Raw genomic sequence first — 111,131 nt, 5'->3', positions numbered from 1 at the left:
GCGGGATCGCCGCCTTCAACGTCATCACCCTGGAGCACGCGGAGGCCATCGCCACCGGCGCCGAACGCGCCGGCGCGCCCGCCATCCTCCAGATCTCCGAGAACGCCGTGAAGTTCCACGGCGGCCGGCTCACCGCCATAGCCGCGGCCGCCGCCGCCGTCGCCCGGACCTCCTCCGCGCCGCTCGCCCTGCACCTCGACCACGTCGAGTCCGTGGACCTGCTCCACCAGGCCCACGACGAGGGCTTCGGCTCCGTGATGTTCGACGCGTCCAAGCTCACCTACGAGGACAACGTCCGGGCCACCGCCGAGGCCGTCGCCTGGGGCCACGCGCGCGGCATCTGGATCGAGGCCGAGCTCGGCAAGGTCGGCGGCAAGGAGGGCGAGGCCCCGCTCGACGCCCACGCCCCCGGCGTCCGCACCGACCCGGACGAGGCCGCCGCTTACGTCGCCGCGACCGGCGTGGACGCCCTCGCCGTCGCCGTCGGCTCCTCGCACGCCATGACCGAGCGCACCGCGGCCCTGGACCACGAGCTGATCGGCCGGCTCCGCGCCGCCGTCCCCGTCCCGCTCGTCCTGCACGGCTCCAGCGGCGTCCCGGACGACGAGATCCGCCAGGCCGTCGCCGCCTCCGGCATGGTCAAGATCAACGTCGGCACCGCCCTGAACACCGCGTTCACCGGCGCCGTCCGCGCCCACCTGGCCGAGAACACCACGGGCGTCGACCCCCGCAAGTACATCGCCCCCGGCCGCGAGGCCATGGCCGCCACGGTCGCCGGCTTCCTCGCCCTGATGGGCTGAGCGGACCCCGGAAACGCACCGGCCCCCTCGCCCGGAGGCGAGGGGGCCGGATTGGCTGGGGCGCCGGTCAGCGGGTCTGGTGACCGGCCTTCAGCGACAGCTGGTCCAGATTGGCGTCGCACTGATCGCCCTCGTTGCACGAGATCATCAGCGTGTTCGAGCCCTTGACGAGGTTGACGTAGGCGTACGTCGTCGTCCAGCCCTTCTCCAGGTCACCCTCGGGGGCGTTGGCGAAGTTCTTCATGTTGATGGAGCGCGGGTCCTCGGAATTGACCGTCAGCGAGGTCTTGGCGTCCTTGCCCGGCACGCCGTACGTCACGAACAGCGTGTACTCACCGGCCTCCGGCACCTCGACGGACCAGGTCGCCGAGCGGCCCACCTCGTTGAGGTTGATGTACTGCCCGTTCGCGCTCTTGGCGCCCTTCACGGAGTTGTCGAGCTGCGCCGTGCCGCCCAGCTGGAGCGCGGCCGCGTCCTGCTTCGGGAGCTCCGCAGGGGCCGACGAGGTCGGGGAGGGATCCGGCTTCGGGGACTCCTCGACATTCGAGCCGGGCTCCTGCGAGGAGTTCGCCTCGGCCTTCTTGTCCTTGTCGCCGTCGCTCGTCATCAGCGCCGCGCCGATGCCGATGAGCACCACCGCGACGACCGCGACCGCCGCGATCAGCAGACCCTTGGTGTTCGGGCCGCCCTTGCCGGAACCGCCGCCGCGACCGCCCTGCTGCGGCACCTGCGTGGTGGCCGCGCCGCCGGGATACGTCTCCGGGGCGGCGTACTGCGGGCTGGGCTGGCCGTACTGGCCCTGGGGCGCCTGGGGCGGGTAGCCGTACGCCTGCTGCTGCGGCACCTGCTGCCCGTACTGGCGCTCACCGACGGTCCGCACCTGGTTGTACGAGGTCCGGGGCACACCCGGCTGGGCGGCGGGACCCGGGTAGCCGTAGCCGCCCTGTCCCGGCGGCTGCGCACCGGCCGCCTGCCCGTCCGCGTAGAGGTAGCCGAACGGATCGTCGTCCTCGGGTGTGCTCGCGCCGTTGTTCCCGGCCATCCCTGGGTCACTCCTCACCATGTCGTCAGCCGTCGCCGAATAGCGCCGGCCGTCGCCGACCGGCCGAGCCTACCTCGAATGGACGATGTCAAGAATTGACAAGGACCTCGGCGGGAACCCGGGCGGGGACGCGCGGAAGAACGTCAGCCGGCTCTGCGGTGAACCTTCGACCGCGACCGCTTCTCCACGTACATCCGCTGGTCGGCGGAGCGCAGCACCTCTTCCGCGGTCATCCCGCAGGCCGCCCAGCCGATGCCGAAACTGGCCCCCACGCGCACCGCGCGCCCATCGACCCGAATAGGCGGAATGATCGCATTTCGCAGGCGAACGGCCAGGTCAGCCGCGTCCGCCGCACCCAGGCCGTCCGCGAGAACGACGAATTCGTCACCCCCGAGCCGGGCGACGGTGTCCCCGTCCCGGACACAGGTGGTCAGCCGCCGGGCCACCTCGATGAGCACCGCGTCACCCGTGTGGTGCCCGAAGCGGTCGTTGATCGACTTGAAGCCGTCCAGGTCGCAGAAGAGGACCGCGAGCCCCTTCGCCCCATCGTCCCGCGATGTGTCTGGCGCCACTGCGTGCACATGGTGGTCGAAGGGGTGCGCACCCGGACCGCCGACCGGGTAGTGCCCCCGCGTCTCGTCCACGTCCCCGTACGCCGCGTCCACCGCCTCGACGTCCGTCGTCGCCGCCGCGTCCGGCCGGGCGCACAGCCGGGCGCCGAGCCGGGTCCGCAGCTCCGCGCTGTTGGGCAGCCCGGTGAGCGCGTCGTGCGAGGCGCGGTGCGCGAGGTTCAGCTCATGGCGCTTGCGCTCCTCGATGTCCTCGACGTGCGTCAGCAGGAAGCGCGGCCCGTCCGCCGTGTCCGCGACCACGGAGTTGCGCAGCGACACCCACAGGTACGAGCCGTCCCGCCGGCCCAGGCGCAGCTCGGCCCGGCCGCCCTCGGCGGAGGTACGGAGCAGGGTGCCGATGTCCTCGGGGTGGACCAGGTCAGCGAAGGAGTAGCGGCGCAGCACCGACGCGGGGCGGCCCAGCAGCCGGCACAGCGCGTCGTTCGTCCGCAGCAGCCGCCCCTGCTGGTCGCCGCCCAGCTCGGCGATGGCCATGCCGCTGGGGGCGTACTCGAATGCCTGGCGGAAGGATTCCTCGCTGGCCCGGAGCGCCTGCTGCTCGCGCTCCAGCCGGACCAGGGCCCGTTGCATGTTGGCCCGGAGCCTGGCGTTGCTGATCGCGATGGCGGACTGCGAGGCGTACATATGGAGCGCCTCGCGGCCCCAGGCGCCCGGGCGGCGTCCGTTGCGCGGCCGGTCGACGGATATGACGCCCAGCAGGTCCGAGCCGCCGCCGGACGCGTACATCGGGGCGTACAGCCGGTCCTGCGGGTGCCACTCGTCCTCGAAGCGCGGCTCGGGGCCCTCCGTGTGCCACTGCGGCACGTCGTCGTCCAGGAGGACCCAGCCCTCGGTGTGCGGTATGAACCGCAGCCCGTCCCACGCCTCGCCCATGAGCAGCCGGCGTTCCCAGGAGGTGCGGGAGCCGACCCGGCCGGTGATCAGGGCCTCGGCGGCGTGGTTCCCGGCGAGGGCGGCGACGACGAGGTCGCCGTCGGGGCGGACGAGGTTGACGCAGGCAAGCTCGTAGCCGAGGTTGGCGACGATCCCGTCGGCCACCGTCTGCAGGGTGTCGGCCAGGCTCCGCGCCGTGTTGAGATCGGCGACGGCCTGGTGCAGCTGCCGCATCGTCGCGAGACGGACGTAGGGCTCCGACTCGGCGTCCATCGCTCGCACTCCCCGAGACCTCGACAGCACTCCAGAATTCATATCGACGTACGTGACGTACTTACTGCAGTGTCACGGCCACTGAATCACAGCGAGCTGTGCACCCGGTACACAGGGTCAGCAAATATTGCACTCTGTGACTCAAGTCACAAACGAGCGGGAAGAGGTCACAGCAGGTCAGAGAGGTGACGAAAACCGGCGGTCCTAGGACCCGGCTGGTCCCCTGGCCCGATGCGGGGGCGCGGAACGCGCGGCTAGCGTTCCCGGTGTGTTGCAGACGAAACCCCCCACCCCGCGTACCGAGGCCGTCCCCCATGCTGAGGGGGTGAGCAACGAAGAGTTCCGTGCCGCCCTGTCCCGGCTGGCGGCCGGCGTGGTGCTGGTCACCGCCCAGGAGCCGCCGCTCGACGCGGACGGGCGCGGTGAGGACGTCGGCATGACCGCGACCGCCTTCATGTCCGTGTCCCTGGACCCGCCGCTGGTGATGGTGAGCCTGCGCAACGACTCGCGGATGGACGACCTGCTCGCGGAGCAGCCGCTGTGGGCGGTGTCCGTGCTGGCGGAGAGCCAGCGGCACATCGCGGGCCGGTTCGCGATGAAGGGCCGGATCAGCGACCGGCTGCTCTTCGAGGACATCCCGTACGTACGCGGCGAGGTCACCGGCGCCCCACTGGCGGGCGGCGCGCTCGCGACCCTGGAGTGCCGCACGGAGCAGCGGGTGGTCGCGGGTGACCACACCCTGGTGATCGGCCGCGTGCTGAGTGCGCACGTCCCGAGCGGGGACGGCGGACCGCTGACGTACTTCCGGGGGAAGTACCGGCAGCTGGGCTGAGGGGGGCGGACGCCGGGCGCGGGGGCCGCGTTACCAGTCGCGCCCCGAGCGACCCCGCTTCGTGTCGCTGCGCTGCTTCTTCTCGCGCAGCCGGCGTTCGTTGATCCCGCGGGGGATCTTCTTCTTCACGCGCGGCCTGGGCGGCGGGGCGGACGCCTCCGCCAGGAGGGCCGCGAGGCGCACGGCGGCCGTCTCGCGGTTGCGCCACTGCGAGCGGTGCTCCGACGCGCGTACGGCGATCACACCGCCGGTCAGCCGGCCCGCCAGCCTCTCCAGCGCGCGTTCCTTCCACACCTGGGGCAGCGCCTCGGTGGCGGCGAGGTCGAAGCGCAGCTCGACCTGCGAGTCGCTGGTGTTGACGTGCTGGCCGCCGGGCCCGGAGGACCGCGAAAAACGCCACATGAGCTCGGCCTCCGGCAGGGAGACCGAACCGCGGATGACATAGGGCCCGGACATGACACCCATGTTCCCCGCCCCACCAGCTGTTCGTCACCTCTTTTTGCGGCGCCCCGGCCGCCCTTCGGCAAAGAAAGTAAAGGCGGGCGGAACCTCGCGGTCCCCTGTCGGCGTTATGACCTGTGACGGTAGCTTCGTGACCGCGAAGCCCGCACCCGACAGATGAAAGGGACTTCCCATGGCAGTAAGCCTGTCCAAGGGCGGCAACGTCTCCCTCACCAAGGAGGCCCCCGGCCTCACCGCCGTCACGGTCGGCCTCGGCTGGGACGTCCGTACCACCACCGGCACCGACTTCGACCTCGACGCCTCGGCGATCGCGGTCAACGCGGGCGGCAAGGTCTACTCCGACGGTCACTTCGTCTTCTTCAACAACAAGGCGACCCCGGACCAGACCATCGTGCACACCGGTGACAACCTCACGGGTGCGGGCGAGGGCGACGACGAGCAGATCAACGTCAACCTGGCGGGCCTGCCGGCCGACGTCGACAAGATCGTCTTCCCGGTCTCGATCTACGACGCCGAGACCCGCAGCCAGAACTTCGGCCAGGTGCGCAACGCGTACATCCGCATCCTCAACCAGGCCGGCGGCGCCGAGATCGCCCGCTACGACCTGAGCGAGGACGCCGCCACCGAGACCGCCATGGTCTTCGGCGAGCTGTACCGCAACGGCGCCGACTGGAAGTTCCGCGCCGTGGGCCAGGGCTACGCCTCCGGCCTGCGCGGCATCGCCCAGGACTTCGGCGTCACCCTCTGACGCAGGCAAGCCCTTCGAGGAGCCCCCGGCCGAACGTCCTGCGGCCGGGGGCTCCCGCATGTCCGGACACCTGATCCCGACACACCCGGTCCCGACCGGTCAAAGGCCGCCGGATAACGGACATGACAGTCCCTCAGTCGGACAAGAACTGGTCAAAGAAATGTGAGGCATTTGTTGGTACACCGTCAATAGCGCCGATTCGGTGGCAGGCTCCCGGCTCGTAACCCCCCACGGAACGAGCAACGGAGTTTGCATGACCCCCCACATGAACACCCGTCGCACCGCTGCCCTGGCCGCCGTGGCCGCGATGGTCCTCGTCGGCATCCAGTCCGGTGCGGCGAACGCCCACCCGAACACGCCCGGCGACTCCGCCGCCACCTCCACCCCGGCCTTCAGCAGCGCCTCGGCGCGCACCGCCGCCATCAAGACCGCCCAGTCCGACGCCTCCTCCACCGCCTCCGCACTGAAGCTGGGCGCCAAGGAGAAGCTGATCGCGCGTGACGTGATCAAGGACGCCAACGGCACCGTCCACACCCGCTACGAGCGCACCTACGCCGGACTGCCCGTCCTCGGCGGCGACCTCGTCACCCACACCGCCGCGAACGGCAAGCTCAAGAGCGTCACCAAGGCGACCACGGCCCGCATATCCGTGCCGTCCACCACGCCGAAGATCAAGACCGCGGCGAGCGCCCGCAAGGTGATCTGGGCCGGTGACGGCACCCCCGTCCTCGCCCTGGAATCCGTGAAGACCGGCGTCCAGAAGGACGGCACCCCCAGCCGCAAGCGCGTCATCACCGACGCCACCACCGGCAAGGTCCTCCAGAGCTACGAGGAGATCGAGACCGCCGGCGTCGGCAACAGCCAGTACAGCGGCAAGGTCGACCTCTCCACCACCGCGTCCGGCTCCGGCTTCGAGCTGACCGACGGCGACCGCGGCGGCCACAAGACGTACGACCTCAACCAGGGCGAGAGCGGCACCGGCGACCTCGTCACGGACGACGACGACACCTGGGGCGACGGCACCGGCAACGACCGCCAGACCGCCGCCGTCGACGCCCACTACGGCGCCGCGCAGACCTGGGACTTCTACAAGTCCGCCTTCGGCCGCGACGGCATCGCGGGCGACGGCAAGGCCGCGTACTCCCGGGTCCACTACGGCGACGCGTACGTCAACGCCTTCTGGGACGACAGCTGCTTCTGCATGACGTACGGCGACGGCGCCGACAACAAGAGCGCCCTCACCGCCCTCGACGTCGCCGGCCACGAGATGAGCCACGGCCTCACCTCGTCCACCGCCAACCTGAACTACTCCGGCGAGTCCGGCGGGCTCAACGAGGCCACCAGCGACATCCTCGGCACCTCCGTCGAGTTCTTCGCCGACAACGCGACCGACGTCGGCGACTACCTCATCGGCGAGAAGATCGACATCAACGGCGACGGCAGCCCGCTGCGCTACATGGACGAGCCCAGCAAGGACGGCGGCTCGGCCGACTACTGGGACAGCAGCGTCGGCGACCTCGACGTCCACTACTCCTCGGGCGTCGCCAACCACTTCTTCTACCTGCTGTCCGAGGGCAGCGGCGCGAAGACCATCAACGGCGTCGACTACGACTCCCCGACCTCCGACGGCTCCACCGTCACCGGCATCGGCCGGGACAAGGCCGTCCAGATCTGGTACAAGGCCCTGTCCGAGTACATGACCTCCACCACCGACTACGCGGACGCCCGCACCGCCACCGAGAAGGCGGCGACCGACCTCTACGGCGCCGACAGCGCCGAGCTCAAGGCCGTCGACGCGGCCTGGAGCGGCGTCAACGTGAAGTAACCCGTACGCGGGAGCATGAGGAAGCGGGAGCCGGTCAGCCGTCCGCGGCGGGCCGGCTCCTGCCGTACAGCCACGCCTTCCACAGGTCCGACAGGTCCTGGCCGGTCTCCTCCTCCACGTACGCCGTGAAGTCGGCCGTCGACGCGTTGCGGTGCCGGTACTTCTTCGTCCAGCCCTTCAGCAGCGCGAAGAACTCCTCGTCGTCGTCCACGGCCTCGCGGATCTTGTGGATGACCATCGCCCCGCGCCCGTACACCGGATCGTCCGAGATCCGGGCGGCGGACGGCGGATCGGCGGGCGGAAAGGCCCAGTTGGCCTTGTCCTCGTAGGCGTCCTCGAACGACTCCTCGGCCGGGGTGTCGTTCTTCTCCTCCTCCCACAGCCACTCCGCGTACGTCGCCAGCCCCTCGTTCAGCCACATGTCGCGCCAGCTCTCCGGCGTGACCGAATCGCCGAACCACTGGTGCGCCATCTCGTGGACGAGCAGCCCCACGCTCGGCGGGCCGGGGAAGAACGGCCGGTTCTGCGTCTCCAGCGCGTACCCGGCGTCGTCCTCGCGGTCCACGATCGCGCCCGTCGCGGAGAACGGATACGGACCGAAGTGCGACGCCTCCCACGCCACGACCTCGGGGACCCGGGCGACCGTCCGCGCACTCTCCTTCGCCACCTCCGGGTCCACGGCCGTGAACACCGTGATGCCACCGGCCATCGTGGACGTCTTCGTCTCGAACTCCCCGACGGCCAGGGTCGCGAGATAGCTCGCCATCGGCTCGGCGGTGTGCCAGCGGAAGGTCGTGCGGCCCTTCTCGGTGACCGGCGGACCCGCCATCACCCCGTTGGAGACCGCCGTGAGCCCCTTCGGAACGGTGACCGTCAGGTCGTAGGAAGCCTTGTCGCTCGGGTGGTGATTGCCGGGGAACCAGGCCATCGAACCGGTCGGCTCACCGAGGGCCAGCGCCCCGTCGTCGGTCGGCAGCCAGCCCTCCTCGGAGTCGTCCGGGTCGGTGATCGTCTTCGGGGAGCCCGAGTAGCGCACGACGACGCGGAACGTCTCGCCCTTCCGCAGCCGGTCCTCGACCTTCGCGTCCGTACGGAGCGTCAGCTCGTTGCCCGCCCGGTTCACGGCGGCCGGACGCCCTTCCACGGTCGCCGACTTCACGGTCAGCCCGGCCAGGTCCAGATTGAACGAGCTGAGATCCTGCGTGGCCCGCGCGGTGATCTCGGCCGTCCCGCGCAGGGTCTGCTCGTCCGGGTCCACGTCGAGCGTGAGGGCGTAGTGCGTGACGTCGTAGCCCCCGTTGCCCAGCTTCGGGAAGTACGGATCGCGCACCCCGGACGCACCCGGCTTGCCCTCCACCCCGCCCGTGCAGGCGGGCGCGAGGAGGGCGAGGGCGAGCAGGGGGAGGGCGGCGCGGGCCGCTCCGCGGCGTGCCGGGGTTCGATGATCCACACCGATGATCCTATGTGCGGAATGTCGTAATCCGGGGGTGGTACGCCGGGCTCACAGCACCGCGATCCCCAGCGGCCGTTCGCCCGCCGCCAGACGGACCGGAGGGGTCTTCCCGTCGAGGGCGACGACCGTGATGCCGTTCCAGTAGCCGTCCCGGGTGAAGCCTCCTGTGACGTACGCCGTACGGCCGTCCCGCGACACGGCGACGTCCTCGTGCGGGCCGTCCAGCTTCACGACGCGCTCGGAGCCGTCCGGCTCACGGATCGTCAGCGACGCCTCCTTGTCGTCGGAGGCGATCGGGCCGGTGCCGACGACCAGCAGCGTGCCGTCGGGGGCGAGCGCCGCGCCGTGCTGGTGCGTGTTGGCCGTCATCCGCTCGACGGCGACCTTCCCGGTGCGCGGGTCGAGGACCGCGAGCCGCTCGCCCTCGAACGGCAGCAGCAGCTTCCCGTCGGACGGCCGGACCACCGCGTAGTGCGGCTTCAGCCAGGACCCGAGCCCGCCCTCGGTGCCGTACGGGGCGACCTCCATACGGCGCGCGCGGAGCGTGTCCGTACGGACGGACGTCACGTCGAACGAGTCGTGCCCGGTGGCGTACGCCTCCGAGCCGTCGCGCGACACGTCCACGTCGAAGGGCCGGCGCCCCACGGGGACCGTGCCGGTCACCTTCCGGGTCGTGGTGTCGATGACCTCCAGGACCCCGTTGCCATCAGGCACGTTGACACCGACGTACGCGTGCCGGCCGTCGGGGGCCAGCGCGATGCCCATCCCGCCGCCCCGGTATTCACCGGTGGTCGCGGGGCCGGTCCGCGTCCTGTACGGGATCAGGTCCAGCCGCGACCGCTTCCCGGTGTCCACGACCGCGACGCCCTCGGCGGTGGTGACCCAGGCCCGCCCGTCCGCGCCGACGACGACGCCGTAGGGGGCGGTGCCGACCTTCACCCGGTCGAAGGCACCCCGTACCGGGTCCACGAAGGACACGGTGTCGGCCCCGAAGTCGGCGACGAGCAACGTCCCTTCGGGAGTCGCCCCGGGCTCGGGCGTGGCGGTGGGCGCGGGGATGCGCGCGGCGGGCGAGGTGGCGGGCGACGCGGGCGCGTCGGTGGCGGCGCACCCGGCGAGCACGGCTGCGGCGGCGACGGCGGCCAGGAGGGCCGCCGGGCGCTTCCGACCGGCAGGGCGGGCTTTCACGACGCGTCCCGCAGCAGCGCCGCGATCCCCGCGAACCCGCGCCGCTCCGCGTGCTCCAGGGCGGTCACCCCGTCGCCGTCCGGCAGCCCCGGCGTCGCGCCCGCCGCGAGCAGCAGCTCCACGATCTCCTGGTGCGCCCGGCCGCCGTCGCCGAGGATCACGGCCTCCAGCAGGGCGGTCCAGCCCAGCCGGTTGACGTGGTCGACGTCGATGTCGGTGACCTTCAGCAGCTCCCGTACGTACGCGACATGACCGCGCTCGCTCGCCGGGATCAGCGCGATCCCGCCGAACCGGTTCCGCAGCTTCAGGTCCGGACCGGCGGGCAGCAGGACGCGCAGCATCTCCACGCTGCCCGTGACGCCGGTGGCCAGCCAGGGGCTCTCCTCGCGCCGGTCCTGCGCGTCCGGGTCGGCGCCCGCCGCGACGAGCACCCGGGCGGCCCCGACGTGGTTGCCGTGGACGGCCAGGAGCAGCGGGGTGCGCAGCTCCTCGTCGCGGACGTCGACCCGGGCGCCGCCCTCGATCGCGGTGCGCACTCCGTCGGTGTCGCCGGTGCGCGCGGCGTCGAGCAGCTGGTGATCGAGGGCGTTCATGTCCGTCTCCCGGGAGGTGTGCGCGTGGGTACTACTTGGCGAGGGCGGCGACGCCGGCCTGCGCGAACTTCTCGTCCAGGTCGCCGCTCGGGGCGCCCGCGACGCCGATGCCCGCCACCGGGGCACCCTTGACCTGCACCGGGGCGCCGCCCGCGAGGAACAGCGTGCCAGGGATGTCCTTCAGGTTCGGGGCCTGGGCGAGCCGCTTGGCCAGCTCGGAGGTCGGGGCGTTCCACGACACGGCGGTGTACGCCTTCTTCTCGGCCGACTCGTAGGCCTGCGGGCCCGAGCCGTCGCCGCGCAGGGTCAGGATCGTGTTGCCGTTGCGGTCGACCACCGAGACGGCGACGCGCTGGTTCTCCTTCTTCGCCGCGTCCAGGGCGGCCTTCGCGGCCTTCGTCGCGGCGTCGAGGGTCAGGTGCGTGGTCTGCTGGAGGTTGCGGTTCGCGGTGTCGGCCTTGACGGTGGTGGCGGGCGCGGCGGCCGGGGTGGACGCGTTCGCGGACATCGCGCCGAAGGTGCCGGCCCCGAGGGCGGCGGCGGCGACGGTACCGGTCAGGACACGGGTGCGCAGCGACATCTTCTTCATCAGGGGCTCCTCAGCGGGGGGGCGGAAGCGGGTGGTTCCCGCGTCCTGCATCCATCGTTGGCCCGCAACCGCCCCCGGACGGTCGTCGTACCGGCTCGACCCGGCGCCCGGGACGGCTGACGTCCCCATCGGCCGATCGGTTGATGCGGGGACGGCCGTCCGGGGGGACGATGGAATGTCCACGCAGGTCAGCGGGGGTCCTCCGGGACCGGAGAACAGGGGTACGAGGTGGAGCAGCGGTACGAGGACGGGCTCCGGCCCGCGCCGGAGGAGGGCACCGACGACGGGGACACCCGCTCCCTCGCCCTCCTCATGCACGCCGCGTTCTTCCTGTTGCTCGGCGCCTCGCTCGCCCGGTTCCTGCTCCGGCACCCCGGTGAGGCCCGCACGCCCTGGATCATCGGTCTGTCGATCGCCCTGGCCGTGCTGTACGTCGTCGGGCCCGTGCTCGGCTCGCGCCCCACCGCCCGCAGCCTCGTCTGGCTCGGCGGGCTCGTCGTCGTGTGGATGGTGGTGGTCGTCCTCGCGCCCAGCTTCGCCTGGTGCGCGGTGCCGCTCTTCTACACCGGGCTGCGCATCCTGCCGCCCCGTGCCGCGTACGCGCTCGTCGCGCTGCTCACGCTGTTCGTCGTCGCCGCGCAGCTCCGCCTCGCGCACGGCTTCGACCCCAACCTCGTGCTCGCCCCGCCCGCCGTCGCCGCCGTCGCCACCGCCGTGTTCGTCCACATGCAGCGCCAGGCCGTACGGCAGAGCAGGCTCATCGACGACCTGCTCCGCACCCGCCGCGAACTCGCCGCCACCGAGCGCCGCGAAGGCACCCTCGCCGAACGCCAGCGGCTGTCCATGGAGATCCACGACACCCTCGCCCAGGGCCTGTCCAGCCAGCAGATGCTCCTCCAGGCCGCCGACCGCACCTGGGACACCGATCCGGCCGCCGCCCGACGCCACATCCGTACCGCCGGAGGCATCGCCGAACGCAACCTCGCCGAGGCCCGCCGCTTCGTCCACGACCTGGCCCCCGCCGACCTGGCCGAGGGCGGCGGCCTCGACGCCGCCCTGCACGCACTCGCCGCCCGCGAAACCGCCCAGGCACAGGGCAGGCTCACCGTCCGCTGCCACATCGAGGGCGCCCCGCACACCGTCCTGCCCGACCGCACCCAGTCCGCGCTGCTGCGGATCGCCCAGGGCGCCCTGGCCAACGTCACCGAACACGCGGGCGCCACCGAGGCCGCCCTCACGCTGACGCACCTGGACGACCGCACCGTCCTCGACATCGCCGACAACGGCCACGGCTTCACGCCCACCGCCACCGCCCCCGGCGGGGTGCGCGGCCACGGGCTGCCCGCCATGCGCGCCCGCCTCCAGCAGCTCGGCGGCACCCTCACCATCGAATCGGCCCCCGGCGAGGGCACCGTCGTCACCGCCACCGTCCCCGTCGCCCCCACACCCCAGGACCCCGCATGAGCGCCGACCCGACCGCTGACGTCACCGCGGACCCGACCGCGGACCGCATCCGCATCCTGCTCTGCGACGACCACGCCGTCGTACGCGCCGGGCTCCTCGCCCTCCTCGGCAGCGAGCCCGACATCGAGGTCATCGGCGAGGCGGGCAGCGGCGAGGAGGCCGTCGCCCTCGCCGCCCGGCTCACCCCCGACGTCGTCCTGATGGACCTCCAGCTCGGCAGCGGCATCGACGGCGTCGAAGCGACCCGCCGCATCGCGGCCGGCCCCGGCACCCACGTCCTCGTCCTCACCACGTACGACACCGACGCGGACATCACGCGCGCCATCGAGGCGGGCGCCACCGGCTATCTGCTCAAGGCCGAACGCCCCGAGGAGCTGTTCGCCGCGATCCGCTCCGCCGCCCAGGGCCGCACCACGCTCTCGCCGCCCGTCGCCAGCCGCGTGATGGCCCGCATGCGCGCACCCCGCCCCACCCTCACCGACCGCGAACGCGACATCCTCGGCCAGCTCTCCCGGGGCCTCGGCAACCGCGAGATCGCCCGCGCCCTGTTCATCAGCGAGGCCACGGTCAAGACGCACCTGGGGCGCATCTACGACAAGCTCGGCGTCGACACCCGCGCGGGCGCCGTCGCCGTCGCCAAGGAGCAGCGGCTGCTGCCGTAACGGGCGACACGCCGGGCATGACACCATCGAACCGTGCTCGACATCGGCTACTCCCTCTCCCGCCGCTTCCCGGACCCCCCGCAGACCGACTACCGCCGCGCGGACGTCCGCGCGCTGCGGCACGACCTGTTCTCCGGGGACGTCTACCTCGCGGACACCAAGGCGGACCGCGAAGTGTCCACAGCCTGGGGATGGGTGCCGGTGCTCGACTTCGCCTGGGCGCTGTGCGACATCGTCGAGCAGATCGACCAGGACCCGCGCGGCAGCCGTTCGCACCGCCGCCAGCAGGCCGAACTGGACTTCACCGAGTCCACCGACCGCATGCTCTTCGAGCGCCGCTTCGGCTGGGTCGACATCGAGGCCGACTGGATGGACCCCGAGGAACCGCCGCTGACCTTCAGCCACTCCCTCCTGCGCCGCGAGGCCCGCGACTTCCTGCACGACCTGATCGCCGACCTGGCCGACATGCACGAGGGCCTGGCGGACAACCCGGCCGTCTGGGACCTCCAGGCCCGCTTCCCCCGCCTCTGAGCGGACACGTCTACGCCTCCACCCGCACCCCGATCTGCGCCGCGAACGCCGGTGCCAGCTCCATCAGCTGCACCGGACTGATCACCGCGCCCGCCAGCCGCTCCACGCCCCGCGCGATGTCCAGCTCCGCGGTCCCCCGCAGATCCACGTCCTCCATCCGCACCGCACTGAAGTCCGCCCGCTTCAGCACGCAGTCCCGGAACTCGACCCGCTTCAGCCGCGCGCTCCCGAAGTCCGGCTCCGCCAGCACACAGCCCTCGAAGACGACATCCGTCAGCCGGGCCTCCCGCAGATTCAGGTAGTCGATCTTCCCGCCCCGCACCACCACCCGCTCCAGCACGGCACCGTGCAACTGCACCCCGCCCAGCCGCGCGTCCACCACCTCGACATCCCGCAGCGACGCCTCCGCGAGATCGGTGCCCACCCCCCGTACGCCCGTCAGCACCGAATCGACGAACCGGGCCCGCACCAGCTCCGCCCGGTCCAGGGCGCAGCCCTCCAGCGCGCAGTCCATGAACCGCGCACCCCGCCCCGACGCGTCCGCCAGGTCCACGGACGCGCCGAACCGCACCCCGTCGTAATCCCCGTCCGGTTCGAGGCCGACCTCCTCGAAATCCACCAGCGGCGGCAACCGCACCTCCGGCCGCCGCGCCGCCTTCACACCACCGCTCCGACCACCACTGCGCACCATGCCCCCATCGTGACGCACGCCACTGACAACGCCCCGCCCGCACTTGACCTCGACCGCGCTTGAGGTCAGAGGCTGGGTCCACCAGCACCCACACCAGTCCGGGGGACCCCGCCATGCACGCCGTACGCCTCCACGCCTTCGGCCCCGCCGAGAACCTCCGCCACGAGCGGACCGAGGACCCCGTCCCCGCGCCCGGCCAGGTCCGCATCGCCGTCCGCGCCGCCGGAGTCCACCTCCTCGACACCGCGCTGCGCCAAGGACTCCCCGGCCCCAACCCGGTCCCCACCCCGCTGCCCACCATCCCCGGGCGGGAGGTCGCCGGGATCGTCGACGCCGTCGGCGAGGGCACCGACACCGCCTGGCTCGGCCGCGACGTCGTCGCCCACCTCGGCAACGTCCCCGGCGGCTACGCCGAACTCGCCGTCACCGACGCCGACCGGCTCCACCCCGTGCCGGAAGGGCTCGGGCACGCCGAGGCCGTCGCCATGATCGGCACCGGCCGCACCACCCTCGGCATCCTCGCCGCCACCCCGCTCGGCCCGGACTCCGTCGTCCTCGTCACCGCGGCCGCCGGAGGCATCGGCACGCTGATCGTCCAGTACGCCAAGAACGCCGGGGCCACCGTCATCGGCCTCGCGGGCGGACCCGCCAAGACCGCCCGCGTCCGGGACAACGGCGCCGACCTCGCCGTCGACTACACCCGTCCCGACTGGCCGCGCCACGTCCGCACCCACCTGGACGCCCTCGGCCGGGGCGCCACCGTGCTCTACGACTCCGTCGGCTCCACCACCGCCCGCGCCGCCTTCGGCCTCCTCGGCGAGGGCGGGCAGCACGTCGTCTACGGCTGGTCCGGCAACGACGGCCCGTTCACCCCGTCCGCCGGTGAACTCGCCGCCCGCTCCCTCACCTCCGAGAACGTCCTCGGACCCGGCCTGCTCCGCAGGGGCGGCGGACTGCGCGCCCTGGAGACCCGCGCCCTCGCCGAAGCCGCCGCCGGCCGCCTGCGCCCCGCGGTCCAGAGCTACCCGCTCGCCCGCGCCGCCGACGCCCACCGCGACCTGGAGACCCGGGGCACCATCGGCAAGGTGGTCCTCATCCCCTGAGGGCGGACCCGGTCGCGGACCCCGCCCGGCTCACGCCCCGCCCAGCTCCGCCAGCGCCCCGTCGGTCAGCCGGTACACCGTCCACTCGTCCTGCGGACGCGCGCCCAGCGACTCGTAGAACGCGATCGACGGGGCGTTCCAGTTCAGCACCGACCACTCCAGGCGCTCGTAACCCCGCTCCACACAGATCCGCGCCAGCTCCGTCAACAGCGCCTTGCCGTGCCCGCCGCCGCGCCGCTGCGGACGTACGTACAGGTCCTCCAGGTAGATGCCGTGCACCCCGCGCCAGGTCGAGAAGTTCAGGAACCAGAGTGCGAAGCCGACGACCTCGCCGTTCTCGTCCGACTCCGCGATGTGCGCGTACGCCGCCGGCCGCTCGCCGAACAGCGCCTCCCGCAACTGCTCCTCCGTCGCACGCACCTCGTGCAATGCCTTCTCGTAATCGGCCAGCTCACACACCATGGCGTGGAGGACGGGGACATCGGCGGGGGTAGCGGTACGAATCATGCGTGCAGGGTAAACATCGCCCCGCCGACGCTCACCCCCGGCCCATCGGTGAGGCGGACCCCCGCACCACCCGCGCGATCTCCGCCTGCTCCGGAGCCAGCCGCCGCGCCCTGCCCTCCGCCGACCAGCACGCGTTCTGGAGCACCCGCCCCAGCGTCCACGCCGCCGCCCGCCCCCGGTCGAGCCCCAGCACCCCGGTCATCGCGTCGAACCGCTTCCCCACCGCCCCCGCGTCGAACCGGTTCACCAGCGCGGGCAGCAGTTCGAACCCCGGGTCCCCCACCAAGGGCTTCGGGTCGATGGCCACCCACCCGGCGCCGTCCTCCCGCGCCAGCACGTTCCCGAAGTGCAGGTCCCAGTGGAGCAGCCGGTCCCCCGGCTCCCCCGCCACCTCACGCACCGCCGCCGCACAGTCCCGTACGAGCGCCCGCTCCTCCTCGTCCACCAGCGCCGCCATGACATCCGGCGCGGCGGCCAGCATCCGCGCGGCGGCCTCTCCGAGCCCCCGCAGCCCGGCCCCGGATCCCGTCGCGCCCGCCACCGCCCCCGGCCGCACCGCCGTCAGCTCCGCCAGCAGCCCCGCGATCACCCGGACCGCCCGGTCCGCGTCCGGCTCGCCCGCCAGCGCACGGTGTCCGTCCAGCCGCTCCAGGAGCATCGACCCGGTCTCCGGATCGTGCGCCAGCAGCCGCACCGCCCCGGCCCCCGCCGCACCCCACAACCGCAGCGCGACCGGCTCCCCCGCCGTCTCCGCGTCCACCGGCTGCAACTTCAGCACCGCCCGCCGCCCGTCCGCCTCCCGGACCACCGGCAGGACCAGCGCGCACACCCCGTACATCGCCGCACCGTCCCTGCGCAGCCCCCACCGCTCCAGGAACTCCGCCGCCCGCCCCGGCAGCGCGGCCACGAACGCCCGGCCCGCCTCCCCGTTGTATGCGGACTGAGTAGCGATGAGCGCATCCGGAATGTCGATCACGCCCCCGATCGTAGGAGCGTGCGTCAATCGGGCATGCCCTCCGGCCACCCAGACCCGCCCGCCCGGCCCCGCACCACCCCCGCCGGGCGGCTGCTCCGCGCCCTCGGCTCCTGGATCCGCAGCGCCCCCGGCACGTACCTCTGGCTGACCGCCCTCTTCGTCACCACGGTGATCGTCCACCAGATGTCACCGGCCTTCGAGGACGAGTTCCTCCGCCAGCGCTCCACCAACATCCACGAGCTCTCCCGCAACCCCGTCCGCGTCCTCATCACCAGCGCCTTCTGGATCGACAGCGGACAGTGGCTCCCCTACGCCGTCCTCTACACGGTCTTCCACGCCCCCGCCGAACGCCGCCTCGGCACCCCGCGCTGGCTCACCGTCGCCGCGACCGCGCACGTCCTCGCCACCCTCGTCAGCGAAGGCATCCTCGCCTGGGCCATCCGCCACGGCCACGCCCCGGCCGCCGCCGCCAACACCCTCGACGTCGGCGTCAGCTACGCCCTGGCCGGCGTGGTCGCGGTCCTCACCTACTACGTCCCCCGCCCCTGGCGCCCGGCGTACCTCTTCGCTGTCCTGGTGATCTACACGGTCCCCCTGATCACCGACCCGACCTTCACGGACATCGGCCACCTGACGGCAGCCCTGATCGGCCTGGGGTGCTACCCGCTGACGCGGCGCGGAACCTAGGCATGAAAAAACCAGGCCGGGGAAGACCGGCCTGGCGGTGGAGCCCCCTGTCGGATTCGAACCGACGACCTACGCATTACAAGTGCGTTGCTCTGGCCAGCTGAGCTAAGGAGGCGTGCCGGAGCAGTCTAATCCAACCCGGCCCCCGGCCCCGTGCAGAAATTTCACAGCCAGTGAACTACTGACAGATTCGAAACCTCCAGGTAGCGTCCATGCAGGTTCACTCGGATGGACCAGACCACTCCCTTACAACGGATCGTCCGGCACGTTCCTGCCGGTGGAGGAGAAGAATCAGCATGGCCAGTGTCACGTTCGACAAGGCGTCCCGCGTCTACCCCGGCTCCACGAAGCCCGCGGTCGACCAGCTCGAGATCGACATCGCGGACGGCGAGTTCCTCGTCCTCGTCGGTCCCTCCGGTTGTGGCAAGTCCACCTCGCTCCGCATGCTCGCGGGTCTCGAGGACGTCAACGGCGGTGCGATCCGCATCGGTGACCGCGACGTCACGCACCTGCCCCCGAAGGACCGGGACATCGCCATGGTGTTCCAGAACTACGCGCTGTACCCGCACATGACCGTCGCGGACAACATGGGCTTCGCGCTCAAGATCGCCGGTGTGAACAAGACCGACATCCGGGCGAAGGTCGAAGAGGCCGCCAAGATGCTGGACCTCACCGACTACCTGGACCGCAAGCCGAAGGCGCTCTCCGGTGGTCAGCGCCAGCGTGTCGCGATGGGCCGCGCGATCGTGCGTGAGCCGCAGGTCTTCCTCATGGACGAGCCGCTGTCGAACCTCGACGCCAAGCTCCGTGTCTCCACCCGTACGCAGATCGCCTCGCTCCAGCGCCGCCTGGGCATCACCACCGTGTACGTCACGCACGACCAGGTCGAGGCCCTCACCATGGGCGACCGCGTCGCGGTCCTCAAGGACGGTCTCCTCCAGCAGGTCGACTCGCCGCGCAACATGTACGACCGCCCGGCCAACCTCTTCGTGGCCGGCTTCATCGGCTCCCCCGCGATGAACCTGGTCGAGGTCCCGATCACCGACGGCGGCGTGAAGTTCGGCAACAGCGTCGTCCCGGTCTCCCGCGAGGCGCTGACCGCCGCCGCGAACCGCGGCGACACCACCGTCACGGTCGGCATCCGCCCCGAGCACTTCGACATCGTGGAGCACGGCGGCGCCGCTGCGAAGACCCTCACCAAGGACTCCTCGGACGCCCCGGCCGGCCTGGCCGTCTCGGTCAACGTGGTCGAGGAGCTCGGCGCCGACGGCTTCGTCTACGGTGCCGCCGAGGTCGGTGGCGAGCACAAGGACCTGGTCGTCCGCGTCGGCGGCCGCGCCGTCCCGGAGAAGGGCACCAAGCTGCACGTCGTGCCCCGCCCGGACGAGCTGCACGTCTTCGCCACGTCGACCGGTGAGCGCCTCACCGACTGACGTCGCACACGCTGTACGGTGGCCCCGCACGATCTCCGTGCGGGGCCACCGCGCGTCCCGGGCACCGTCCGAAGCCCCGGACGCGTTTGAAGCGGCGGAGGCGAATTCCCCGCCAGAACGGTCATTTCGCTTCCGTTCGTCAACACGCGATTCGAAAAGCACACTCGAACCATCCCCCGCGAGGGTGACGTAATGTCGCCACGCCATCACCGGCCGCTACGCTCGCTGCGTGACCCACACCGTGCGCCGTATCGGCCGAACTCTCGCTTTCGTACTGCCCGTCGTCATGGTCCTGTCCGGGACCCTCGCGGTCACCGCCGTGCCGTGGGCAGCCAGCAACTCCGACTCGCAGCTTCTCGCCGCGTCGGCCCGTAGCGTCCCCGACGCCAAGGGCGCCGAGGCCGCCGTCAAGCAGCGCGCCCCGCAGGACGTCCTGCGCGACCGGCTCCTCCAGGAGCTCCGCGCCAAGGACCCGGGCGTCGCGCTGACGGACCTCCAGCGCGCCGTCGAGGGACGCCCGTCGCTCGCCAAGCACTGCATGTCCATCGCGAAGACCCTGGGCAAGGCCGCCGTCGACAAGTACGGCCCGACGCGCGCGCACCGCTTCTCGCGCCCCGTCTGCGACACCTCGTTCGCCTCGGGCGTCGCCCAGTTCAGCTGACCGACGCGACACTCCCCGCTGCCGGGCACGGCTTATCGTGCCTGGCATGCATACGTTTCCGACGCAGGCCGTGATCCTGGCGGGTGGCCAGGGGTCACGGCTGCGCCCGTATACCGATGACCGCCCCAAGCCGATGGTCGAGATCCCGGGTACCGGGACGCCGATCATCGGCCATCAGCTTTCCTGGCTGGCCGCCGAGGGCGTGACCGATGCCGTGGTGTCGTGCGGGCATCTGGCCGAGGTGCTCCAGGAGTGGCTGGCCGGCGCGGTGCTGCCGCTGCGCGTCACGACGGTGGTGGAGTCCGAGCCGCTGGGGCGCGGCGGCGGCCTCAAGTACGCGGCGGCGCGGCTGCCCGAGCCGGACGAGCCCTGGTACGCGACCAACGGGGACATCTGGACGCGGTTCTCGCTGCGCGAGATGGCGGCCTTCCACGCGGAGCGCGACGCGACCGCGACACTGGCGCTGGCCCGGCCCCGGATTCCGTGGGGCGCGGTCGAGACGGACGCGTTCGGGCACATCACCGACTTCATCGAGGCGCCGCCGTCGCCGTATCTGATCAATGCCGGGGTGTACGTGTTCTCCCCCGCCTTCACGGGGCTGCTGCCGGACCGCGGCGACCACGAGCGGACCACGTTCCCCCGGCTGGCCCGCGAACGCCGGCTGGCCGGCTATCCGTTGCCGCACGGCGCGTACTGGCGGGCGATCGACACCGCGAAGGACCTGACGGAGGCCGCCAAGGAGCTGGACGGGCGGTAGGGCGTACGACAACGGGGCGGGCCCGGAGGATTTCCCTCCGGGCCCGCCCCGTTCGCGTGGGGCGCCCGTCGTCAGCCGAGGAGGCCGCCGATCGGGTTGCGGCCCCCGCTGCCGCCGTCGCCGCCGCCCGAGGAGGCGCCGGGGTCGGGGTCGGAGCCGCCCGTGCTGGAGCCGCCGCCGGTGCCGGTGGTCCCGGAGGAGCTGGGGCCGGAGCTGGTGGCGGGGGGCTGCTGGGGGGTGGTCTGCTGCGGGGGCTGCTGGCCGGTGCCCTGGGTCTGGCTGGGCTGTCCGGTGCTCGCGCCCGCCGCCTGGCCCGTCTCCCGGACGCTCTCCGAGGACGGGGTCGAGGCGTCGGCGGACGGGGTGTGCGGTGCGGTGCTGTGCGAGGGCGTGGGCTGGTGGCCGGTCGGGCTCTTCGACGCCTTGCCCTTGCGGGACTTGTCGGGGAGGGGCGAGCCGGGCAGCTGGTTCGTCGGGACGCCGTGGGGGCCGGGGACCGTGACGACCTCCGTGGAGCGGACGGCGCCGCCGAGGACGGAGCCGATGAGCAGGGTGAGGCCGACGACGATGCTGGCGACGACGGCGCCCCGGCGCAGCACGCGGCGGCGCAGGTCCCAGATCTCGGAGCGGGGGCCGAGCTTGCGCCAGGCTTCCCCGGCGAGCCGTCCGTCGATGGAGTAGACGGGGGCGCCCGCGATGATCAGGGGGCTCCAGGCGGCGAGGTAGATGATGTCCGGCGCGTCGTAGGCGGCGACGGTGCGCCAGCTGACGGTGACCAGGAGGGCCGCGGACAGCAGCGCGCCGACGGTGGCGGCGACCCGCTGCCAGAGCCCGAGGACGGTGAGGACACCGACGACGACCTGGAGGAAGGCGATCGAGAGCCCGGCACCGACGGGGTGCGACAGGGCGAACTCGCGCAGCGGCTCGGCCAGCGCCCACGGGTGGAGCGAGTTGAGCCACTTGACCATCGAGCCGCGCTCGCCGCCGTCGAAGTAGACGGGGTCGCAGAGCTTGCCCATGCCCGCGTAGATGGAGATGAAGCCGAGGAACACCCGCATCGGCAGCAGGACGACGCCGAGGTTCATGCGGCGGCCCGGGTAGTACGCGTGGCGCACGTCGTCGGTGCCGCCCTGACGCCGGCCGCGGTCCTCCTCGTCCGTGAGGTCGACGGCGGGCTCGTCGTCGTACGGGCCCCGCGCGTCGTAGCCGTCCGGGTCGTACGGGCCGGGGTCGACGGGGTCGTAGGCACCGACCGCCCGGCGCATCGGGGGCAGCAGCGGGCCGCCGGAGCGGGGTGCGCCGATGACCGGGGTGGGCTGGGTCTCTTCGAGCGGGGACTCGTCGAGGCGCGGGATGACCTGGGTGCCGGCGCCGCCGCGTCCCTGGTCGAACTCGTAGGAGGCGTACGGATCGTAGGGGTCGTACGCGGTGTCGGGACGGCCGGCGGTGGAGTTGCGTACGGCCTGGAGGAGTCCGGTGGCGCCGGGGTCGCCGGGGGCGGACTTGCCGCTCCAGACGACGGGGGCGCGTCGGCCGCGTCCCGCTCCGGGGGCGCTCATGGCGGGGATCCTGGGCGCGCCGGCGGAGGTCACACCGCGCAGCCGTGCGCGCTGGCCGGGCGCGAGCTGCACCCGGAAGCTGGCGTGGTTGACGATGACCTGCGCAGGGTCGCAGTCCACCTTGGTCATGCTCAGGGCGGGTAGTTCGTCGAACCGAGGCGTTCTGGTGTCCACACTCATCTAACCGAGTGATGTGTGATTAGGACACTGCCTCCACCGTGTCGAAGGTGTCCGAGACCCGTCAACAGGTGGTGGGGGGTTGCGCGGGGGCGCGTGCACGTGCGCGCGCGCCCCCGGATGGCCCGTTCCGGGCCGGTGGATCAGGCGCGGCGGCGCGCGACCTCGTACATCACGATGCCGGCGGCGACACCGGCGTTGAGCGATTCGGCACCGCCCGGCATGTTGATGCGGACGCGGTAGTCGCAGGTCTCGCCGACGAGGCGGCCGAGGCCCTTGCCCTCGCTGCCGATGACGATGACGACGGGCCCGGCGAGCGCTTCGAGGTCCTCGACGGTGTGCTCGCCGTCGGCGGCGAGGCCGACGACGGCGATGCCCTCCTTCTTGAAGGCTTCGAGGGAGCGGGTCAGGTTGGTGACCTTGGAGACGGGGGTCCGGGCGGCGGTACCGGCCGAGGACTTCCAGGCACCTGCGGTCATCCCGGCCGCGCGGCGCTCGGGGACGACGACGCCGTGGCCGCCGAAGGCGGAGACGGAGCGGACGATCGCGCCGAGGTTGCGCGGGTCGGTGACGCCGTCGAGGGCGACGATGAGCGGGTCCTCGCCGTTGTCGTACGCGGCTTCGAGGAGGTCCTGCGGGTCGGCGTACTCGTACGGCGGGACCTGGAGGACGAGACCCTGGTGGTTGAGCCCGCCCGTCATGCGGTCGAGCTCGGGGCGCGGCGCCTCCATGAGGTTGATGTTGCCGCGCTCACCGGCGAGCTGGAGGGCCTCACGGACGCGCTCGTCGTTGTCGATGTACTGCTGGACGTAGAGCGTGGTGGCGGGCACGCCGTCGCGCAGGGCCTCGAAGACCGGGTTGCGGCCGACGACCATCTCCGAGGTGCCCTTGACGCCGCCGCGCCGGGGGGCGGGGCGGCGGTTGGCGGCCTGCTTGGCCTTGGCGGTCGCGATGCGGTTCTTCTTGTGCTTCTTGCGCTGCTCGGCGGGCGGGGTGGGGCCCTTGCCCTCGAGGCCACGGCGTCGCTGGCCACCGCTGCCGACCGTGGCGCCCTTCTTGTTGGACGTGCGGCGGTTCCTGCGCTGGCTGTTCCCGGCCATGACCTACCTGTTTCGTTGCTTCGTCGTGCGTACGTATAAGTGCAGTGTGCCGCCCGGCGGACCGGGCGGCATGTGGTGGGCTACTGGCGCGGGCCGAGGGTCCACCGGGGGCCGGACGGGCTGTCCTCGATGACGAGTCCGGACTGGTTGAGCTGGTCGCGGATGGCGTCGGCGGCGGCCCAGTCCTTGCGGGCGCGCGCGGACTGCCGCTGGTCGAGGACGAGGCGGACCAGGGTGTCCACCACGCCGTGGAGGTCGTCGCCGCGGTCGCCCTCGCCCGCCCAGTGGTCGTCCAGCGGGTCGAGGCCGAGGACGCCGAGCATGGCGCGGACCTCCGCGAGGCGCGCGACGGCGGCTTCCTTGTCGTCGGCGGCGAGGGCGGAGTTGCCCTGGCGGACCGTGGTGTGGACGATCGCGAGGGCCTGCGGGACGCCGAGGTCGTCGTCCATGGCTTCGGCGAAGGCGGGCGGCACCTCGGCGGCCGGGGCGACGGTCTCGCCGGCCTTCTCGGTGACGCGCTGGACGAAGCCCTCGATGCGGGCGAACGCGGACTCGGCCTCGCGCAGGGCCTCCTCGCTGTACTCGATCATGGACCGGTAGTGCGGGGTGCCCAGGTAGTAGCGCAGGACGATGGGGCGCCAGGCCTTGACCATCTCGCTGACGAGCACGGAGTTGCCCAGCGACTTCGACATCTTCTCGCCGGACATGGTGACCCAGCCGTTGTGCACCCAGTAGCCCGCGAAGTCGTCGCCGAACGCCTTGGCCTGGGCGATCTCGTTCTCGTGGTGCGGGAAGATCAGGTCGATGCCGCCGCCGTGGATGTCGAAGGCGGTGCCGAGGTACTTGTGCGCCATGGCGGAGCACTCCAGGTGCCAGCCGGGGCGGCCACGGCCCCAGGGCGTCTCCCAGCTGGGCTCGCCGGGCTTGGACGCCTTCCACATGGCGAAGTCCCGCTGGTCCCGCTTGCCGGTCTCGCCCTCACCGGAGGGCTGGCGCAGGTCGTCCAGATCCTGGTTGGACAGCTCCAGATAGCCGGGGAACGAGCGCACGTCGAAGTAGACGTTGCCCTCGGCGGCGTACGCGTGGCCGCGCTCGATGAGGCCCCGCATCATCTCGATCATCTCCGGGACGTGCCCGGTCGCGCGCGGTTCGTAGGTGGGCGGCAGGCAGCCGAGCGCGTCGTAGCCCGCGTTGAACGCCCGCTCGTTCTCGTAACCGATGGACCACCAGGGGCGGCCCTGCTCGGCGGACTTGGCGATGATCTTGTCGTCGATGTCCGTGACGTTCCGGACGAACGTCACGTCGTAGCCGCGGTAGGCGAACCAGCGGCGCATGATGTCGAAGTTCAGTCCGGACCTGATGTGCCCGATGTGCGGGGCGGCCTGGACGGTAGCGCCACAGAGGTAGATCGAGACACAGCCCGCTGTGAGCGGGACGAAGTCACGGATCTGCCGGGCGCTGGTGTCGTACAGGCGAATAGTCACCCCTCAAGGGTAGTGGGCCCGCACCAGTGCCCCGCGCCCCTGTGGATATTGCGGGCGCAGTTGTTACGGGGGCGGGCGCGGGCGCGTTACTACAGGGCGGGCGCGGGCGCCCGCGCACGGGGTCAGCCGGTGCGGTAGACGAGGGCGGTCGCGAGGCCGGCGATGCCCTCACCGCGGCCGGTGAAACCCAGTCCGTCGGAGGTCGCGGCGGACAGCGAGACGGGGGCGCCGACCGCGTCGGACAGCACCCGCTGCGCCTCCTCGCGCCGCTTGCCGATCTTCGGGCGTACGCCGACGACCTGCACGGCCACGTTGCCGATCTCGAACCCCGCCGCGCGGACGATGCGGGCGGCCTCGGTGAGCAGGGTGACCCCGGCGGCGCCGGACCACTCGGGGCGCCCCGTGCCGAAGTGCTGCCCCAGGTCGCCGAGACCGGCGGCGGAGAAGAGCGCGTTGCACGCGGCGTGGGCGACGACGTCCGCGTCGGAGTGGCCGGCCAGGCCGGGGCCCTCGCCGTCCCAGCGCAGACCGGCGCACCACAGCTCGCGGCCCTCTTCGAACGCGTGGATGTCGGTGCCGATCCCCACGAGCGGGATGACGGGGGCGGGGGCCTGCGTCGGCCCGGGGGTCTCAGAAGCCATCGTTGGCCCTCCTGCGTGCGAGAACCGCCTCGGCCAGAACCAGGTCCAGGGGGCGGGTGACCTTGAACGCCTCTTCGTGTCCGGGGACGACGACGACGGGCGCGCCGAGCTGTTCGACCATGCCGGCGTCGTCGGTCGCGCCCTCACCGCTGACGGCGACCTGCTCGTGGGCGCGGAGCAGGGTCGCGCGGTCGAAGCCCTGCGGGGTCTGTACGGCCCTGAGCCGGGCGCGGGCCGGGGTGGAGAGCACCGGCTCGGGCGCGCCGGGGGCCCCGGGCTCGACCTCCTTGACGGTGTCGGCGAGCGGCAGGGCGGGAACGACGGCGGGGGCGCCGTCGCGTACGGCCTCGACGACCGCGTCGACGGTGTCCACGGGGACGAGGGGCCGGGCCGCGTCGTGCACCAGGACGGCGGAGACGGTGCCGGGGAGGGCGTCCAGGCCGCGCTTCACGGATTCCTGGCGGGTCTCGGCGCCGGGCACGACGAGGAAGTCGGTGCGTTCCGGCAGGGCGTACTCGTCCAGGAGGGTGCGGACCTCGGCGACGCCCTCGGGCGGTGCGACGACGACGACCAGGGACACGTGCCGGGAGGCCGCCATGGCGCGGACGGCGTGCACGAGCATGGGCGTCCCGCCGAGCGCGCGGAGCGCCTTGGGGGCGCCGGGGCCAAGCCGTACGCCGCGGCCGGCCGCGGGGATCACGGCGGCCGTGCGGTAAGGACGCGGTTCTTCAGACATCGGTTGCACTCCGAGGCTTCGGCATGTTTGTGTCCACGGCCGACGTGGGTATGGCCACAAGCGAGCCGGGCGCTGCGCCATGACTCGACCGGGACCCTTTCCGTGACCCCGGGCGAGCCGGGACACGCCGCGGCCGTTCGGGGTCGGTCTCGCACGCCGGGTTCAGCAAGATCGCGAGCAACGTACCAAGGACGTGTACCGGGGGATCATCGGCAAGTGGCCGGAATTCGCCGTTCGATTGCGGTCCGGACATGCCGCAGCGCCCGACGACACAGCGTGAATACAGCTGGTCAGCGGGCACCGCGGCACATTATCTACGGCCGGTGCGATCCGGTCGTCATGACCGGTGCCATCCGGTTCAGGATGCGAGGACCTCGTCGAGGAGAGCCTCGGCCTTGTCCTCGTTGGTGTTCTCCGCGAGAGCGAGCTCACTCACCAGGATCTGGCGCGCCTTGGCGAGCATGCGCTTCTCACCTGCGGAGAGTCCGCGCTCACGCTCCCGACGCCACAGGTCGCGAACGACTTCGGCGACCTTGATGACATCGCCGGATGCGAGCTTCTCGAGATTTGCCTTGTAGCGCCGGGACCAGTTCGTCGGCTCCTCGGCATACGGTGCGCGCAGCACCTCGAAGACGCGGTCCAGCCCTTCCTGCCCGACTACGTCGCGCACGCCCACGAACTCCGCATTGTCCGCCGGCACACGCACCGTCAAGTCGCCCTGAGCGACCTTGAGCACCAAGTAGGTCTTGTCCACGCCTTTGATCTGGCGAGTTTCGATAGCCTCGATCAGCGCGGCCCCGTGATGGGGATAGACCACGGTGTCGCCAACCTTGAACGTCATGTGACAGGTACCCCTTCCGTGGCTATCAAGCGTAACACGAGAATCGCCACTCCTGAATGGCGTTTTCGCAGGTCAGGGCATATCTCGGGGCTTGACAAGAGAGACAGGGACGTGCTGCGGAGGGCCCCCGGAAGAGGGTATTCGCAGGTCGGAGCGGCTGTCCGGCGACGGAGAAACGCGGACGTTACACACACTCCGGCCCGCTTCGAAGGGGCCGAACGTCCCGTTTTGTCGGGTTCCGCTTGCTGAACTTTCCGTAGTCCGTTCGATGATGGATCACTCGTTCGGACGTAAGTACCGATGGCCAATGAAATTGATCAACGTACGACCCCGGCGGGGATTATGCGCAATGAATGCGCCACCGTCCGTGAACAGCGCAGGAAGCCCGGGGCGAACGCGTGGCCGGAATTTGATCAAGCGCGTTATGTGGAGGGACTGCGAATGTCCGTACGTGTCCGCCCCCGCGATCACGGGCCCGTCAGGGGCGGGTCGGGTGCGGGGCGGTGAGGGGGGCTCGGTAACCTGACGGCTGACAGACCCTTAGGGCGGCTTTACCCCAGGCGCCCGACCCGTCCGAACCGTCCGCACGTTCAAGGAGTTGCCGCCGCCGTGAGCCGCAGCCTTCGACACGGCGCCCTCGCCGCCACTGCCATCGCGTTCTCGATCACCGCGCTCACCGCATGCGGTGCGGGCAACAACGCGCAGACGCTCGAAGTACGCCCGGACAACGCCTCCACCCGGTCCGGCGACATCAAGATCCAGAACGCCAACGTCATCACCCAGCCCGAGCGCGAGGCCAAGGGCCCGGCGGTCGTCACCGCCACGCTGTTCAACAACGGCTCCCAGGCGGAGACCCTGGAGTCCATCACCCTGAAGGGCGGCAGCGGCACCGTGCAGCTGCACCCCGCCGAGGGCTCGGGTCCGGTCGTCGTCCCGGCCGGCGGCCGGGTGATCCTGGGCGGCCAGGGCAACGCCTCCGCCGTCATCGAGAACGGCGACGAGGCCACGGAGAACGGCAACGTGCAGCCGCTGGTCTTCAAGCTCAGCCGCTCCGGCGACATCTCGCTGGCCGCCTCGGTCGTCCCGGCCAAGCACTACTTCAAGGGCTTCGGCCCCAGCGCGCTGCCCGAGCCGTCGAAGACGCCGGACGCCTCGCCGTCCGGCTCCCCCACCGGCTCCGCGTCGCCCGACGCGTCCGGGAGCCCGTCCGGCGAGGCGTCGGCCTCGTCCTCGGCCTCCGAGTCCGGCCAGCCCGGCTGAGCCGCACCCCGCACCGCACATGGCCGAGGCGCCTTCCCCGCCGGGGGGAGGCGCCTCGGCCATGTCATGCGTACGGGCCGGCCTACGGCTCGAACTTGTACCCGAGGCCCCGCACGGTCACCAGGAACCTGGGCGCGCCCGGGTCCGGCTCGATCTTGGCGCGCAGCCGCTTCACGTGGACGTCGAGGGTCTTGGTGTCGCCCACGTAGTCCGCGCCCCAGACCCGGTCGATGAGCTGCATCCGGGTCAGCACCCGGCCCGCGTTGCGCAGCAGCATCTCCAGCAGGTCGAACTCCTTCAGCGGCAGGTCGACCTTGCCGCCGGAGACCGTGACGACGTGCCGGTCGACGTCCATGCGGACCGGTCCGGCCTCCAGGGCGGCGGGGGCGACCTCCTCGGGCTCGCCGCGCCGGCGCAGCACGGCCCGGATGCGGGCGACGAGCTCGCGGGAGGAGAAGGGCTTGGTGACGTAGTCGTCGGCCCCTATCTCCAGGCCGACGACCTTGTCGATCTCGCTGTCCTTGGCGGTCACCATGATCACGGGCACGTTGGAGCGGCTGCGCAGCTGGCGGCAGACCTCGGTGCCGGGGAGTCCGGGCAGCATCAGGTCGAGCAGCACGAGGTCGGCGCCGTTGCGCTCGAACTCGTCAAGGCCGTCGGGTCCGGTGGCCGCGATGGCGACCTCGAAGCCTTCCTTGCGGAGCATGTAGGACAGGACGTCGCTGAAGGATTCCTCATCCTCGACGACAAGCACTCGGGTCACGGAAGGGCCTCCGGGGAAGGGAATGAATCGAAGGAGTCGGGGGCGGCGTCCGGGTGGGACTCCGCGTCGCCGTTGACGATGAGCGGGCCGCCGGACGCACGGTCCCGGCCGCGTGCGGAGCCCGCTTCGGGCAGCCGCAGGGTGAAGGTGGAGCCCTGTCCCTCCGAGCTCCACACGGTGACCTCCCCGCCGTGCGAGGCGGCCACGTGTTTGACGATGGCCAGGCCGAGGCCCGTACCACCGGTGGCGCGTGAGCGGGCCGGGTCGACGCGGTAGAAGCGTTCGAAGACCCGTTCCCGGTCCTTCTCGGAGATGCCGATGCCCTGGTCGGTCACGGCGATCTCGATCTCGTCCCCGCCGGGCACGACCACGCGGCGGGCGGCGATGCCGACGCGGGTGCGGGCGGGGCTGTAGTTGACGGCGTTCTCGACCAGGTTGCCCAGGGCCGCGGCGAGCTGGCCCCGGTTCCCCCATATCCGCAGTTCGGCGGTGCCGCCGGCGGCCATGGTGATCTGCTTGGAACCGGCCTGCTGGCGGCAGCGGTCGATGGCCTCGGCGACCAGCTCGTCCACGCGGACCGGCTCGGCGTCCTCCAGCGGGTCGTCGTTCTGCACCCGGGAGAGGTCGATCAGCTCCTGGACGAGGTTGGTGAGCCGGGTCGCCTCGATCTGCATGCGACGGGCGAAGTGCTCGACGGCCTCCTGGTCGTCGGAGGCGTCGAGCACGGCCTCCGAGAGCAGGGACAGGGCGCCGGTCGGGGTCTTGAGCTCATGGCTGACGTTGGCGACGAAGTCGCGCCGGACCGCCTCGATGCGGCGCGCCTCGGTGAGGTCCTCCACCAGCAGCAGCACCAGCCGGGAGCCGAGCGGAGCGACCCGCGCGGAGACCGCCAGGGCCTCGCCCCGGCCCGTGCCGCGGCGCGGGAGGTCCAGTTCGACCTGGCGTATCTCGCCGTCGCGGCGGGTGTCCCGCGCCATGTTGAGCATCGGCTCGACGGCGAGGCGGCCGCCCCGGACGAGCCCCAGCGCGTACGCGGCGGAGCTGGCCTTGACGACGCTGTCGCTCTCGTCCAGCACCACCGCGGAGGAGCTGAGCACGGACAGCACCGTGTCGACGCCCGGGGGCAGCGGGGCGCCGCTGTCGGACCGCAGGGAGGTGCGCGTCGGCTTCTTCTGGTCGCGCTCGCTCCAGCGGAACGCCAGCATGGCGATCACACCGGTACCGACACCGGCGATCGCGGCAGCTGCGGCGACCGCCGCGTTCACGTCCATGTGTCCAGGTTATGCGGCACGCCGGACACTCTCCCAGCCGTCCGGGGGCCTCCTCGGTCACTCGTCGCCCAGAGTTCACCGAGGGGCAAGGGCCGGTTCACTTGGCCGGTCGGAATCCGACGCGTACGCCCGTCACGGTGGTGTCGTGGGGTTCGGAGCCGGTCATCGGCGGGCCCCGGCCTCGGTCAAGGACTGGAGAGGGACACCCATGCGTGACGCGTACCACGAGGAACTCGACTCGATCGGCGAGGACCTGGTCGAGATGGCCCGGCTCGTCGGCTCGGCGATAGGCCGGGCCACCACGGCGATGCTCGACGCCGATCTGAAGCTGGCGGAGTCGGTGATCGCCGCCGACCAGAAGGTGGACGACCTCCAGCACGAGCTGGAGGCCCGGGCCATCGCGCTCCTGGCCCGCCAGCAGCCGGTGGCGACCGATCTGCGGATCGTGGTGACGTCGCTGCGGATGAGCGCGGACCTGGAGCGCTCGGGCGACCTCGCCCAGCACGTCGCCAAGCTGGCCCGGCTGCGCTTCCCGCAGTCCGCGGTCCCGCACGACCTGCACGCCACCATCCTGGAGATGGGCCAGCTCGCGCAGCGCCTGATGGCGAAGGCGGCCGAGGTGATCGTCACCAAGGACGTCGACCTCGCGCTCCAGCTGGAGCAGGACGACGACGAGATGGACCTGCTGCACCGCGCGCTGTTCCAGCACCTGATGGACGACCGCTGGAAGCACGGCATCGAGACGGCCGTCGACGTGACGCTGCTCGGCCGTTACTACGAGCGGTTCGCGGACCACGCGGTGTCGGTGGCGAAGCGCGTGGTCTACCTGGTGACGGGTGAGCACGCGGACGAGATCCAGCAGCCCACGCCGGTCGACGGGGCTTAGGGCCTGTCCGGGGGGCGACGGGGATTGGGAAGGCTCCGGCGCGGGAAGGGCGGGGCGCTCGTGGCCGGGCGCACGCCCGCGCGCACGGCTCGTACATACGTTCCTGCGCACGTGCGCCGTTGATGCGCCCGTCCGGGTGGGCATGCAATAGGACGGGGCGGCACGACGTGTCCGTACGCCCCGGGTCGCGGGCCCCTCGGTGGGCGTGCGGCCCTGTCGTACGCCTTGAGGAGGAACCATGGCCGACTCCCCCATGACCGAACCGGAGCGGGAGGCCCCCGCCGAGGTGGTGCCGCTGACCGTGCTCGGCGCCTGCGGCTGCGGATCGGGCTGCGGGTGCGGCTGCCAGTCCGGGGCGCCGTGCCAGTGCGGGGGCTGCTCCGGCTGACGCCGCCGGCCGCCGGCCCGTACGGGTTACGAGGGCGACGCCTCCGCCTTCGTGACCCGTGCCCCGGCCGGCCGCGCCGGTGCGGCGGTCTCCGCCACCGCGGTCTCCGCCGTCGGCAGGCCGCGCATGAGCAGCCAGTAGCCGGCGGAGGCCACCGTGCCCAGGAGGGCGGTGGTCGCCCACAGCCAGCCGGCGCCGAAGTGGTCGATGACCACACCGGACATCAGCGGGGCGATGAGCGCGGCGGCCGACCAGGACAGGGTGTACATGCCCTGGTAGCGGCCCCTGCCGTGGGCCGGGGACAGCTGGACGACCAGGCCGTTCTGCACGGGCGCGTTGATGATCTCGGCGACCGTCCACACGCTGATGGTCAGCGCGTACACCCCGACGGAACCGGCGAAGGCCGTCAGCCCGAACCCGTACCCCGCGAGCAGCGAGGAGGCGACGAGCAGCCGGCGCGGGTCGCGGCTCTGGATGAACCGGGTGACGGGGATCTGGAGCACGACGATGAGGACGCCGTTGACGGCGATCGCCGTACCGAAGTCGGAGCTGCTGAGCCCGTCCGCGCCCATGGCCACCGGCAGGCCCACGTAACCCTGCTGGAAGATCAGCGCGATCACGAACGACAGGCCGACGACGCCCATGAACCGTCCGTCGCGCAGCACGGTGGAGAGCCGTACGCCGTCGTCGGCGGGCGCCCCGCCGGCCGTGGGCCCGCCGGACCGCTCCGGGCGGGATTCCGGCACCTTCAGGAAGACGACGACCGCGCAGACCAGGGTCAACGCGGCCTCGCCGACGAAGCCCGCGAGATAGCTGTACTCGGCGACGAACCCGGCACCGGCGGAGGAGACCGCGAAGCCGAGGTTAATGGCCCAGTAGTTGAGGGAGAAGGCCCGCACCCGGTCCTTCGCGGGGACAATGTCCGCGATCATCGCCTGGACCGCCGGGCGGGAGGCGTTGCTCGCCATGCCGACGAGGAAGGCGACCCCGGCGATGGCCGCCGGATGCGTCATGAAGCCGAGCACGGCGACCGCGGCGGCGGTGGAGAGCTGAGCGGCGAGCATGGTGGGCCGCCGCCCGATGCGGTCGGTCAGCACCCCGGCCCCGAGCGAGGAGACGACCCCGCCGAGCCCGTGCAGGGCGGCGACGAGACCGGCGTACGAGGCGGAGTAGCCGCGGTCCAGGGTCAGATACAGGGCCATGAAGGTGGCGACGAACCCGCCCAGGCGGTTGACCAGGGTGCTGGTCCACAGCCACCAGAACTCCCTGGGGAGCCCGGAGACGGTTTCCCGGGTGGCACGGGTGGCCCGTCCGAGACCGGTGGCAGACATACGGGTTCCCCCCAGGGACGTACGACGGATGACGCCGGGGGAAGTAAGAGGCCCACCGACGGTCCGAACATTACGAATCCGTGGGAGGCCGCTGCCACTCAATTGACGCGCCCCGTCAAACGACGGAAGACCCCTCCTCCGGTCCCCTCCGGCCCTGTCCGCTCTGTGACCGGTCGCGCGCGGCTCGGACGGGTTCGATTACGCTCGGACTCATGGCCGACGCACCGTACAAGCTGATCCTCCTCCGCCACGGCGAGAGCGAGTGGAACGCGAAGAACCTGTTCACCGGATGGGTGGACGTCAACCTCACCGAGAAGGGCGAGAAGGAGGCGGTCCGCGGCGGTGAGCTGCTGAAGGACGCCGGCCTGCTCCCCGATGTGCTGCACACCTCCCTCCAGAAGCGCGCCATCCGCACCGCCCAGCTCGCGCTGGAGGCCGCGGACCGCCACTGGATCCCCGTCCACCGCTCCTGGCGTCTGAACGAGCGCCACTACGGTGCGCTCCAGGGCAAGGACAAGGCGCAGACGCTCGCCGAGTTCGGCGAGGAGCAGTTCATGCTCTGGCGCCGCTCGTACGACACCCCGCCGCCCGCCCTCGAGGACGGCACCGAGTTCTCCCAGAGCGACGACGCGCGCTACGCGACGATCCCGCCGGAGATCCGCCCGCGCACGGAGTGCCTGAAGGACGTCGTCACGCGCATGCTGCCGTACTGGTACGACGGCATCGTCCCGGACCTCCTGACCGGCCGCACGGTCCTGGTCGCCGCCCACGGCAACAGCCTCCGCGCCCTCGTCAAGCACCTCGACGGCATCTCCGACGCCGACATCGCGGGCCTGAACATCCCCACGGGCATCCCGCTCACCTACGAACTCGACGCGGAGTTCCGCCCCCTGAACCCGGGCGGCACCTACCTCGACGCGGACGCGGCCAAGGCCGCCATCGAGGCCGTGAAGAACCAGGGCAAGAAGTAACACCTGCCCCGAGAAGCCCCCGCCCCGGATCACCGGGGCGGGGGCTTCTTCGTGCTCCGGAACTCCCGGGCGGAAGTGACGCGCGTCACCCCGCCCCCGTACCCTGTGGCCCATGCGGGGAAGAGCGGGAGGGCGGTCATGGGTGAGCCTTTGAAGACCTTTGTCGGGGGTGCCGAGGTCGAGGTGCCCAACAGCATTCCGGCGATCCGGGACGCGTTGCCGGAGGGGCTGCGGGCGGAGTTCGAGCGGGCCATCAATGAGGCGGGGGTGCATGAGATCCAGGCCGTGATGCGGCACTGGATGCTGGAGGCCGTGCCCGATCCGGAGGCAGAGCGAATTCTGGACCGGCTGGCGCGGGACGAGGCCGAGAGGCGGAGCGTCGCTTGAGCTTCCGGATCTCCTACGCGCCGCCCGCCGACGACACCCTTGCCAAGATGGCGGACGGTGAAACATTCCGGGCCGGGATGGCGGCGACCCTGGGCCATGAGCCCTATGGGCACGGGTCGACCGCCGTCAAAGGGGAGCACGATCGCCGGGAGGCGACGGTCGCCGGGGCGATCGTGCTCTATTACGTCTCCGGTTCGGTCCTCACCGTCACCGTCGTACGGCTCGTTCCGCTTCCTTGACGGAAGGTCAGGCGAGCTTCTTCGCCTGGGCGTCGATCACCGCGGTCGGCAGGTCGAAGTCCTCGCCGGAACCCGCGGCCGCGAGGTTCATCGAGCTGAGCGTGGCGAGCGTCGCGCCCTGACGCAGCGCGGTGAGCTTGAGCGTGTTCTTCTCGCCGTCCGACTCCACCGTCACCGTCCAGGCCGCCGCCTCCTCGCCGCCCTTGACCTGCTCCTCCGCGATCTTGGCGACCTTCTGCTTGTCCCCGCCGACCGTGAGCGTGAAGCCGCCCGCGCAGTCCGTCGCGGCGGTGCGCAGCGCGGCCAGCGTCTCCTCGGCGCCCTTGCCGTCGTACGACGCGAGCGTGGTCATCGTGGTCGTGATGTCGAAGGCGGCCTTGAACGCCTCCTCCGGATCGGCGATGTCCTTGTCCGCGCCCTTCTTCGGCACGCTGGCCACCTTGCGCTGCGTCGAGGCGACGGGCGAACCGGCCTTGGCACCCATCAGCGCGTCGCCGAAGACGTCGCAGGACTCCTTGTCCGCGGTCACGTCCTTGGCGTCGATCAGGTCGGCCGGACCGGCCTTGGTGATCTTGTGGTCCTTGACGTCGCCCTGCGCCAGCGAGACCTGCTCCAGCTCGGCGGCGGACAGCGCCTTCGCGGGGGCCGCCGCGCCCTTGTCGGCGCCCTTCTCCGAAGGCTGGGCCGAGGAGCCCGCCGCCTTGTCGGCGCCCTTGTCGTCGCCGTCCGAACCGCAGGCGGCGGTGAACAGCGCCAGGGACATCACGGTGGCGGCAACGGCGGTACGGCGTATGACAGTGGGTCGCATGGCCCGTCCTTCTGCTCAAAGTGTTTCGCCCGCACGCGAGCAGCCCCGCCGGGTTCGGCGCGGCTGAAATGGGGGTGCGTGGGGGTGATCCAACTCTATGAGCCCGCTGTGGTTTGGCAATCCTTTACCTTGGGCATCGCACGTGATCGTGACGACGTCGTGATCACTTCGCGCACACCGTTCAGGGGGAGCCCGCCGTGCCGATCGATTCCGTTCCCGCCGATGTCCTCGGCGCGTTGGGCACACCGCCCGGCCTGGTCGCCTCCTGCGAACCGCTCACCGGGGGCACATACAACGCCGTCAGCCGCGTCCGGCTGACGGACGGGCGGGACTGGGTGGTGAAAGTGCCGCCGCCGGCCGCCGGGGACTGCCTGTCGTACGAACACGACCTGCTGGTCAACGAGGTGACGTTCTACCGGGCCGCCGCCGACGAGACCTCCGTGCCCCACGTCGTACGCGCCGAACTCGACCCGGCCGCCGCCACCGGCCCGTACGTGGTCATGTCCGCCCGCCCCGGCCGCCCCTGGCACGAGCTGACCGGCGCGATGGCCGACGGCGAGGAGGCGCGGCTGCGCACCGAGCTCGGGCGGATCGTCGGCCGGCTGCACGGCGTGCCCGCGCCGGGCGGCTTCGGCTATCCCTCGCAGGCGCTCGGCCCGCTCGCGCCCAGCTGGCGGCAGGCTTTCACCACGATGACGGACGCGGTCCTGGCCGACGCGCGGACGTACGCGGCCCGGCTGCCCCGTACGGCGGCGGAGACCGGCGCGGTGCTCGGCGCAGCCGCGTACGCACTGGACGACGTGACCCGGCCCGCCCTGGTCCACTTCGACCTGTGGCAGGGGAACATCCTGGTCACCGGTGAGCCGGGCGCCCGGTGGGTGGGCGGGGTCATCGACGGGGAGCGGATGTTCTGGGGCGACCCGGCCGCCGACTTCGTGTCGCTCGCTCTGCTGGGTGACATCGCGGACGACAAGGATTTCCTCGCCGGTTACGGGGAAGAGGCGCCGGGCGGGCCCGTGGAGTTCGACGGCTCGCTGCGGCTGCGGCTCGCGCTCTACCGGGCGTATCTGTACCTGATCATGCTGATCGAGACCGTTCCGCGCGGCACGTCCGGGGACCGGCTGGAGTGGACCTGGAACGAGGTCGCGCCCCGCCTGGAGGCCACACTGAAGGAGATCGAGTCGGCGACGCGCGTACGGGGGTGACGCGAGGTCAGTCCGCGGAGCGCCGGGTGAGGTGCGCGAAGGCGTCGAGATTGCGGGTGGACTCACCGCGCGAGACCCGCCAGGCGTACTCCTTGCGGATCGCGGTCGCGAAGCCGATCTCCAGCAGGGAGTTGAAGGCGCCGTCCGCCGCCTCCAGCACGGAGCCGAGCAGCCGGTCCACCTCCTCGGGCGTCACCACGGACAGCGGCAGCTTGCCGGTGAGGTAGATGTCCCCGAGCGGGTCGATCGCGTAACTCACGCCGAAGAGGCGCAGGTTCCGTTCCAGCAGCCAGCGGTGCACCGCCGCGTCGTTCTCGTCGGGGTGCCGGATGACGAAGGCGTTGAGGGAGAGGCTGTGCGCGCCGACGATCAGTGAGCAGGTGGTCGACAGCTTGCGGGTGCCGGGGAGCTGGACGACGTAGTTGCCCGGTGCGGGGCTCTCCCAGTCGAGCCCGGCGTCGGCGAAGCTCGCTTCGAGGACCTGGGCGGCCCGGGTGGCCTCGTTCTTCGCCGGTACGGGTGCGTCAGCCATGTTTCGAGCGTACGTCAGGTGGCAAAGGCGCGCGGTCGGGACCGGTGGTGAGGAGGGTTACGCGTGAACGGACGCGGGAAGAGGCCGCCGGGCTGTTACGCGTGACGCGTGCGGGCCCGCCTGCGGTGTTCCTGGATCGCGGCCGTGTACACCTCCGCGGTGGCGGCCGCCGCCGTGTCCCAGCCGAACCGCTGGGCGTGCTCCGCCGCCGCCCCGCCCATCCGGGCGACCAGCTCCGGCGCCTGCGCGAACCGCTCCAGCGCCTGGGCGTACGCGGCCGGATCGTGCCCCGGTATCAGGAAGCCGCTGACCCCGTCGCGCACGGCCACCGGGAGGCCGCCCACGGCCGCCGCGACGACCGGCGTCCCGGCCGCCTGGGCCTCGACCGCGACGAGCCCGAAGGACTCGCTGTACGAGGGCATGACGAGCACGGACGCGGCCCGGAACCAGTCGGCGAGCTGGTCCTGCCCGACCGGCGGGTGGAACCGTACGACGTCCGCGATGCCCAGCCGGGCCGCGAGCTTCTGCAGCCCCTCCGGCTTCGCGAGGCCGCTGCCGCTGGGGCCGCCGACGACGGGCACCACGATCCGGGACCGCAGCGAGGGGTCCCGGTCGAGCAGCACGGCGACCGCCCGCAGCAGCACGTCGGGCGCCTTCAGCGGCTGTATGCGGCCGGCGAAGAGGGGGATCAGGGCGTCCTGCGGAAGGCCGAGACGGGCGCGGGCGGCGGCCCGGCCGTCACCGGGGCGGAAGCGGTCGAGGTTGACACCGGGATGGACGACGGCGACGGCCTGCGGGTCGGCGTCGTAGAACCGGACCAGCTCGCCCGCCTCCTCGGCGGTGTTGGCGATCAGCCGGTCGGCGGCGTCCACGATCTGGGTCTCGCCGATGACGCGGGCGGCGGGCTCGGGGCTGTCGCCCTCGGCGAGCGCGGCGTTCTTCACCTTCGCCATGGTGTGCATGGCGTGCACGAGGGGAACGCCCCAGCGCTGCGCTGCCAGCCAGCCGACGTGCCCGGAGAGCCAGTAGTGGGAATGGACGAGGTCGTAATAACCGGGACGCTGACCGGCCCACGCCTGCATCACCCCGTGGGTGAAGGCGCAGAGCTGCGCGGGCAGCTCCTCCTTGGCCAGACCCTCGTACGGCCCCGCGTCGACGTGCCGGACGAGGACACCGGGCGCCAGGTCCACTGCGGAGGGCAGCCCTCCGGTGGTGGAGCGGGTGAAGATCTCGACCTCGATGTTGATCGCGGCGAGCCGCTTGGCCAGCTCCACGATGTACACGTTCATCCCGCCGGCGTCGCCCGTCCCCGGCTGGTGCAGCGGGGAGGTGTGCACGGAGAGCATCGCGATGCGGCGGGGCCTGCGGTGACCGGCGGTGAAGGAGCCGGTGAGACCGGCGGGGAACCTGAGACGCGGTGCGCCACGGCTGGTGCCGAGCCGAGAGACGTACTGGGTCACGTCGTCCGTCCTCCTCGCTGGGCCCCGGTGCCGGCGCGGTTCACGGCATGGCACCGAAGGGGCACACGGTCCCTTCGAAGGTGGGGAACAGCGGAATCCCTCCTTTCATTTCCGCTTTGCCAAATCATTACGGCACAAACGCGGGGGCCGTCCCGATGCTCTCCCGCCCGCCCGGCGCCCGCATCCGCCCGGATCGTTACGCTCTGTGTCATGCGCCCGATCGGCACCGCGACCCGCGGGACCACCAATCCGAACCGGCTGCGCCGCATGGACCGCTGGATCGCCGCCACGCACGGCCCCGCCCTGCGCCGCGCCGACACCCCCGTCGCCGTCGACCTCGGTTACGGGGCCGCGCCCTGGACCGCCGTCGAGCTGCTGGAGCGCCTGCGCACCGCCGAACCGCGTACGGCGGTGGTCGGCATCGAGATCTCCCCGGAGCGGGTCGCCGCCGCGCAGCCGTACGCCCGCGAGGGCCTCACCTTCCGGCACGGGGGCTTCGAGATCCCGTTGCCGGAGCGGCCCTCCCTGATCCGGGCAGCGAATGTGCTGCGCCAGTACGACGAGGGCGAGGTGGCCGGGGTCTGGCGGCGGCTGTGCGAGCGGCTGGCGCCGGGCGGGCTGCTGGTGGAGGGCACCTGCGACGAGATCGGGCGGCGGCACGTGTGGGTGGCGCTGGGTCCTGAGGGGCCGCGCACGGTGACCTTCGCGACCCGGCTCGGCTCGCTGGACCGGCCGTCCGATCTCGCCGAACGGCTGCCGAAGGCGCTGATCCACCGCAATGTCCCGGGTGAGCGGGTGCACGCCTTCCTGCGCGACTTCGACCGGGCGTGGGCGGCCGCGGCGCCCTACGCCTCGCTGGGGGCCCGGCAGCGCTGGATCACCGCGGTGCGGGCGCTCTCGGGCGACTGGCCGCTGACGGACGGGGTGCGGCGGTGGCGCCAGGGCGAGGTCACGGTGGCGTGGGGGGCGCTGGAACCCGGGGGGTGGTGAGGGGGCGCACTCGGGCGGCGCGGGGGCGCGTTCTCGTCGCGCCGGGATTCACCCCTGCGGTGGGAACGGCCGGCGGGCATCGTTCGTCGGAGTGAGTGGGGACGTCGGGGGCGCGGGGGTGGCGGGGAGTGACGGAAGAGCGAAGTGCCGCCCGAAGGCCGGAGTGTGTCTGCCTCTGTTGCTTTTCAGTACGGCATGGCACGATCTGGTCGACGCCACATGTTACTGACGGTTAATCAGTTTTCTGGTACTGCTCGAACAGTTGGGAACTGCTCGGAGGGGGAGCTCGTGTACCGACGCCACTGTGCCGCCGCCGCGATGACTCTGGTCTGCGCGCTGGCGGTCCTCGCCTCGCCGGTCCAGGCATTCGCCGCACCGACACCGCCGGGGTCCGCCGACGGCGGCGGGAAGAGCCTGGAACAGGTGCGCGCGGAGATCGACGAGCTGTACCTGGAGGCGGGCGCCGCCACGGACGCGTACAACCTCGCCGAGGAGAAGGCCAAGAAGCAGTCGGGCGAGCTGGTCGGGCTGGCGCAGTCGATAGTCGAGGGCCGGGCGAAGATCGCCGCGCTCAAGGACCGGGCCGGCGCCCAGGCCCGCGAGGAGTACCGCAACGCCGGGCTCCCGCCGGGCGCGCGACTCATGCTCAGCGGCGACCCGCAGCTCTTCCTCGACGGCATCAGCCGCACCCGCCAGGGCCAGCAGGCCGGCAAGGGGCTCCTGGAGGAACTGACCAGGACGCAGCAGGACCTGGAGACGTACACCAAGGACGCCAGCACCAACTGGACCAAGCTGGAAGCCAGCCGGGTCAAGCAGGCCAAGGCCAAGAAGAAGATCAACTCGCAGATAGCGGCGGCGAAGAAGCTGGAGTCGCGGCTGGAGAAGGAGGAGCGCGCCCGGCTCCTCGAACTGGAGCAGGAGGCGGCGCGGCAGGCGCAGACCGCCTGGCTCGACTCCGGCGCGCTGCAGGAGATCAACCGGGACGCGAGCCCGCTCGGCAAGCAGGCGGTGGCCTTCGCGACCGCGCAGATCGGCAAGCCGTACGTGTGGGGCGCGGAGGGCCCCAAGTCGTACGACTGCTCCGGGCTGACGTCCCAGGCGTGGGCGGCCGCGGGCCGCCCGATCCCGCGCACCTCGCAGGAGCAGTGGCGGCTGCTGCCGCACATCGCGATCAAGGACATGCGCCCCGGCGACCTGATCATCTACCACGCCGACGCCACCCACGTCGGCATGTACGTGGGCAACGGCCAGATCATCCACGCCCCGCGCCCCGGCCGCGACGTCACCCTGGCGGGCGCGGGCTCGATGCAGATACTCGGCGTGGTCCGCCCCGACGCGTAGTCCTTGGGCGGACGGCGGCTCGGGGTGCGGTGCCGCGCCGGACACGGGTGCCCCTGGCGGGGGGGGGGGGGGCGGCTGCGGCTGCCCGTACCGATGCGGGGGCGCGCCGCCGCGCGTCGGACCCGTTGCCCCTGGCGGGGCGACCCGCGCTTGGTCGGGCGAGGCGCGGGAGCCGGGACGCGGCGGCACGCCGGACGCGGGTGCCCCTGGCGGGGCGGCTGCGCCCGGGCGGGCGAGGCACTGACACCTAGCCCAGGGAGGCAGCGGCGCGCCCGGGCGCGCGAGGCGCCGGAGCCGGGACGCGGCGGCACGCCGGACGCAGTTCGCCCCCGGCGGGGCGGTTGCGCCCGGGCGGGGGCGGCACCGCGACCGGGACGCGGCAGCGCGGCCGTCGGGACCGGCAGGCGGGTGCCTCGGAGCTGCGGGGGCTTCCGCTCGGCCTGGCGCCTGCGGGCGCGCGTCCCGGGCCGGGCCCTCGACGCATGCGCGTCGGCGCAGCCGACCCCGCAGGGCCCGGGTGGGGTGACCTTTGTCATGTCGGGATCGGCCGCCTCCGCGCGGCCCACCGTGCCTGATCCGTGGTGGGACGCGGCTTATGGCGGTGCATATGCCAGGCGTGGCGGGCGGGTCGGCATTCCGTTCCCCTGGTCCGGACCGCTATGGTCCCCGTCTGGCGGGACGTCGTTCGTCGCTCCGCCGCGCCCTCGGGGGGAGGGAAGGAAACCCGAACCGATGCCCGTACCCGTACCGCAGCCGTGTTCCGCGCCCGCTGCGGAGAACAGCTCCGGCGCCGGCCTCACCCTCCTCGTGATCGAGGACGACCCGGCGGGCACCTTCACCGCTCCGGAGCTCTCCACCGCGGCCGGTGCCCGGGTCCGTATCCGTGCCGCCCGGAACCTCACCGAGGCGGGCCGGCTCCTCACCGACGACGTGGACTGCATCCTGCTCGACCTGGCCCTGCCGGCCGGCGCCGAGGCGCGGGGCGACGGCGAGGGCGAGCAGGACGGCCTCGCGACGCTCAAGCACGTCCTGCGGATCGCACCCCGGCACGCCGTCCTCGCCCTCACCGCGGAGGACGACGCCGAGCTGGCCGCCGAGGCGGTCCGGGTGGGCGCGCAGGACTATCTCTTCCGGGGCGAGCTGGACAGCAGGCTGCTGAGCCGGGCCATCCGCTACGCCGTCGAACGCAAACGGGCCGACGTCGCACAGCACCAGCTCACCGAGTCCCGACTGCGCGCCCAGGAGAACGCCCGGCTGGAACGCGGGCTGCTCCCGACCCCGCTCCTCGACGGCTCCGACCTGCGCTTCGCGGCGCGCTACCGCCCGGGCCGCAGCCGCGCGCTGCTGGGCGGGGACTTCTACGACACCGTCCGCACCCCGGACGGCACGGTGCACGCGATGATCGGCGACGTCTGCGGCCACGGCCCGGACGAGGCCGCGCTCGGCGTGGAACTGCGCATAGCGTGGCGCGCGTTGACGCTGGCGGGGCTGTGCGGCGACGAGCTGCTGTCCACGCTCCAGGAGGTCCTGGAGCACGAGCGGGAAAGCGAGGAGATCTTCGCGACGCTCTGCACGGTGGACATCGCCCCGGACGGCCGCCGCGCTGGCCTGTGCCTGGCCGGGCACCCCGCGCCGCTGATCGCCCGCCACGGACGGGCGGCGCAGCTGCTCCCGTACGAGGACGGCGGACCGGCCCTGGGCCTGCTGCCGCGTGCGCGGTGGCCGCGTCGGCAGGTGGAGCTGGGCGGCGCCTGGAGCCTGATGATGTACACGGACGGCCTGATCGAGGGCCGCGTCGGCGACGGCACGCAGCGCCTCGGCCAGGACGGCATGGTGGCGATGATCAACCGGCAGCTCGCCGAGGGCCTGACCGGCGAGGAGCTGCTGGAGGCGGCGGTCACCCAGGTGCGGGAGCTGAACGGCGGCGAGCTGACGGACGACGTCGCGGTCCTGCTGCTCGACCGCGACCAGGACACCGCCCGGTCCCGGCCCCCGGTCGGCGCGCGGAGCGTGAACATCCCGCGCCCGCGCCCGGCCTCACCGGCGGCGGCTCAGCGCCCGCCGTTGTAGGGCCCGTACGGGCCGTCGCTGCTGGATCCGCCGCGTCGGCGGCCACCGCCGCTGACGGCCTTGAGGGCGGGCCGTACGTCCACGAAGAAGACGATGGTGGCGATCAGCCCGGCGATCTGCAGGAAGATGAAGATGGGCCAGAGGTTCACCGCGACCACGATGCCGAGAATGATCAGCCAGAAGGACTTCTTCTGCTTGTCCGCGGCGCGGTAGGCGTCCTCGCGGGCCATCAGGGCCATGACCAGCGCGACCACGGCGAGGACGAGCATGGCCGCGGAGAGCAGCCCGAGGAACGAGTTGAAGCCGTCGAGCAACATGATGTGCACCGCCTAGTCGGGTGAAAGCGCCTCGCGGCCAAGGTACCGGGACAACGAACGGGCCACCCGGAATGTGCCCGCCCGCCGCCCCGGCACACCTGCCGGGGGCATCGGTGCTACTTGCCGGAGGGCGGGGTGGCCTTCTTCGCGGCGGGCTTCCGCGCCGGAGCCTTCTTGGCGGCGGCGGGCTTGGCAGCGGCGGCGGGCTTCGGCTTCGCGGCGGCCGGCTTGGCCGTGGTGGCGGGCTTGACGGCGGCCGGCTTCGCGGCGGGAGCGGCCTTCGCGGGGGCGGCCGGCTTCGGCGCGGCAGCCGGCTCGGACTCCTTGCGCGGCTCCACGACGACGGCGATCTCCACGATCTCGTCGGCGGTCTCGCCCCGCCACGTCCGCACGGTGCGCTCGCCGCGCTCGGCGACCTTCTCGTACGTCTCCCGGGCCCGTACGGCGTACTCGGCGGCGACGCCCACCCCACGCAGCGCCAGGTCCTGGGCGTTCTCGCCGAGCTTCTTCAGGTCGGTGTCGAAGGCGCCGATCACCTCGGTGACCTTGGCCTGGAGAACGGACTGCGCCTCCCGGGCCTGCTCGGTGACCTTCTCCTGCACGACCTTGGGGTCGGTGTTCCGTACCGCCTCGATCCGCTCCGGGGCCTCGGCCCGCAGCTGGTCGAGCAGCGCGGGCACCTTGCGGGCCTGGCGCACGGCGAGGTCGGCGGTGCCGGCGGCGAAGTAGAGGGGGGTCGGGTCGGTGAGGGTCTTGCGCAGGTCATCGGTGATGGCCATGACTGTGGTCCTCCCGGATCATCAGACTGGGTGTGAGGGTGATGGAGCTCTCAAGCTGTATCGGCAGCACTGCCGTCGGCATTGAAAGGAGCGTCTGCCCCGGCCTCGTCGTCCAACCCGTTCTCCTTGCGGAAGGACGCGTAGATCTGGAGCAGCACGCTCTTCTGGCGCTCGTTGATCGACGGATCGGCGAGGATCACCGCCCGCGTCTCCAGCTCGTCCTGCTGCCGCTCGTCCAGAATCCCGGCCCGTACGTACAGGGTCTCGGCGGAGATGCGCAGCGCCTTGGCGACCTGCTGCAACACCTCGGCGCTCGGCTTGCGCAGCCCGCGCTCGATCTGGCTGAGGTAGGGGTTGGACACGCCGGCGGCATCGGCGAGCTGCCGCAGGGAGAGCTGCGCACTGCGGCGCTGCTCCCGCAGATACTCGCCGAGATTGCCGACGTTGAGTGAGGCCATGCCTCGATGCTGCCTACCCTTGCTAACTTTTGCAAGCAGCCGCTTGCAAAAGTGTTCCACGTTACTCGCCTGCGAGACCGGCCTGCCCATCGTCCCCGGCGAGCGGCGGCCCCGGACCGGCAGGATGGGTGGATGGGAAACGTGTCGTTACGCCGCCTCGACCTCGGGTACTTCGTCCGGCCCGCCTCGGAGACGGGCGGCCCGCAGCCGCGCGTCGAGCCCGTCCTCGGCTACCTGGTCCGGCACGAGAAGGGGCTGATCCTCTTCGATACCGGTATCGGTGACGCGGGTCCGGAGACCGAGGCGCACTACCGGCCCCGGCGGCGGGCGTTGCGGGAGGCCCTGTCGGGAGCCGGGGTCGGGCTCGACGACATCTCCCTGGTCGTCAACTGCCATCTGCACTTCGACCATTGCGGCGGGAACCCCCTCCTGGGCGGCCGGCCCATCCTGGTCCAGGACGTCGAACTGGCCACCGCCCGCGCGGGCGACTACACCGTCGACGCGCTGATCGACTTTCCGGGTGCGGTGTACGAGGAAGTCAGCGGCGAAGCCGAGATCTGGCCAGGAGTCCGGATCGTTCCGACGCCCGGGCACACCGACGGGCACCAGTCGCTGGTGGTCCGGCAGAGCGACGGCACGGTGGTCCTCGCCGGGCAGGCGCACGACTTCGCCTCCCACTTCGCGTCCGACCAGCTGGCGCGCCAGGCGGCGCTGGACGGCGTGGAGCCGCCGCTTCCGCCGTATCGGCCCTGGCTGGACCGGCTGGCCGACTTCGACCCGCGCCGTGTGCTCTTCGCGCACGACTGCTCGGTCTGGGAGCCGGGCCGGTCCTGAACGAGCCGGAGACCCGTACATGGCTCCTGGACGGTACGGAGGCACAGCGGGCGGTCCTCACAGTGGAGCCCGTCCTCCTCCTCAGCCGCGCCCCCCGAGGAACCCCGCCACCACCGCCCCGAACGCCTCCGCGTCGTCCGCCCACGGATAGTGCCCCGCCCCCGGCTGCACGACGAGCGCGGCGTCCCGGAACAGTTCGGCGAACGCGGTCACCGCACGTGGCGGGCTGTTCAGGTCGTACGCGCCGGCCAGCAGCAGGACGGGCGCGGTGAGAGAGGCGAGGGCCTTGCGGGTGGCCGGCGGATCGAACGCCCCCTCGGCGCCGAAGAGGGCGACGGACTCCGGGTTGCCGGGGCGGCCGAGCGCCTGCAAGCGGCGGGCCGCGTCGTCCCAGCGGCCGTGGAAGAACGGCTCGACGGCCTCCCAGTCCGTGCCGTTCCCGCGTGTGATCGCCTCCAGCGCGGGGAAGGCCGCCGGGAACCACGGTTCGCCGCTCCTCAGCCGCGCGAGCGCCCGCCGCTCGTCCCCGGTGACGTCGATGCCGACCGCCCGCGTGCTCGGGGCGATCAGGGCCAGCCCGCCGATCCGGTCCGGGTGGCGCTCCGCGTACCGCACCGCGATGTTCGCCCCGGCGGAGTGGCCGAGCAGATCGACGCGGTCGAGCCCGAGGTGGCGGCGCAGCGCCTCCACGTCCTCGGCCAGGCGGTCGCAGCGGTACGTGGAGACGTCCGCCGGGACCGCCGAGCCGCCGTTGCCCCGCAGGTCGGGGACGACGAGGCGGCGGTGGGCCGACAGTCCGCCGAGGTCGCCCAGATAGCGGGAGTCGGCCGGACCGCCAGGCACGCAGACGACCGGGTCGCCGGGGCCGTCCCCGTACGTCCGGTAGGCGAGCAGGGTGCCGTCGGGCGCGGTGAAGGTGTGCGTGGTCATGAGGGCAGAGTGACAGTAATAACCGGGTTGTACAACCTGGTTATGGGGTCCCGGTATATAACTGGGTTGTGGCAGGCGATCCGACGCAGCAGAAGAACAGCTCCCCCGCGCTCACCGAGGCGCAGGCCGCGCGCATGCTCGCCGGGATGAACGAGGTCATCCGCGCGGGCGAGGAGGCGCGTCGGCTGCGCACCGAGATGGTCAAGGTGCTCGCCGACCTCGGCTGGACCCAGGAGCGCATCGCCCGTCTCACCGGGATGAGCCAGCCCGCCGTCTCCAAGCAGGTGGTCAAACACCGCGACGCCGGACCGGCCCGGCCCCTCGGCCTCGCGCTCGGGCAGGGCGACCCCCCGTGGCTGGAGGGGCGACTGTGGGGCGTCGCCGAGGACATCGCGGAGACGTACGGCTCGGCCGCGCGCTGTCACCCCGTCGTCGAGGCCCTCGCGCGCGGCCGGCAGCGCCTGACGCCCGAGAACACCGACGCGCTGCGGCGGCTCGTCGAGGAGGACCTGCGGCGGTACGGGGACGGGCTGGCGGCGCACCGGGCCGCGTACGACGAGATCAGCCGTGCGCTCGACGTGCCGTCACGGACCGCCGGCACGCCGCCCGGCTCCGCGTCCGTACGCCGTACGCTCGCCCACCGCCTGCAACTAGACCGGCTCCGGGGTGGCGACGACCTGCCCTCCCACCCCTAGGGCCTGCTCGGCCTGCTGGCCGTACGGGCCCGGCGGCGCGGGCCGGCCGGATCGGCGATGGGGGCCGCGCTGGCCGCGTGCGACGAGGCGTTCCGGGCGACCGCCCACGAGTCGTACTACGAGATCCGCGCACAGGCGGACCGGCAGGCGCCGATGGCCTCGCCCGACGACGCGTGGCGGCCCCTGGACGCCCTGCCGCGCACGCGCCGAGCCCAAGGGCCCCGGAGCCCCGGGAGGGCGTTCCTCCGCTGGTGGCGCCGGGGCTGACCCGCCTCAGAACACGTCCGGGCACCAGGCCCGCCGCGCCGCCCGGAACACCGCGTCCGCCTTCGCCGTCGCGCCCGGGGTCAGCTCCTCCACCAGCCCCAGCGCCGCCAGCCGCAGGGCCGATTCGTCGCCCAGCCAGAGCGTCCCCAGCTCCCGGACGTCCAGCGCCAGGTCCGCCGAGCGCGTCGTCGGCGCGCAGGTGGCGCCGTCCGGGGTGGCGTCCAGGTGGAAGCGGCCGGCCGCGAAGCCCGCCGCGTCCCGGATCTCCAGGACCAGCGACCCGGGCACCGCGTAGGTACGGGCCTCAAGGGCGCGTACGACGTCCAGGACGCGCACCCACAGGAAGTCCGCCTGCGTCACCACACGCGCCGCGCGCGGGTCCGGCAGCAGCAGCGGGAGCAGGTCGTCCGCCGGGCGGATGCCGGTACGGATGGTGGAGATCCAGTCCACCGAGCACAGGAAGTGCCAGAGCGCGCGCTCCGCCGCCGGGGTCACCGCGATCATGTCGCGCACCTTCGCACCGTTCAGCGGCTGCTTCGCGTCGCCCCAGTTGTCGTCGGCGCGGTAGATCAGCAGGCCGTCGACCGTGCCGTCCGCGCCCCGGTACACAGCGTAGAAGGGTTCGGTCCAGTGGTCGTGCGGGAAGAGCTGCTGTCCCGTGAGCAGGTTCCACCAGCGGTCGTCCCGGCTGACCGCCCCGTGCTGCCGGGCCCGCAGCCGGTCGTGCAGTACGGGGCCCAGCTTCCGGACCTCCGCGCCGTCCACCAGGTCGATCCGGCCGCCGTCCCCGTCCGCCGGGACCCTGCGGTGCGGGTCGAGGCCCGTGCGGTGGACGTCGACCTCCCACACGGTCGCCTGGGCCGCCGGGCCGAAGCCGTACCTGCCGTAGATCGGGTACTCGGCGGCGATCAGCGTCGCCGCCACGTCCCCGCCCTCCTTCGCCTCCGCGAGGTCCGCCGCCATCATCCGCGAGAGCAGACCGCGTCGCCGGTGGGTCGGCGAGACGGTGACGTTGGTGACCGCGTCGGTCGGCACGGTGGCACCGCCGACCACCGTCAGCTCCTGGGCGAAGGAACGGAACGTGGCCACGCACCGCCCCGCGTCGAACGCCCCGCGCGTACGCGAGAGGTCCATGTACGCCAGGCGCCCCGACACCTCCTCCTCCGGCGGTGTGGGCGGCCTGAGGAAGCCGGTGTTCAGGGCGCGCAGCCAGTCGGGGAACTCGAACGGGGTGACGGTACGGATATCGAGGGCGTTCATGCGCCCCACGCTAGGCAGCGCACTACGGGATGTCGCCCGGTTTTGGCGCCCGTGCGCGCGGGAAGAGCCGGGGCTCAGAAAGCCGCCCGGATCTCCCCCACCTCCACCCCGCCGCCCAGCAGCGGCGCCCGGCCGATCCGCCCGACCACCGGGGCGTCGATCCCCAGCAGCCCCAGCGCCCGGGCCAGGACCGGGCCCAGTGCCCGGGTGGAGCCGTCATCGATCTTGAAGGCCAGGGCCCGGCCGTCCGCCAGGGCCACCGCCTGCACGGCCTCCGCGCCCATCTTCGACAGGGTGCCGGGCACCTCGCGCATCAGCCAGGTGTCGGGGCGCCGGGTGCCCGCCACGTACTCCGGGTGCGCCCGCATCGCGTCGGCCACCCGGCGCTCCGCCGTACCCGGCTCGGCCGTGACGAAACCGCGGAACGCGCGCGCCAGGCCCACCAGCGAGATCGCCATCAGCGGTGCCCCGCAGCCGTCCGTGCCGACGGCGGCGACCTCCTCGCCCGCGGCCTCCTCCACGACCTGGTGCACCAGCTGCTGGAGGGGGTGCGCCGGGTCCAGGTAGCCGTCCATGTCCCAGCCGTTGCGCGCGCAGACGGCGAGCATCGCCGCGTGCTTGCCGGAGCAGTTCATCGTGATGCGCTCGCGGACACGGCCGGCGGCGAGATACGCCTCGGCCTCCACCGCGTCCAGCGGCAGGTCCGGCGGGGTCTGAAGGTCCTCGGGCGACAGTCCGTGCTCGGTGAGCATCTTGCGTACGAGATCGAGGTGGAAGTCCTCGCCGGAATGGCTCGCGGCGGCCAGCGCCAGCCGCTCCCCCGCCAGGTCGAGCCCGGCCCGCAGCACCGCCGCCGCCTGCATCGGCTTGCTGGAGGAGCGCGGGAAGACCGGCGCCATCGGGTCGCCCAGGGACAGCTCCACGCTGCCGTCGGCGGCCAGCACGACCAGCGAGCCCCGGTGGTGGCCCTCGGTGAAACCGGACCGCACGACCTCCGCCAGCACGGGCAGGCCGGGGGCCGGGTCGGATATGGCGGGGGTGCGGGCTGCGCTGGAGGTCATGGTGGCCTTCCGGGGACGGGAGGGACCCGCCCGTCCCCGGAGGGATCGCCTCAGGCGAGCAGGTCGTCTACTTGTGCTTCCCCGTCACGGTACCTGCGGGCGATCTCCGCGCCGCAACCGTCCGCCGTGCGCTGGAGCCGGTGCCGGCGCCGGGAAACCTGCTGCTCGTAGCGGACCAGCCGCCCCATCGCGGTGTGCAGCTCTTCGTCCGTCCGGGCGTCGAGGTCGGACAGCTCCACCTCGGCCAGCGTCTCGGCGGCGAGCTTGCGGTACTCGTCGCTGCGCGGCGTGGACAGCGTGACGTGCCGGGCGGACGAGCGCTGCGGCGACGGGGCGTCGGCGAGGATCTCCGACAGCCGGTCCACCACCGGCGACTCCGGGTCCCGGCGCCGGGCCAGCTCGGCCCGCAGGATGTCGATCCGCCCCTGCACGAGCCGCCGCACATAGCTGAGGTCGGCCTCGTCGCGCTGGGCGTCGCGGCGCAGCGCGCGCAGCTCCGGCAGGCGCAGGGCGGTCAGTTCGGCCCGGGCCGCTCCGTCGCCGGTGTCGTCGCCCTGCCCGGTCCGCTGTACGGGTGGGCGCATGGTGCTGATGCTCGTACCGTTGCCCGTGCTGCTGCCGGCACCGGGGCGCGCGACCGGCACTGCGCCCGGGGACTGCCCGGTTCCATGGGTGCTCATGCTTGTGTCCATCCCCTCGACCCGGTGCGTCGGCGCACCGCCTCCCGAGCATCGTGCCACCCCGAGGGGCCTTCTGAGGTTGCTCTGTACCCGTTCGGCCCAAGATAGGTTGGTCTGTATGCGTGCAGTGGTACAGAGGGTGGATGGTGCGAGCGTCACGGTGGCGGACGCCGCGGACGGCGACGGCGGTTCCCGCGTCGTCGGGGAGATAACCGGCGAGGGCCTGTGTGTGCTGGTGGGGGTGACCCACGACGACACCCCGGAGAAGGCGGCGCAGCTCGCCCGGAAGCTCTGGTCGGTCCGCATTCTGGAGGGCGAGAAGTCCTGCTCCGACGTGAATGCGCCGCTTCTGGTGATTTCGCAGTTCACCCTCTACGGGGACGCCCGGAAGGGCCGCCGCCCCACCTGGAACGCCGCCGCGCCCGGCGAGGTCGCCGAGCCGCTGGTGGACGAGGTGGTGGCGCGGCTGCGGGCGCTCGGGGCGACGGTGGAGACGGGCCGGTTCGGGGCGGACATGCGCGTCTCGCTCACCAACCACGGCCCGTTCACCGTCATCGTCGAGGTCTGAACCCCGCCCCCGGAGCTCCTACGGTTCGACCACCGTCTCCTGCGCCGCCGCCGTGTCCCCGGCCAGCAGCTGCGCGTCGACCGCCACGTTCCGCTTCACCAGGGCGAGGGCGATCGGACCCAGCTCGTGGTGGCGGGCGGAGGTGGTGACGAAGCCCAGCTGGCGGCCCTCCGGCCCGTCCGACGCGAGCCGGACCGGGGTGCCGGGGCCCGGCAGGTGGACCTCGCTGCCGTCCAGGTGCAGGAAGACCAGGCGGCGCGGCGGCTTCCCCAGGTTGTGCACCCGGGCGACGGTCTCCTGACCCCGGTAGCAGCCCTTCTGGAGGTGCACGGCGACGCCGATCAGGCCCAGCTCGTGCGGGATGGTGCGGTGGTCGGTCTCGAAGCCGAGCCGCGGCCGGTGCGCCTCCACGCGCAGCGCCTCGTAGGCCAGCACCCCGGCGACCGGGCCGTGCTCCGCCGCGTACGCCTCAAGACCGGCGCGCGGCAGGAACAGGTCGCGGCCGTGCGGCGTCTCCCGTACGACGGCCCCGTCCGGGACCTCGGCGATCGAGCCGGCCGGGAGGTACACCACCGCGAAGTCCTCGGTGCGGTCGGCGACCTGCACCCGGTAGAAGAACTTCATCGACTCCAGGTACGCGATGAGGTCGCCCTGCGTACCCGGTTCGACGTGCATCCACACCGTCTCGCCGTCGTCCACGAGATACAGGGCGTGTTCGATGTGGCCGTTCGCGCTGAGGATGAGCGCTTCGGTGGCCTGGCCCGGGGCGAGCTCGGTCACGTGCTGCGTGATCAGGAGGTGCAGCCAGGCCAGCCGGTCGCTGCCGGTGACGGCGACGACGCCGCGGTGCGAGAGGTCGACCAGGCCCGAACCGTCGGCGAGGGCGCGCTGCTCGCGGAACAGGTCGCCGTAGTGCGCGGCGACGCCTTCGTCGCGGCCCTCGGCGGGGACGGCGCCGGGCAGGGACAGCAGGGGGCTCTTCATGCGACCAGCGTACGACTGGTTTTCGGACCTCGGCCGCCCGGTGCCCCGGGGCCCGGCGGCCCGATGCCTCAGGCCGTGGCCGCCCCGTGCCTCAGGCCTCGTCCGCCGGGGCCGGAGCGGCGGCGTCCGGGTCGTCCTTCGCCGCCTTCGCCGTGCAGTCGGCGCAGCGGCCGAAGATCGCGAAGTGCTTCATGTCCGTCTCGAACCCGAACGCGCCGCGCAGCTTCTCGGTGAACTCCGCGACGACACTCACGTCGGCCTCGATCACGTCCGTGCAGTCCCGGCACACCAGGTGGATGTGGTGGTGGCGGTCGGCCAGGTGGTACGTGGGAGCGCCGTGCCCCAGATGGGCGTGGCTGACCAGCTGCAGCTCCTCCAGGAGCTCCAGCGTCCGGTAGACCGTCGAGATGTTCACGCCCGACGCGGTCCGGCGCACCTCGCAGAGGATGTCGTCGGGCGTCGCGTGTTCGAGCGTGTCGACGGCCTCCAGGACCAGCTGGCGCTGCGGGGTCAGCCGGTAACCGCGCTTCCGGAGATCGGTCTTCCAGTCGGTGCTCACCACAGCCCCCAGTGTAGGTCCGGGCGGACGGCTACTCGGCGGAAACGGCGGCTACTTGAAGAAGGCGATCCCGTCGTCCGGCAGGTCACCGAGGCTCTTGGCCATCGCCTCGACCTCCTCGGGCGTGACGGTCTTCTTCAGGTGCGCCGACATGTACGGCCGCAGCTCGACCTCGGGCGTCGCCTTCTCGCCGACCCACATCAGGTCGCTGTTCACATAGCCGTAGAGCCGCTTGCCACCGCTGTACGGGCCGGAGGCCGCGGTACGGGCCACCGCGTCGGTGACCAGGTCGATCTGCGGCTTCTTGTCGGCCAGCTCGCCGTACCAGATCTCGATGACGCCCTGGTCGCGGGCCATGACGACCTCGACCTTGCGGTCCTTGTCGATGCGCCAGTAGCCGGTCTCGGTCTCCAGCGGACGGGACTTGTTGCCGTCCGCGTCGAGGACCCAGGAGTGCGAGGTGTACTCCAGGAAGTCACGGCCGTCGTGGCGGAACGTGACCTCCTGACCGAAGTTGCACTTCTCGGCGCCCGGGAAGTCGGAGACTCCCGCGCCCACCCAGTTGCCCAGGAGGAAGGCCAGCGGGACGAGGTCCGGGTGGAGGTCGGACGGGATCTCGATCATGAGCGGCTCAGTCGATCTGTGAGGCGGGAGGCGGGAACGCCGGGAACGGGGAGGTGGTCAGCGCTGACCCTGGTACAGCTTCTTCACGGTCACGGCGGCGAAGGCGAGGACGCCGACGCAGACCAGGACCAGCAGGGCGGAGAAGAATGCCTCAAGCACGGGGGGCTCCTCGGACGAGCGGTTTGGCGGCAGTACAGGGCAGTACAGGACCGGGCCCCAGCCTAATAGGTGGGGCCCGGTCCCGCCGTTCCGGGGCCGGTCAGCCCAGCAGCTGGTTCTGGAGGATCAGCGTCTGGTGGAACGGCACGCCGGGCGTCCCGGCAGCGCCCTTGCGGGACTGGACGACCACGGCGAGCGTGTCCCCCGCGATGACGAAGCCCGTCCGCACCTGCGCGGCGCCGTAGGGCTTCGGCTCGCTGAACACGTACGAGGCCGTGGCGTCCACCTTCCCGCCGCCCTTCCAGCTCTCGTCGAGCTCCATCTCGTCCGCGCCGAGCAGGTCGTCCCCGGCCGACGCCCCGATGAAGCGGTCGTCGCGGTACGCGTCCGCGTCGTCCGCCGAGCTGAACTGGAGCAGGTAGATCCGGTTCGACGTGCCGTCGGGCATGGTCCAGCCGCGGGCCGCGATGTGCCGCAGGGTGCCCTCGCGCAGCGTCTCGCCGATCCCGGCGCGCCCGCCCTCGGCGAACTCGGAGGCGAACTGCTCGTTGTTCACCCAGCCGCCCTTGAGCTTCTTGTCCACCGTGGCCCCGGCCGGGGCGGGCAGCAGCAGCTCGCGCAGGTCCGCGTGGTGGATCTCGGACGGGTTGCCGTCGCTGTAGGGGCGCGGCTTGTCCGCCGGGAGCGCGGGCAGGGTGAGCCGGGGGTAGTCCCAGCGCCCGTCGTCCTCGGTGGCGAGACCGGGTACGTCGGTGCGCTCCATCGAGGTGATGCCGTACGCCGTACCCGCTCCGGCCGCGCCGAACACCAGCACGGCGGCGGTCCACCGCGCCACGGCCCGCAGCACCCGGCGCGGCGGCCGGGGGCCCTGCGGCACGGGGGCCGGGGGCAGGGGCGGCAGGGGCGGAAGCTCCGGGAGCTCCGGAAGCCGCGGGGGCTCGGGGGCTGCGGAGACCGGCGCCTCGGGCTCCGGACCGGTCGCGGGCGCGGCCGTCTGCTCGGTCATACGTACTCCCCCGGGGACGTGATGTGCTTCAGCTGGTCCTTCACCAGTTCGGCGACGGCCGACTTGCGGAACGGCTCGATGCCCGACGCCGAGAAGGTGACCATCACCTCGCCCTCGTACGCCATGCAGAACATGCCCTCGATCCGCCGCTCGTCGTCCTTCGGGTCGAGGAAGCAGGAGGCGTTCTTCGTGTGGCCGGCGATCTTCGGGCCGTCGCGCAGGACGTCGATGCTGTCGAAGAGCTCGTGCCGGAAGGTGTAGAGGTCCCGGACGGCCTTCTTGTCCTTCATCCGGACCAGCTGGGTGTCGATGACCAGGTCGTTGTCGTGCGAGGCGTAGGTGCGGACCGCCAGGCCCTGGATGCGGAGCTTGTCGATCCGCTTCTCGAAGTCGCGCCGCTGCCGGCCCGACAGGCCGCGCCCGCCGTCCTTCATCTCGGCAGTGGCCGCGGCTCCGCTGACCTCGGCGTCGTTGCCGTACGTGCCGGAGTCCGGGCCGAGCCGGTAGCCGGCCGGGACGGGCAGCAGCAGCTTGCTCAGCTCGGTGTCGGCCCTGCCCCGCACCAGGTCCCCGGCGGGGTCCTTGGCCGGTTCGTGGGCGGGCTTCTGCCACAGCTGCGTCGGGACCGCGCGGTCCGCGCCGTCGACGGTGGCCTTCGTGTACGCGGCGGCGCCGCCGACCGCGGCGAGCACCAGCACGACGGGGAGGACCGTGAGGACCACCCGGCGCGCCCTGCCCCGGCTCACGGGAGCGGGCGCCGCGAAGGGGTTGCCGTCGTTCACCGGCGGAACGGGCTCGGTGGTGTGGTCGTCGTTCACAGGCGCTCCAGCTGTCGCTCGGCCAGCGTCCGGATGTCCTTCTTGCTGATCGGCGCGCTGTCGTAGATGTGGATGTCGACCATCACGTCGCCCCGGCTGAAGATCGCCCTGGCCTGGTAGAAGGGCAGGTATCCGGCCTTGCGCTCGGCCGGGAAGAGGTAGTAGCGGCCTTCCGCACTGCCCTTGATGGCGGTGCCCTCGTTACCGGCGCTCTTCTCGTCGGGCATGTACGAGCGCTGGTCCTCGGCGTGCGCGGCGGCCGCGGCGCCCGAGCGGAACTGCACCAGGTACACGTCGGCCGCGCGGTACTCGCCCTTCTTCCAGGACGTGCCCGCGACGCGGCGGAGCCCCTGGTCGAGGAGGTCGCCGTACATGTAGTCCTCGTTCTCGAAGTTCATGGCGTAGTCCGCCGCGCCCAGCCAGCCGTCCTGGGTGAGGGCGGTCAGGGCCTTGTCCTCCTGCCAGCCCTTCGGCCGGGGCACGATCAGCTTGCGCAGGTCCCCCTCCGTGCGGACCCGGCGGTCCTGCGAGGCCGGCAGCGGGTCGGGCGCCTTGCCGGCGGGCAGGGCCTTCGCCGGGTACGCCAGGCCCGGCTGCGAGAGCGCGGCGAGCGGAGTCGGGGCGCGGTCGGCCTGGACGGTGTAACCGGTCGCGACGCCGCCGGCGATGCCGAGCACGGCCGCGGCGGCGATGATCAGGGTCGTACGCCCGCGCGGGCGCCGCTTCACGGCGACGGCGGCGGGCTCCACGACGGGCTCCGCCGCGGCCTCCGGACGCTCCCCCACCTCGGCCGCCTCGGCCGCATCGACGGGCGGCTCGGGCTGCCCGTCGGAAACGCTGTCTTTCGGATGCAAAATGGGTCCCCCCACGAGACCTTGAAGCACGGATTCCGTTATCCGCGCACACAACTGACCCACAGGTACGGGGTGGGGTTGTGCGGCCGAGGATTACAGTTCCGTATATGCCGAAGAAGCTCGTGATCAAGGTGACCGCAGGTGCCGACTCCGCCGAGCGCTGCTCGCAGGCGTTCACGGTGGCGGCGGTGGCCGTCGCCAGCGGGGTGGAGGTTTCGCTCTGGCTGACCGGGGAATCGGCGTGGTTCGCCCTGCCGGGCCGCGCCGCCGAGTTCGAACTGCCGCACGCCGCACCGCTGCCGGACCTGATCGAGTCCATCCAGGCGGGCGGCCGGATCACGCTGTGCACGCAGTGCGCGGCCCGCCGCGACATCACCGAGGAGGACGTCCTGGAGGGCGTGCGGATCGCCGGGGCGCAGGTCTTCGTCAGCGAGATCATGGCCGACGGGGTGCAGGCGCTCGTCTACTGAGCGAACCGCTCAGCCGCGCCGCTTCCGGCCGTCCAGCTCGTCCCACCACGCGTCCGACTCCGGATCACCGGTGGCGCCGGCCGAGCCGCCGTCCTTGCCGGTCCTCGCGTCGCGGGGCGGCGGCTGCTGCTGCTCCTGCCCGCCGGGCTCGTCCCACCAACGGTCCTCGGGCCCTTTGCGGTTGCCGACCATCGCCGCGACGGGCGGAATCACCATCGCGACCACGCACATCGCGATGGCGGCCGGCATCGACCAGAGCCTCACGAAGGCCCAGGCCGAGACGAAGAGGACGAGGCATACGCCCATCAGTACGAAGTAGGCGCGCCGGCGTCGGCGGTACATGAGTCCAGCGTAGGCCCGATCGGCCCGCTCGGCCGGTCCTGGGAGAACCCGCACTTCACCGGGGCAGCACGAAGGGCCGTACCCGTGCCAGGCAAGCGTCCAAACCCCCTGGGGTACGGCCCTTCGGCCGGTCGTCGGCGGTGCCGACGGTCGTGCTAGACGGCGATGGCCACCTCGGCCAGGCCACCGGTCTGCGCGACGACCGTGCGGTCCGCGGTGCCACCGGGGACGAGGGCGCGAACGGTCCAGGTGCCCTCGGCCGCGTAGAAGCGGAACTGGCCGGTCGCCGAGGTCGGGACCTCGGCGGTGAACTCGCCGGTCGAGTCCAGCAGGCGGACGTAGCCGGTGACGGGCTCGCCGTCGCGGGTCACGCTGCCCTGGATGGTGGTCTCACCGGGCTTGATGGTCGAAGCGTCGGGGCCGCCGGCCTTTGCTCCACACATGGTTCAGTCCTTCTGGTCGGGGGTCGTGCAGGTCCGGTCGTACGGATTACTTGTTGGCGCCGAGCTCGATCGGCACGCCGACGAGGGAGCCGTACTCGGTCCACGAACCGTCGTAGTTCTTGACGTTCTCCTGGCCGAGCAGCTGGTGCAGCACGAACCAGGTGAGCGCGGAGCGCTCGCCGATGCGGCAGTACGCGATGGTGTCCTTCGACAGGTCGACCTGCTCGGCCTCGTAGAGGGCGCGCAGCTCGTCGTCCGACTTGAAGGTGCCGTCGTCGTTGGCGTTCTTCGACCACGGGATGTTGCGGGCGCTCGGCACGTGGCCGGGGCGCTGCGACTGCTCCTGCGGGAGGTGCGCCGGGGCGAGCAGCTTGCCGCTGAACTCGTCGGGCGACCGCACGTCGACCAGGTTCTGGTTGCCGATGGCCTTCACGACGTCGTCGCGGTAGGCGCGGATCGACTCGTCCTGCGGCTGGGCCTGGTACTGCGTGGCCGGGCGGGACGGGACCTGGTCGCCGTCCACGAGGTCGCGGGAGTCGAGCTCCCACTTCTTGCGGCCGCCGTCGAGCAGGCGGACGTCCTGGTGGCCGTAGAGCTTGAAGTACCAGAACGCGTAGGACGCGAACCAGTTGTTGTTGCCGCCGTAGAGAACGACCGTGGTGTCGTTGCCGATGCCCTTCGCGGACAGCAGCGCCTCGAAACCGGCCTGGTCGATGAAGTCGCGGCGGACCGGGTCCTGGAGGTCCTTGGTCCAGTCGATCCGGATCGCGTTCTTGATGTGGTTCTTCTCGTACGCGGAGGTGTCCTCGTCGACCTCGACGATGGCGACCTGCGGGTCGTCGATGTGGGCCTCGACCCAGTCGGCGTCTACCAGGACGTCACTGCGGCTCATTGTGTTTCTCCTCCGGGGCAGTCTGCGGCGAGATGGTGCACGGGTCGTGCGTGATGCGGATGTGCGGGGCGCGGGCCCGTATCCACGGGCGGCATGCGCGATGGCCCCGACGTGCGGTCGAAGGGCCTGGGGAATGCGGGAAACCGGGCGTCCCGCTCAGACAGTGCGACAGAGCATGGCGGCGACGCGGCACAGGTCCACTGCCCGCCGCTTCGTGAGATCCGCCTGGCCACCCCGAGGGAGGCCGCCCATAGAGCACTGCATGGGACCGATCGTAGGGACGTACGGGCGGACATGTCACCGCCGTGTCGCATGCTGAGACAGGATCGTCCGCAATGCGGAACGGCTGCCGCTACGACACCGGCCCGGCACCGTCGCGCGAGGCGCCCGGGCGGTCCGCCATCTGCGGACCGGACCGGTCCGTCTCACTATGTGGCCGGGCCACTCATCCCTGCCCACGCACGGGCCCGGTCATCCCGCCAGGCGCACCTCGGTGCCGGTCACCGATATCTCCAGGCCGTCCTCGGTCGGCTGGATCCTCTCCAGCTTCAGGCCGTTCGGCAGCCCGCCGACCTCGCGCTCGAAGTCGGTCTTCTCGCGGATCAGCTTCTCCAGGCCGGGGATGCCCTCACCCGGCACCTTGTCCGCGTGGACGCGGACGGTGCGGCCGTCGAGCAGGGTGACGGTGGACAGGACGCTGCGCGAGACCGGGCGCCCCAGGAAGGGGACGGCGACCGTCCCGGTCACCTTCACCTTGTTCTTGCCGCCGTACTCGACCTTGACGCCGTCGCTGGCGGCCTTGGTCAGGTCCTCGTACGAGATGACGGCCGTCCCGGTGGCACGGGCGGCGGTGGCGCCGGAGAAGCCGTCGGTCAGGCGCACGTCGTGCAGTTCGGCGTTCATCGTGGAGATCCGCAGCGTGCGCCCCCCGGCGCGGGTCTCGATGCCGGTGATCTTCACGTCGACCTCGTCCAGCTCCGAGCCGGCGAGCTGGGTGAGGAACGGGAAGCCCTTGACGGAGATGTCGGTGGAGCCGATCTGCGCGCCCGGGATCTCCACCCGGTCCTCGGCCTGCGACTCGGCGATGTACACCGCCACCCGGTCCACGGCCACGAACAACGCCGCCAGGATCACCAGGGCGATGACCCATATTCGCAGTGCACGCATGCCTGTCCTTCCCCCCACCCTGCCGTCCGTACGGCGTGATCGACGTGCGAAAGCCCCCCAACGGTTCCCCGTGGAGGGCCTCGCCATGCGGAGGGAACGGTACGGATTCCAGGCGTACGGGACTACGTCAGCACGCGCCCCAGCACATAGACGGCCGGCGCGGCCGCGGTCAGCGGCAGGGCCACACCCGCCGTCATGTGCACGAAGCGTGACGGGTAGTCATAGCTCGCGACCCGCAGCCCGATCAGCGCGCAGACCCCGGCGGCGAGGCCCAGCAGCGCCCCCTTCGCACCCAGGTCCGTGAAACCCCCCGCCACCGCTCCCGCACCCGCCGCGACGGCCAGCGCGGCCACCACGGACACCGGCGCGGGCAGCGGCAGCGCCCGTACGAGCACGGCGGCGGCGACCGCGACCGCGCCCACCGTCACGGCGTCCGGGACGGCCGCGAGGTGGCCGGCCGCCAGCACCGCGAGGGCGGCCGACGCGACGGTGGCCATGAGGCCCTGCATCCGCTCGTCCGCCCCGGCCCGGCTGCGCAGCTGGAGGACCACGGTGAGCAGCACCCAGACGCCCAGCGTGCCGATGATCGCGGCCGGACCGTTCTCCCGGCCCGCCGCGAGCAGCGCCACATCGGCGACCAGGCCGCCGGCGAACGCCAGCGCGATGCCCTGCCGGGCCGGCCACATGCCGTTCAGCCGGAACCAGCCCGCCGCCGTCACCGCCTGGAGCAGCACCAGCGGCACGGCCAGCGCGTACGAACCGATCGCCGCGCCGAGCGCCAGCAGCAGCCCGAGCACCGCGGTGATCGCGGCCGGCTGGATTCCCGGCGCGATGATCGGGGAACGCCCCTCGGCCCGGGCGCGCTGCGCGTCGGTGATCCGGGCGTTGCCGAGGGTGGTGGGCGCGCTGTACCCGTCGGCGCCGGAAGCGGCGGCGGGCGGCACGGGCGCCACGGGCTCGGGCGGCGCGGGCTCCGCGTGGACCTCGGGCGGCAGCGGGTAGGAGCCGGTGACCGGCGGCTGGTACTGCGTGTCCCAGGTCTGCCCCTGCCAGGTCTGCGTGGCGCCCTGGTCCGGCTGCCCGGCCGCGGGGTCCGGGTACGCCTGCTGGGGGTACCCCTGCTGCGGATAGCCGTACTGCTGCTGGTCCTGGCCGTACGCGTACTGCTGCTGCGGGTCCTGCCCGTACCCGTACTGCGGCTGCTGTTCCGGGCCCTGGCCGTACCCGTACTGCGGCTGTTGCTGATCGTTGCTCATGTGCTGGGGTTCACCCTCCTGCGAACGGCGGGAGCACCTCGACCGTGCCGCCCTCGGCAAGGCGTACGGTCTCATGGCTCCGGGTACCGACGGGATCGCCGTCGATGAGGAACGAGCACCTGCGCAGGACGCTGCTCAGCTCGCCGGGGTGCCGCTCGCGCACCGCGTCGAGCGCCTCCTTGAGGGTCGCGGCGGCGTACGGCTCCTCCGCGGTCCCGGCCGCGGCCTTGGCGGCGGCCCAGTAACGGATCGTTCCCGCGGGCATGGCGGCGCTCCTTTCGTTCCGTTCCTCCGGTGCCGGTTCGGGGGACACCGGCCCCCCATCATGGTTCACCGTCGCACCACCCAGTCGGCGATGCGGGTGAGCAAGCTCTCGTCGGCCGCGTTCTCCGCGTGCCCCATGCCGCGCTCCAGCCACAGCTCCGCCGCGTCGCCCGCCGCGGCGGCGAGCATGCGGGGGTGGTCGAGCGGGAAGTACGGGTCCCGGTCGCCGTGCACGAGCAGCAGGGGGGCCGGGGCGATCAGGGCGGCGGCCTCCACCGGGGAGAGCGGGACCGGGTCCCACGCCTCGCGGTGGATGCGCGTGCGGAAGCCGTAGCGCCCGACGAGCCGTCCGGCGGGCCGGGTCACCATCCAGTGCAGGCGGCGCATCGGAGCCGTCCCCCGGTAGTACCAGCGCGCGGGGGCGCTCACCGACACCACCGCGTCCGCATGCGCCCCCGTACGCGCCCCTACGCGCCCCTCGCGCTCCGCAACGTCCCGGTCCGCTCCGGCGTCCCCGTCGTCCGCCCCCGGGGCGGCGTACAGCGCGCCGTGCCGCAGCACCACCGAGCCGCCCATCGAGAAGCCGACGGTCACCACGCGCCGGTGTCCCAGCGAGCGCGCCCAGCCGACCGCCGCCGCCAGGTCCAGCACCTCGCGGTCGCCGACCGTGGAGAACCCGCCGGACCTGCCGTGACCCCGGAAGGAGAAGGTCACCACCGCCGCGTACCGGGAGAACGTGCGCACCGCCCTGCGTACCGCCGGGCGGTCCACCGAACCGGTGAATCCGTGTGCGACGACGATCGCCGTATCCCCGCCGTCATCCCCCGTACACGGGTCGTACACCGCCTCGATCCAGGTCCCGTCATCCGCCCGCAACGCGGCCCTCAGGGGCACCCGCGTGACCGAGCGAACAGCGAAATCCGGAATTCTCCCCTCTGACACAGAACTCATGTGGGTTATTCTCCTGTGAAGAGGATCCGGGCAAAGCAGCCCCCGGATCCTTTTGTGCTTTCCGGACGTTGTTACGGCAACGTTTCGACAAGCTCAGCGGGACCGTACGAAGCAGAGCCGCATACTCCCCCGGGCCCCCGCCCGGGAGTGCCCCTCTCGCAGGGAACGAGGAGGACCGAACGTCATGGGCGAGCCGACCGTGCACCAACAAGGACCGACGAACCGGGCAGGTGGACGGCGATGAGTTCTCTGCTGCTCCTCACGAATGCCCTCCAGCCGTCGACGGAGGTGCTTCCCGCCCTCGGTCTCCTGCTCCACAGCGTGCGCGTCGCACCCGCCGAGGGCCCCGCGCTCGTGGACACCCCGGGGGCCGACGTGATCCTCGTGGACGGGCGCCGCGACCTCCCCCAGGTCCGTTCGCTCTGCCAGCTGCTGCGGTCCACCGGGCCCGGCTGTCCGCTGATCCTCGTCGTCACGGAGGGCGGCCTCGCGGCCGTCACCGCCGACTGGGGCATCGACGACGTCCTGCTGGACACCGCGGGCCCCGCCGAGGTCGAGGCCCGGCTGCGGCTGGCGACCGGCCGCCAGCAGATCACCGCCGACGACTCCCCGATGGAGATCCGCAACGGTGACCTCTCGGTGGACGAGGCGACGTACAGCGCGAAACTCAAGGGCCGGGTCCTCGACCTGACCTTCAAGGAATTCGAACTGCTGAAATACCTGGCGCAGCACCCGGGCCGGGTCTTCACCCGCGCCCAGCTGCTCCAGGAGGTCTGGGGCTACGACTACTTCGGCGGTACGCGCACGGTCGACGTCCACGTACGGCGGCTGCGCGCCAAGCTCGGCCCGGAGCACGAGTCGCTGATCGGGACCGTGCGGAACGTGGGCTACCGGTTCGTCGCCCCCGAGAAGGTCGAGCGGGCGGCGGAGGAGGCCAAGGCGGCCCAGCGGGAGGTCACCCGTTCGGAGCAGTCACGCGTAGCCGAGGTCACGGAAGAAGCCCCGGTCCGGCCTGCCAAGAGGTAGTTCCATCCGCGTAGACTGCCGCGCGTGGCCAAGGTGACGCGGGACGATGTGGCGAGACTGGCGGGGACGTCGACCGCAGTGGTCAGTTACGTCATCAACAACGGACCCCGGCCGGTCGCCCCGGCCACGCGCGAGCGGGTGCTCGCCGCGATCAAGGAGCTGGGCTACCGGCCCGACCGGGTCGCCCAGGCGATGGCCTCGCGGCGGACCGATCTCATAGGGATGATCGTGCCGGACGCCCGGCAGCCGTTCTTCGCGGAGATGGCGCACGCGGTCGAACAGGCCGCCGCCGAGCGCGGGAAAATGGTCCTCGTCGGCAACTCCGACTACCGCGACGAGCGCGAGGTCCACTACCTGCGGGCCTTCCTCGGCATGCGGGTCTCCGGACTCATCCTGGTCAGCCAGGGCCCGAGCGAGCGCGCCGCCGCCGAGATAGAGGCGTGGGACGCCCGGGTCGTGCTGCTGCACGAGCGGCCCGAGGCCATCGACGACGTCGCGGTCGTCACGGACGACATCGGCGGCGCCCAGCTCGCCACCCGCCACCTCCTGGAGCACGGCAACGCGTATGTGGCCTGCCTCGGCGGTACGGAGGAGACCCCGGCGGTCGGTGACCCGGTCGCCGACCACGTCGAGGGGTGGCGGCGCGCGATGCACGAGTCGGGCCGCTCGACGGAGGGCCGGCTCTTCCAGGCCCCGTACAACCGCTACGACGCCTATCAGGTGGCCCTGGAGCTGCTCGCCGGGCCGGACAGGCCGCCGGCCATCTTCTGCGCCACGGACGACCAGGCGATCGGCGTGCTGCGGGCCGCGCGCGAGCTGCGCATCGACGTGCCGGGCGAGCTGGCCGTCGCCGGGTTCGACGACGTCAAGGAGGCCGGGCTGACCGACCCGCCGCTCACCACGGTCTCCTCGGACCGTCCGGCGATGGCGCGGGCGGCGGTGGACCTGGTGCTGGACGACTCGCTGCGGGTGTCGGGGTCGCGGCGCGAGCGGCTGAAGCAGTTCCCCTCGGCGCTGGTGGTCCGCCGCTCGTGCGGCTGCGGAGAGCCGCCGGCCTCCGCCTGAGCCCCGGGCTTTATATCGGGCATACGAGGTTCTGCCGGGCTTCTCAGGGCGCGCTCACGCTCCTCTCATCTTGGCCGGACAGGCTCATAGACATGACAGAGAGCCAGCGCCCGAGCGGCGAGTACCCGATGTACCCCTCGTACGGCAACGGCGAAGCGGTCTACCCGCCGCCGCCGTCATACCAGCCCGCCCAGCCGGTCTTCCCGGACCCGGTGGGCCCCGGCGTCTCCGAGCCGCCCGCCCCCCGGCGCCGGGTCCGCAAGCCGGTCGCGCTCCTCGCCGCCGTGGCCATCGCGGCGGCGATCGTCGGCGGCGGCACCGCCACGGTGATCGGCCGGCTCACCGACGACCCCGCCACCACGGCCGCCGGGAGCGGCATCGTGCCCGGCACCACCGTCTCGCAGAGCGACAAGGGCACGGTGGCCGGTGTGGCCAAGGCCCTCTCGCCCACCATCGTGGAGATCGGCGCGACCTCGACGGCCGGCCAGTCCACCGGTTCGGGCGTGGTCATCACCTCGGACGGCGAGATCGTCACCAACAACCACGTCATCGCGGACGCCTCCCAGATCAAGGTCACCCTCAGCACCGGCAAGACGTACACCGCCGACGTCGTCGGCACCGACGCCGACAAGGACCTCGCGCTGATCAAGCTCCAGGGCGCGAGCGGCCTGAAGACGGCCACGCTCGGCGACTCCTCCCAGGTCGCCGTCGGCGACGAGGTCGTCGCGATCGGCTCCCCCGAGGGCCTGACCGGCACCGTCACCAGCGGCATCGTCTCCGCCCTCGACCGCGACGTCACGGTCGCCAAGGAGGGCGACAACGGCCAGAGCCAGGGGCAGGGCCAGGACCAGCAGGGCGGCGGACGCCAGTGGCCCTTCGAGTTCGGCGGACAGCAGTTCAACGGCGACACCGGCGAGTCCACCACCACGTACAAGGCCATCCAGACCGACGCCTCGCTCAACCCGGGCAACTCCGGCGGTGCGCTGATCAACATGAACGGCGAGATCATCGGCATCAACTCCGCGATGTACTCGGCGAGCTCCGCGAGCGGCCAGGGCAGCTCCAGCGCGGGCAGCGTGGGCCTCGGCTTCGCCATCCCGGTGAACACCCTGAAGGCCGACCTCGACACCCTGCGGGCCGGGAACGGCTCCTGACCGTACGGGGCTGAGAAACTGGGTCTCCGCGCCCCGGCCCGTACGACCGAGAAGAGGACAAGACAGCGATGAGCCCCGCCGAAGACGATCCGCAGCGCATCCTGATCGTCGACGACGAGCCCGCCGTGCGCGAGGCCCTGCAGCGCAGCCTCGCCTTCGAGGGATACGGCACCGAGGTCGCCGTCGACGGCCTCGACGCCCTCACCAAGGCGGAGTCGTACGCCCCCGACCTCATCGTCCTGGACATCCAGATGCCCCGCATGGACGGCCTGACCGCCGCGCGCCGCATCCGCTCCACGGGCGCCACCACGCCCATCCTGATGCTCACGGCCCGGGACACCGTCGGCGACCGCGTCACCGGACTCGACGCGGGCGCCGACGACTACCTGGTCAAGCCGTTCGAACTGGACGAGCTGTTCGCCCGCATCCGCGCGCTGCTGCGCCGCAGCTCGTACGCGACGGCCTCGGGCGGTCCGGTCCCCGACGACAACGTGCTCTCCTTCGCCGATCTGCGCATGGACCTCTCGACCCGCGAGGTCATGCGCGGCAACCGGCGCGTGGAGCTGACCCGTACCGAGTTCACGCTCCTGGAGATGTTCCTCGCGCACCCGCGCCAGGTGCTGACCCGCGAGCAGATCCTCAAGGCGGTGTGGGGTTTCGACTTTGAGCCGAGCTCCAACTCCCTGGACGTGTACGTGATGTACCTGCGCCGCAAGACGGAGGCCGGCGGCGAACCGCGGCTCGTCCACACCGTGCGCGGTGTGGGGTACGCGCTCCGCTCGGGCGGGGGCGACGGATGACGGGGCCGCTGCGCCGCGTCCGCGCGCTGCCGCTCCGCTCCCGCCTGGCCCTGCTGGTCGCGACGGCGGTCGCGGTGGCGGTGGCGGCGGTGGCGGTGGCGTGCTGGTTCGTTACGCGGGAGCAGCTGGAGGACCGGCAGGACGAGGCGTTGCGCAATACGTCGGTCGACGAGCGCTACCTCACCAGCCTGTACGGATCCTGCCTGGGAACCGGCCAGCAACTCCCCCGCACCGATTCCGGACTCACCGTCCAGCTCATCGATGCCCAGGGCACGGTCTGCATCGATCAGTCCTACGCGGCGCTTCCGGTGACCAAGGCGGACTTGGCGGTGGTCGATCGGGACCAGCTCACGGCACTGCACTCCGCGACCACTGCGGGCGGGGTGAAGATGCGCGTGTTCACCAAACAGGCCGAGGTGAAACAGCCCGGTCGGCCGGCCCTGGAACTCGGCGTCTCCTTCGCCCGCCCCATGAGCGAGATCGACAAGCCCCTGTCCACCCTCGCCTGGGTCCTCCTCCTCGTCGGCGGCATCGGCGTCATCGGCGCGGGAGCCGCCGGGCTCTGGGTCGCCCGGTCCGGGCTGCGCCCCGTGGACGAGCTCACCGAGGCCGTCGAGCACGTGGCCAGGACCGAGGACCTGACCGTCCGCATCCCCGCCGAGGGCGAGGACGAGATCGCCCGGCTGTCCCGGTCGTTCAACTCGATGACCGCGTCCCTGGCGACCTCCCGCGACCGGCAGGCCCAGCTCATCGCGGACGCGGGCCACGAGCTGCGCACCCCGCTCACCTCGCTCCGCACCAACGTGGAGCTGCTCGCCCGCAGCGACGAGACCGGGCGGGCGATCCCGCCGGACGACCGCAGGGCCCTGATGTCCTCGGTGAAGGCGCAGATGACGGAGCTGGCCGCGCTCATCGGCGACCTCCAGGAGCTGGCCCGCCCGGACGCCGCCCAGCCGGGGCCGCTCCAGGTGGTGGCCCTGCACGACATCACCCGGGCCGCCCTCCACCGCGCCCGGCTGCGCGGTCCGGAGCTGACGATCACGGAGGACCTGGCCCCCTGGTACGTACGCGCCGAACCGGCCGCCCTCGAACGGGCGATCGTCAACGTCCTGGACAACGCGGTGAAGTTCAGCCCGTCGCGCGGCACGATCGACGTGGTGCTGCACCGGGGCCGCCTCACGGTCCGGGACCACGGCCCCGGCATCCCCGCCGACGAACTCCCGCACGTCTTCGAGCGCTTCTGGCGCTCCCCGTCCGCCCGCCAGCTCCCGGGCTCGGGCCTCGGCCTGTCGATCGTGGCCCGTACGGTCCAGCAGTCGGGCGGCGACATCGCCCTCACCCCGGCCGAGGGCGGCGGCACGGAAGCGGTGATCAACCTCCCGGGCGCCCCGCAGCCGCCTCCGGACGCCGTGAGCGCGTAACACCCCCCTCACGTGCAGAGGCCACGCACATATCTCATAGGATCTTCACAGCCGCCCGCGTGATCACCCCGCTGTGGCCCGCACCGCCTGAACCGTCCGCTTCTCCGGATCGACTCCAAGGGCTCATGTGAAGATTCGCCGCATACTCGCCACGGCCGTGGCCGTCGCCGTCACCACCCCCGCCGCGCTCCTCTCCGTCACCCCGGCCTTCGCCGACGCCAAGCCGGCGGCGGAGGCCCAGGCCAAGCCGACGATCGAGGAACTCGAGAAGGCCGCCGCCGAGGCGCAGAAGGCCTACGACGACGCTCTCGCCGCGAAGAAGGCCGGGTACGAGGTCGTGGAGGCGGCCCTCTCCGACGAGGCGCCCCTCGCCGTGGCCGCCAAGGCCGCCCGTAAGAAGGCGGACGACGCCGCTGCCGCCAAGACCGCCGCCGACGAGGCCGTCACCGACGCCAAGGCCGCGCTGGCCGCGCTGCCCGGCACCGCGACCGACGCCGAGCGCACCGCCGCCGAGAAGGCCGTCACCGACGCCGAGGCCGTTGCCGCCACCGCGGCGACCGCCGAGGCCGAGGCCGAGACCGCGGCCACGAAGGCCGGCACCGCCGCGGACGACGCCCGTGTCGCCGCCCTCCGCGCCTACGGCGTGCTGCAGAAGGCCGTGGCCGACGCACTCGCCGTCAAGACCGCCGCAGACGAGGCGCTGGCCAAGGCGCGTGAGGAGGAGGGCGGTCCGGACTGCGTACCCGCGAACCTCCGCGCCACCCTGACCGGCCTGCCCTCCTCGGTCGTCGCCGGCACGAGCACCACCTTCTCGCTGCGCGTGAAGAACGGCACGAAGGAGACCCTCGACGCGGTCACCACGTACGCGTACGTCCACACCACCGACACGAGCGGCCTCAAGACCACCGACACGTACATGCACCTCCAGTGGTCCACCGCCGCGTCGCCGAAGTGGCAGGCCGTCGGCAAGGACCACCACATCGGTATCGGTGCGCTGAAGGCGGGCGCGCAGACCGACGTCAAGCTCCGCCTCACCGCGGACGCCAAGGTTCCGGCCGGCAACGGCGTCGTCCTCACCTCGGCCGAGTACGTCAACAAGGACGGCTCCTGCGGTGGCGGCCCCGGCATGGACACGACCGCCTTCACGGTCAAGGCCGCGGGCACGGGCACCGGCACGACCGGCGGCACCGGCACCGGAGGCACCACCGGGTCCACCGGCGACACCGGCTCCACCGGTTCCACGGGCACCTCCGGCTCGACCGGCACCTCCGGGACGCAGGCCCAGGGCTCGGCGTCCGACGAGGCGTCCACCGGCGGCGGCCTCGCCTCCACGGGTTCGTCCGACGCCACCGTCCCGCTCGGCATCGCCGGCGCCGCAGCCGTGGCGCTCGGCGGGGCGGCCGTGTTCGTCGTCCGCCGCCGCAAGGCGGGCGCGGGGGCCTGAGCACACACGTAAAAGGCGGGAGGGGCTGCGGACCGGTCGAACCGGTCCGCAGCCCCTCCCCTTTCCGCTGTGCTGCTACTGCACGACCGTGATCCGGTCCGTCGCCGGCGGGGCCAGCGGGGCCGAGGCCGTGGAGTGCGCGGCCAGGTAGTCGTTGAACAGGTCCAGGTCGGAGGCGCCGACCAGCTTGTTCGTGCCCTCGCCGAGCGCCGCGAAGCCGTCGCCGCCGCCCGCCAGGAACTCGTTCATCGCGACGCGGTACGTCTTGCCCGGGTCGATCGCCTCACCGTTCAGCTTGATCGTGTCCGTGACGACGCGGTCCGCGCCGGACTTCGTCATGTCCAGCGTGTAGGTGAGGCCCTTCGAGACCTGGAGGATCTTCGGGCTGGCCTCGTTCGAGCCGCTGACCTGCTGCTGAAGGGCGCTGACGAGCTGGGCGCCGGTCAGGTCCACGACGTTCATCATGTTGGTGAACGGCTGCACGGTGAACGCCTCGCCGTAGGTGACGACGCCGTCGCCCTCACTGCCGGACGCCTTGTACACCAGGTCCGCGCGGATGCCGCCCGGGTTCATGAAGGCGACGACCGCCCCGCCCTTGTCCGCCGGGGCCAGGCCCTCCAGCTGCGCGTCGGCGATCAGGTTGCCGAGCGGCTTCTCCGGGGCGGTCGAACCGCGCCCGTTGATGTCCGCCGAGATGTAGCCCTGCGGCCGGTTCGCGATCGGGGCCGCGAGCGTGTTCCAGCGGGCGATCAGGTCCGTCATGTCCTTGGCGGGCTTCTGGTCGCGGCTCACGAGGTGGTTCGCGGAGACCGGGTTCGACGGGGTCGAACCGTGGTGCTTCGAACCGTGCTTGCCGCTGCCCTTCACCGCCGTGCGCACGATGTCGCCGGTGCGGCGGTCGTACGTCAGCGTCGTGTCCGTGTACAGCCGCCCGAAGGAGGCCGCCGACGTGACCAGGCGCGGGTTGCCCGCGGGGTCCGGAATGGTGCAGACGTACGCCTGGTGGGTGTGGCCCGTGACCAGGGCGTCCACCTTCGGCGAGATGCCCTTGGCGATGTCCGTGATCGGACCGGAGATGCCGTCACCGGCACCCGGGCTGTCGCAGTCGTAGTTGTACGAGGCGGAGGCCGGCAGGCCGCCCTCGTGGATGAGCGCGACGATCGACTTCACGCCCTGGCGGTCCAGCTCCTTGGCGTACTTGTTGATCGTCTCGACCTCGTCGTGGAACTTGAGTCCCTTGACACCGTTGGCCGTCACGATGTTCGGCGTGCCCTCCAGGGTCACCCCGATGAAGCCGATCTTGACGCCGTTCTTTTTCCATACGGTGTACGGCTTGAGGATCGGCTTCCCGGTCTTCTCGCTCGTCACATTGGCCGCGAGGTACGGGAAGTCGGCGCCGGGGAACTTCTTGCCCTTCTCGTAGCACCCCTCGACCGGGTGGCAGCCGCCGTTCTGAAGGCGCGCCAGCTCGGTCGCGCCCTCGTCGAACTCGTGGTTGCCGACGCTCGTCACATCGAGGTCGATCTTGTTCAGCGCCTCGATGGTCGGCTCGTCGTGGAAGAGCCCCGACAGCAGCGGGCTCGCGCCGACCATGTCGCCGCCGGCCGCGGTGATCGAGTACGGGTGGCCCTTGCGGGCGGTACGCAGCGAGGAGGCGAGGTACTCGACGCCACCGGCCGGAATCGCCTTCGTCGTACCGTCGGCCTGCGTCTCGGTGACCGTACCGGCCGAGCCGGCCGGCGGCTCCAGATTGCCGTGCAGGTCGTTGAAGGACAGCAGCTGTACGTCGACGGTCCGGGCAGGCGTGTGGTGCCCGTGGCCGTGGTCGCCGCCGTGCCCGTGGCCGCGCCCGTGGGCACTGGCCGGCATCGCGGCGACGAGCGCGCCCACGGTGGCGAGACCGGCCGCGGCGGCGAGCACCCGCCGTGACGCCCGGTTCTTCTGCGGTGTCGCTGACATCGGTCCCCTTGTGAGTTCAGCGGGTGAAGTACGAGCCGCAGCCTAGAGTCAACGCGCGTAGCGCGACAGGTGTACGGGGTTACGAAGTGGTTGCCAACCGGTGCGCGCCCGCGGCGCTTAGGGCCTGTCCGGCGGATCAGGGTCGGGTAGGGCGCGGCGTCTGGTGCGGTGCATCGCAAGGCGCCGGGGCGTCCTCATCGCGGAGCGATTAGGACGTTTCGGTAACGCGGCGAGGTGCCGTGCCAGGCGTCGCGACCCCGGCCCTGATCCGCCGGACAGGCCCTAGGCTCGTACGCATGACGACAGACGCACCGCTCCCCGCCCCCGGACGCGAGATCCAGACGCTCGACACCCTCTCCCCCGACCAGGCAGCGGCCGTGCTCGACCTGCTCGCCGAGGCCGCGCGGTCCGACGGCCGGCAGGCCGTGTCGGAGCAGGGCCGTCTGCAGCTGCGGGGCGGACAGCGGGCGGGCGTACGGCACTTCCTGCTGTCCGCCGGAGGCGTGCTCGCCGGGTACGCGCAGTTGGAGGACACCGACCCCGTGGAGGCACCGGCCGCCGAGCTGGTCGTGCATCCCGCGCACCGGGGCCACGGCCACGGCCGGGCGCTCGGGGCCGCCCTGCTCGCCGCCACCGGGAAGCGGCTGCGGGTCTGGGCGCACGGCGGGAAGGCCGCGGCGCGCCACCTCGCCCAGGTCCTCGGCCTCTCCCTGTTCCGGGAACTGCGCCAGCTGCGCCGCCCGTTGAGCCCGCTGAACCTCGCCGAGCCGGTCCTCCCGCCGGGCGTCACCGTGCGCACCTTCGTCCCGGGCGAGGACGACGCCGCCTGGCTCGCGGTGAACCGCGCGGCCTTCGCCCACCACCCCGAGCAGGGGTCCCTGACCCAGCGCGACCTGGACGACCGCAAGGCCGAGTCCTGGTTCGACCCGAAGGGCTTCTTCCTGGCGGAGCGCGAGGACGGCGCGGGCTCCACGGAGCTGATCGGCTTCCACTGGACGAAGGTCCACGCCGAGGAGCAGCTCGGTGAGGTGTACGTGGTCGGCATCAGGCCCGACGCACAGGGCGGCGGCCTCGGCAAGGCGCTCACCGCGATCGGCCTGCACCACCTGGCGGCGGAGGGCCTGCCGACCGCGATGCTCTACGTCGACGCGGACAACCCGGCGGCGCTCGCCGTCTACGAGCGGATGGGCTTCGTGACGCACGAGGTCGACCTGATGTACCGCACGGAGTCCTGACTGCTCCTCAACTCCGCTCGGGGCGGCGTCGCTTGACGCCGCCCCTTCCTTACGACACCCTTTCACTACTCAATTAGTGAAAGGGTGAAGATGGCAGAGTCCGCGGCAGTCGAGTTCCGCATCGACCGGCGCAGCGGCGTCGCCACCTACCTCCAGATCGTCCAGCAGACGAAACAGGCCCTGCGGCTGGGTCTGCTGGAGCCGGGCGACCGGCTGCCCACCGCCCGGGAGGTGGTCGAGGCGACCGCGATCAACCCGAACACCGTGCTCAAGGCGTACCGCGAGCTGGAACGCGAAGGGCTGGTCGAGGGCCGTCGCGGCCTCGGCACCTTCGTCACCCGGTCGCTCGGCGGCGCGGCGGCCGACGACGACTCCCCGCTGCGCGCCGAACTCGCCGCCTGGGCGGGCAGGGCGCGGGCGGCCGGACTCGAACGCGACGACGTGAGCGCGCTCTTCACCGCCGTACTGGACAGCACATTCGAGGGGGACCAGGACCGATGACGGGTACCGCGCTGGAGGCCGAAGGGCTCGGCATGAGATACGGGGGCCGCAGGGGCGACTGGGCACTGCGGGACTGCGCGTTCCGGCTGCCGGCCGGCGCCGTCTGCGCGCTCGTCGGGCCCAACGGCGCCGGAAAGTCCACCCTGCTCGCCCTGGCGGCGGGTTTCCTCCGCCCGGTCGAGGGAACGCTGCGGGTCCTGGGCGCGGCGCCCGGCGAGTCGCGTGCCCGCATGGCGTACGTCGCCCAGGACAAGCCGCTCTACCCGCAGTTGACGGTCACCGAAACGCTGTGGGCGGGTGCGCAGCTGAACCCGGACAGCTGGGACCGGGAGGCGGCGGCGCGCATCGCCGGACCGCTGCCGTCGGACGCGAAGGTCCGCGACCTCTCCGGCGGGCAGCGCAGCCGTCTCGCCCTCGCCCTCGCGCTGGGCAAGCGGGCCGAACTCCTGCTCCTGGACGAGCCGATGGCCGACCTCGACCCCCTCGCCCGCCACCAGCTGATGGGCGCCCTGATGGCCGAGGCCGCCGAGCACCGGACGACCATCGTGATGTCCTCGCACATCCTCAGCGAACTGGAGGGCGCCTGCGACCACCTCCTCCTGATCGACGGCGGCCGCGTCCGCCTCGGCGGCGAGACGGACGAACTGCTCGCCGCCCACGCCCTGCTCACGGGCCCGGCCCGCGACCTCGCCCCGCACACGGTGATCGAATCCCGCACGACCGGCCGCGCCCTGACCGCCCTGGTCCGCCCGGAGGGCCCGGTCGACCCGGCCTGGGACCGCTCCGAACCCACCCTGGAGGAGCTGTTGCTCGCCCACCTCCGCTCCCCGGAAGCGCCCACGCTGCTCACCCCGAGCGCGACGGCCCACGAGGCGGTGGCGGCATGAGCGCGCCGGCCGACATCGCACCCGTCACGCCGCGTACGGCCCGGCCCGGACCCGCCCTGGGCGCCGGTGCCCGCGTCCTCGTACGCCGGCACCGGTGGGCCCTGTGGTGCGCGGGCATCCTGGCCCTGGTCTGGATCGCCGTCGTCGTGGGCATCACCCTGTGGGCCGGCCACGTCAACGACGCGTTCGAGGCGAGCCCCTGCACGTCGCTGGTGACCGACCGCGCCTGTGACGACCGGTTGCAGAAGTACGACCTCGCCCTGTCGGTCCGGCAGACGGTGCTCGGCTACGCGGGGCTCTGCCTGACCGTCCTGCCCGGACTCGTCGCCGCGTTCGTCGCGGGTCCGATGATCGGCAAGGAGTTCGAGAGCGGTACGTACAAGCTCGCCTGGACGCAGTCGGTGTCCCCCGTGCACTGGCTCCTGGCCAGGCTCGCGGTTCCGGCCGCACTGCTGGTCGCGGGGGTGTCCGTCCTGTCCGCCGTCTTCGCCTGGGCACGGGCGCGGTCGGAGGGGCTGTACCCGGTCCACTGGTTCGGCGACACCTCCTTCGGCGCGCTGGGAACCGCGCCCGTGGGGTACGCCCTGCTCGGGCTCGCCCTCGGGGCGCTCGCCGGTCTGCTGACGCGCCGCACCCTGCCCGCCATGGCCGTGTCCTTGCTCGCCACCGCCGCGGTGGCCGTGGCGCTGAACCGGGTACGCAGCGGGCTGTGGCCGCTGAGCACGCGGACCAGCACCGGCTCGGTCCCGCCCCAGACGCCCGACGACGCGTGGCTCGTCGAGACCGGCCGGCTCACCGGCGACGGCGCCCGGCTGCCGGTCGACACCTGCTGGGCCGCAGGTGCCAAGGCCGACCGCTGTCTCGCGGACCGCGGCGTCACCGGCTACTACGTCGACCACCACCCCGTCTCCCATTTCTGGCCCCTCCAGCTCACGGAAACCGGCATCCTCCTCGTCCTCACCGCAGCCGCCACCGCCCTCGCCTTCCGGGTCCTGCGGCGCTACCACGCCTGAGGCATTCCCAAACCCGTCCGGGGCCCAGGCCCCGGGCGGGCCCCCACACACGGCCACCCACCGCTTCCCGCACGTCATGTCGTCGTAACCACGCATTCAGACGGCCTTGCGACCCTCGCAGGATGCAGCCAGCTGTGCCGTCCCCCCGCAACGGGCGAAATACCGGCAGAACGCGCCCCGACCGCGCCGTCCACGCGATCTCGTCCTCCTCCGACGCGCCCCCTGAGCGCTCCGCGCGGAACAATGGGCCCATGAGCCAGCAGCCCAGCTCCGAGGTCCCGGTCCAGCCCGCCGCCCAGCCGTCCGTCGGCGCCCTCGCCGCACACCGGCCGCACGCCGTCGCCCCCTCCGGGGCGGGCACGGCCCTGTCCACCGCCGCCGATTTCGACCCCGACATCGACGCCGACGCCGACGCCTACGAACCCGAGGTGGACGGCGACGAGCTGCCCCAGGGCCGCTTCCTGGACCGGGAACGCAGCTGGCTCGCCTTCAACGAACGCGTCCTCGAACTGGCCGAGGACCCGACCACGCCCCTCCTGGAGCGGGCCAACTTCCTGGCGATCTTCGCGTCGAACCTGGACGAGTTCTTCATGGTCCGGGTCGCCGGCCTGAAGCGCCGCATCGCGACCGGCGTCGCCACCCGGTCCGCGTCCGGCCTCCAGCCCCGCGAGGTGCTGGACCTGATCTGGACCCGCTCGCGCGAGCTCATGGCCCGGCACGCCGCCTGCTACCAGCAGGACGTCTCCCCGGCCCTGTCCGACGAGGGCATCCAGCTGATCCGCTGGCCGGAGCTGACCGACAAGGAGCAGGCCCGCCTCTTCACCTTCTTCCGGCAGCGCGTCTTCCCCGTCCTCACCCCCCTCGCCGTCGACCCGGCCCACCCCTTCCCGTACATCTCCGGCCTGTCGCTGAACCTCGCCGTCGTCGTACGCAATCCGGTCAGCGGCCACCGCCACTTCGCCCGGGTCAAGGTGCCGCCGCTGCTGACCCGCTTCCTGGAGGCGTCGCCGCAGCGCTACGTCCCCATAGAGGACGTCATCGCGGCCCACCTGGAGGAGCTGTTCCCGGGCATGGAGGTGCTGGCGCACCACATGTTCCGGGTCACCAGGAACGAGGACCTGGAAGTCGAGGAGGACGACGCCGAGAACCTGCTCCAGGCCCTGGAGAAGGAGCTCATGCGCCGCCGCTTCGGCCCGCCGGTCCGCCTGGAGGTCGAGGAGTCCATCGACCCGTACGTACTGGACCTGCTGGTCCGCGAGCTGAAGGTGTCCGACGCCGAGGTCTACCCGCTGCCCGGCCCCCTCGACCTCACCGGCCTCTTCGGCATAGCGTCGCTGGACCGCCCCGAGCTGAAGTACCCCAAGTTCGTCGCCGGCACCCACCGCGACCTCGCGGAGGTCGAGTCCGCGTCCGCACCGGACATCTTCGCCGCCGTACGCGAGCGCGACGTCCTCCTGCACCACCCGTACGACTCCTTCTCCACCTCCGTCCAGGCCTTCCTGGAACAGGCGGCCGGCGACCCGGACGTCCTCGCGATCAAGCAGACGCTGTACCGGACCTCGGGCGACTCCCCGATAGTGGACGCCCTCATCGACGCCGCCGAGTCCGGCAAGCAGGTCCTCGTCCTGGTCGAGATCAAGGCCCGCTTCGACGAGCAGGCCAACATCAAGTGGGCGCGCAAGCTGGAGGAGGCGGGCTGCCACGTCGTCTACGGGCTCGTCGGCCTGAAGACCCACTGCAAGCTCTCCCTCGTCGTCCGCCAGGAGGGCGACACCCTGCGCCGCTACTCGCACGTCGGCACCGGCAACTACCACCCGAAGACGGCCAGGCTCTACGAGGACCTGGGGCTGCTCACCGCGGACCCGCAGGTCGGCGCCGACCTCTCCGACCTCTTCAACCGGCTCTCCGGCTACTCCCGCCGCGAGACCTACCGCCGCCTCCTCGTCGCCCCCAAGTCGCTGCGCGACGGCCTGGTCGCCCGCATCACCAAGGAAGTCACGCACCACCGCGCGGGCCGCCCCGCCTACGTACGGATCAAGGTCAACTCGATGGTGGACGAGGCGATCATCGACGCCTGCTACCGGGCCGCCCAGGCCGGCGTCCCCGTCGACATCTGGGTGCGCGGCATCTGCGCGATCCGCCCCGGCGTCACCGGCCTCTCCGAGAACATCCGGGTCCGCTCGGTCCTCGGCCGCTTCCTCGAACACTCCCGGGTCTTCGCCTTCGGCAACGGCGGCGAACCCGAGGTCTGGTTCGGCAGCGCCGACATGATGCACCGCAACCTCGACCGCCGCATCGAGGCCCTGGTCCGGGTCACCGACCCCGCCCACCGCGCCGCGCTCAGCCGCCTCCTGGAGACCGGCATGGCCGACACCACCTCCTCCTGGCACCTGGGCCCCGACGGCAACTGGACCCGGCACTCCACGGACGCGGACGGCAAGCCCCTGCGGCACGTACAGGAAATGCTCATTGACGCCCGGAGGCGCCGGCGTGCGACGCCCTGACCAGCACACCCAGGCCGCGGCCCCGGCCCACGCACCCGGCATCACCGGCGTGAGCGCGGGGTCGGTCCTCGGCCCCTATCTGCGCTCCCAGGCCGCCGACTTCCTGCGCAGCCTGCGCCTGCACCGCGAGAACACCGCCCCCACGGACGCCGGATCGCGCGCCGCCGAACAGGCCGCCACCGCCCTGCGCCGCTCCTCCCGCCGGATCGGCGCCACCCTGCGCACCTTCCGCACCGCCCTCGACCCGCTCTGGGCGGAGCAGCTGCGCACCGAGCTGTCCTGGCTCTCCGGCACCCTCGCCCGCGAACACGCGTACGCGGACCGGCAGACCCGGCTCCTGGAGGCGCTGCACGGCCTCTCCGGCGACCCCGTCCTCCCGGCCGCCCGCACCGGCGAGTCCACGGGAACGGGCCGCCCCGTCCTCGGTGTCGGCGCCGCCCGCGCGGGCGCCCTGCTGGAACGGCAGCTCACCCTCGCCCGGACCCGCGCCCACTCCGCCGCCCTGCAGGCCCTCGGCTCCGCCCGCTTCCACGCGGTGGCCGACGCGGTCGCGCTGCTCGCCTCCGAGGTCCCGCTCGCCCCCGCCGCGACCGGCCCCGCCGGTGAGCTGCTGGCCGAGCCCGCGGACCGGGCCGAGCAGCGGCTGCTCGCGGCCGTCGCCGCGCTGCCCTCCGACGAGTCGGCGGAGCCGTACAACGAGGCGCACGACGCGCCCTGGCACCAGACCCGCCTGCTCCTCCGCCTCCACCGCTACGCCCACGAGGTGGTGCACGGCGCCCCCGATCCGGTCCTGGCCGCCCCGGGCCACGCCCTCGACCTGCACCGGGACGCGGCGGAGGCGGCCGGCGCGGCGGCCGCGGCCGCCCGCACCCCGAGGATCGCCCCGGCGACCGCGTACGCCCTGGGCGTGCTCCACGCCGACCAGCGCCACGAGGTCGAGGCGGCGCGCGCGGTCTTCCGCGAGAGCTGGGCCTGCGCGACGACGGGGGCGGCGCGGCCGTGAGCGGCACGGTGCGGGCGGCGGGCTGCGTCCTGTGGCGCCGGCCGCCCGCGCCCGCCGGGGGCGTGGAGCTGTGCCTCGTCCACCGGCCGCGTTACGACGACTGGTCGTTCCCCAAGGGCAAGCTGAAGCGCGGCGAGTCCCTGCGGGAGGCGGCGGCTCGCGAGGTCCTGGAGGAGACGGGCCACCACTGTGTGCCGGGGGCCGTGCTGCCCCTGGTCCGGTACGTCGCGCACGGCCGCCCGAAGGAGGTCACGTACTGGTCCGCCGAGGCCACGACGGGCACCTTCACGCCGAACGACGAGGTGGACGCGGTGCTCTGGCTTTCCCCGACGGCCGCCCGCGAACGCCTCACCCAACAGAGAGACAAGGCACTGATCGACACGCTTCTGAGGAAATTGCGATCGGTCGGCGAATTTTCACCGGAATGACGGTGTCACGCGGCTTATCCCGGACCAATAAAAGTGCCGCGCCCGACAGAATTCCCGATGTCGGACACGGCACCTCGATCACGCGACAGCCGATCTATTCGGATCAGCCGCAGTGACCATTCCTCTGCACCAATCCGTATCGCCCGCCGGACGCATAGGTGGTCGCCTTGACATTGATGCACTTTCCTGCGGCATAAACTGAAACAGGCCCCGCGTACTGCGAGTAGTTACCGCTGTCCGTGACGGCACTTCCACCGTCGGCCCAGATCGAAATGGAGATCTTAGCCGCCGTCCCGGTCCCCCCGGCACTCGTACGCACGTTGGACGCGCAGTTCTTGCCCGTCGAGGCGTCGTAGTAGAGGAAGATGTTGCTGAGCACCAGCCCCTTGTTCGCATCCGTCACCGGATAGACGTCTATCTGGCTGCCGGGACATCCGAAGCCGGCGGCACTTGCAGACGGAGCTGCAACGATCGCACCGCCAGTAACGGCCGCAAGACTGGTGAGAATAACCATCGCACGCTTGAGCACAGAATGCCTTTCAGCTTGACGAGCGGCTTACCTGACAACGCAGAACACTGCGTCTCAACCGCGAGCATGTCAAGGGATCACTTTCAGGCCCGATCAAGCCGGCCGCTCTCATTAACACGACCGAATACCGACGTTCTTCGCGCACACTCCTCGGGCCTCCCAGCGGGTGAGACACATTCCATTTACACCAGCGAGCGGCACGCCACCCCAGTAGTCAGCGCACCTTTGCTCACCTGACAGAACGGAACTGAGATTCCGGATAGCCTGGCCACCGCAGCTGTCGAACCGAGATACGCCCGACCCCCGACCTCGGGGTGGTTTAACCCCGGCACCGCAAGGTGGACCAAGGTTCACCTTGCGTTCACCTTTCCTCGCAAGTCACTTCATCTGTTCTGCCTAATTTCAGACCTACCGGGTGCAGCGATCAGCCACTGCACCGCCCGCGTCGCACGCCGCCCGCAAGCAGCCGCGGCGGCTTCTGGAAGGAACACCCGAAAGTGAAGCTTCAGCGCAAGAACCGGCTTCGTGCCACCGCGCTCGGTGCCCTCGCCGTCTCCGGCGCCCTGGTCCTCACGGCGTGCGGTTCGGACGACAACAGCGGCGAGACCTCCGCCACCGGCGGTGCCAAGACGAAGGCCGCGTCCAACGTCAAGTGCGACGGCGCCAAGGGCCAGCTGCGCGCCTCCGGCTCCAGCGCGCAGAAGAACGCCATGGACCTCTGGGTCAAGGAGTACATGGCCGCCTGCTCCGGCGTGGAGATCAACTACAACTCCTCCTCGTCCGGCGAGGGCATCGTCGCCTTCAACCAGGGCACCGTCGGCTTCGCCGGCTCCGACTCGGCGCTGAAGCCCGAGGAGGTCGCCGACTCCAAGAAGATCTGCAAGACCGGCCAGGGCATCAACCTCCCGATGGTCGGCGGCCCGATCGCCATCGGCTTCCACCTCGAAGGCGTCGACAGCCTGACCCTGGACGCCCCCACCCTCGCCAAGATCTTCGACACGAAGATCAAGAAGTGGAACGACGAGGCGATCGCCAAGCTCAACCCCGACGCCAAGCTGCCGGACAAGGCGATCCAGCCTTTCCACCGCTCCGAGGACTCCGGCACCACGCAGAACCTCGGCAAGTACCTCGGCGCCGCGGCCCCGAAGGACTGGAAGTACGAGGCCGAGAAGAAGTGGCCCGCCCCCGGCGGCCAGGCCGCGTCCGCCTCCTCCGGCGTCGCCTCCTCGGTCAAGCAGGTCGACGGCGCCATCGGCTACTTCGAGCTCTCCTACGCCACCTCGCAGCAGATCTCCACGGTCGACATCGACACCGGCGGCTCCGCCCCGGTCAAGGCATCCTCCGAGAACGCCTCCAAGGCCATCGCCGCCGCCAAGGTCAAGGGCACCGGCAAGGACCTGGCGCTCGACCTCGACTACACCACCAAGGCCGACGGCGCCTACCCGCTGGTCCTCGTCACGTACGAGGTCGTCTGCGACACCGGCAACAAGGCCGACACCCTCGGCACCGTCAAGTCCTTCCTGACCTACACCGCCTCCGCGGACGGCCAGAAGCTCCTCACCGAGGCGGGCTACGCCCCGATCCCCGAGGAGATCAACGCCAAGGTCCGCGAGACCGTCGCCGGCCTCTCGTAACCGGCCGTACGACACCCAGCGCATCCGGCGGCCGGTCCGGAACACCCCTCCGGACCGGCCCCCACCCAGCCCCTCCGGTGCACCGCCGCCAGGGGAGCCCCGGCTCCCCCACACAGACCGGAAAGACCATGGCTTCCACCACACAGATACAGACCCCGCCGGGCAGGCGATCCCGCCCCCGGTCCACGGGGCGCGCAGGCGACCGGATCTTCCTCGGCCTCTCGCGCGGCTCCGGCATCCTGCTCCTGGTGATCATGGCGTCGATCGCCGTGTTCCTCACCTACCGCGCCGCGATCGCCATCTCGAAGGACGAGGGCAACTTCCTCACCACCTTCGACTGGAACCCGGCCGGTGACCCGCCCGTCTTCGGCATCGCCGTCCTGCTCTTCGGGACCGTCGTCAGCTCCGTCATCGCGATGGCCATCGCGGTCCCGGTCGCCGTCGGTATCGCCCTCTTCATCTCGCACTACGCCCCGCGCAAGCTGGCCGGCCCGATCGCGTACGTGATCGACCTGCTCGCCGCGGTCCCCAGCATCGTCTACGGCATCTGGGGCGCCCTCGTCCTCGTGCCGTACCTGGAGGGGCTCAACCTCTGGCTCGACCAGTTCTTCGGCTGGACCTACGTCTTCGAGAAGACCGAGATCGGCGTCGCCCGCTCCCTCTTCACCGTCGGCATCCTGCTCGCGATCATGATCCTGCCGATCGTGACCAGCGTCAGCCGCGAGGTCTTCCGCCAGGTCCCCCGGATGAACGAGGAGGCCGCGCTCGCCCTCGGCGCCACGCGCTGGGAGGTCATCCGCCTCTCGGTCCTGCCGTTCGGCCGCTCCGGCGTCATCTCCGCCTCGATGCTGGGCCTCGGCCGCGCGCTCGGCGAGACGATGGCCGTCGCCACCGTCCTGTCGCCGAACTTCCTGATCTCGCTGCACGTGCTCAACCCGGGCGGCGGGACCTTCGCCCAGAACATCGCGGCGAAGTTCGGCGAGGCCGACGCGTTCGGGCGGGACGCCCTGATCGCCTCCGGCCTGGTCCTCTTCGTCCTCACCCTGCTGGTCAACGGCGCGGCCCGGCTCATCATCGCCCGCCGCAAGGAGTACTCGGGGGCCAACGCATGAGCCACGCCACCACCACCCCCGGCGTCCAGGACCTCCCGACGCCCGCACCGGCCGCCCCGAAGGGCAGCCTCAGCAGCCGGTCGCTGCCGCGCCTCGCGCCGCTCGGCTTCGCCGTCGCCGCGATCGCCCTCGGTGTCGGTCTGAGCCTCGCCGCCGGCTGGCAGAGCCGTGTGCAGTGGGGCCTGATCTCCGCGCTGTTCTTCCTGGTCATCTCGTACGTCGCCACCAGCGTGGTCGAGAACCAGCGCCAGGCCCGCGACCGCCTCGCCACCAGCCTGGTCTGGGTGTGCTTCCTGCTCGCCGTCGTCCCGCTGGCCTCGCTGCTCTGGACGACCGTCAGCCGCGGCTCCGAACGCCTGGACGGCTACTTCCTGACCCACTCGATGGCCGGGGTCCTCGGCCCCGAGGCCAGCGGCGGCGTCTACCACGCGCTGATCGGCACCCTGGAACAGGTCGGCATCGCCACCCTGATCTCCGCCCCGCTCGGCCTGCTCACCGCCGTCTACCTGGTGGAGTACGGCAAGGGCGCGCTGGCCAGGGCCGTCACCTTCTTCGTCGACGTCATGACCGGCATCCCGTCGATCGTGGCCGGTCTCTTCATCCTGTCGATCATGCTCATCGCGGGCCTGGAACCCTCCGGCCTGATGGGCGCGCTCGCCCTGACGATCCTGATGATCCCGGTCGTCGTCCGCTCCACCGAGGAGATGCTCAAGCTCGTCCCGAACGAGCTCCGCGAGGCGTCCCTCGCCCTCGGCATCCCGAAGTGGCGCACGATCCTGAAGGTGGTCCTGCCGACCGCGATCGGCGGCATCGCGACCGGCGTCATGCTCGCCGTCGCCCGCATCGCCGGCGAGACCGCCCCGATCATCCTGCTGGTCTTCGGCAGCCAGCTGATCAACACCAACCCCTTCGAAGGCGCCCAGTCGTCACTGCCCTTCTACATCTACGAGCAGTACAAGATCGGGGAGGCCGCGTCCTACGACCGCGCCTGGGCAGCGGCCCTGGTCCTGATCGCCTTCGTCATGATCCTCAACCTGGTGGCCCGCGGCATCGCCCGCTGGAAGGCCCCCAAGGCCGGGCGCTAGGCCCGCCGGAAAGCAGCAGTGATTCAGATGGCCAAGCGCATCGACGTCAGCGGACTGTCGGCCTACTACGGCAGCCACAAGGCGATAGACGACATCTCCATGACCATCGAGCCCCGCTCGGTGACCGCCTTCATCGGCCCCTCCGGCTGCGGCAAGTCCACCTTCCTGCGCACCCTGAACCGGATGCACGAGGTCACCCCCGGCGGCCGCGTCGAGGGGAAGGTGCTCCTGGACGACGAGAACCTGTACGGGACGAACGTCGACCCGGTGACCGTACGGCGTACGGTCGGCATGGTCTTCCAGCGCCCGAACCCCTTCCCCACCATGTCGATCTTCGACAACGTGGCGGCGGGCCTGCGCCTCAACGGCTCGTACCGCAAGAGCGCCCTCAACGACGTCGTGGAGAAGTCGCTGCGCGGCGCGAACCTGTGGAACGAGGTCAAGGACCGGCTGAACAAGCCCGGCTCCGGCCTCTCCGGCGGTCAGCAGCAGCGCCTGTGCATCGCCCGCGCCATCGCCGTCGAGCCGGACGTGCTGCTGATGGACGAGCCGTGCTCCGCCCTCGACCCGATCTCCACCCTCGCCATCGAGGACCTGGTCGGCGAGCTCAAGGAGCGGTTCACGATCGTCATCGTCACGCACAACATGCAGCAGGCGGCGCGTGTCTCGGACCGCACCGCGTTCTTCAACCTGGCGGCGGTCGGCAAGCCCGGCAAGCTCATCGAGATCGACGAGACGGAACGCATCTTCTCCAACCCGTCGGTCCAGGCCACCGAGGACTACATCTCCGGCCGCTTCGGCTGATCCGCCCGGCCCTCCCGTACGGCCTTGGGGTGCTGCATGGCGGTGCCACCGCAAGGCGAAAAGGGTCCGCCCCGCACTCCCGAGGGAGTGCGGGGCGGACCCACGTACGGCAGCCGGCGTCAGCCGAACATCAGGTACACGATCCCGTAGCTTCCGGCGGCGACCAGCGCCGCGGCCGGCATCGTGATGAACCAGCCGAGGATGATGTTCTTCGCGACACCCCACCGCACCGCGTTCACCCGCTTCGTGGCACCCACACCCATGATCGCCGAGGTGATCACATGGGTGGTGGAGATCGGCGCGTGGAAGAGGAACGCCGAACCGAACATGATCGACGCACCCGTCGTCTCGGCGGCGAAGCCCTGCGGCGGGTCCAGCTCGATGATCTTCCGGCCGAGCGTACGCATGATGCGCCAGCCGCCCGCGTACGTACCGAGCGACAGCATCAGCGCGCAGACCAGCTTCACCCAGACCGGGATCGGATCGCTCGGCGACTCGACGTCGGCGATGACCAGGGCCATCACCACGATGCCCATCGTCTTCTGCGCGTCCTGGAGACCATGCCCGAGCGCCATGCCCGCCGCCGAGACCGTCTGCGCGATACGGAAACCGCGCTTGGCCTTGTGCGGGTTAGCCTTCCGGAACATCCACATGATGGCGACCATCACCAGATAACCGACCACCAGGCCGATCACCGGCGACAGGAACATCGGAATGACGATCTTGTCGAGCACCCCGTCCCAGTGCACCATCGTCCCGCCGGCCAGCGCCGCGCCGACCATCCCGCCGAACAGCGCGTGCGAGGACGACGAGGGCAGGCCGAAGTACCAGGTGACCAGGTTCCAGATGACGGCACCGACGAGCGCGGCGAAGAGGATGCCCATCCCCTTGTTGCCCTCGGGCGTCGCGATCAGGCCCTCGCTGACGGTCTTGGCGACCCCGCTGCCGAGGAACGCGCCCGCGAGGTTCATCACGGCCGCCATCGCCAGCGCCGCACGCGGCGTCAGCGCACGGGTCGAGACCGACGTGGCGATCGCGTTCGCCGAGTCGTGGAAGCCGTTGGTGTAGGTGAAGCCGAGCGCGACGCCGATGGTCACGATCAGTACGAAGGTGTCCACGTGGTTCAGGACTCCTTGACCGCGATGGTCTCCACCGTGTTCGCGACGTGCTCGAACGCGTCGGCAGCCTCTTCCAGTACGTCCACGATCTGCTTCAGCTTCAGCACCTCTATGGCGTCGTACTTGCCGTTGAAGAGGTGGGCGAGCAGCTTGCGGTGGATCTGGTCGGCCTGGTTCTCCAGACGGTTGACCTCGATCCAGTACTCGGTGAGGTTGTCCATCGTGCGCAGACCCGGCATGGCCTCGGCGGTCAGTTCGGCCGCCCGCGCCAGCACCTCGATCTGCTGCTCCACACCCTTGGGAAGCGTCTCGATCTGATACAGCACGACCAGATCGACGGCCTCCTCCATGAAGTCCATGATGTCGTCGAGCGACGACGCGAGGTTGTAAATGTCCTCACGGTCGAACGGCGTAATGAAGGAGGAGTTCAGCTGGTGGAAGATCGCGTGGGTGGCATCGTCCCCCGCGTGCTCCGCTGCCCGCATGCGCTCCGCGATCTCGGCCCGGGAGGACGAATCCGCCCCGAGCAGTTCCATCAGGAGTTTCGAGCCCGTGACGATGTTGTCCGCGGATGCGGAGAACATGTCGTAGAAGCTCGTCTCCCTGGGGGTCAGACGAAAGCGCACGTGGGGTCCTCGGGGTGCTTTGGATTCGGTCAGGCTGATGCTAGGCGCATCATCCGGCCACGGCTAACCGGCATTCTTCAGTGTCGCGCATCAGGCACAGTGATCAGCACGGGACCCCGGTCACGTTTCAGCTGAATTCGTTAGGATATACCCACCAGGGGTATATAAACGGCAGGGTAAAGGGAAAACGGGAGGCAGCAATGACCACTACCGAGGCCATGGGGACCGGGCCCTCACCGGACGCGGCACCCGACGCCGCCCCCGTGGAAGCGATCGTCACCGACCACGACCGCGGAATACACGGCTACCACCATCAGAAGGCCGAACACCTCAAGCGCCTGCGCCGCATCGAGGGCCAGATCCGCGGCCTCCAGCGGATGGTGGACGAGGACGTCTACTGCATCGACATACTCACCCAGGTCTCGGCGTCCACCAAGGCGCTCCAGTCCTTCGCGCTCCAGCTCCTGGAGGAGCACCTGCGGCACTGCGTCGCCGACGCGGCCCTCAAGGGCGGCGACGAGGTCGACGCGAAGGTCGAGGAGGCCACCAAGGCCATCGCCCGCCTGCTGCGCACCTGAGCCCCGGCGGTCACTCAGCCCCGGTGGTCGCCCTGCCGGGGGACGGTGGTGCGGTCGGTGCTCACCTTGACGTCGAGCACCTCGTCGATGCGGTCCGCGCTGAGCCGTTCCCCGATCGCCGCGGACGCGGCGATCATCAGTTCCCCGCACAGCTCGATCTCGGCGAGCGCCACATGGTCCGATACGGTCGGGCTGAGCGTCACCACGTCACTCACCTCTCACTGCCGTCACCGGCTTCCTAGAGTAGAGAGCCCGACACGCACCGCGCATGGCACGGACGGACCATTTCGCCCCCACCGGAGGGCTAGGGGACGCGGTTCCGTGCGACTCATCTCACGCCCGTCCCTGTTCGATCTCACCGGTGTAGATGTCCCGGTCGTGCGGCAGCCGTACGGTGACGGGCGCGCCGAACCCGTACAGCAGCGTCGTGGAGACGACCTCCGCAGCCGGGCCCTCGTTGGCGAAGCTGAACCGGTGGCGCACCTTGCGCAGCCTCCCCTGCTCGTCCAGATACGCGTCGAACGGCACGCTCCGCGTGCGGAACCCTTTCGCCGCCGCCCCCAGCGCCGCCCGCGCACCGGGCCCCGCCAGCCGGGCCGCCCGGCCGATGTCCGCGGTGCCCCGGTAGTGCCGCACGGTCACCCCGGCCACATCCGTCTCGCCCACGTACGTCACGGCCCCCGCGCCCCGCAGCAGCTCGGCGGCGGCCAGCGGATCGGTCACCCCGCCGGTGACCAGGTTCCCGTCCTCCAGGGCCGTCGTGTCGATCCGCACCCACTTGTCGGCGGGCACCCCCGCGCCCCGGTTCATCATGTACAGCGCGCCCGGCGCCAGCAGCTCCGTGATCGGCCGGTGCTCCTCCTCGCCCGCCGCGTCGGGCGGCAGCACCACCTTCAGCCGGCCCGAACCGGCCCGGAAGTCGTACGCCCCCGAGCCCCTGATCGTGACCCGGGTGCCGCCGGCGGCCGTCTCCATCGACGTGCTCACCTCGGCGCTCGCGACCCCGTCCCCGGCGAGCACCGCCGCCGCCCGCCGCACCACCTCGGCGCCGCCGTCCCGGGCGTCCGCGGCCGCCGCGGCACGGTCGGCGCCCCCGCCACCGGCGCACCCGGCGGCCGCCGCCGCCACGCCCACCGCGACGAGGGCGCGCACGACGCGCACCCCGCCTCCGGACCTGTGCTGCTGCACCACCATCGCCTGCCCATCCCCAAACGCCGAACCGCTTGCCCGAGGTCGTGTCCGCCTCGCATAACGACGGCCGGTGCCCCCTGTAACGTCCACGCCCCCGATTGGCGCCGTCGGCGTCGCCCGCACGCCCCCTCGCGGTTGACGGACCCCTCCCGGCCGGGCCGCCCCGCCCAGTACCGTGTTCGCGTGTACGACCAACACGCCGCCGAGGTCCCGCCGGCCCGCCCCGCCCATGAACCGACCACCGTCGAACGCGGCTCGTTCTGCACCGCACGCTGCGCCTGCGGCTGGTCCGGGCCCGCCCGCCGGTCCCGCGACCGGGCCCGCGCGGACGCCGACGAGCACCGCACCACGGCCTGACCACCGGCCCTCCCCCGATCCGGCCCGACCCAAGGGAAAGGCCCTCTCCCCCCACTCCGGAGGTCCGATGACCCCGCCGAACCGGCGCACGCTCCTCGCGGCGGGCGCCGCCGTCCTCACCGGTGCCACCGCCACCGCCTGCGAGGGCACCGACACGACGGACCCGGCCCCCGGCGACACCACGGGCGCCGGCAGGCCCGCGTCGTCCCCGGCCCCCTCGGCGTCCAAACCCTCCAAGCCCTCCGGCCCGGCCGACTGGTCCGCGCTCGGCAAGAGCCTCGACGGGCCGCTGATCCGCCCCGGCGACACCGCGTACCCGACCGCCCGTCAGCTCTACAACACCCGCTTCGACGGCCAGAAACCGGCCGGGATCGCCTACGTCCGGCACGAGGACGACATCCGCGAGTGCCTGGCCTTCGCCCGCCGCGCCTCCGTGCCGGTCGCGATCCGCAGCGGCGGCCACTCGTACGCCGGCTGGTCGAGCGGCAACGGCCGCCTGGTGATTGACGTCGCGTCACTCAACCGCGTCGAGGCGAACGGCACGATCGGCGCCGGTGCCAAACTCCTCGACGTCTACGAGGGCCTGGCCGCGCACGGCGTGACAATCCCCGGCGGCTCCTGCCCCACGGTCGGCATCTCCGGTCTCACCCTCGGCGGCGGCCACGGCGTCGCCGCCCGCGCCTACGGCCTGACCTGCGACAGCCTCACCGCCGCCACCCTCGTCACGGCCGACGGCCGCACGGTGACCGCCGACGCCAAACACGACCCGGACCTCTTCTGGGCCCTGCGCGGCGCGGGCAACGGCAACTTCGGCGTCGTCACGAGCCTCCGCTTCCGTACGCACTCCGCCCCCCGGACGGTCACCGCGTACATGTCCTGGCCCTGGTCGCGCGCCCGGAACGTCATCACCGCCTGGCAGGAGTGGGGCCCGGCCCAGCCCGACGAGATCTGGTCCGCCGCGCACCTCGACGCCGGGCCGGGCGGCAGCAACCCGACGGTCTCGGTCTCGGCGTTCAGCCTCGGCACGTACGGGGACCTGCAGAACGCCGTCGACCGGCTCGCCGACCGCATCGGCGCCCCCGCCTCCTCGGTCTCGCTGCGCCGCCGCGACTACCGGGAGGCGATGCTCGTGTACGCGGGCTGCTCGGGCCTCACGGACGCGCAGTGCCACCTCCCGGGGACCACGCCGGGCCGCACCCCGCAGGGCGCCCTCCAGCGCGAGACGTACGCCGCCGCCTCCGACTTCTACGACCGCTCACTGCCCCCGGCAGGCGTGTCGGCCCTGCTCGAAGCGGTCCTGGCGTTCACCCGGCTCGCCCCCGGCCAGGGCGGCGGCGGTTCGGTCGCGCTGACCGCGCTGGGCGGGGCGGTGAACCGGGTGGACCCGCAGGCCACGGCGTTCGTCCACCGCCGCTCCCGGATGCTCGCCCAGTACATCGGGGCCTGGCGGCCCGGGGCCCCGGGAACCGCCCAGCAGAAGTGGCTGAAAGAAACCCATGCGGCGATGCGCCCGTACGCCTCCGGGGCGGCGTACCAGAACTACACGGACCCGTCCCTCACCAACTGGCGCTCCGCGTACTACGGCTCGGGGGCGGCGCGCCTGGCCCAGGTGAAGAAGCGGTACGACCCGGAGGGGCTGTTCACGTACGCGCAGGGGGTGTGAGGGGCGCAGGACTCCACATACACGTGTGCCCCGGGCCGCCCTTGCGGGCTCCGGGGCACATGCGTGAGGGGGACGGGCTTCAGGCCGCGAGGCCCTTCTCGCCGTCGGTCCCGCCGCCGCGCGAACCGGGGCGCGGCTCGGGGATCCCGAGCGCGTCGTCCCGGCCGGAGTCCGCCGTCCGGGGCCGGCGCGAGCGGACGAGGGGGCCGAGGCGGGCGGACCGGGAGACGGCCGCCACGAGGGGCGTCAGCAGCATCATCGCCAGGGGCGCGAGGAGCAGTGCGACGGCCGTACCGAGGGCGAAGCCGCCGACGACGTCCGTCGGGTAGTGGACGCCCATGTAGACCCGGCAGAAGCCTTCCAGCAGGGCGAGCCCGATGGCCGCGATGCCGAACTTCCGGTGGGCGACGAAGAGCCCGACGCCGAGGGCCATCGCCATCGTGGCGTGGTCGCTGACGAACGAGAAGTCGTTCTTCCCGTCCACCAGGACGTCGAGCCCGGAGTGGTCCTTGAACGGCCTCGGCCGCTCCACGAAGCCACGGATCGGGATGTTGATGAGCAGGGCGATCCCGGCCGCGAGCGGGGCCCAGACGAGCCCGGCCACCGCCGACACGGAGTCCTCGGCCGTGCCGCGCCGGCGAACGCTCCACCAGCACCACAGGACCACGAGGACCATGCCGAACATGATCCCGTACTCGCCGACGAACTCCATGACCCGGTCGAACCAGGTGGGAGCGGACTTGGCGAGCCCGTTGATGTCGTAGAGCAGGCTGACGTCGGGGTTCGACCCATCCAGTGCGAGTCCAGCCATCTGCTGCGGCCCCTTGCCTTGTCTGCTGCTGCGGCACACGTCCCTGTGCGCCGCGATTCACGAACCCCCGTGTTCGGTCCGTCCACGTCGATCACTCACGCGCCCAGCCAGAGAACGACGCGCCCCGTGCGTACGTTCCACTCTCCACCGAATGATCACCATGACGTTATCGAAGAGTGACACATCGTCGCAGCTCAGGGCCCGGGCTTCACGGAGGGTTCCGGCCACCGGCACGCACACCTCAGGCCGCCGGCCGCGCGGTCGGCAGCGCCGCCGCCCCGTCCTTGGTCACGCGTGTGGCACCGAAGTAGTCGGGCGAGTCGATCTTGTCGAACCGGATGACCGCACCAGTGTACGGAGCGTTGATCATGTACCCGCCCCCGACGTACAGGCCGACGTGATGAATGGCACGGGAATTGGTCAGATCGTCGGAGAAGAACACCAGATCACCGGGGAGCAGTTCATCCCGGGACGGGTGCGGCCCGGCGTTGTACTGATCGTTCGCGACGCGGGGCAGCTCGATGTCGACGGTCCGGTACGCGGCCTGGGTCAGCCCGGAACAGTCGAACCGCCCACCCTGCTCCGGCGTACCGTTGCCGCCCCACAGGTACTTCGTGCCGAGCTTCTTCTGCGCGAAGTAGATCGCCCCGGCCGCCTGCTGGGACGGCTGCACACGGCCCACGGGCCGGGCAAAGCTCTTCTCCAGTGAGCGGATGATCTTGACGTAGTTCCTGGTCTCGGAGATGTCGGGCACGCCGCCCGACTTGATCACGCGGTACGCCCCCGCGTTGTAGGCCGCGAGCATGTTGTCGGTGGGGTCACCGGGGACCTTCTTCACGTACCCGGCGAGCTCGCAGTCGTACGAAGCGGCGGACGGGATCGCGTCGGCCGGGTCCCACACGTCCCGGTCCCCGTCCCCGTCCCCGTCGATCCCGTGCCCCGCCCAGGTCCCGGGGATGAACTGCGCGATGCCCTGCGCGGCGGCGGAGCTCTCGGCGCGGGGGTTCCACCCGCTCTCCTGGTAGAGCTGCGCGGCGAGCAGGGCCGGGTTGATCGCGGAGCACAGGTTCCCCCACTTCTGCACCAGCCCCTGATACTTCGCCGGCACAGCCCCCTTGGCCAACGCGACGGCCCCCCCACCGGCGCCCCCGACGAGCCCGGCAGCGGCGGAGTAGGTCCCCACAACGAGCAGCGCCACAAAACACAGGGCCCCCCCGACCCCGACCCCCATGGCCACCCAGAATCTACGCACCCGTCAACCATCCCCCATCGGGGCACGGTTCGGGAGCGTTTTCGACGGTGTGTACGAGTCACACGGGGGCGCTCAGGGAGCGCCGCCCGACCAGAAGCCGTCGCGGACGTTGGGAGCGGGTACCGGTTCGCCCACATGCTCGTCGCTGCCTGCACGCGGAGTGGGCTTAGAAACCGAGGACCGGTCCACGCACGGCGTAGCGACCTCAAAGAACGCCTGCCCACGCCCCCCAATGAGTAGCCTCACTCGGAATCGGTCCGGCGTCTCAAAGTATGTTGCCGGGCTCTGCGCACTGGCGTTTACGCCGACCTGGCGGTACCCAGCCTTCTGCCACTGCCGTTCAACAACTCCCAGGAAGCTTCCCCGTCGCTCCTCGGAGATCACCGTGGTCACCGCCCTTCTACGTGAAACATCACAGCTTCCTTCAGTCGACTCTCCATGAACCCACTCCACCGGAGGTTTGATCGCGGAAAATGTCTCGTCAAGGATCCCGTCAGCTCGATCAGCAGCCTCCTGCATGTTCAATCCACTGCTCCTCTCACCATCCTGCGAAACGCTAGATTCATCCGCCAACGCGCAGCTTGACACCAGCAACAGGGCAGCTACTGCGGCAACCATTCGAGCCTTCACCTTGGACGCTCCCGCTCGATTTCATCCGACTTTCCGGCAACAATTCTCGCGATGTTGTCTGCAGACACTTGATCCTTCGCCGGGTCGAAATAGTTGGAGTGCGCTTCCCCGGGCCTGTGCCCCCACTCCAGGGGGCGAGGTCCTTCACTTACGGCAAACCGGGTTGCCCCGAATTCCCGATGCGCGGGATCGGTACCGAACCAAACGTCACTTTCGTCGCTCTGGGCGTCTTGCGCCGCATACCCCATAGCGCCGCCAGCCACACCACCTGCCACACCACCGACTGCTGCCCCAACGGGCCCTCCACTCAGCCCGAGCGAGAATCCGGCCGAAGCGCCCCCAACGATCCCTGCACCCAAGCCACTAGCTTCCCGATCATTGGGCAACTTCGTGACGGGGTCGTTCTCAGCAGCGCCGACGAAGACGTGCTCCCTCCCCACCCCAAGTTCATCTGCGGACCGTGCACCTGTTCCCGGGCTTCCGAGCAAGACAACGTCGTCGGCCCCCGGGATTCCGCCCCTCTCCTGAGCAGCGAGGCCCACTGTCAGCGAACCGTACGAGTGCCCGATCGCAGTGACATGAGGGTCTGAATTTTCATTCGTTGCCGAAATGCCCTCCATGAACTGATTGTAGGCAGCCGCACCGGTCTCCGCGTTCGACTTACCCATCACACCCAGAGGGTCATCCAACGACGCCTGCGGCGCGTCATACCCAAGCCACACAATTGATGCCACCGAAGCATCGGGGTCCATCTCTTTCGCGCCGATGGCGGTATCACGAGCCCGTTTGAGGTCCCCCCTAGCAAAATCCTCATCCAACGAAGTGTTCAACCCCGGCACATACGCCGCCACATTCCGCGCCGTATCCGGATTCCCGTACGACACAATCGCGCGTCCGTTCCCCTCGTCCCCGATGCCGAGGAGGTACATCGGCGGCTGGCCGCCCGCGGCCAGCTGGCGGTCGATCTCCCGCAACCCCGCCAACCGCACCCGAGACACCTCGTCATCCCGCCCCTCCAGCTTGCCGATCAGGAGCTGGAGGTTGTCGCGGTTCGCCGTGTCGCGGATCAGGGACGGGATGCCGTCCAGGTTGCCGATCTGGTCCGGGTACACCGCGAGGTACTCCTCGCGCTGTTCGTCCGTCAGGTGCGCCCACCACTCCCGCACCGCCGCAGGCGCCGCGTCACGCGGGATGCGGGACTTGAGGTACCCACGCGCCGCCTCCCGGACCGCCGCCGCGTCACCCGCCGCGTCGGTCCACGTACGGTCCGGGACCTTCAGCCCCTCCTCAGCCCGCAACCGCCGCAGGATCCGGGTGAAGCGCCAGTCGATCCTGGCGGCCGCACGCACCGCCCCCGTGACCCGGTCCGAGATGTCCCGCGCCCTCGCGGCATGGGTGTCGGGGGCGCCCAGCCCCGAGGGAGGCAGCAGCCCGGGCATACCGGTCACCCGAGCCGTGCCACCGGGCAGCGGATCACCGTCGAACAGCCCCCCGGGCCCGGACGGGTACGACACCGACCCATCCGCGTGCACGGTGAACCTCAGCGACTCCGCCTCCTCCAACGCCCGCCGCAACACCCCCTGCTGCACCCGCATCTCGTGCGCGAGGCTGTTCAACGCGGTCCGGATCAACCCGCACTCGGTGTACACGTACTGCAGGTTCCGGCTCATCCGACGCAGCCGCCCGACCGCCGCATCGGCCGCCGCGCCCCGCTGGGACTCGCGCAGACCGACGAGGAGCTGCTTCTCGATCCGGTCCCGCCCCGCATCCGCACGGTTGCTCGCCTTGCCCCAGCCATCCGCCGCGCTCTCCAGCTCGGCGCACTTGAGGTCGCGTAACTGAGCCCACGTCAACGTGGAGGACAGCGCGGTCACCGCTCGACCCCGTGGGTCAGCCGAGCGACGGGCGAGAAGGACGACCGCACGGACTCATTCGTCTCCCCCTGCGCCCGCGCGACAGCGCGCAGGCTGCCCGCGAGCGCCCCGCACTCATGGCGGGCGGACTCGACACGGCGCACCCAGGACTCCCGCACCGCACCCAGCTCGGCCAGCGAGTTCAGACCGGCGGTCCCCGCGATCAGCCCCTCGTGCGCCGTCGTCAGTTCCCCGCGTACGGGACCGAGATGGGCCCCCATTCCCTCCGCACCCCCGGCGGCCCGCAGCCACGCACCACCGCTGTGCCGCAGCTCATCCCCGGCAGCAGGGCCACCGCCGGCGGCGGAGCCGCCCCCGCCGCCACCCGCGAGATCGACCAGCCTCAACCGCGCACCACTCATCGTCCACCCCGTTCTTGATCACGAAGATCGTGGAGCGGCACTGTGCCAAACGCGGCAACCGCGACACGCCGGACACACAGCGGCCGGGGAGCGGGCACACCCCCGCTCCCCGGCCCTGCCAACGCCTCGCCCCCGCCCGGGGATCACCCGATCGATGGACCGGTGCTAACTCCCGTACGCCCTCGGATCCTCCTCGCCGAGCCGCCGCAACGCGGCCGCCGCACGGTCCTCCGGCGGGGTGCCGTCCTCGGGGATGCGCCAGCGGATCTGCCGTACGTAGCCGTCCTCGCCGTCGTAGAAGAGGCTGATCAGGGTGTCGTCGGGGTTACTGGAGGCCGTTCCGGCCCAGTCGAGCCGGACGTTCCAGCGCGCGAGGAGGTCCGGCCGGCCGCGCAGCCCGTCGGCGATCAGCCGGGCGGTCCGGCGGGCGGGCCACATCCAGCTCTCGTCGTCCGACGCCCGGGCGATCTCGCCGTCGTACGCGGCGGCGTCGAAGCGGAGCTCGGGCAGTTCCCGTTTGCCGCCCGGCGGAACGGGGCATCGCCAGCCGGACCAGACGACCTGATCCCCGTCGCGCCGGACGGTGACATACAGCGCACCGCAACAGCCCTCCGTGCAGTACGCCTCGGCAAGTTGCACCTCGCGTGGTTCGTCCGTGGCCCGCAGGGTGCCGGGGAACAGCAACTCCTCGGGGGAGTGCGCGGGTCCGTGACCGAAGTAGTCCGGGACCAGCGGCCGCCCGTCGACAAGGACGCGCGCCTCGACGGCGCCCGAATCGCCGGGGTCACGCTCGTGCACGGCGATACGCAACCGCGCACCCGTCTCCTGCGGCGCCCCCAGCACCTGCGCCCGCGTACGCCGCACCCACGCGACCCGCCACCGCACACCGGGCTCGTCGCCCTGCTCGTCCGGCACCACACACCACTCCGGCCGCCTCAGGACGGCCGTCAGCTCCGACAGTGCCGCCTCACGCCGCCCGGGCCCCCAGTCGTGCAGCACGGCGGGCCCCGTGCTCAGCTCCTGAACGGCGGACAGGAGAAGCGCATGGTGGTCGAGCGTGGGGGGAAGGAGCCCGGCGCCCCGCGCGAACGCTTCGTACGCGCGAGGGGCGTCCAGGTAGGAAAGGATCGCGGGCCGATAGTCGCGGAGGCTGGTCATGAGGAACAGCAGCCGCCCAGTCCGGGCGACCAACGCGGCGCCCTCGGAAGCCGGAAGCGCTGGCACCTCGGCCAGCAGATCCACCAACCCGGACGCCTCCGCCACCCTCCGCGCCACCTCGGGTCCCACACCCCCCGGAAGCGCAACCAGCCGTTCCCGTACGGCGGTATGGTCACCGGCGTCGAGGGCGGCGAGCAGCGGCCCGAAGGTCACGGGCTCACCTTGGTTGCGGAGTTCAAGCAGCGCTCCGGCCGACCGGTCCAGGGCGTCGAGTGCGTGGACGACGGGGTCCACGAGGGTGCGCAGCCGGCCGAGGGTCCGGAGATACGGCACATCCTGCGACTCACCCAGCCCGGTGAGCAGGGCGAGCCCGACGCAGACGGCCCGGTAACCGGTCCCCGTACGCACGAGCACTCGCGCCAGCGCCCGCGCCCGTTCCTCGTTCTCCACCGGCATCCCGGCGACGAGCAGACGCAGCGTGCGGTGCCTGACAGGCGGGTCCAGGGCATCAAGACGCCGATGCACCTCTTCAGCCGCCTCGACGGGGTCGGGCGCGGCCAGCAACGGACGAAGAAGACGGTTCAGTTCGTCCTTGGTTCGAGTGAAGTCGCGGCTGACCCGGTTGGACGGGCCACGGCGGGGTACGGGCGGCGCCGCGTCCGCCAGGCACCAAGGCCCCTCGGGCTCGGCGTGTTCGACACGCAGCGCGCACGCGTACAGGGAGGAGGGCCGGGGAGTGAGCGCTCCGCGCTCTTCCGGGGCGCTCAACGGGCGGGGTGGTTCTCGATTCCATAGGTCATGGCGCGGAGTGTGGCAGAGCCCCGCATCACCACGCCAGCACTTTTCCCCCGGGCGCGGTTCACGCGTGCTTTCCCCGCCCAGCCGGAAGAATGCGCCCCCATGAGCTCATCGTCCCCCTCCCCCAGCTTCTGGCACCGCCCCATGGTGGCGCGCAGCGCCGACGAGCAGCACCGCGCCTCGACGATGCTGGAACTCTTCTTCGACCTCTGCTTCGTCGCCGCCGTCGCCCAGGCCGCGTCCGCCTTCGAGCACGAACTCGCGGCAGGCCGCATCGGCCACGCCGTCCTCGGCTACGCGATGGTGTTCTTCGCGATCTGGTGGGCGTGGATGAACTTCACCTGGTTCGCCTCCGCGTACGACACCGACGACGTCCCGTACCGGCTGCTGACGCTCGTACAGATCACCGGCGCGCTCGTCCTCGCGGCGGGCGCGCCCGAGGCGCTGGAGCACGAGGACTTCACCGTCATCACCTGGGGCTACGTGATCATGCGGCTCGCCATGGTCACGCAGTGGCTGCGCGCCGCCCGCTCGGACCCGGAGCGCCGCCGCACCTGCCTGGGGTACGCCGCCGGGATCTTCCTGGTGCAGATCGGCTGGGTCGTACGACTGGCCCTGCCCGAGGACACCGGTCTGGTGACGTTCGCGGTCCTCGTCGTCGCGGAAATCGCCGTTCCCGCACTGGCGGAGCGTAAAACCACCACCACCTGGCACCCGCACCACATCGCCGAACGGTACGGGCTGTTCACGCTGATCGTGCTCGGCGAGTCCATCACCGCCGCCACCGGTGCCGTACGCGCCGCGCTGGACACGCACGCGGCGCTCGGCGACCTCGCCGCACTGGTCGCGGGCGGACTCCTGACGGTGTTCGCCCTGTGGTGGCTGTACTTCGCGCAGAGCGCACCCCGGCTGCTGACCAGCCTGCGTACGGCGCTGCTGTGGGGGTACGGGCACTACCTCGTCTTCGCGTCGGCCGCCGCGGTCGGCGCCGGGCTCGCCCTCAACGTCGCGCACACCGCGGGTCACGGCCACATCTCCGACCGCACGGCGGCGGCCGTCTACACCGTCCCGGTCGCCGTGTTCATCACCCTCGTCTGGCTGCTGCACCACCGCACCGCGGGACTTCGCCGCGCGGCCGACGTGCTCCACCCGGTGGCGGTCCTCGCGGTCCTGGCGGCCACCTGGGCCCCGTCCCCCATCCTGACCACGGGCATCGTCACCGCACTGCTCATCGCGGCGACCCTGCTCCTGGCCGCCCGGGACGCCGGCAGCGGCGCCGGGCGAACCGCGGCGCACTGACCTCAGCGGCCGGCAGGCACCGCCTGTCCGGGCAGGGCGATCCCCTGCGCCTGGGCGGTCCTCCCCGGCCGCAGCGTCCACGGCACCGGAGGCGTGGACGTCAGCCAGCCCTCCTCGATGAGGGTGTGCACGATGACCCCGCGCAGCTCCCGCCCGAGCTTCTTCCACCGCAGGCCCTTGCACAGCTGGCCGTGCGACGGCCCGTGGCCGTGCTCGGCCCGGAACTCGACGGTGTACAGGGCCGCCTCGCGCCCGCAGTCCGGATGGGCGGCCCTCCACGACTCGTACGCGTCGAGAGCCGCCCGGGGCGCCGGCAGCGGGGACGGCCCGCACATGAACGCCGGAGCGAGCCGCACGAAGGGGAGGTGGCAGAGCGCGCACGCCTCGACCGCCTCCGCGTGCCGCCGTAGTGCGGGGCTGACGCCGGACTTCCAGGCCGCCCAGCTCTCCGGATGGGGCTCGGCGGCCGCGGCCGCCGCCCGGGCCGCCCGACGTTCCTCCTCCGCCCGCGCGATCGCGGCAATCTCCTCCGGGGTACGGAACCGGCCCGCGAGGTGCCTCACCGACTCACCGAGCCGGTAGGTCTGCCCGGACACCTCCGCGAGGAACCCCTTCTCCAGGAGCACGGGCACCGCCCCGTAACAGGCGGCGGGCAGCTCGGCCGGTGCCTGGCCGACCAGCTCGTCGGAGCAGTGGGCCGCCAGGAACAGCGCGGCCAGCCGGACCCCCGACGCCCCCTTCCGTACCGGCTTGGCCAGCCTCGTACGCATGGACCAGCCCGATACCCGCGACCGCGCGTCCTTGCCGAGGCTCAGTGCGCGGTCGGGCCCCGGGGCCAGTTCCGGCACCACGATGGCGTACGGCACGTCCGGTTCCCCGCCGATGAGCTGCCCGGGCACCTCCCACCCCGCCGCGGCCAGCTCGGCGAGGGCACCCTCCGGGTCCTCCAGCCGCAACGACCGCAGATCGGTCCCGGTGAGGTTGCCCGCCCCCGTCCGCGCGGCCCGGATCCCCACGACGACAGCCAGGAGCCGCGCGTCGACGGAGTCCAGCGGCAGGCCGGCCACGTACGAGAGGAGCGCACGGGCGCCCTCCCCCTGGCGCGGTGTGAGCAGGAAGGGAGGCGGCGAGGCGGCGACACCGTCTCCGGCGGAAGCGGTCGTCACGGGCGGCACGGCGGACACGACAGGCTTGGGCACATCACATCTAACGGTGATCGGACCGCCGAAGTCACGCGCGGACCCGGTCTTCCCGCACGGCCACCTGGCCATGCACCGGCCGAAGCCCCCGTTCGAGGGACGTCACGAGGGACGTCAGCCGGACGTCAGGCAGGCGTTAGCAGAACATGAGCGGCGCGCGGGAGGCTTCCCCTGTCAGACGGTCCGGAGGGGGAGCGGTTCGCCGCAGATCCCGGCCCTGTCTGCACCGACCGACCCACCGACCGCCACACACTTCGGGGAATCCCATGCGTACGTTCCGCAACCGCACCGCCGTCCTCGGCGCCGCCGCCACCGCCGTGCTCGCCCTCGCCCTCACCGCCTGCGGCGGGGACGGCGGCGGGACGAAGGCGGCAGGCCCGGCCGACGACTCCGCCTCGGCCAAGGCCACCGTGGCCGCGAAGGACACCTCCAAGGACACCGCCGACGCCGCCCAGGACCAGGGCAGCACCGCGGGCGACGGAGCGAAGACGGGCGGCGGCTCCACGGACGCGGTCACCTCCAGCACCGGCAAGTCCAACGGGGGCGCCGCGAAGACGGGCGGGTCCGCCGCCGGCGACACCAGCGACTCCTACGCGTACAAGCACCCCTGCAAGAGCGGCGACCTGTCGGTGCGCGTGTACGCCCGCGAGGGTTCGGCCACCCAGCACGTGATCGAGGTCAACAACACCGGCAAGAACTCCTGCGGCCTGAGCTACTTCCCGCGCGTCAGCCTGGGCGCGGCGAAGGCCACGGACCACAGCGGCGACATCATCCCGCTGGTCCCGGGCGGCCTCGGCGGCGCACCGGCGTACCCGGTGAAGCCGAAGACCGCCGCGATCGCGGTGATCGACCTCAACCCGGGCGGCGGGAACGGCGTGACCTGGGTGGACGAGCTGAACGTACTCGCCGACGGCGACCACATGGCCAACGCCGAGCAGCTCAACTTCCCGCTCGGCCCCGACGTGAAGGTCGGCACCCCGAAGCTGGGCCTGTACGAGCGCACGGTCGCCGACGCGGTGGCCTCCATGAAGCAGGCGAACACGAAGCCCTGATCCCCCGGGCCACGACGGTGCCCTCGGACGGACCACGACGGTCTGTCCGAGGGCACCGCTACGATCCGGGCATGCCTGCCTTCCGCGACTTCAACTTCAAGCTGATCGTCATCGACAAGCTCATGTACGACGACGAGACGCTCACCCCGGCCTTCCGCATAGCCGACTGCCTGAAGGCGAAGGGCATCGACGACCCGCAGACCTACGCCTACGACAACGACCTCGCGTTCACCGTCCTGGACGAGGCCCGCGCCTACTTCGAGGCGCTGGAGATCAGCCCGGAGCTCCTGGCGACCGTCGAGACGCTGGACGTCGACGGCGGCCTTCAGGTCTACCAGGAGTGCGCCCCGGTATGGGACGGAGAGGACGACCTCTTCGACGTGGGCTCGCTGGACGACCTGGACCTGCTGCCGAACCTGCGGCTGATCGAGGGCGTGGACAACTGCGGAATCGGCATGTCGTTCGACACCGACGTCCTCGCGAGCCGCGGCATCGCCACCGACTGACGGACGACGCCCCGTCAGGGACGCTTCCTGAGCTGCCTGTACGTGTCCGGCCGCACGTGTCCGGCGCCCGCGCGGCGGGAATGATCAATCGCATGAAAGAGGACAACAGAGACACCGCAAGCAGCACACCCGGCCAGATCCTGCACTGGAACCTGTTCATAGGCGGCCACCTCAGCGCCTCCGTCCCCGTGCGCCTGGTCGAACGAACGGACACCGGGCAACTGGTGTGGATGAAATCGGGCACCCCGATGTGGCGCACCGCCCTCCCGCGCGGCGTGACCCACCTGCGCGACATCGCCCCGCACGAGCGCCCGGCCGAGGGCTTCCCCGTCGTCGCCGGCCGCTGGCCGATGGGCGACGCCCTCTTCTACCAGCCAACAGGGGCGGCCCACGCAGTGCTGTGGCTCTTCGGCCGCAGACACAAGTTCCGCGGCTGGTACGTCAACCTCGAACGGCGCGTGCATCACGGCGCGGACATCGACATCGCCGACCACGAGCTGGACATCAACGTCGCCCCGGACCGGACGTGGAGCTGGAAGGACGAGCAGTCCTTCGCCGAGAAGACCGGCCACCCCGCGTACTGGACGGCCGAGGAAGCGCTGGCGATCCGGTCCGAAGGAGCGACCGTCGCACAGCTCGCCGAGGCCGGAACCTTTCCCTTCGACGGCTCATGGTGCGATTTCCGGCCACCGTCGTACTGGAAGACCCCGTCGCGCCCACCGGTTCCGCGTCACCCGCTGCTGCGCCCGATGGGCGCTCCGGCCTCGCCCCCGCCGCCCTGAAGTGGGCGATTCGGCCACCGCGGCACATCTCGGCCGGTCTGGCGCGATGACGATCATTGCCCGGCGTCACTCTCCGTGATACACAGAGTAACCATACGCATTTCGCCCACACACCGATTCGATCCGCAGGTCAGGGCGGTCAGACCGGTCAAATGTGCGAGATCCGGGTAAAGAGAGCCGTGAAGCCGTCGTACGAATCCAGTTTCATCAGCGAAGATAGAGAGTGACCCGTGCCATGCGGTACGGGCGGTGAACTACCCAACTGGGGCGGTGACTTACATGATCCTGGCAGCTGAAAAGGGCGACATCACCACCATCATCGGCGGAATCGCCCCGAACTGGGGGCCGTTCGGCACCCTGGGCAACGAGGCCCGCGTGATGATCGAGGTGGTGATGGCGATCGCCATCCTGCTGTGCCTCGGCATCGCGGTCTGGGGGGCGGCCAAGCAACGGATCGGCGCGACGGCTCTGCGCGACACCTTCAGCGCGGAACAGGGCAAGGGGCTGATCGTGGCCGGTCTGACCGGTGTGTTCATCATCGGATCGCTCGGCACCCTGTTCACCATTGTGTACGGGATGGCCGTCTGACCTGGCGTCACCCCTGAGCCCGGGGCTCGTCCGCCCCACCCCTCCCATCCGTCCGTCGTGCCCACCGGCAGAGGTTGCGTACCCCTGATGTCGAGTCACCACACCGCGTCCGCGCGGAGAGCAGCACGGCTACCGTCGTACTACGACGTGGTTCAAGCAACGGTTGAGGGGGCGTACGCGGCATGAGTCTCGGCGACGAGGACGGCTACGGCAACGACGCGGGACGCACGAGCGACGCCTACAGCACGATCGGCGGCACCCGCCAGACCCGCACCCGCCTGCCCGACGGCCCCACCGGCGACCCCTACGGCCCCCGCCGCCCGGCCCGCAACTCCCGCTCCCTCATCACCTTCGCCGGCGTGGTGATCCTCCTGCTGGGCGCCATCGCCTTCGCCAACATGGGCGGCGACAAGGCCGACTCGAACGGCAAGTCCGACACCACCTCCGGCAACAAGGCGGACGCCGCCCCGACAGCCCCCACCGGCACAAAGCCGGTAACAGGCAAGAACGGCACCATCCCCTCAGGCTTCGCCCACAACCAACAGGGCGCGGAGAGCGCGGCGGCGAACTACGCTGCAGTACTCGGTTCTGACGGCATGTTCAATGAAGACCGCCGTCACGAAATCGTCCAGGCTCTCGCCGCCTCGGACACCAAGGAAAGCCTCCAGGCAGGCTTCGACGCCGACTATTCGCAGGACTTCCTGGCGCAGATCGGACTCAACTCCGACGGCAGCGCGCCCACCGGATCCACATTCGTCAACCGGACCATGCCAACGGGCACGAAGGCCAAGACGTACAACGCCGAGACGGCGGAGGTTGCGGTCTGGTGCAACGGTCTGTTCGGTCTGACCGGCGAAAAGTCCACCAAGCCGGTGACCAGCGGCTGGTTCACCGTGACCATGAAGCTCACGTGGAACGGCTCGGACTGGAAGATCATCGAGACTGGGCAAAAGCAGGGACCCACCCCTGTGACCGGTGACAACCCGGTGTCAGGGTCCGATGAGATCGCAGACGCCGTGAACGGCTTCGGAGGCTTTACATATGCGCGCTAGCCTCCGCCTTCGCGCGGGTTCCGTTACAGCCGCGGCAGCAACGCTTCAGGCCGTCGTAGTGGTCTTCGCTGCACGAGCTGCGGCAGCACCGTCTCCGAGCCCCGCACCCAGCAAGGGCAACGACGCATGTGAGCTCATCGCAGGTCCTGCACGCCAGTACTGCCAGGGCGGAAGCGCCAGCTCCCCCAAATCCACCCCACCCTCCAGCACCGACCCCGCCCTGGACCCCCTCACCTCGCTCGGCCGCGGCTGCGCCGACGCCGCCGCGTGGATCGTGGGCAAGCTCAGCGACGCCGTCAAGGACACCGCCAACGTCGACTTCACGAACACCCGCTTCCTCCAGCAGTACGCCATCGTCTTCGCCGCCTCCACCGTCCTCACGCTCGTCCTCTGGCTCCTCGCCGTAGCCAAACGAGCCATCCGCGGCGTCCCCCTCACCACCGCCATCTCCGAGGCCATCGGCTTCCTCTGGCTCACCGTCCTCGCCTCCGCCTTCACCCCCCTCATCCTCTACACCATCGTCTCCGCCACCGACGGCGTCACCGAAGTCATCGCCTCCTCCTCCGGCGGCCAGACCGACGTCTTCTTCGGCTCCTTCGCCCAAGCCCTCAAGAAGGACTCCGACATCGGCGGCGGACCGATCATGCTGATCGTCGTCTCCCTCGTCTCCATCCTCGCCGCCGGCATCCTCTGGCTCGAACTCGTCATCCGCGCCGCCCTGCTCTACGTCGGCGCCCTCCTGGGAACCGCCGTCTACGCCGGACTCGTGGACAAGAACATGTGGGGACACGTACGCCGCTGGGCGGGCATCATGATCGCGGTGATCATGGTCAAACCCGTCATCGTCGTCGTCCTCGGCCTCGCCGGCGCCCTCTCCTCCGACGACGGCCCCGACGCCTTCTCCGCCGTCGTCTCCGGCCTCGCCATCATCCTGCTGGCCATCTTCGCCTCCGCCATGATCTACCGCTTCGTCCCCGGCTTCGGCGACGAGATCCAAGGCGCCCGCACCAACCGCAAGCAGGCCACCGACGGCTCCCAGGCCGCCGCCATGATCAGCTCCCCCGCCGCCCTCGTCTCCCAGGGCATCAAGACCCACAGCAGCCGCGGCGGCCAGAACAGCGGCGACACCAGCAGCGGCGGCGGCCGCCCCGCCAACCCCGTCAGCGGCGGAGTCGCCGCCCACAGCTCCCGTAACCCCGGCGGCGGATCCACCCCCTCCGCCGCACCCCCGCCCCGCAGCGGCTCCCCGACCGCCGGCACCCCCCACAGCAGCCGCGGCACCCGCGGCGGACCAGGCAGCACAGGTAACAACCGCACAGGAGGTGGCGGGCGTTGAGCACACAGTCCCATCCGATCGCGCCCCGCCGTACGTATCTCATCGGCCGCGCCCGGCCGAACGCGATCGTCGGCAAGAACCGCGAGACGGGCGAAATCGCCCTGATCATCGCCGGCGCGTTCCTCGGCATGATGAGCGGCCTGCTCGTCCCCGTCCTCTCCCTGCGCATCGTGCTGCTCACCGGCTTCCCGCTGCTCGCCATCGCCATGGTCTACGTCCCGTACCGGCACCGGACCTTCTACAAGTGGTTCGAGATCAACCGCAGCTACAAGCGCTCGCTCCGCCGCGGCACCACCTACCGCTCCGCCGCCATCGAAGCCGGCACCCGCGCCGACGGCCGCGAGGTCGAGATCGGCCCGCCCCCCGGCATCGGCCGCATCAACTGGCTCTCCGCCCCCTTCGGCCCCGACGAGATCGCCGTCCTCCTCCACGCCGACCGGCGCACCGTCACCGCCGCCATCGAGATCGAGGGCCCGGGCGTCGGCCTGCGCGACAGCGAGGACCAGGAAGCCCTCGTCGACCGCTTCGGCACCCTCCTCAAGCACGTCGCCAACGGAGACGGCTTCGTCACCCGCCTCCAGATGCTCGCCCGCACCCTCCCCGCCGACCCCGACGCCCACGCCAAGGACGTCGCCCAGCGCGGCGCCCAGGCATCCCCCCGCTGGCTCCAGGACTCCTACGACCAGCTCCAGTCCATGGTCTCCACCTCCAGCGAGCAGCACCGCGCCTACCTCGTCGCCTGCATGCACTTCAACCGCGAGCTCGCCGCCGAGGCCCACGCCATGGCCCGCGCCGCCCGCCCCCACTCCGGCCGCAAGCTGGACCGCGACGCCGGCCTCGCCGTCGTCATGGCCCGCGAGCTCACCGACATCTGCGCCCGCCTCGCCGAAGCCGACATCCGGGTCCGCCAGCCCCTCGGCCAGAGCCGGCTGGCCTCCCTCGTCCACTCCATGTACGACCCCGACCACCCCATCGACCACATCCAGGCCATGACGAAGCGCAACGCCTGGCCCGCCGAGCTCGACGCCGTCGAGCCGACCTACCTCCAGGCCAAGACCCGCGAATCGTCCACCCGCGCCCCCTGGTGCCACTCCACCGCCTGGGTGAAGGAGTGGCCGATGACCCCCGTCGGCGTCAACTTCCTGGCCCCCCTCCTCGTCCACACCCCCGACGTCATCCGCACCGTCGCCGTCTGCATGGACCTGGAACCCACCGAGATCGCCATCGAGCGCATGCTCACCGAGAAGACCAACGACGACGCCGAGGCCAGCCGCCAGGCCAAGATGAACCGCACCGTCGACCCCCGCGACATCGCCGCCCACGGCCGCCTCGACCAACGGGGTGAAGACCTCGCCAGCGGCGCCGCCGGCGTCAACCTCGTGGGGTACATCACCGTGTCGTCCCGCTCCCCCGAAGCCCTCGCCCGCGACAAGCGGACCATCCGCGCCTCGGCCGGAAAGTCGTACCTGAAGCTCGAATGGTGCGACCGCGAGCACCACCGCGCCTTCGTCAACACCCTGCCGTTCGCCACCGGCATCCGCCGCTAACCGCCAGTCCGCGACACCGAGAGGGAGGTCAGTCACGCCATGCGAGATCCGCTGTCCGCGTTGTCGGACGCCTTTACCGCCTTCCTCTTCGGGAAGGTGGAGACCACCCGGCTGCCCGTCCGCACCTCGACCGGCCAGGCCCAGGCCGTCTACCTGCCCACCGCCGCCCCCGGCCTCGGCGACTCCGGTGTGATCATCGGCCGCGAGGTGTACTCCGGCAAGGGCTACATCTACGACCCCTTCCAGCTCTACGGACAGCAGCTCCCCGCCCCCCACTGGCTGGTCCTCGGCGAGTCCGGGAACGGCAAGTCCGCGCTGGAGAAGACGTACGTGCTCCGCCAGCTCCGCTTCCGCGACCGCCAGGTCGTCGTCCTCGACGCCCAGGGCGAGGACGGCGTCGGCGAGTGGAACCTCATCGCGCAGGAGCTCGGCCTCACCCCCATCCGCCTCGACCCCACCTCCGCGCTCAACGGCGGCATCCGGCTCAACCCGCTCGACCCGGCCATCACCACCACCGGCCAGCTCGCCCTGCTCCGCACCATCATCGAAGTCGCCATGGGTCACGGCCTGGACGAACGCTCCGGCTTCGCCCTCAAGGTCGCCCACGCCTACGTCAACGCCACGACGACCGACCGCCAGCCCGTCCTCACCGACATCGTCGAGCAGCTGCGCCACCCCGAACCGGAATCCGCCCAGGCGATGAACGTCGACATAGACGACGTCCGCGCCTGGGGCCTGGACGTCGCCCTCGTCCTCGACCGGCTGGTCGACGGCGACCTGCGCGGCATGTTCGACGGCCCGACGTCCTTCGGCATCGACCTGGACGCCCCCCTGATCGTCTTCGACCTCTCGCACATCGACCGCAACTCCATCGCCATGCCCATCCTGATGGCGATCGTCGGCGTCTGGCTCGAACACACCTGGATCAGGCCCGACCGCAAGAAGCGCATCTTCCTGGTCGAAGAGGCCTGGCACATCATCAACTCGCCCTTCGTCGCCCAGCTCTTCCAGCGCCTGCTGAAGTTCGGCCGCCGCCTCGGCCTCTCCTTCGTCGCCGTCGTCCACCACCTCAGCGACGTGGTCGACGGCGCCGCCGCGCGCGAAGCCGCCGCCATCCTCAAGATGGCCTCCACCCGCACGATCTACGCCCAGAAGGCCGACGAGGCGAGAGCCACCGGCCGGGTCCTCGGCCTGCCCCGCTGGGCCGTCGAAATCATCCCCACCCTCACCCCGGGAATCGCGGTCTGGGACGTGAACGGCAACGTACAGGTCGTCAAACACCTGATCAGCGAAGCCGAACGCCCCCTCGTCTTCACCGACCGCGCCATGACCGAGTCGTCCGTGAGCGACCTGCTCCCGGACGACGTAAGAGCCGCCGACCTCGAAGCGGAGGAACGCGCGGCCAGGATCGAGAACCAGCAGCGACTGAACGAGTCGTCCGAGTCAACGGTGGCATGACATGGCAGGGAGCGACGGGGGACGGTCCGGCGACGGCAAGGGGGCCGGCATCCCCGACGGCCTGCTCGTCGGACTGCTGGCCTTCCTTCTCGGACTGACGCTGATGGCCTGGGCGGCCACCGGGTTCGCCGGCCTCCTCGCCCACGGCGCCTGGCCCGACGGCGTCACACCGACCGAGACACCCCTGGCCCTCCGCCGCCTGCTGGAGGCCCCGCACGACCTGCCCGCCGCCTGGCCCAGCACCCCACCCGGCCAGCTCTCCGGGTACGGCCTGTTCTGGGGCCTGCTCATCGGCGAACTGATGGTGCTCGTGGTGCTGACGATCTTCGTCATGGGCGTCATCACCCGCTGGCGCGCCGGACTGGCCCGCCGCCGCGCGGAACGCGACGAACGGCTGGCCCTCCTCGAACAGGCCCACCGCGAGGAGCGCGCACGGCGCAAGCTGGCACAGGGCAAGGGCCGGAAGACCGGCCGGCGCAACAAGCAGCAGGGCTACGCGTACGAGTCGGCGCTCCCCGAGCCGGAACCGGCCCCCGAGCCCACCCCCGACGCCCTCCGCAAGACGGCACCCGTCCCCGCGCCGGCCACCCCGGTTCCCGCCGAACACCTCACCGAAACCGCACCGCAGGCGACGGCCCTTCCCACCGAAGCCGCCCCCCAAGCACGCACCACGCGAAATACACGGCCCGCACCGACGGCCACGACCCACACGGCCCTCGCGGAGACGGCACCCACCGTCCCCTCCCCGCGCACCCCTCTCGTCCTCTACGGCCCCGCCGCCACCCGCCGGGCCACCGCCGTCCAGGCCATCCGCGAAGCCGACGGCCCCGTGCTCGTCGTGACCTCCGACCCCACCCTCTGGGCCGAGACCAAGGACGCCCGCGCCAAACTCGGCCCCGTCCTCGTCTACGACCCCGGCCACCTCTGCGACACCCCGGCCCGGCTGCACTGGGCGCCCACCACCGGCTGCGAGCAGGCCGACCGGGCCGCGGCCCGCGCAGGCGCGCTGCTCGCCCCCGTCCGCCCCCAGGCCCGCGTCGACTCGGCGACGGCCGACCTCGCCGAAACCCTCCTGCGCTGCTGGCTGCACGCCGCCGCCATCGACGGACGCCCCTTCCGCCAGGTCCACCGCTGGGCCATCGGCGGCAACGCCCACGAACCGGTCCGCCTGCTGCGCACCCACCCCAAGGCGGCCCCCGGACTCGCCGGACTCCTGGAGTCCGCGCTCACCGGCCATCCCGAACGCCGCGAGATGGCACAGGAACTGACGGTGCGGGCGTTCGGCGCCCTCTCCTCCGTACACGTCCGCGACGCCTGCACACCAAATCGAGCAGATGCGCTCGCACTGGATTCCTTTGCGGATGAAGGGGGCAGCATCTATGTGGTGGGTGAAGCCATCGAGACCCCGCGATCCGGTCCAGGGACGATGCCCCTGCTCACCGCGTTCGCCGCAGACGTGGTCGAGCACGGCCGCCGCATGGCCGCACGGTCATCCGACGGCCGGCTCGACCCACCAATGACGCTCGTCCTCGACGACATCGCGGCCGTCGCCCCCCTGCCCCGCCTGCCCGAGCTGCTGAGATCCGGCCAGACCCAGGGGCTGTCCACCATCGCCCTGCTCCGTTCCCCGGAACAGGCCCGCTCACACTGGACGCAACAGCTCCGGACACCCAGCAGCCTCTGAGGAGCGGGCACGGCCTCAGGGCCGCGCCACCGCGTACTCCAGCTCACGCGCGTCCGGGTCCCCGGGCATCGGCACCGACTCCCCGGTCGGCACAAAGCCGAACCGCCGGTAGAACGCCTCGGCGCGCGGATTGTTCTCGTGCACATACAGCCGTACGCGCTCCAGCCGCGGCGCCTCCAGCGACCACGCCCAGTCCACAGCAGCCCGGAACAGCGCATCCGCCACCCCCGCGCCCCGCGCCTCCGGCCGTACGAACACGCCGACCAGGTGCCCCTGGTTCACCGACGCCGCCTCACCGAACCGCGCCTCGACGTCCGGGCCCTCCACGAGCACCGTCACCGAGCCCGCCCAGGCACCGTCCGGGCCCTCCGCGACGAACTGCCGTACCTCGCCCCCACCGTCCTCGGAGGCGTCCACCGTCCGCTCCCGCCACGCCTCGTCGGAGCGCTTCAGTCCCTGCTCGTACGTCTCCAGGAACGCCACCGGGGCAGCCGGGTCCTGCAAGGCGGCCAGCCGGAGCTCCTTCACCGACCGCCACTCGTCGGCGCGCACCGGCCGTATCACGTAGTCCATGCCCCGATCCTGACCCGCGCTCCCGAGACCACGCAAACGGATTGGCCCCGCCTGCCACGCGTCGTCCCCTGGTACTACACGCCCCCGCACCTCCCGCCCCCGGTCCGATGACCAGATCGCACCCGCACCGTAGCTTCGACCGCATGATCAGGGCGCACACACTCACCAAACGCTACGGGGACCGATGGAGATCGCCGTCGGCCGCCACCCCGCTCACCGGACACATACAGCGTCTGTCCCAACGCATCCGCACCTTCGATCAACGCCGGCCGTCGGTCTGGAACGGCATCCTCACCACGTGCTGGGTGCTGTTCGCCGTCCTCGACGTCTCGTCGGGCGGGTGGCGCACGGTCGCGGCGGACCCGCACGTCCTGGCGCCGCTGGTGTTCACCATGAGCGCGGCCTTCTCCGTTCCGCTGCTGTGGCGCCGTACCCACCCGCTGGCCGTGCTCGCCTTCATGGCGCCGTTCTCGCTGGCCAACGTGTGGACGGGTGCGCTGATCCAGGCGTCGCTGCTCCAGGAGATCGTGGTCTTCAACATCGCGGTACGCCTCCCGATGCGCACGCTCGCCTGGTCGGGCGCCCTGGTCGCGGCACCGCTGGTGATCGCCTCGGGTCGGTTCCCGGAGGTCTGGGGCCGCCTCCTGCTCCCGCACGTCTGGATGTTCGCCATCGCCGCCCTGGCGGGAATCCTGGTGCGTACGCGCAAGGAGTACACCGAGGCCCTTCTCGACCGGGCCGACCGCCTGGAACGCGAACGCGACCAGCAGGCCCGTCTGGCCGCCGCCGCAGAACGGACCCGGATCGCCCGGGAGATGCACGACATCATCGGCCACAACCTCTCCGTCATCACGAGCCTGGCCGACGGCGGCTCGTACGCGGCGGCCCGCAGCCCGGAGCGCGCGGCCCAGGCGCTGGAAGCCATCGGCACCACCAGCCGCCAGGCCCTAGCCGAACTCCGCCGCCTGCTCGGTGTGCTGCGCGACCAACCGGAGGACGCGGACCGCACCCCGCAGCCCACCCTGGACGACATCGACGCGCTCCTGGCAGGCGTACGCCGGGCAGGTCTGCCGGTACGTCTCGATGTACGGGGTACACCACCGGCCCAACCGCCCGCACCAGGACGTCAGCTGACGGCCTACCGGGTAGTGCAGGAGTCCCTGACGAACACGCTGAAACACGCGGGCACTTCACCGTCACTCGCGGCCGACGTCACCCTGACGTACCGGCCCGGCGCACTGGAAGCCCTCGTCACGGACAATGGCAACCCGCCCCGGAACGAGCGGAACTCCGCAGGCACCGGGCAGGGCATCACCGGGATGCGCGCACGCGCTTCCCTGTACGACGGCACACTCGACGCCGGACCGTCCGCCGAAGGCGGCTGGCGGGTACGGCTCCGGCTCCCCCTGGAGGACTCCCCCTCGTGACGACCGTGCTCATCGCGGACGACCAGCCGATGCAACGCTTCGGCTTCCGCATGCTGCTGGAGAGCCAGGACGACATGACGGTCGTCGGCGAGGCCGCCAACGGCCACGAAGCGCTTCAGCTCGTCGCCCGGCACCAGCCGGACGTGGCCCTGATGGACATCCGCATGCCGCTCCTGGACGGCATAGAGGCGACCCGCCGGATCATCGGGGCGGGTTCCCGCACCCGCGTCCTGATCGTCACGACCTTCGACCTGGACCGGTACGCGTACGACGGCCTCCGTGCCGGCGCCAGCGGCTTCCTGATCAAGGACGCGTTGCCGGAGGAGATGCTGTCCGGCATCAGAGCCGTGGCCCTCGGCGACGCGGTGGTCGCCCCGAGCCTCACCCGGCGGCTCCTGGACGCGTACGTACAGCACTTGCCGGCCGACCCGGGCGAACCGGCCGTCCAGGATCCGCGTATCGCCGGCCTCACCGACCGGGAACGGGAAATCCTGACGGTGATCGGCCAGGGCTGGACCAACTCCGAAATCTCCGAGCGCCTCCACCTCGCGGAATCAACGGTGAAGACACACGTCTCCCGCATTCTCGCTAAGACAGGGGCCAGGGACCGCGTCCAGGCGGTGATCCTGGCGTACGACACCCGCCTCGTCACCCCGGCCTGAAACGCAGAAAAGCCCCGTGCCAGTTGGCACGGGGCTTTCCCACAA

The 111,131-nt window shown here is 71.6% G+C and carries 115 protein-coding genes and 1 tRNA gene (1 of these 116 running past the window's edge); 59 read left to right on the top strand and 57 right to left on the bottom strand.

Annotated features, from left to right (window positions below; genetic code table 11):
* Positions 1-800, top strand: partial view of a class II fructose-bisphosphate aldolase gene (locus AMK18_RS08780; protein WP_073862389.1) — the 3' portion only. 52 nt of this gene lie to the left of the window's left edge; only the last 800 of its 852 coding nucleotides appear in the window; the start codon falls outside the window, past its left edge; it ends in the stop codon at positions 798-800.
* 67 nt (positions 801-867) lie between these two features.
* On the opposite strand, the gene AMK18_RS08775 is transcribed toward AMK18_RS08780, so the two are convergent.
* Positions 868-1,842, bottom strand: coding sequence for a carbohydrate-binding protein (locus AMK18_RS08775; protein WP_073862388.1), 975 nt, complete (start codon positions 1,840-1,842; stop codon positions 868-870).
* Positions 1,843-1,985: 143 nt separating this feature from the next.
* Positions 1,986-3,620, bottom strand: a complete 1,635-nt coding sequence (gene cdgB, locus AMK18_RS08770; protein ID WP_018101586.1) for a diguanylate cyclase CdgB — start codon at positions 3,618-3,620, stop codon at positions 1,986-1,988.
* Between the two features lie 268 nt (positions 3,621-3,888).
* Between cdgB and AMK18_RS08765 the strand changes: the two genes are divergently transcribed.
* Positions 3,889-4,452: a flavin reductase family protein gene (locus AMK18_RS08765; protein WP_198956967.1), complete on the top strand. Its 564-nt coding sequence runs from the start codon at positions 3,889-3,891 to the stop codon at positions 4,450-4,452.
* Positions 4,453-4,482: 30 nt separating this feature from the next.
* On the opposite strand, the gene arfB is transcribed toward AMK18_RS08765, so the two are convergent.
* The gene (gene arfB / locus AMK18_RS08760) at positions 4,483-4,917 is read right to left on the bottom strand and encodes an alternative ribosome rescue aminoacyl-tRNA hydrolase ArfB (RefSeq protein WP_018101588.1); all 435 of its coding nucleotides are present in this window, start codon (positions 4,915-4,917) and stop codon (positions 4,483-4,485) included.
* A gap of 169 nt (positions 4,918-5,086) precedes the next feature.
* Between arfB and AMK18_RS08755 the strand changes: the two genes are divergently transcribed.
* Both AMK18_RS08755 and AMK18_RS08750 read left to right on the top strand, forming a co-directional pair.
* A complete protein-coding gene (locus tag AMK18_RS08755) occupies positions 5,087-5,662 on the top strand; it encodes a TerD family protein (RefSeq protein WP_018101589.1) in 576 nt (191 codons plus the stop codon).
* Positions 5,663-5,915: 253 nt separating this feature from the next.
* Positions 5,916-7,487, top strand: coding sequence for a M4 family metallopeptidase (locus AMK18_RS08750; RefSeq protein ID WP_073862387.1), 1,572 nt, complete (start codon positions 5,916-5,918; stop codon positions 7,485-7,487).
* A 34-nt stretch (positions 7,488-7,521) separates the two neighbouring features.
* On the opposite strand, the gene AMK18_RS08745 is transcribed toward AMK18_RS08750, so the two are convergent.
* The 4 genes from AMK18_RS08745 to AMK18_RS08730 are packed head-to-tail and all read right to left on the bottom strand — an operon-like array spanning position 7,522 to position 11,310.
* Positions 7,522-8,937 carry a M1 family metallopeptidase gene (locus AMK18_RS08745; protein ID WP_073862386.1) on the bottom strand — a complete coding sequence of 472 codons (1,416 nt, stop codon included), beginning with the start codon at positions 8,935-8,937 and terminating at the stop codon, positions 7,522-7,524.
* 51 nt (positions 8,938-8,988) lie between these two features.
* Positions 8,989-10,128: a YncE family protein gene (locus AMK18_RS08740; RefSeq protein ID WP_073862385.1), complete on the bottom strand. Its 1,140-nt coding sequence runs from the start codon at positions 10,126-10,128 to the stop codon at positions 8,989-8,991.
* A complete protein-coding gene (locus AMK18_RS08735; RefSeq protein ID WP_073862384.1) occupies positions 10,125-10,721 on the bottom strand; it encodes an ankyrin repeat domain-containing protein in 597 nt (198 codons plus the stop codon). Before AMK18_RS08735 ends, AMK18_RS08740 begins: the two co-directional genes overlap by 4 nt.
* A gap of 31 nt (positions 10,722-10,752) precedes the next feature.
* A complete protein-coding gene (locus tag AMK18_RS08730) occupies positions 10,753-11,310 on the bottom strand; it encodes a GlcG/HbpS family heme-binding protein (RefSeq protein WP_018101594.1) in 558 nt (185 codons plus the stop codon).
* A gap of 228 nt (positions 11,311-11,538) precedes the next feature.
* Between AMK18_RS08730 and AMK18_RS08725 the strand changes: the two genes are divergently transcribed.
* From AMK18_RS08725 to AMK18_RS08715, 3 genes are read left to right on the top strand one after another with little or no spacing between them, the layout of a single operon-like run.
* A complete protein-coding gene (locus tag AMK18_RS08725) occupies positions 11,539-12,774 on the top strand; it encodes a sensor histidine kinase (RefSeq protein ID WP_073862383.1) in 1,236 nt (411 codons plus the stop codon).
* Complete coding sequence (locus AMK18_RS08720) at positions 12,771-13,436, top strand: response regulator (protein WP_018101596.1); 666 nt, start codon at positions 12,771-12,773, stop codon at positions 13,434-13,436. Before AMK18_RS08725 ends, AMK18_RS08720 begins: the two co-directional genes overlap by 4 nt.
* Before the next feature lie 33 nt (positions 13,437-13,469).
* Positions 13,470-13,967, top strand: coding sequence for a hypothetical protein (locus AMK18_RS08715; protein ID WP_018101597.1), 498 nt, complete (start codon positions 13,470-13,472; stop codon positions 13,965-13,967).
* Positions 13,968-13,977: 10 nt separating this feature from the next.
* On the opposite strand, the gene AMK18_RS08710 is transcribed toward AMK18_RS08715, so the two are convergent.
* Positions 13,978-14,658 (bottom strand): pentapeptide repeat-containing protein, encoded by a 681-nt coding sequence (locus AMK18_RS08710; RefSeq protein ID WP_241836514.1) that lies wholly within the window; start codon positions 14,656-14,658, stop codon positions 13,978-13,980.
* A 113-nt stretch (positions 14,659-14,771) separates the two neighbouring features.
* Between AMK18_RS08710 and AMK18_RS08705 the strand changes: the two genes are divergently transcribed.
* Entirely contained in the window at positions 14,772-15,761 is a 990-nt protein-coding gene (locus tag AMK18_RS08705; RefSeq protein ID WP_073862381.1) for a zinc-binding dehydrogenase, read from the top strand.
* A 30-nt stretch (positions 15,762-15,791) separates the two neighbouring features.
* Here AMK18_RS08705 and AMK18_RS08700 read toward each other — a convergent pair whose 3' ends face one another.
* Positions 15,792-16,268 carry a GNAT family N-acetyltransferase gene (locus tag AMK18_RS08700; protein ID WP_073862380.1) on the bottom strand — a complete coding sequence of 159 codons (477 nt, stop codon included), beginning with the start codon at positions 16,266-16,268 and terminating at the stop codon, positions 15,792-15,794.
* Positions 16,269-16,299: 31 nt separating this feature from the next.
* Positions 16,300-17,244 carry an aminoglycoside phosphotransferase family protein gene (locus AMK18_RS08695; RefSeq protein WP_073863202.1) on the bottom strand — a complete coding sequence of 315 codons (945 nt, stop codon included), beginning with the start codon at positions 17,242-17,244 and terminating at the stop codon, positions 16,300-16,302.
* Between the two features lie 33 nt (positions 17,245-17,277).
* On the opposite strand from AMK18_RS08695, the gene AMK18_RS08690 reads away from it, so the two are divergent.
* Entirely contained in the window at positions 17,278-17,931 is a 654-nt protein-coding gene (locus AMK18_RS08690; protein WP_073862379.1) for a rhomboid-like protein, read from the top strand.
* 38 nt (positions 17,932-17,969) lie between these two features.
* Here AMK18_RS08690 and AMK18_RS08685 read toward each other — a convergent pair.
* Positions 17,970-18,046 (bottom strand) — tRNA-Thr (locus tag AMK18_RS08685).
* A gap of 181 nt (positions 18,047-18,227) precedes the next feature.
* Between AMK18_RS08685 and AMK18_RS08680 the strand changes: the two genes are divergently transcribed.
* The 3 genes from AMK18_RS08680 to AMK18_RS08670 all read left to right on the top strand — a co-directional run bounded on the left by AMK18_RS08680 (position 18,228) and on the right by AMK18_RS08670 (position 20,782).
* Positions 18,228-19,364: an ABC transporter ATP-binding protein gene (locus AMK18_RS08680; protein ID WP_018101603.1), complete on the top strand. Its 1,137-nt coding sequence runs from the start codon at positions 18,228-18,230 to the stop codon at positions 19,362-19,364.
* Between the two features lie 229 nt (positions 19,365-19,593).
* Positions 19,594-20,025 carry a hypothetical protein gene (locus tag AMK18_RS08675; protein WP_026171325.1) on the top strand — a complete coding sequence of 144 codons (432 nt, stop codon included), beginning with the start codon at positions 19,594-19,596 and terminating at the stop codon, positions 20,023-20,025.
* Positions 20,026-20,071: 46 nt separating this feature from the next.
* Positions 20,072-20,782, top strand: a complete 711-nt coding sequence (locus tag AMK18_RS08670) for a nucleotidyltransferase family protein (RefSeq protein ID WP_026171326.1) — start codon at positions 20,072-20,074, stop codon at positions 20,780-20,782.
* Between the two features lie 71 nt (positions 20,783-20,853).
* Here AMK18_RS08670 and AMK18_RS08665 read toward each other — a convergent pair whose 3' ends face one another.
* The 6 genes from AMK18_RS08665 to AMK18_RS08640 form a co-directional block, all read right to left on the bottom strand.
* Positions 20,854-22,470, bottom strand: coding sequence for a DoxX family membrane protein (locus AMK18_RS08665; protein WP_018101606.1), 1,617 nt, complete (start codon positions 22,468-22,470; stop codon positions 20,854-20,856).
* A gap of 191 nt (positions 22,471-22,661) precedes the next feature.
* A complete protein-coding gene (gene rlmB / locus AMK18_RS08660; RefSeq protein WP_018101607.1) occupies positions 22,662-23,618 on the bottom strand; it encodes a 23S rRNA (guanosine(2251)-2'-O)-methyltransferase RlmB in 957 nt (318 codons plus the stop codon).
* An 80-nt stretch (positions 23,619-23,698) separates the two neighbouring features.
* Positions 23,699-25,102 carry a cysteine--tRNA ligase gene (gene cysS, locus AMK18_RS08655; RefSeq protein WP_018101608.1) on the bottom strand — a complete coding sequence of 468 codons (1,404 nt, stop codon included), beginning with the start codon at positions 25,100-25,102 and terminating at the stop codon, positions 23,699-23,701.
* Positions 25,103-25,224: 122 nt separating this feature from the next.
* Positions 25,225-25,743 (bottom strand): 2-C-methyl-D-erythritol 2,4-cyclodiphosphate synthase, encoded by a 519-nt coding sequence (ispF, locus tag AMK18_RS08650; protein WP_073862378.1) that lies wholly within the window; start codon positions 25,741-25,743, stop codon positions 25,225-25,227.
* Complete coding sequence (ispD, locus tag AMK18_RS08645; RefSeq protein ID WP_073862377.1) at positions 25,733-26,479, bottom strand: 2-C-methyl-D-erythritol 4-phosphate cytidylyltransferase; 747 nt, start codon at positions 26,477-26,479, stop codon at positions 25,733-25,735. Before ispD ends, ispF begins: the two co-directional genes overlap by 11 nt.
* Before the next feature lie 358 nt (positions 26,480-26,837).
* Positions 26,838-27,320 (bottom strand): CarD family transcriptional regulator, encoded by a 483-nt coding sequence (locus AMK18_RS08640; RefSeq protein WP_006380568.1) that lies wholly within the window; start codon positions 27,318-27,320, stop codon positions 26,838-26,840.
* A 609-nt stretch (positions 27,321-27,929) separates the two neighbouring features.
* On the opposite strand from AMK18_RS08640, the gene AMK18_RS08630 reads away from it, so the two are divergent.
* Positions 27,930-28,580: a hypothetical protein gene (locus AMK18_RS08630; RefSeq protein ID WP_018101611.1), complete on the top strand. Its 651-nt coding sequence runs from the start codon at positions 27,930-27,932 to the stop codon at positions 28,578-28,580.
* Positions 28,581-28,662: 82 nt separating this feature from the next.
* Here AMK18_RS08630 and AMK18_RS08625 read toward each other — a convergent pair whose 3' ends face one another.
* Positions 28,663-29,343 (bottom strand): response regulator transcription factor, encoded by a 681-nt coding sequence (locus AMK18_RS08625; RefSeq protein ID WP_018519642.1) that lies wholly within the window; start codon positions 29,341-29,343, stop codon positions 28,663-28,665.
* The gene (locus AMK18_RS08620) at positions 29,340-30,614 is read right to left on the bottom strand and encodes a sensor histidine kinase (RefSeq protein ID WP_073862375.1); all 1,275 of its coding nucleotides are present in this window, start codon (positions 30,612-30,614) and stop codon (positions 29,340-29,342) included. Before AMK18_RS08620 ends, AMK18_RS08625 begins: the two co-directional genes overlap by 4 nt.
* Positions 30,615-30,822: 208 nt before the next feature.
* Here AMK18_RS08620 and phoU point away from each other — a divergent pair, with 208 nt between their 5' ends.
* Both phoU and AMK18_RS34845 read left to right on the top strand, forming a co-directional pair.
* The gene (gene phoU, locus AMK18_RS08615; RefSeq protein WP_018101614.1) at positions 30,823-31,500 is read left to right on the top strand and encodes a phosphate signaling complex protein PhoU; all 678 of its coding nucleotides are present in this window, start codon (positions 30,823-30,825) and stop codon (positions 31,498-31,500) included.
* A 238-nt stretch (positions 31,501-31,738) separates the two neighbouring features.
* Positions 31,739-31,888, top strand: coding sequence for a hypothetical protein (locus AMK18_RS34845; protein WP_185992863.1), 150 nt, complete (start codon positions 31,739-31,741; stop codon positions 31,886-31,888).
* A 26-nt stretch (positions 31,889-31,914) separates the two neighbouring features.
* Here AMK18_RS34845 and AMK18_RS08610 read toward each other — a convergent pair whose 3' ends face one another.
* Positions 31,915-33,219, bottom strand: coding sequence for an MDR family MFS transporter (locus AMK18_RS08610; protein WP_073862374.1), 1,305 nt, complete (start codon positions 33,217-33,219; stop codon positions 31,915-31,917).
* A gap of 212 nt (positions 33,220-33,431) precedes the next feature.
* Here AMK18_RS08610 and AMK18_RS08605 point away from each other — a divergent pair, with 212 nt between their 5' ends.
* The 3 genes from AMK18_RS08605 to AMK18_RS08595 all read left to right on the top strand — a co-directional run bounded on the left by AMK18_RS08605 (position 33,432) and on the right by AMK18_RS08595 (position 34,816).
* The gene (locus AMK18_RS08605) at positions 33,432-34,190 is read left to right on the top strand and encodes a phosphoglyceromutase (RefSeq protein WP_018101617.1); all 759 of its coding nucleotides are present in this window, start codon (positions 33,432-33,434) and stop codon (positions 34,188-34,190) included.
* Between the two features lie 138 nt (positions 34,191-34,328).
* A complete protein-coding gene (locus AMK18_RS08600; RefSeq protein ID WP_073863201.1) occupies positions 34,329-34,577 on the top strand; it encodes a hypothetical protein in 249 nt (82 codons plus the stop codon).
* Complete coding sequence (locus tag AMK18_RS08595) at positions 34,574-34,816, top strand: hypothetical protein (protein ID WP_018101626.1); 243 nt, start codon at positions 34,574-34,576, stop codon at positions 34,814-34,816. The genes AMK18_RS08600 and AMK18_RS08595 overlap by 4 nt, the downstream gene beginning before the upstream one ends.
* Before the next feature lie 7 nt (positions 34,817-34,823).
* Here the strand turns inward: AMK18_RS08595 and AMK18_RS08590 are convergent, their stop codons facing one another.
* Complete coding sequence (locus AMK18_RS08590; RefSeq protein WP_073862373.1) at positions 34,824-35,624, bottom strand: hypothetical protein; 801 nt, start codon at positions 35,622-35,624, stop codon at positions 34,824-34,826.
* 197 nt (positions 35,625-35,821) lie between these two features.
* Here AMK18_RS08590 and AMK18_RS08585 point away from each other — a divergent pair, with 197 nt between their 5' ends.
* The gene (locus AMK18_RS08585) at positions 35,822-36,829 is read left to right on the top strand and encodes a phosphotransferase family protein (RefSeq protein WP_073862372.1); all 1,008 of its coding nucleotides are present in this window, start codon (positions 35,822-35,824) and stop codon (positions 36,827-36,829) included.
* A 7-nt stretch (positions 36,830-36,836) separates the two neighbouring features.
* Here the strand turns inward: AMK18_RS08585 and AMK18_RS08580 are convergent, their stop codons facing one another.
* Positions 36,837-37,361 carry a YbjN domain-containing protein gene (locus AMK18_RS08580; RefSeq protein ID WP_018101629.1) on the bottom strand — a complete coding sequence of 175 codons (525 nt, stop codon included), beginning with the start codon at positions 37,359-37,361 and terminating at the stop codon, positions 36,837-36,839.
* Positions 37,362-37,456: 95 nt separating this feature from the next.
* Positions 37,457-38,821, bottom strand: coding sequence for a D-inositol-3-phosphate glycosyltransferase (gene mshA, locus AMK18_RS08575; RefSeq protein WP_073862371.1), 1,365 nt, complete (start codon positions 38,819-38,821; stop codon positions 37,457-37,459).
* Between the two features lie 210 nt (positions 38,822-39,031).
* On the opposite strand from mshA, the gene AMK18_RS08570 reads away from it, so the two are divergent.
* The 3 genes from AMK18_RS08570 (at position 39,032) to AMK18_RS08560 (ending at position 43,222) form a co-directional block, all read left to right on the top strand.
* Complete coding sequence (locus tag AMK18_RS08570; RefSeq protein ID WP_073862370.1) at positions 39,032-39,811, top strand: class I SAM-dependent methyltransferase; 780 nt, start codon at positions 39,032-39,034, stop codon at positions 39,809-39,811.
* A gap of 288 nt (positions 39,812-40,099) precedes the next feature.
* A complete protein-coding gene (locus AMK18_RS08565) occupies positions 40,100-41,152 on the top strand; it encodes a C40 family peptidase (protein ID WP_073862369.1) in 1,053 nt (350 codons plus the stop codon).
* A 732-nt stretch (positions 41,153-41,884) separates the two neighbouring features.
* A complete protein-coding gene (locus AMK18_RS08560) occupies positions 41,885-43,222 on the top strand; it encodes a PP2C family protein-serine/threonine phosphatase (RefSeq protein WP_073862368.1) in 1,338 nt (445 codons plus the stop codon).
* Here AMK18_RS08560 and AMK18_RS08555 read toward each other — a convergent pair.
* From AMK18_RS08555 to AMK18_RS08545, 3 genes are all read right to left on the bottom strand, one after another.
* Positions 43,204-43,539 (bottom strand): DUF2516 family protein, encoded by a 336-nt coding sequence (locus tag AMK18_RS08555; protein ID WP_018101634.1) that lies wholly within the window; start codon positions 43,537-43,539, stop codon positions 43,204-43,206. The two genes, AMK18_RS08560 and AMK18_RS08555, sit on opposite strands and share 19 nt — an antisense overlap.
* Before the next feature lie 116 nt (positions 43,540-43,655).
* On the bottom strand, positions 43,656-44,318 hold the full coding sequence (locus AMK18_RS08550; RefSeq protein WP_073862367.1) for a hypothetical protein: 663 nt from the start codon (positions 44,316-44,318) through the stop codon (positions 43,656-43,658).
* Between the two features lie 50 nt (positions 44,319-44,368).
* Complete coding sequence (locus AMK18_RS08545) at positions 44,369-44,776, bottom strand: helix-turn-helix domain-containing protein (RefSeq protein WP_018101636.1); 408 nt, start codon at positions 44,774-44,776, stop codon at positions 44,369-44,371.
* Between the two features lie 132 nt (positions 44,777-44,908).
* Between AMK18_RS08545 and AMK18_RS08540 the strand changes: the two genes are divergently transcribed.
* Entirely contained in the window at positions 44,909-45,610 is a 702-nt protein-coding gene (locus tag AMK18_RS08540) for an N-acyl homoserine lactonase family protein (RefSeq protein ID WP_073862366.1), read from the top strand.
* An 81-nt stretch (positions 45,611-45,691) separates the two neighbouring features.
* On the opposite strand, the gene AMK18_RS08535 is transcribed toward AMK18_RS08540, so the two are convergent.
* Complete coding sequence (locus tag AMK18_RS08535) at positions 45,692-46,540, bottom strand: alpha/beta fold hydrolase (protein ID WP_073862365.1); 849 nt, start codon at positions 46,538-46,540, stop codon at positions 45,692-45,694.
* Between the two features lie 68 nt (positions 46,541-46,608).
* Here AMK18_RS08535 and AMK18_RS08530 point away from each other — a divergent pair, with 68 nt between their 5' ends.
* Both AMK18_RS08530 and AMK18_RS08525 read left to right on the top strand, forming a co-directional pair.
* On the top strand, positions 46,609-47,235 hold the full coding sequence (locus tag AMK18_RS08530) for a hypothetical protein (RefSeq protein ID WP_073862364.1): 627 nt from the start codon (positions 46,609-46,611) through the stop codon (positions 47,233-47,235).
* A 57-nt stretch (positions 47,236-47,292) separates the two neighbouring features.
* Positions 47,293-47,502: a hypothetical protein gene (locus AMK18_RS08525; RefSeq protein WP_241836513.1), complete on the top strand. Its 210-nt coding sequence runs from the start codon at positions 47,293-47,295 to the stop codon at positions 47,500-47,502.
* Positions 47,503-47,508: 6 nt separating this feature from the next.
* Here AMK18_RS08525 and AMK18_RS08520 read toward each other — a convergent pair whose 3' ends face one another.
* The 3 genes from AMK18_RS08520 to AMK18_RS08510 form a co-directional block, all read right to left on the bottom strand.
* Positions 47,509-48,762, bottom strand: coding sequence for a GNAT family N-acetyltransferase (locus AMK18_RS08520; protein WP_073862362.1), 1,254 nt, complete (start codon positions 48,760-48,762; stop codon positions 47,509-47,511).
* Between the two features lie 74 nt (positions 48,763-48,836).
* Complete coding sequence (locus AMK18_RS08515; protein ID WP_073862361.1) at positions 48,837-49,823, bottom strand: asparaginase; 987 nt, start codon at positions 49,821-49,823, stop codon at positions 48,837-48,839.
* 50 nt (positions 49,824-49,873) lie between these two features.
* Positions 49,874-50,503 (bottom strand): RsiG family protein, encoded by a 630-nt coding sequence (locus tag AMK18_RS08510; RefSeq protein WP_198956966.1) that lies wholly within the window; start codon positions 50,501-50,503, stop codon positions 49,874-49,876.
* 118 nt (positions 50,504-50,621) lie between these two features.
* Between AMK18_RS08510 and dtd the strand changes: the two genes are divergently transcribed.
* On the top strand, positions 50,622-51,071 hold the full coding sequence (gene dtd, locus AMK18_RS08505) for a D-aminoacyl-tRNA deacylase (RefSeq protein WP_073862360.1): 450 nt from the start codon (positions 50,622-50,624) through the stop codon (positions 51,069-51,071).
* An 18-nt stretch (positions 51,072-51,089) separates the two neighbouring features.
* Here dtd and ygfZ read toward each other — a convergent pair whose 3' ends face one another.
* The 6 genes from ygfZ to AMK18_RS08475 form a co-directional block, all read right to left on the bottom strand.
* Positions 51,090-52,055, bottom strand: coding sequence for a CAF17-like 4Fe-4S cluster assembly/insertion protein YgfZ (gene ygfZ, locus AMK18_RS08500; RefSeq protein ID WP_073862359.1), 966 nt, complete (start codon positions 52,053-52,055; stop codon positions 51,090-51,092).
* Positions 52,056-52,146: 91 nt separating this feature from the next.
* Positions 52,147-52,617, bottom strand: a complete 471-nt coding sequence (locus tag AMK18_RS08495) for a Fur family transcriptional regulator (RefSeq protein ID WP_018101646.1) — start codon at positions 52,615-52,617, stop codon at positions 52,147-52,149.
* 48 nt (positions 52,618-52,665) lie between these two features.
* Positions 52,666-53,238 carry an FABP family protein gene (locus AMK18_RS08490; RefSeq protein WP_073862358.1) on the bottom strand — a complete coding sequence of 191 codons (573 nt, stop codon included), beginning with the start codon at positions 53,236-53,238 and terminating at the stop codon, positions 52,666-52,668.
* A 259-nt stretch (positions 53,239-53,497) separates the two neighbouring features.
* A complete protein-coding gene (locus tag AMK18_RS08485) occupies positions 53,498-54,403 on the bottom strand; it encodes a hypothetical protein (RefSeq protein WP_073862357.1) in 906 nt (301 codons plus the stop codon).
* Positions 54,400-55,221: a hypothetical protein gene (locus AMK18_RS08480; protein ID WP_018101649.1), complete on the bottom strand. Its 822-nt coding sequence runs from the start codon at positions 55,219-55,221 to the stop codon at positions 54,400-54,402. Before AMK18_RS08480 ends, AMK18_RS08485 begins: the two co-directional genes overlap by 4 nt.
* Positions 55,218-56,075: a hypothetical protein gene (locus tag AMK18_RS08475; RefSeq protein WP_073862356.1), complete on the bottom strand. Its 858-nt coding sequence runs from the start codon at positions 56,073-56,075 to the stop codon at positions 55,218-55,220. Before AMK18_RS08475 ends, AMK18_RS08480 begins: the two co-directional genes overlap by 4 nt.
* A gap of 107 nt (positions 56,076-56,182) precedes the next feature.
* Between AMK18_RS08475 and AMK18_RS08470 the strand changes: the two genes are divergently transcribed.
* Positions 56,183-56,545 carry a DsrE family protein gene (locus AMK18_RS08470; protein WP_018101651.1) on the top strand — a complete coding sequence of 121 codons (363 nt, stop codon included), beginning with the start codon at positions 56,183-56,185 and terminating at the stop codon, positions 56,543-56,545.
* A gap of 9 nt (positions 56,546-56,554) precedes the next feature.
* Here AMK18_RS08470 and AMK18_RS08465 read toward each other — a convergent pair whose 3' ends face one another.
* The 8 genes from AMK18_RS08465 to AMK18_RS08430 form a co-directional block, all read right to left on the bottom strand.
* On the bottom strand, positions 56,555-56,887 hold the full coding sequence (locus AMK18_RS08465; protein ID WP_073862355.1) for a DUF3099 domain-containing protein: 333 nt from the start codon (positions 56,885-56,887) through the stop codon (positions 56,555-56,557).
* 155 nt (positions 56,888-57,042) lie between these two features.
* Complete coding sequence (locus tag AMK18_RS08460; RefSeq protein ID WP_018101653.1) at positions 57,043-57,330, bottom strand: DUF1416 domain-containing protein; 288 nt, start codon at positions 57,328-57,330, stop codon at positions 57,043-57,045.
* Positions 57,331-57,376: 46 nt separating this feature from the next.
* Positions 57,377-58,222: a sulfurtransferase gene (locus AMK18_RS08455; RefSeq protein WP_018101654.1), complete on the bottom strand. Its 846-nt coding sequence runs from the start codon at positions 58,220-58,222 to the stop codon at positions 57,377-57,379.
* A 156-nt stretch (positions 58,223-58,378) separates the two neighbouring features.
* The gene (locus tag AMK18_RS35670) at positions 58,379-58,474 is read right to left on the bottom strand and encodes a putative leader peptide (protein WP_376454079.1); all 96 of its coding nucleotides are present in this window, start codon (positions 58,472-58,474) and stop codon (positions 58,379-58,381) included.
* Positions 58,475-58,693: 219 nt separating this feature from the next.
* A complete protein-coding gene (locus tag AMK18_RS08445) occupies positions 58,694-59,389 on the bottom strand; it encodes an LmeA family phospholipid-binding protein (protein ID WP_018101655.1) in 696 nt (231 codons plus the stop codon).
* 122 nt (positions 59,390-59,511) lie between these two features.
* Positions 59,512-60,720 carry a hypothetical protein gene (locus AMK18_RS08440; RefSeq protein ID WP_241836512.1) on the bottom strand — a complete coding sequence of 403 codons (1,209 nt, stop codon included), beginning with the start codon at positions 60,718-60,720 and terminating at the stop codon, positions 59,512-59,514.
* Positions 60,656-60,910: a MoaD/ThiS family protein gene (locus AMK18_RS08435; protein ID WP_018101657.1), complete on the bottom strand. Its 255-nt coding sequence runs from the start codon at positions 60,908-60,910 to the stop codon at positions 60,656-60,658. The genes AMK18_RS08440 and AMK18_RS08435 overlap by 65 nt, the downstream gene beginning before the upstream one ends.
* Before the next feature lie 65 nt (positions 60,911-60,975).
* Positions 60,976-61,860 carry an alpha/beta fold hydrolase gene (locus AMK18_RS08430; protein WP_241836511.1) on the bottom strand — a complete coding sequence of 295 codons (885 nt, stop codon included), beginning with the start codon at positions 61,858-61,860 and terminating at the stop codon, positions 60,976-60,978.
* Between the two features lie 240 nt (positions 61,861-62,100).
* Here AMK18_RS08430 and AMK18_RS08425 point away from each other — a divergent pair, with 240 nt between their 5' ends.
* From AMK18_RS08425 to AMK18_RS08400, 6 genes are all read left to right on the top strand, one after another.
* Positions 62,101-62,886, top strand: a complete 786-nt coding sequence (locus tag AMK18_RS08425) for a response regulator transcription factor (RefSeq protein WP_018101659.1) — start codon at positions 62,101-62,103, stop codon at positions 62,884-62,886.
* A 24-nt stretch (positions 62,887-62,910) separates the two neighbouring features.
* Complete coding sequence (locus tag AMK18_RS08420; RefSeq protein ID WP_018101660.1) at positions 62,911-63,951, top strand: LacI family DNA-binding transcriptional regulator; 1,041 nt, start codon at positions 62,911-62,913, stop codon at positions 63,949-63,951.
* Positions 63,952-64,043: 92 nt separating this feature from the next.
* Positions 64,044-65,105, top strand: coding sequence for a S1C family serine protease (locus AMK18_RS08415; RefSeq protein WP_073862352.1), 1,062 nt, complete (start codon positions 64,044-64,046; stop codon positions 65,103-65,105).
* Positions 65,106-65,173: 68 nt separating this feature from the next.
* Complete coding sequence (locus AMK18_RS08410; RefSeq protein WP_018101662.1) at positions 65,174-65,905, top strand: response regulator transcription factor; 732 nt, start codon at positions 65,174-65,176, stop codon at positions 65,903-65,905.
* Entirely contained in the window at positions 65,902-67,326 is a 1,425-nt protein-coding gene (locus AMK18_RS08405) for a HAMP domain-containing sensor histidine kinase (RefSeq protein ID WP_073862351.1), read from the top strand. Before AMK18_RS08410 ends, AMK18_RS08405 begins: the two co-directional genes overlap by 4 nt.
* Positions 67,327-67,453: 127 nt before the next feature.
* Positions 67,454-68,770 carry an LPXTG cell wall anchor domain-containing protein gene (locus AMK18_RS08400; protein WP_073862350.1) on the top strand — a complete coding sequence of 439 codons (1,317 nt, stop codon included), beginning with the start codon at positions 67,454-67,456 and terminating at the stop codon, positions 68,768-68,770.
* A gap of 75 nt (positions 68,771-68,845) precedes the next feature.
* Here the strand turns inward: AMK18_RS08400 and AMK18_RS08395 are convergent, their stop codons facing one another.
* Positions 68,846-70,729, bottom strand: coding sequence for a bifunctional metallophosphatase/5'-nucleotidase (locus AMK18_RS08395; protein ID WP_037785694.1), 1,884 nt, complete (start codon positions 70,727-70,729; stop codon positions 68,846-68,848).
* A 296-nt stretch (positions 70,730-71,025) separates the two neighbouring features.
* On the opposite strand from AMK18_RS08395, the gene mshD reads away from it, so the two are divergent.
* From mshD to AMK18_RS08355, 7 genes are all read left to right on the top strand, one after another.
* Complete coding sequence (mshD, locus tag AMK18_RS08385) at positions 71,026-71,964, top strand: mycothiol synthase (protein WP_073862349.1); 939 nt, start codon at positions 71,026-71,028, stop codon at positions 71,962-71,964.
* A 90-nt stretch (positions 71,965-72,054) separates the two neighbouring features.
* Positions 72,055-72,465 (top strand): GntR family transcriptional regulator, encoded by a 411-nt coding sequence (locus AMK18_RS08380; RefSeq protein WP_018101667.1) that lies wholly within the window; start codon positions 72,055-72,057, stop codon positions 72,463-72,465.
* Positions 72,462-73,352, top strand: a complete 891-nt coding sequence (locus AMK18_RS08375; RefSeq protein WP_073862348.1) for an ABC transporter ATP-binding protein — start codon at positions 72,462-72,464, stop codon at positions 73,350-73,352. Before AMK18_RS08380 ends, AMK18_RS08375 begins: the two co-directional genes overlap by 4 nt.
* Complete coding sequence (locus tag AMK18_RS08370; protein ID WP_073862347.1) at positions 73,349-74,365, top strand: hypothetical protein; 1,017 nt, start codon at positions 73,349-73,351, stop codon at positions 74,363-74,365. The genes AMK18_RS08375 and AMK18_RS08370 overlap by 4 nt, the downstream gene beginning before the upstream one ends.
* A gap of 251 nt (positions 74,366-74,616) precedes the next feature.
* On the top strand, positions 74,617-76,869 hold the full coding sequence (locus AMK18_RS08365) for an RNA degradosome polyphosphate kinase (protein ID WP_018101670.1): 2,253 nt from the start codon (positions 74,617-74,619) through the stop codon (positions 76,867-76,869).
* Entirely contained in the window at positions 76,835-77,872 is a 1,038-nt protein-coding gene (locus AMK18_RS08360) for a CHAD domain-containing protein (protein ID WP_073862346.1), read from the top strand. The genes AMK18_RS08365 and AMK18_RS08360 overlap by 35 nt, the downstream gene beginning before the upstream one ends.
* On the top strand, positions 77,869-78,300 hold the full coding sequence (locus AMK18_RS08355; protein WP_073862345.1) for an NUDIX hydrolase: 432 nt from the start codon (positions 77,869-77,871) through the stop codon (positions 78,298-78,300). Before AMK18_RS08360 ends, AMK18_RS08355 begins: the two co-directional genes overlap by 4 nt.
* A gap of 103 nt (positions 78,301-78,403) precedes the next feature.
* On the opposite strand, the gene AMK18_RS34615 is transcribed toward AMK18_RS08355, so the two are convergent.
* Positions 78,404-78,829, bottom strand: coding sequence for a hypothetical protein (locus AMK18_RS34615; RefSeq protein WP_143202257.1), 426 nt, complete (start codon positions 78,827-78,829; stop codon positions 78,404-78,406).
* 497 nt (positions 78,830-79,326) lie between these two features.
* Here AMK18_RS34615 and pstS point away from each other — a divergent pair, with 497 nt between their 5' ends.
* The 4 genes from pstS (at position 79,327) to pstB (ending at position 83,464) form a co-directional block, all read left to right on the top strand.
* Positions 79,327-80,463 carry a phosphate ABC transporter substrate-binding protein PstS gene (gene pstS, locus AMK18_RS08350; RefSeq protein ID WP_073862344.1) on the top strand — a complete coding sequence of 379 codons (1,137 nt, stop codon included), beginning with the start codon at positions 79,327-79,329 and terminating at the stop codon, positions 80,461-80,463.
* 128 nt (positions 80,464-80,591) lie between these two features.
* The gene (pstC, locus tag AMK18_RS08345) at positions 80,592-81,575 is read left to right on the top strand and encodes a phosphate ABC transporter permease subunit PstC (protein WP_018101675.1); all 984 of its coding nucleotides are present in this window, start codon (positions 80,592-80,594) and stop codon (positions 81,573-81,575) included.
* Positions 81,572-82,660 carry a phosphate ABC transporter permease PstA gene (gene pstA, locus AMK18_RS08340; RefSeq protein ID WP_018101676.1) on the top strand — a complete coding sequence of 363 codons (1,089 nt, stop codon included), beginning with the start codon at positions 81,572-81,574 and terminating at the stop codon, positions 82,658-82,660. The genes pstC and pstA overlap by 4 nt, the downstream gene beginning before the upstream one ends.
* Positions 82,661-82,687: 27 nt before the next feature.
* On the top strand, positions 82,688-83,464 hold the full coding sequence (gene pstB, locus AMK18_RS08335; protein ID WP_018101677.1) for a phosphate ABC transporter ATP-binding protein PstB: 777 nt from the start codon (positions 82,688-82,690) through the stop codon (positions 83,462-83,464).
* Positions 83,465-83,583: 119 nt separating this feature from the next.
* Here pstB and AMK18_RS08330 read toward each other — a convergent pair whose 3' ends face one another.
* Together AMK18_RS08330 and AMK18_RS08325 are read right to left on the bottom strand one after the other, a co-directional pair.
* Positions 83,584-84,582, bottom strand: coding sequence for an inorganic phosphate transporter (locus tag AMK18_RS08330; protein WP_018101678.1), 999 nt, complete (start codon positions 84,580-84,582; stop codon positions 83,584-83,586).
* Between the two features lie 5 nt (positions 84,583-84,587).
* Positions 84,588-85,208 carry a DUF47 domain-containing protein gene (locus AMK18_RS08325; protein ID WP_026171331.1) on the bottom strand — a complete coding sequence of 207 codons (621 nt, stop codon included), beginning with the start codon at positions 85,206-85,208 and terminating at the stop codon, positions 84,588-84,590.
* Positions 85,209-85,408: 200 nt separating this feature from the next.
* On the opposite strand from AMK18_RS08325, the gene AMK18_RS08320 reads away from it, so the two are divergent.
* Complete coding sequence (locus tag AMK18_RS08320) at positions 85,409-85,786, top strand: metal-sensitive transcriptional regulator (protein WP_073862343.1); 378 nt, start codon at positions 85,409-85,411, stop codon at positions 85,784-85,786.
* Positions 85,787-85,800: 14 nt separating this feature from the next.
* On the opposite strand, the gene AMK18_RS08315 is transcribed toward AMK18_RS08320, so the two are convergent.
* Both AMK18_RS08315 and AMK18_RS08310 read right to left on the bottom strand, forming a co-directional pair.
* Entirely contained in the window at positions 85,801-85,992 is a 192-nt protein-coding gene (locus tag AMK18_RS08315) for a hypothetical protein (RefSeq protein ID WP_018101681.1), read from the bottom strand.
* 127 nt (positions 85,993-86,119) lie between these two features.
* On the bottom strand, positions 86,120-86,980 hold the full coding sequence (locus tag AMK18_RS08310; protein WP_073862342.1) for a hypothetical protein: 861 nt from the start codon (positions 86,978-86,980) through the stop codon (positions 86,120-86,122).
* Positions 86,981-87,160: 180 nt separating this feature from the next.
* Here AMK18_RS08310 and AMK18_RS34840 point away from each other — a divergent pair, with 180 nt between their 5' ends.
* Positions 87,161-87,334, top strand: coding sequence for a hypothetical protein (locus tag AMK18_RS34840; protein ID WP_018101683.1), 174 nt, complete (start codon positions 87,161-87,163; stop codon positions 87,332-87,334).
* A gap of 67 nt (positions 87,335-87,401) precedes the next feature.
* Positions 87,402-88,997 carry an FAD-binding oxidoreductase gene (locus AMK18_RS08305; RefSeq protein WP_073862341.1) on the top strand — a complete coding sequence of 532 codons (1,596 nt, stop codon included), beginning with the start codon at positions 87,402-87,404 and terminating at the stop codon, positions 88,995-88,997.
* A gap of 79 nt (positions 88,998-89,076) precedes the next feature.
* On the opposite strand, the gene AMK18_RS08300 is transcribed toward AMK18_RS08305, so the two are convergent.
* From AMK18_RS08300 to AMK18_RS08275, 5 genes are all read right to left on the bottom strand, one after another.
* A complete protein-coding gene (locus tag AMK18_RS08300) occupies positions 89,077-89,808 on the bottom strand; it encodes a phosphatase PAP2 family protein (protein ID WP_073862340.1) in 732 nt (243 codons plus the stop codon).
* Positions 89,809-90,049: 241 nt separating this feature from the next.
* Positions 90,050-91,060 carry a C40 family peptidase gene (locus AMK18_RS08295; RefSeq protein WP_026171332.1) on the bottom strand — a complete coding sequence of 337 codons (1,011 nt, stop codon included), beginning with the start codon at positions 91,058-91,060 and terminating at the stop codon, positions 90,050-90,052.
* 626 nt (positions 91,061-91,686) lie between these two features.
* Positions 91,687-93,564: an alpha/beta hydrolase gene (locus AMK18_RS08285; RefSeq protein ID WP_073862339.1), complete on the bottom strand. Its 1,878-nt coding sequence runs from the start codon at positions 93,562-93,564 to the stop codon at positions 91,687-91,689.
* The gene (locus AMK18_RS08280) at positions 93,561-93,824 is read right to left on the bottom strand and encodes a hypothetical protein (RefSeq protein WP_018101688.1); all 264 of its coding nucleotides are present in this window, start codon (positions 93,822-93,824) and stop codon (positions 93,561-93,563) included. Before AMK18_RS08280 ends, AMK18_RS08285 begins: the two co-directional genes overlap by 4 nt.
* 306 nt (positions 93,825-94,130) lie before the next feature.
* Positions 94,131-95,891 carry a hypothetical protein gene (locus tag AMK18_RS08275; protein WP_241836510.1) on the bottom strand — a complete coding sequence of 587 codons (1,761 nt, stop codon included), beginning with the start codon at positions 95,889-95,891 and terminating at the stop codon, positions 94,131-94,133.
* A gap of 132 nt (positions 95,892-96,023) precedes the next feature.
* Here AMK18_RS08275 and AMK18_RS08270 point away from each other — a divergent pair, with 132 nt between their 5' ends.
* Positions 96,024-97,220 (top strand): low temperature requirement protein A, encoded by a 1,197-nt coding sequence (locus AMK18_RS08270; RefSeq protein ID WP_018101690.1) that lies wholly within the window; start codon positions 96,024-96,026, stop codon positions 97,218-97,220.
* A 2-nt stretch (positions 97,221-97,222) separates the two neighbouring features.
* On the opposite strand, the gene AMK18_RS08265 is transcribed toward AMK18_RS08270, so the two are convergent.
* Positions 97,223-98,386 (bottom strand): hypothetical protein, encoded by a 1,164-nt coding sequence (locus AMK18_RS08265; protein WP_241836509.1) that lies wholly within the window; start codon positions 98,384-98,386, stop codon positions 97,223-97,225.
* A 299-nt stretch (positions 98,387-98,685) separates the two neighbouring features.
* Between AMK18_RS08265 and AMK18_RS08260 the strand changes: the two genes are divergently transcribed.
* The 9 genes from AMK18_RS08260 to AMK18_RS08220 all read left to right on the top strand — a co-directional run bounded on the left by AMK18_RS08260 (position 98,686) and on the right by AMK18_RS08220 (position 108,424).
* Entirely contained in the window at positions 98,686-99,471 is a 786-nt protein-coding gene (locus tag AMK18_RS08260) for a DUF4232 domain-containing protein (RefSeq protein ID WP_073862336.1), read from the top strand.
* A gap of 71 nt (positions 99,472-99,542) precedes the next feature.
* Positions 99,543-99,977 (top strand): DUF6892 domain-containing protein, encoded by a 435-nt coding sequence (locus tag AMK18_RS08255; RefSeq protein ID WP_018101693.1) that lies wholly within the window; start codon positions 99,543-99,545, stop codon positions 99,975-99,977.
* A 92-nt stretch (positions 99,978-100,069) separates the two neighbouring features.
* A complete protein-coding gene (locus AMK18_RS08250; protein WP_073862335.1) occupies positions 100,070-100,759 on the top strand; it encodes a DUF402 domain-containing protein in 690 nt (229 codons plus the stop codon).
* 279 nt (positions 100,760-101,038) lie between these two features.
* Positions 101,039-101,347, top strand: coding sequence for a hypothetical protein (locus AMK18_RS08245; protein WP_018101695.1), 309 nt, complete (start codon positions 101,039-101,041; stop codon positions 101,345-101,347).
* A 182-nt stretch (positions 101,348-101,529) separates the two neighbouring features.
* Complete coding sequence (locus tag AMK18_RS08240; protein WP_073862334.1) at positions 101,530-102,399, top strand: hypothetical protein; 870 nt, start codon at positions 101,530-101,532, stop codon at positions 102,397-102,399.
* The gene (locus tag AMK18_RS08235; RefSeq protein WP_073862333.1) at positions 102,389-103,735 is read left to right on the top strand and encodes a hypothetical protein; all 1,347 of its coding nucleotides are present in this window, start codon (positions 102,389-102,391) and stop codon (positions 103,733-103,735) included. Before AMK18_RS08240 ends, AMK18_RS08235 begins: the two co-directional genes overlap by 11 nt.
* Complete coding sequence (locus AMK18_RS08230) at positions 103,732-105,282, top strand: SCO6880 family protein (protein ID WP_073862332.1); 1,551 nt, start codon at positions 103,732-103,734, stop codon at positions 105,280-105,282. The genes AMK18_RS08235 and AMK18_RS08230 overlap by 4 nt, the downstream gene beginning before the upstream one ends.
* A 39-nt stretch (positions 105,283-105,321) precedes the next feature.
* Positions 105,322-106,740 carry an ATP-binding protein gene (locus AMK18_RS08225; RefSeq protein ID WP_073862331.1) on the top strand — a complete coding sequence of 473 codons (1,419 nt, stop codon included), beginning with the start codon at positions 105,322-105,324 and terminating at the stop codon, positions 106,738-106,740.
* 1 nt (position 106,741) lies between these two features.
* Entirely contained in the window at positions 106,742-108,424 is a 1,683-nt protein-coding gene (locus tag AMK18_RS08220; RefSeq protein ID WP_073862330.1) for a type VI secretion protein, read from the top strand.
* Positions 108,425-108,439: 15 nt separating this feature from the next.
* Here AMK18_RS08220 and AMK18_RS08215 read toward each other — a convergent pair whose 3' ends face one another.
* Complete coding sequence (locus tag AMK18_RS08215) at positions 108,440-108,997, bottom strand: GNAT family N-acetyltransferase (protein WP_073862329.1); 558 nt, start codon at positions 108,995-108,997, stop codon at positions 108,440-108,442.
* A 143-nt stretch (positions 108,998-109,140) separates the two neighbouring features.
* On the opposite strand from AMK18_RS08215, the gene AMK18_RS08210 reads away from it, so the two are divergent.
* Both AMK18_RS08210 and AMK18_RS08205 read left to right on the top strand, forming a co-directional pair.
* On the top strand, positions 109,141-110,424 hold the full coding sequence (locus AMK18_RS08210; protein WP_241836508.1) for a sensor histidine kinase: 1,284 nt from the start codon (positions 109,141-109,143) through the stop codon (positions 110,422-110,424).
* Positions 110,421-111,086 carry a response regulator gene (locus AMK18_RS08205; protein WP_018101703.1) on the top strand — a complete coding sequence of 222 codons (666 nt, stop codon included), beginning with the start codon at positions 110,421-110,423 and terminating at the stop codon, positions 111,084-111,086. Before AMK18_RS08210 ends, AMK18_RS08205 begins: the two co-directional genes overlap by 4 nt.
* Positions 111,087-111,131 lie beyond the last annotated feature (45 nt).

Source organism: Streptomyces sp. CB01249, assembly GCF_001905735.1.
GTDB lineage: Bacteria > Actinomycetota > Actinomycetes > Streptomycetales > Streptomycetaceae > Streptomyces.
This window is presented reverse-complemented; position numbering and strand designations above follow the sequence as displayed.

Excerpts from the sequence above, each read along its gene's own strand:
- AMK18_RS08580 (WP_018101629.1), bottom strand. The coding sequence starts at position 37,361 with ATGGCTGACGCACCCGTACCGGCGAAGAACGAGGCCACCCGGGCCGCC.
- AMK18_RS08485 (WP_073862357.1), bottom strand. The coding sequence starts at position 54,403 with ATGACCGAGCAGACGGCCGCGCCCGCGACCGGTCCGGAGCCCGAGGCG.
- AMK18_RS08700 (WP_073862380.1), bottom strand. The coding sequence starts at position 16,268 with ATGATTCGTACCGCTACCCCCGCCGATGTCCCCGTCCTCCACGCCATG.
- AMK18_RS35670 (WP_376454079.1), bottom strand. The coding sequence starts at position 58,474 with ATGGGCGGCCTCCCTCGGGGTGGCCAGGCGGATCTCACGAAGCGGCGG.
- AMK18_RS08210 (WP_241836508.1), top strand. The coding sequence starts at position 109,141 with ATGATCAGGGCGCACACACTCACCAAACGCTACGGGGACCGATGGAGA.
- AMK18_RS08600 (WP_073863201.1), top strand. The coding sequence starts at position 34,329 with ATGGGTGAGCCTTTGAAGACCTTTGTCGGGGGTGCCGAGGTCGAGGTG.
- AMK18_RS08380 (WP_018101667.1), top strand. The coding sequence starts at position 72,055 with ATGGCAGAGTCCGCGGCAGTCGAGTTCCGCATCGACCGGCGCAGCGGC.
- dtd (WP_073862360.1), top strand. The coding sequence starts at position 50,622 with ATGCGTGCAGTGGTACAGAGGGTGGATGGTGCGAGCGTCACGGTGGCG.
- AMK18_RS08550 (WP_073862367.1), bottom strand. The coding sequence starts at position 44,318 with ATGGCCATCACCGATGACCTGCGCAAGACCCTCACCGACCCGACCCCC.
- pstA (WP_018101676.1), top strand. The coding sequence starts at position 81,572 with ATGAGCCACGCCACCACCACCCCCGGCGTCCAGGACCTCCCGACGCCC.
- AMK18_RS08305 (WP_073862341.1), top strand. The coding sequence starts at position 87,402 with ATGACCCCGCCGAACCGGCGCACGCTCCTCGCGGCGGGCGCCGCCGTC.
- AMK18_RS08250 (WP_073862335.1), top strand. The coding sequence starts at position 100,070 with ATGAAAGAGGACAACAGAGACACCGCAAGCAGCACACCCGGCCAGATC.
- AMK18_RS08735 (WP_073862384.1), bottom strand. The coding sequence starts at position 10,721 with ATGAACGCCCTCGATCACCAGCTGCTCGACGCCGCGCGCACCGGCGAC.
- AMK18_RS08525 (WP_241836513.1), top strand. The coding sequence starts at position 47,293 with ATGGGGGCCGCGCTGGCCGCGTGCGACGAGGCGTTCCGGGCGACCGCC.
- AMK18_RS08705 (WP_073862381.1), top strand. The coding sequence starts at position 14,772 with ATGCACGCCGTACGCCTCCACGCCTTCGGCCCCGCCGAGAACCTCCGC.
- AMK18_RS08690 (WP_073862379.1), top strand. The coding sequence starts at position 17,278 with ATGCCCTCCGGCCACCCAGACCCGCCCGCCCGGCCCCGCACCACCCCC.
- ispF (WP_073862378.1), bottom strand. The coding sequence starts at position 25,743 with ATGGCTTCTGAGACCCCCGGGCCGACGCAGGCCCCCGCCCCCGTCATC.
- AMK18_RS08535 (WP_073862365.1), bottom strand. The coding sequence starts at position 46,540 with ATGACCACGCACACCTTCACCGCGCCCGACGGCACCCTGCTCGCCTAC.
- AMK18_RS08220 (WP_073862330.1), top strand. The coding sequence starts at position 106,742 with ATGGCAGGGAGCGACGGGGGACGGTCCGGCGACGGCAAGGGGGCCGGC.
- AMK18_RS08405 (WP_073862351.1), top strand. The coding sequence starts at position 65,902 with ATGACGGGGCCGCTGCGCCGCGTCCGCGCGCTGCCGCTCCGCTCCCGC.
- AMK18_RS08245 (WP_018101695.1), top strand. The coding sequence starts at position 101,039 with ATGATCCTGGCAGCTGAAAAGGGCGACATCACCACCATCATCGGCGGA.
- AMK18_RS08540 (WP_073862366.1), top strand. The coding sequence starts at position 44,909 with ATGGGAAACGTGTCGTTACGCCGCCTCGACCTCGGGTACTTCGTCCGG.
- AMK18_RS08370 (WP_073862347.1), top strand. The coding sequence starts at position 73,349 with ATGAGCGCGCCGGCCGACATCGCACCCGTCACGCCGCGTACGGCCCGG.
- AMK18_RS08520 (WP_073862362.1), bottom strand. The coding sequence starts at position 48,762 with ATGAACGCCCTCGATATCCGTACCGTCACCCCGTTCGAGTTCCCCGAC.
- AMK18_RS08440 (WP_241836512.1), bottom strand. The coding sequence starts at position 60,720 with ATGAGACCGTACGCCTTGCCGAGGGCGGCACGGTCGAGGTGCTCCCGC.
- AMK18_RS08260 (WP_073862336.1), top strand. The coding sequence starts at position 98,686 with ATGCGTACGTTCCGCAACCGCACCGCCGTCCTCGGCGCCGCCGCCACC.
- AMK18_RS08445 (WP_018101655.1), bottom strand. The coding sequence starts at position 59,389 with ATGCGTGCACTGCGAATATGGGTCATCGCCCTGGTGATCCTGGCGGCG.
- AMK18_RS08610 (WP_073862374.1), bottom strand. The coding sequence starts at position 33,219 with ATGTCTGCCACCGGTCTCGGACGGGCCACCCGTGCCACCCGGGAAACC.
- AMK18_RS08515 (WP_073862361.1), bottom strand. The coding sequence starts at position 49,823 with ATGACCTCCAGCGCAGCCCGCACCCCCGCCATATCCGACCCGGCCCCC.
- AMK18_RS08775 (WP_073862388.1), bottom strand. The coding sequence starts at position 1,842 with ATGGCCGGGAACAACGGCGCGAGCACACCCGAGGACGACGATCCGTTC.
- AMK18_RS08680 (WP_018101603.1), top strand. The coding sequence starts at position 18,228 with ATGGCCAGTGTCACGTTCGACAAGGCGTCCCGCGTCTACCCCGGCTCC.
- AMK18_RS08435 (WP_018101657.1), bottom strand. The coding sequence starts at position 60,910 with ATGCCCGCGGGAACGATCCGTTACTGGGCCGCCGCCAAGGCCGCGGCC.
- AMK18_RS08570 (WP_073862370.1), top strand. The coding sequence starts at position 39,032 with ATGCGCCCGATCGGCACCGCGACCCGCGGGACCACCAATCCGAACCGG.
- AMK18_RS08730 (WP_018101594.1), bottom strand. The coding sequence starts at position 11,310 with ATGAAGAAGATGTCGCTGCGCACCCGTGTCCTGACCGGTACCGTCGCC.
- AMK18_RS08545 (WP_018101636.1), bottom strand. The coding sequence starts at position 44,776 with ATGGCCTCACTCAACGTCGGCAATCTCGGCGAGTATCTGCGGGAGCAG.
- rlmB (WP_018101607.1), bottom strand. The coding sequence starts at position 23,618 with ATGGCCGGGAACAGCCAGCGCAGGAACCGCCGCACGTCCAACAAGAAG.
- AMK18_RS08215 (WP_073862329.1), bottom strand. The coding sequence starts at position 108,997 with ATGGACTACGTGATACGGCCGGTGCGCGCCGACGAGTGGCGGTCGGTG.
- AMK18_RS08425 (WP_018101659.1), top strand. The coding sequence starts at position 62,101 with ATGAGTTCTCTGCTGCTCCTCACGAATGCCCTCCAGCCGTCGACGGAG.
- AMK18_RS08510 (WP_198956966.1), bottom strand. The coding sequence starts at position 50,503 with ATGAGCACCCATGGAACCGGGCAGTCCCCGGGCGCAGTGCCGGTCGCG.
- AMK18_RS08455 (WP_018101654.1), bottom strand. The coding sequence starts at position 58,222 with ATGAGCCGCAGTGACGTCCTGGTAGACGCCGACTGGGTCGAGGCCCAC.
- AMK18_RS08755 (WP_018101589.1), top strand. The coding sequence starts at position 5,087 with ATGGCAGTAAGCCTGTCCAAGGGCGGCAACGTCTCCCTCACCAAGGAG.
- AMK18_RS08240 (WP_073862334.1), top strand. The coding sequence starts at position 101,530 with ATGAGTCTCGGCGACGAGGACGGCTACGGCAACGACGCGGGACGCACG.
- AMK18_RS08300 (WP_073862340.1), bottom strand. The coding sequence starts at position 89,808 with ATGGCTGGACTCGCACTGGATGGGTCGAACCCCGACGTCAGCCTGCTC.
- AMK18_RS08375 (WP_073862348.1), top strand. The coding sequence starts at position 72,462 with ATGACGGGTACCGCGCTGGAGGCCGAAGGGCTCGGCATGAGATACGGG.
- AMK18_RS08720 (WP_018101596.1), top strand. The coding sequence starts at position 12,771 with ATGAGCGCCGACCCGACCGCTGACGTCACCGCGGACCCGACCGCGGAC.
- AMK18_RS08640 (WP_006380568.1), bottom strand. The coding sequence starts at position 27,320 with ATGACGTTCAAGGTTGGCGACACCGTGGTCTATCCCCATCACGGGGCC.
- pstB (WP_018101677.1), top strand. The coding sequence starts at position 82,688 with ATGGCCAAGCGCATCGACGTCAGCGGACTGTCGGCCTACTACGGCAGC.
- AMK18_RS08670 (WP_026171326.1), top strand. The coding sequence starts at position 20,072 with ATGCATACGTTTCCGACGCAGGCCGTGATCCTGGCGGGTGGCCAGGGG.
- AMK18_RS08590 (WP_073862373.1), bottom strand. The coding sequence starts at position 35,624 with ATGCGACCCACTGTCATACGCCGTACCGCCGTTGCCGCCACCGTGATG.
- AMK18_RS08280 (WP_018101688.1), bottom strand. The coding sequence starts at position 93,824 with ATGGGGGCCCATCTCGGTCCCGTACGCGGGGAACTGACGACGGCGCAC.
- ygfZ (WP_073862359.1), bottom strand. The coding sequence starts at position 52,055 with ATGAAGAGCCCCCTGCTGTCCCTGCCCGGCGCCGTCCCCGCCGAGGGC.
- AMK18_RS08430 (WP_241836511.1), bottom strand. The coding sequence starts at position 61,860 with ATGAGTTCTGTGTCAGAGGGGAGAATTCCGGATTTCGCTGTTCGCTCG.
- AMK18_RS08460 (WP_018101653.1), bottom strand. The coding sequence starts at position 57,330 with ATGTGTGGAGCAAAGGCCGGCGGCCCCGACGCTTCGACCATCAAGCCC.
- AMK18_RS08320 (WP_073862343.1), top strand. The coding sequence starts at position 85,409 with ATGACCACTACCGAGGCCATGGGGACCGGGCCCTCACCGGACGCGGCA.
- AMK18_RS34845 (WP_185992863.1), top strand. The coding sequence starts at position 31,739 with ATGGCCGACTCCCCCATGACCGAACCGGAGCGGGAGGCCCCCGCCGAG.
- AMK18_RS08710 (WP_241836514.1), bottom strand. The coding sequence starts at position 14,658 with ATGGTGCGCAGTGGTGGTCGGAGCGGTGGTGTGAAGGCGGCGCGGCGG.
- AMK18_RS08555 (WP_018101634.1), bottom strand. The coding sequence starts at position 43,539 with ATGTTGCTCGACGGCTTCAACTCGTTCCTCGGGCTGCTCTCCGCGGCC.
- phoU (WP_018101614.1), top strand. The coding sequence starts at position 30,823 with ATGCGTGACGCGTACCACGAGGAACTCGACTCGATCGGCGAGGACCTG.
- AMK18_RS08665 (WP_018101606.1), bottom strand. The coding sequence starts at position 22,470 with ATGACCAAGGTGGACTGCGACCCTGCGCAGGTCATCGTCAACCACGCC.
- AMK18_RS08270 (WP_018101690.1), top strand. The coding sequence starts at position 96,024 with ATGAGCTCATCGTCCCCCTCCCCCAGCTTCTGGCACCGCCCCATGGTG.
- cdgB (WP_018101586.1), bottom strand. The coding sequence starts at position 3,620 with ATGGACGCCGAGTCGGAGCCCTACGTCCGTCTCGCGACGATGCGGCAG.
- pstC (WP_018101675.1), top strand. The coding sequence starts at position 80,592 with ATGGCTTCCACCACACAGATACAGACCCCGCCGGGCAGGCGATCCCGC.
- AMK18_RS08395 (WP_037785694.1), bottom strand. The coding sequence starts at position 70,729 with ATGTCAGCGACACCGCAGAAGAACCGGGCGTCACGGCGGGTGCTCGCC.
- AMK18_RS08560 (WP_073862368.1), top strand. The coding sequence starts at position 41,885 with ATGCCCGTACCCGTACCGCAGCCGTGTTCCGCGCCCGCTGCGGAGAAC.
- AMK18_RS08490 (WP_073862358.1), bottom strand. The coding sequence starts at position 53,238 with ATGATCGAGATCCCGTCCGACCTCCACCCGGACCTCGTCCCGCTGGCC.
- AMK18_RS08605 (WP_018101617.1), top strand. The coding sequence starts at position 33,432 with ATGGCCGACGCACCGTACAAGCTGATCCTCCTCCGCCACGGCGAGAGC.
- AMK18_RS08225 (WP_073862331.1), top strand. The coding sequence starts at position 105,322 with ATGCGAGATCCGCTGTCCGCGTTGTCGGACGCCTTTACCGCCTTCCTC.
- AMK18_RS08365 (WP_018101670.1), top strand. The coding sequence starts at position 74,617 with ATGAGCCAGCAGCCCAGCTCCGAGGTCCCGGTCCAGCCCGCCGCCCAG.
- ispD (WP_073862377.1), bottom strand. The coding sequence starts at position 26,479 with ATGTCTGAAGAACCGCGTCCTTACCGCACGGCCGCCGTGATCCCCGCG.
- AMK18_RS08465 (WP_073862355.1), bottom strand. The coding sequence starts at position 56,887 with ATGTACCGCCGACGCCGGCGCGCCTACTTCGTACTGATGGGCGTATGC.
- AMK18_RS08255 (WP_018101693.1), top strand. The coding sequence starts at position 99,543 with ATGCCTGCCTTCCGCGACTTCAACTTCAAGCTGATCGTCATCGACAAG.
- AMK18_RS08410 (WP_018101662.1), top strand. The coding sequence starts at position 65,174 with ATGAGCCCCGCCGAAGACGATCCGCAGCGCATCCTGATCGTCGACGAC.
- mshD (WP_073862349.1), top strand. The coding sequence starts at position 71,026 with ATGACGACAGACGCACCGCTCCCCGCCCCCGGACGCGAGATCCAGACG.
- AMK18_RS08415 (WP_073862352.1), top strand. The coding sequence starts at position 64,044 with ATGACAGAGAGCCAGCGCCCGAGCGGCGAGTACCCGATGTACCCCTCG.
- AMK18_RS08750 (WP_073862387.1), top strand. The coding sequence starts at position 5,916 with ATGACCCCCCACATGAACACCCGTCGCACCGCTGCCCTGGCCGCCGTG.
- AMK18_RS08310 (WP_073862342.1), bottom strand. The coding sequence starts at position 86,980 with ATGGTGGTGCAGCAGCACAGGTCCGGAGGCGGGGTGCGCGTCGTGCGC.
- AMK18_RS08235 (WP_073862333.1), top strand. The coding sequence starts at position 102,389 with ATGCGCGCTAGCCTCCGCCTTCGCGCGGGTTCCGTTACAGCCGCGGCA.
- AMK18_RS08620 (WP_073862375.1), bottom strand. The coding sequence starts at position 30,614 with ATGGACGTGAACGCGGCGGTCGCCGCAGCTGCCGCGATCGCCGGTGTC.
- AMK18_RS08470 (WP_018101651.1), top strand. The coding sequence starts at position 56,183 with ATGCCGAAGAAGCTCGTGATCAAGGTGACCGCAGGTGCCGACTCCGCC.
- arfB (WP_018101588.1), bottom strand. The coding sequence starts at position 4,917 with ATGGGTGTCATGTCCGGGCCCTATGTCATCCGCGGTTCGGTCTCCCTG.